Source organism: Nostoc sp. DedVER02, from assembly GCF_034530675.2.
GTDB lineage: Bacteria > Cyanobacteriota > Cyanobacteriia > Cyanobacteriales > Nostocaceae > Nostoc.
The window spans coordinates 230,687-346,029 of sequence record NZ_JAVRCP020000002.1; the positions used below are offsets into that span (position 1 = coordinate 230,687).

Sequence of the window (115,343 nt, forward strand, 5' to 3'; positions counted from 1 at the left end):
TATTGGTTATCTGAGTGCCTCTGCACTCCATGCTTTGTGGAATGCTACAGGATCTATTAATGCCTTGCTGTTAGTAGTTGTTGGGGTGTTATCTTACGCCTTTTTGATGGCAGCAATTCTCAAGGCACGGGCGCTATCACCAACGCGATCGCAAAATTTTGCTACCCGATTTCTGGGCCCAAAATAAAAGAAGAGGGATCGGCAAAAAAGAATTATTGATTATTGACCAATGCCTAATAACTTTTGAATATTTATCTCTTGGGATAGATGGTATAATTTGAAAAAAAAGCGTACCTTGAATTTATTCTGGGGTGACTATAACTAAAACAAATAAAAAAGATAGTTTTTCTTTTTTATTTGGTATCACCTGTTACTCATCTATCAACCATCTATCAGGTCTTCCCTACTTATAATTCTGACTGAGAGTGGTTGAGTTGAGTAAATGCATAAGAAGCGATCGCTAAACTAACCTTTGCTTTCTCGACTTCTGATAAAGCTGTCCACTCGCTATTGTTAAGATTACTGATTGCAGATGTCGGATTTTTTGATTCGCTACTCCGCATAGCGTAAGCATAAGGGCGAGCTAAGACTAAAAGATCCTCAGTTCCCCAAGTTGGTAGTACTGTCTGAACGCACTCAACTAATTGTTCACCCATTGATTGCTGGGCAGCAAAAATCTCAGCAGCTTTGGTGGCAATGGTGTTGAGTAATGTTTGGGGGACACAGGCAGCAAAAGTATTACGTAGCGTTTCTTGCAGATTCAGCACTAGTGTGTGTTGCGGATTATGATTAGAGCTTGACGAAAGGGAGATATTAGACCAAAGTGTGTCTAGATTGTCATAAAAATCTTGCGATCGCGTCGTCAGTTCTTCCTCAAGTAAATCTTGCATTCCGAACTGTTGTTCGAGTTCTTGAAAATAAGCTTCTGACTCTTCATCAGCTGGATTCCAGGGATAGGTAGAATCATCTGGTTCTAATAGTGCTTCTAATAACTCTAAATCTACTTGAGATGGTAAAGAAGAGGAAGTGTCTGAGCCGTTAATTTTATTAGCCATTTTTTATTGCCTCACAATTATTTGCTAGTATTGACAACTACAATTTCCTGGAAGAGATTTCCGCAAAAATAGTTAATTTTTTCTCAAGTAAAAATAGATTTTCTAAATTGACACTGAACATCAAAATCAAAATCTATTTATGCAATAGCTCCCCTAAGAGTCTTCAAGAGTAAACTCCCAGGTTTCACCTCTAGCACTTCCAAACTTTAACTGCATTCCTGATTTCAAGGGGACTTCCTCTCGGAGGATTTGTTGCCAACCATTAGGCCCTAAAAACCAGGTTGTCCCGTAGGTAGAAAAATCTTGCAAATAATAAGTTCGCACCAATGTAGCATCAGTCAGAGTATTACGGCAGAAGATTTCAGCGTGGCGTTTAGATACAGATGGTTCGGCTATGACAATATCATTATCTTTCGTGCGACCGATGCGGGTGACTCCATTACGCAATAACCAGGTTTTACCTTTTGGAGTGAGCGATCGCAACGAAGCAGTGGGAAACGGAGAACCTATATCAGGAATGGCAGTATCTGGTAGTTCAGTAATACCTTCATCTAGATTTTTAATGAGTTCACCATTAAAATCTGGATGCAGGTAGAGAACAGGTAAAGTCCAAGCAGGTTGATTAAATTTATACAGTGTTAATAACTCCTGCCTAGCCATTGCTACAGCTTCATCAATAGGTTTGTGCGATCGCAAAGCTTCGGTAAAGGCTTGAATAAAACTGTGGCTTTCACGATCGGCGATTTCATCGCGCATCCCCAAAACCGCAGGCACACCATGACGAATCAGTACTTCTGCTAAACTGCTGGCAGGTATAGCTTGATGATTGATAGCAGCTGGTTGCGCGCCCCAACAGGCATTGAAAAGTGCTAATTTTACACCTGTACGGGTCAAGACTTGCGCTAATTCTATGCCATTCAGAGGCATGTCTGGTTGCAAAAATAGTAACCCTCCGTCTGCTCCTGGCAAACCATGTCCAGCATAAAAGAAAACGTTGTATGCTTTGGTTTCTAATTCTTGAATCAATTCCTGCGGAGTTGGTTGTATGAGTTGATTTACTATACAAGGTGCATATCTTTGGGAATTACTACCCACAGGTGTATCTACAAGACTTCGCTGTAGAATTGCAGCTTCTTGTTCTAGTTGCAGTTTTTCATCATGACCTAGAACCAGCAGGATACTTAAAGCCTGATCGGTTCGCAAATACGGTAAAGGGTCAACTTCGCTGCTAGTACGACTAAATAGCAAATCTTGAGACAGAGACATCGCCGATTGACCAGGCTCACGCTGCATAATTTCCCAAGGGAGAGCGATCAGATCCGGGTCACGAATTTCTAATCGAAAGCGCAAACGTGTATGCTGACCCATCGCAATCCCACGACTGCGTTCTAGACTACCGAGAATTTGCCCGTCAAATACCCAGCGCCATAAATTCATTCCTAAGTATTGCATCAGACGACTGCTGTAGGGGCCAGTAGTCTGACCTGAAGGGGGTGAAATTAAATCTATGGGGAATGGGTTCGACTTTTGAGATGTTGAGTTTGGGGAAATATCTAAGCGACTGTGGCCAGCAAACATCTGCTGCCATTCATGCCAAACTTGATTGAGTTCAACAGGCCATACACAGTCACGCAAAACGTAGCCACTGGGATAGGGAGCCTTGACCACCCAAATGGCGAAGTTGTCAGTGCCAGTATTTAGGAGACGGGCGATCGCCAAATTCAGGGATGGCATGGATTCATAAAACTAAAAGCTAAAAACAAATAATTCCAAATAAAAATTTTTAAAGGTAGAAATTGTATCGAAACAGAATTCAGGAGTCAGGAGTCAGAATTCAGAATAAATTCTGACCGAAAAAGCGGATAGCATAGCGTAAAGCCTGCGGCATAGCAACTCTTAGAGACGCTACGCCTAGCTTGCTTCTTTGCAGGAGTACGCTTAGAGCGAGTCTGCGAAAGTCTTGATTCTGACTCCTGAATTCTGACTTCTGAATTCTTCTTCAAACTTTTTTTACCTTGCAACTTTTTTACTTTGGTTGTTACTTGTTATTATTTCAGGTCTTTACCAGTTTATCGAGTATTTGACTAAGTTGGATTACTAGGGGTTGATTGATTAGCTGGCGGTTGCGGCAAAGTATTACATGAGGGCGACTGGTTTGCTTCCAACACCTCAGAGTTTTGAATTTGAGAGAATTTAATCCATATTTTTTTATTTGCTTCCTGCAAAGGCTTATTAGTATTAGGATCTAGAGGGTTCTGGGGATTTACTGATGTAGTGGCTGATGGATTCAAGCAACGCTGCAAAAAATGTACTTCAAAGTCCCCAGAAGCAGGTTTGGGATTTGGTTTGGTTTCGATAACTTGTAAAAAAGCTCCAGGGGGAAGCGATTGGTTGTTTCCCAAGGATACTTGATTTTTGGTTTTAATTACCCAACCAGGAGAAAGATTATTAAGCGATCGCGTTCCTGGTGTTGCTTCGACGGTAGAGTTGGGAGTTGGTGTAGGATTGGGAAAAAATGGAATTAAGCCTGATGGCGATCGCAATTCCTTTATAAATAATCCTAAAGAGCCTGCTAGTACCACAAATATTAAAGGAACAATCCACTGTAGCGGTAATTGGACACGTTTAGCAGGCTCAGTATCTGGAATCACCTGAGTTTTGTGGTTTGGCCCACCTAAAACTGTTGCATCTGTCCCCTTGGATGCAAAATCAACAGTTTTGGCAGAATAACTCTCTGGGATGAAAGCTTTGATGGTAATTTCTGGTTCCCAGTATTGGACTTGATAATGGACTAAAGCGATGGTGACATTATCGTGTCCATTTTTAGTATTAGCGATTTCGATTAATCTATCTGCAACATTGGCAATATTTGCTTCCCCAAGTAAAATCGGTAAAATTTCTGTCTCCCAGTATTCCTCTACCCGATCAAAATCGCTCAAACCATCGGATGTGAGCAGAAAAATCGCATCTTCGTCAAGCATAAACCGTGTTGATGTGGGGTGTAATGAAGTGCTAGGCCCCATACCTAAAGCTTGAACGAGAGAACCAGCAGAACTTTGTTGTACAGCATCGCGGTAAATGGCATAGCCTAGCCGCACCTCACGGGAAGCGACATCATCATCAAGGGTAACTTGATAACAGCCGTTGCGGGTAATCCAGTAAGCACGACTATCACCTACGTGGGTAATGTACATTTCGTGGGCAACAGGCAATGCCATGACTAAAGTCGTGCCCATGCGCTGCCGCCCTTGGCGGTTTTCACTATCATTGCGCTGACTGATTTTGTCATTGGCCATTGCCACTGCCTTATCGAGGTCATTAAGCAGTAGTGAAGGTTCTATGTGGTCGTAGGGAACTTTTGTTAGTTGCTGTACTTGCTGCTGGATGGTTTCAATGGCTAAATTTGAGGCAACATTGCCACCTTCGTGACCACCGATGCCATCACAGACAATTGCTAAAGCTGTTGGCTGGGGTGGTTTGCTCACCATCGTTCCACTGGGAGGGCTACAAGCGTCTTCGTTGCGTTGCCGACTTGGCCCGGTATCAGTTTTGGTGATAATTTTGATCGTAGGAGTTTGCGATCGCCCTAACTGTGCCAGTCCCCCATCTAAAACTCCAATTAATTGATCGGTTGAATTAATTTCTCCCTGAATCAAAGAAAGGCTAACGTGATTCACAAATTCAGTTATGGCTGGTTTGGCTTCATGTACTAACTGCTGCCAAAATTCACCTAATTGTGGCAATTCTGGTGAGATTTCGCCCTCGAAACGCAAATCCAACAAACGGACTAACGATCCTTCTACCCGTAATACATAAGAGTCAAGCAAGCTAGAAGCGACACCTTCACTTGCAAGAGGTTGCCACAGATGAGCTATTTGCCATAACCAATTGAGTTGGCGCATTGATGTTGCATCACGCCAAGCGGTAGTTAACTCGCTGCCCAAATACACTTGTTGGATTGTGTCATCTACGAATAGTGGCGGTTTTAAGAGTGGTGGTTTTTCTAAGAGTAATATTTCTTTTTCATGGGAAGGCCCGTCAGCTATAAAAATTACTCCATATACCTGTGGTACATGTAAGCGGTAGGGAATGAGTCTTAGATAAGCTCTTAGAGGCTGTAAGTTCTCTAACTCAGGCGTTAGCGCTAAAAAACCAGGCTTTGTATCTAAAAGAACAAATTTATCAAGGACTAAATAGCGATCGGCTAATATTTCTCCAGGGCTACCCACACTTGGGCCATCTACCACAGCCCAGAGGTAATTTTTGGGTAAGGGCGTGGAACATCGCTGGCAAAACTTGTGAGTCAGGGGGTTGGGAGCCTGACAATTTTCGTTTGGACAGTAGAGCGTTGCCGCGTCATTTTCCATAGTTTTCGCACCGATCAGCGATTGGCAATTTCTTTAACAGCATTAGTGGGGACAATCTAGACCGCTCATATTTCTTAAACTTGACATATCCAGACTTTAGATGATGATTTTAGCTGGCGGATATCAGCAGGTGCTAATACTTAAACTTATCAAACAGAATTCAGGAGTCAGGAGTCAGAATTCAGCAATGAATTCTTTCCGAGTGGCGGATGAATAACTGGGTTTAAGACCCCCACCAAATTTTAAATTTGGTGGTCTTCAATCAGTAGCGGGTCTGAATCCCCGATTGATTGATTCTGACTCCTGAATTCTGACTTCTGAATTCTTCTTCAACCAAAAATTCTGCTCCCCAGTCAACCCTACAGCCTCATCATAGCTTCTATTGCTCTGTGACTATCCATCGCCAAAGCAACTAGCTCCAACCCTGTTACCAAAGCATAACCCAAGCATAACTGCGCCCCAAGCTTTTGCTGAATTATCGCATCATTAACAGGCAGATCGTGTTGGCATTTATTTAGTTTATAAGTAAGATAGCAACAATTAACTTTAATTAAGAATTAAGAATAGCAAATATACTTTTGGCAAAAGTACCTAACCAACGAAGAAAACTTCTCTTTAAAATATCTCTCCTACTAAGAGAGATATTTTAAAATTTCCCCCTTCCCCATAAGGAAAGAGAGTTAGGTTTTTCGCAGGATTTTCCAGATCGCCTGGATTTTCAGAAGGTTTTAGGCAGTCTGCTTGTCGTCAATTGCAACTTGAGGGACTCCCATGCTGTAGTTGGTGACGCGGGCAGAAAGATTGTAGCTGATTTCGCCGAGTTGGAGGAGCGATCGCAGATAATGTTCTAAGTCTGACCCCAGACGGCGCAAGTTATAGTCCGTGAGGTCTTCGCCACTAGATGCTTCGACTAGTTCATCAAATTTTCGATAAACTTTTTGCAGCGCATCTTCATTCCAGTTAAATTCGTTATCTGGGTCAATATCTAAGGTTAAGACCTGTTGACTTGGAACTAGGTCGCCATCTCGGTCAATTTCGCCTGCAAAAATGCGAACATGCCGGGTTGTGGACTTGAGCAGCATCGGGTTATCCATAAAAAAGGTGTAAGATTTGGGTGAATTACACTGAAATTATTGTAAACGCTATATTCAACCTATGAATGCTCTCAATTTACAAGCTTTGAAGGCAGTTTCAAAAGGGTATATTGAATGGGCATAAGTAAAAATATCACCTATACTGATTAACTTACTACTTCTGTTAGGAGTTGAAGACACAATTAGCAGCTTGTACTGACAGTAGTCCAATTATTTTTCTGTAAAAATTACTGGGGAAAGTATTTTTATTTGGCGCATACAAACAAATCAAAGCGGTGTGTGAATCTTACCTACTGCTATGATTTTTGTACTTACGAAGCCTAAAAGCCAGTAACGTCAGGCACTCACCACAAATAATGTTATCCGTGTACATTTTTTTATGGAGAACAAAAGTTTTTACCTTAATAATTTTGCTCCTCAATTTATTCGGAATTTTCTATTGCAAAAAACGTACATCACGTAATTTCACTGAATAGTGCTACATCGACCTCTGGCTGTAATAAGTTCAGAAAAAATAAGCGATTTTACTTACGTATAAACACTAAAATTAGAGTAGCAAGTCAAACTTTTATTGACGTTCACATAAAGTTGATGTAAAAACCTTTAAAAAGGTTGCACAACTTCTTACAGAAACTTTATTGTGTAGAATCTTAAAAACTGAATAATAGTTATGGCTTACCATAAGCTACATCTGGTATCAGAACATCAAAATCTAGACAGTGAAAATTTAGCTTATAAACAAAACACAGGAGAGGGAAATGGAATACAAAAGTGATTGATGAAGAAAAATTCTTAATTCAAGCACTTTGGATTCAAAAGAGATATAACGAATTTTTGCTGGGCATCTACCTCCTTACCCTCATGACAACCAAGTAAAGGAATCTCAATAGTTATGAACTCCAAAGCATTACCACGCCAGATAAATAATCTCGAAGTAGGTGTTTATGAGTGCGAAATCCATCTCAAATTCCGGTTGATTGAGGAAAAGAGTCTATTAAGCGATCGCGAGCAACTCTTACAGGTGCTACTTGATGCTTTAACTGAAGGTTCTGATGACTTTCTAGAGACGCTACAAGCGTCCGTTAAAGCCCAGGAGGTGTCTGAGTTTAAAGCTTCTCCTCAAATGCGTCGTCAGCTTATGCGCTTACGTAATGCTGCTGAAAATCCCCAAACTTAAAGGTGTAATTTAAGTATTGAGAAAACATTAATTGGGCATTAAATCAAATGTTGATCCTATAGCTCCGTTGCAATAAAAACTAATCAGCGAGTAGAATTCATCAGGTATTGTGATTTCTACTTTGTGTGTGAAAGTCTTATTTAGCAGCACAAAGTCCCAGGAACAGTTTCCTCTATTAAAAACTTTGTAGCAAAGGGTACTGGTAGAATCTGAGAGAAAACTCAGCCAGGTGCATTTTACCGAGTTTTTATCAAAACATTGCAGGAAGAACAAATACTGTGTCTTTACAGATGGGGAATGGGGAATGGGAAATGGGAAATGGGGAATGGAAAAGAGTTTTTTAATATTTAATACTCAATGCCCAATACTTTCCCTTACTTCAGCTTCTCTATGAGATGTTACGCTACCGCTTAGTACAATTCCCAATTCCCAATGCCCAATGCCCAATTCCCAATTCCCAATACTTATTTAGCCAGACCATGTTCTAGAGCAAAACGAACTAACTCTGTACGGCTATTGGTTCCAGTTTTGCTAAACAAACGGCTAACGTACTTTTCTACATTGCGGACGCTGGTTTCCAAACGACGGGCAATTTCTTTATTCATCAAACCTTCAGCAACCAAATTTAAAACACTTTGTTCTCTGGGAGTCAAATCAATTTTAAAAGGGGCTGGCGATTGGGAAATGGCATTTCTTTGAGTTAACAATGCCTTGATTTGGGCAATCTGATTGGCTAGTTCGGCAAGATCGGGGGTTTCAAAATCATCTCCTGTACTTACAGACTTAGCAATTCGGCGGGCTAGCAAATTTTCGACTATGGCCACTAACTCATCTGGATCGAAGGGTTTCGGGAGATAGGCATCAACACCAGCATGATATCCTTGGATGCGATCGCCTGTCATACCCTTAGCAGTTAAAAATACTACCGGCAGTGCCTGAAAGCGAGGGTCTTCTCGCAGTTGCTTAAGGAACTGGTAGCCATCGACCTGGGGCATCATGACATCAGAAATCACTAAATCAGGTGTATTCATCTGCATCCATTCCCAACCTTCAAGGGCGTTACTGGCGACTTGAACGCTGAAACCGCTCTCTTGCAAATAGTCTTTCACGGCTTCCCGTATTCCTGGTTCATCATCCACCAGTAACAATTGTGCTGACATTTAAAATTCCCTTGAGTTTTCCTTTTTCCAATTTAGCGAAAGTTGACAGTGATTTAACAAGGGGATTGTTGTAATGCCTTGTGAAGGGGACTGGGGACTGGGGACTGGGGGCAGAATTTAGAACTCACTCCTTCTTGTTAAAATCCTTGTATGAGAACCCAAACTACCCCCGCAGCTACTAGAGGTACGCTGATGTTATCTGTACCGTGGGGTGAGACTGCTTCTGCTAGGGTGGCGAAAGTCGCAGTTATTACCGTAGTCAACAAAGCCCATTCTAAAGTCAAAGGTCTTGCCAGGGGAGTTAGTGAAGAACCTGGTAGCAGCAACAGCACTAAGAAAATTGCCACTGCACTCGCCACAAACATTGCTGCCGAACCTTCCCAGGAACGCACAGAGTTTCCTACTTGATACTTATGCTGCCCGAAGCGTCTACCGATTAAGGCTGCTAAGGCATCACCCCAGGTCATCGCCATTATTCCAGCTACAGCGATTGGGGCACTATCTACTGGCCCGTCTGGTCGCCACAGTAGTCCGAAAAGCAGCGTTACTGAGATAGCGAAATAAACTGTACCGGGTGAGCTATCTTCGCTATCCATTGCGCCAATAATTCGGTAGCGGTAAAACAGGTAGTTAAGTCCGATAAAGGTAGCAAAGGGTATAATTCCAATTTCCCACCGTTTAAAGAGTAGCAAGACACCGAAAACCCACATCCCTGCTCCAATATGAATCACCTTACGGGTCAAATCTGGCTTTACATTAAACAGCATACGTAGTCCCTCGCCAATAACGAGCAGACCAGTCGCGTAACTATAAGAAATTGCTAGCCCGATAAAATCATTTGTCATTTGTCATTTGTCATTGGGAATTGGGAATTGGGAATTGGGAAAGAGGAGGCAGGAATTCTTTAATTTTGAATTTTGAATTTTGAATTTTGAATTGATTTCTCCCCTGCCCCCTGCTTCTTCACTTGGGTCGATCGCTATTTCGTCTCAGATTTTTTTCTAGTAACGAAACGCTACCAATACCTTGAAGAATACCACGACCGATTAAACCTAAACCCCTACCAATTATTTGGGTAAGGATGAAAACTATGCCGCTACCTACAAAAGATAAGAGTGATTTTAAACGCGGTGCGATCGCGTCACTAAATTCTAGAAGCAATGTCACTATTAAAGGAATATTAGAAAGTTTTGCTAACTCCTGATTGCGAGGAGCATAAACTGAAGTGTTGGCAATACCGCGAGGCGCAATTACAAATAGATCGTAGCGGCTTTCAAAAACTGCTTTTGGCTCATTTATATAATTCCTTAACCGATATTTCCAGGACAAGTCATTTCTAAAACGCTCAATTTCTCTTGTAGAAATAAATTGCCGACCATATAAGTTTTGCTTAATCAATTCCACATCAGCTAAAGAATTTAACAGTGGTTGCACTACCCCATTTGCTATCTGAATCAACAAGTTCTCTAAAATCATTAAGTTTTGAGACTTGGCTTCAGCGCTCACTACTGGATATGAAGTATTATCAATGTTCAATTCTGTTTGAAATAGTAGATAAGAATACAACTCACAAACTAACGGTATATTATTAAGAATATCTCTTTGCACCACTTCTGTATTTTGTAACAATAAATTAACAATTTCTATATTTTTATTTCCTATTCTTATTCGAGAGAATCTCCCAAAGAAATCTGTAATTGCTGCTTGCCATAAGTCACACAATAAGGTAATTTTTACTTCATATAATTGATTAATTTCGATTTGAGACGCACGCAGTTCATCCAACTGTTGAGACAATTTTTGCAGGATAAGATAAAACAATTCTCGTTTTTTATCTTCACGAAAAATGTCAATCTCTAAAGGCATATCTGTGACATTTCGTAAAGGAAATTGAAGTTTGGTAATACAAGATGCAAACAATTCAGATTGTAGTGTTCCGGGACTAAGCAATGGTGACACAGTTTCCCTTTGCTGAATGGCACTACTCAATGAAGGGGTGAGCGGTTCATCAGCAGGCGGAATATGTTCCTCTTGCCTTTGTTGTGATGGAACCAATAACCTATTTAGCAACCAACGAGCCGCTAAGAGTTCTCGCCTCTGTCCAGCTAGAATTGCTCGATCTAGTACTGGTAATCCGGGAACTTGTAATTGTGCTGTGACTGCGGCTAGGGTAGCGTCAATGTAAGCAATACCTGACAAATGTAAATTATTTCGTAGTTTAGAAAAAGGGAGAGGGGAGCGAGGAGAGACACGATTAATCGCGTCTGTACTATTAGGAGTTGCGATCGCTTCGGTGTCTCTAAACCAATAGTCACCACCATCTGCAACTTTTTGCATGGCAGCAACTAACTCAGTAAGTGGTGTACCTTTGGGACAGTAGCCGTTTACACCAATAGATTTTGCAGCTAACAACAGTCCTTGTTCTCGAACAGAACTAAGAAGCAAAATTGGCAGGTTAGGATATAAAGCTTTGAGTTGCCGACAGAATTGTAAACCTAGCTGCTGGCTGGTGGTGGAGCGACCATTACCAAATTCCAAAACCAGTAAATTTACCTGTTTAGGGTCTTCTTGGGCAATTTCTGCTAAAATCTGCAAGGCGGTGGTATCAGTTTCTACTACTGCTGTTACTTCCAGATTAGGAATTGCTTCCAGAGCTAACCGTAATCCCAGACGAAAAATCGGGTCTTGGTCGAATAACAATAATTTTAAATGGCGATCGCTCATAGTCTATTCAATTACACAAACACTGTTTTTTACCAATGAGAAAACAACTTTGATACAAACAAAACTTTGTCTCCCTCATTGTTACCTGTTTTCGCAAACTGAGAAATCGATCATAATTGCCTTATGCAGCAGTCACTGTGTAATTAAATGAACTTGAGTATTCGGCACTGGTTGGCAGAACGCTATATTGCAACCAATCAAATCAGCGGGTTTTCGTCGGGACAATTGGCAGGTATTGCCTACCGGATTGTTCAGGATATGGAAGTCAAAAGCCTTATGCCTTTTGATATCTGTACTTTGGTAGAAGTTTTAGAACTGCCTTTAGGAATTGTCTGGGAAGAAATTAGTGTCATTTCCCAGTTGACAGAAAACCTGTTACGTAGTCTCAGCCAAAAGAAACCGTTAAAACGTAATGAAGGGACATGGTTAGCGTTCCAAATTGCCTATCTCCAAGCTTTGCAAGCAATTTTAAAGCAGGAAGCAAGCCTACAAAGACCGTGGCTAGATCGGGCAAGTATACCAATTCAAGCACAAATACTTAAAGAGGATGCAGCTAAAATCAACCTCCAAGATCCGCAACTGCAAGGATTGCTAAAAACTCTTAGTCCAGGTAAATTAACTGATACTCAAGCAGAACAAGCCCTATCTCTGGTTGCAGATTCATTACTGGTGCAACAAATAAATCATGCTGTCATAGCTTGGTTTGTTGCCAATGGTGCAGAGGAATATGAAGCTAAACTCTTAACACAGCGTTTGGTCAACTCACTTCCTGGTGACATGCTAATAGTGGTTACTGAAAATGCTGCCCCTTTAGCTCAACTGCAAAAATTCTTCCGTTTGGGGATTTCATTATCTCCTAGTTTGATCGCTCCAGAAGTTGGTTCTCCAGTTGGTGAGAAAATTGACTTGCATCGAGAACATTACCGTGCAAGTTTGATACAAAACCTCAGTATGCCTTTACTTATAGAATCCTTTACTCTCAAGGATATCTATGTGTCACAAAAAGGCTTACCAATAGAGGAAAGTATTTTTGATTTGGATAAAAAAGCTGTTAAAACAGTTGATTTAAAGACATGGGCACAACAACAGTTAGCTGATTTAGAAACGATCGCAATTATTGAGTCGGAACCTAGTTATGGCAAAACTAGTTTTTGCCAACTTTGGGCGGCACAGATAGCACAAGAAGTTTACCCGATTTGGATGCCTGTAATAATTAGGCTCAGGGATATAACTTATGGCAAAACTTTAATCGAAACTCTAAATTCTGCTTTTCCTATTAATCTTTCAACTTGGTTAGAGCAAGAAAATCTTCCTTGTTTGTTGCTACTAGATGGTTTAGATGAATTGCCCTCTTCTGCTCATGGTATAAGAGCAAAAGCAATTTTTATTCAGCAATTATTGAATTTTCAATCTCAGCATCGACACAAAATTGTGTTAACGAGCCGCTCGACAACATTACAGGAAATTGCGCCAGAGATACCCTTACCATTGAGGCGAATTATCATTCAGCCGTTCGATGTAGACGAATTGAAACAATGGTTTCAGCATTGGGCAAAAGTGCAATCGTTGGCGATCGCTCAAAATTTCTTTACATTCTTAAAAAAATCAGGCTTATTTGCCAGCCAGTCAAGGTTTCCAGAATTATCTACTCTTGTCCGTCAACCCCTAATGTTGCACTTGTTGGGCATTTTACACCGCGACGGACTGCTAAACGATGAAGTATTGCAATTGGCTGCTAGTACGCCAAAGTCTTCTCTGTTATGGGAAATTTATCATCGTCTGAGCCGATGGTTGTTGGGCTATCCGCTAACTGGTGGGATCAAAACGATGCTACTACGCTCAGGAACGGTTCATATCAACCGGACTCCAGAAGCGATCGCTAATTTACTCGCTAATCGTCATCCCCAAGATTTACTTGAGCAGATGCAAGCGATCGCTCTTAAAATTTTACACTCGCAACGTCATCAAATTAATTTGGCTGAGGAATCTAAAACTTTGCCAAGGTTTTACTTTAAAATTCAGGATTTAGAAAGCTCACACCAACGGCAGAGTCTAATTGAGTTTTCCCATATTAAGTTAGGAGAATTTCTTTGTGCTAAGGCTGTGACTGCCGAGTTAAAATTACTAACTCAGTGCCAAAATGAGCCTTATAGCCCGCTTACTTTTGTGCTTGATTCTCCCAGTAGCGCCGCCCAGCATATTTACAATTTACTGGGTTACGGCATACTTAGCCAAGAAATTGAAGAACTAGCGATCGCAATTTTACGTCGGGAGCAAAAGCACAAATTTTCCTTTGAAGTTTTGTTCCAACGGCTTTTGTCTTTCTGGCGTGCTTACTGTCAAGGCTATTGGTTAGATGAAGGAATAGCTCACAAAGCTTTGAGTCATTTCCATACACTACAAAACCCGGTGAATGTTGAGCAGTTAAATGCGGCGGTAGGGCTGAATGTGTTTTTATTACTCTGTGCTTGCTACCGAGAAACAAAAATCCCTTTTTGGCCTTGTGGGAATCCGCTCAATTTCACAGAATTCAATCCAGAGGCTTTAAATGTACTAATTGCGAGAACAACTGTTTTGCACAAAAGTGCCTTCGCAAGGCGAATCAAGTCTTTGGCTGGACTGAATTTATCGGGAGCATCTTTATTACAAGTAATGTTAGCTGGGGTAAATCTTGAGCAGACAAACTTATCTAATGCCGAGTTAATGGGGGCGAATTTGGCTGGAGTCAACCTGCGACAGGCGAATCTCACAGGCGCAAACCTTCAACAGGCAAATCTCGCAGGCGCAAACCTCCAACATGCGAATCTTGCAGGTGCAAACCTCCAACAAGCTAACCTGACGGAGACAAATCTTAATTCAGCCGATCTCACCAACGCCTGCTTATTTGATGCTATCCTCGGTGATGCTGGCAAAAAATTAGCTGCTGATAATGGTGCTTTGTTTTCCAAAGAGTCATTTCAAAGATTGAAAAATTTGCGATCGCAACAACCCTTCTTAAACACTGTCCAAATTACGACCAATCCAGATAATAATTGGAGCAAACTTCCTGCGATCGGAATAATTGAAAGCTCCGAAGGCACAATTTTGCCTGTAGATTTATATGATGATGTCGATGATGAAACTGTCTTTAGCAATAACTCTATTGGGGAATAGGGAATTGGGAATGGGGAATGGGGAATTAAAAAGAATATTCCTGACTCCTAACTCCTAATTTCCAACTTCCAACTCCTAACTTTCATCATTTTGCATGTTACGGTAGCCAACAAAATTAATACTGTATTCAGTAATCCGTACTCCTGTTTCTTCTTCAATTTTGCGGATCAAATCTTCTGGTAGTTCTACATGAACATCAAGAATTTGATTTGTATCCACACAGTTTATGTGACTGTGAGAGTCACTGATATTGCCGTACAAACGCCCATCACAGCGTTCAATACATTCAATAATGCCTTGACTAGATAATGCTTCTAAATTTTGATAAACAGAAGTATGGCCAATCTCTTTACCCTCTTGGTTCAAGCGATCGTAAATCTCTCTAGCAGAAAGATGTTCATTTGCTTGCCAAAGTAACTCCAAAATAAAGCGGCGTTGACGACTGACGCGCATACCGAGGATTTGACACCGATCTAGCGCATCTTCTAAAGAACGAATTGGTTTTGTAGAAATTGTTTGTTTTTGCATATTACAGCTTGTTAACTGTTAAGGGAATTTTCCCATTTCAATTTTTATTGGTTATTTAATATATGCAATAATATTGCACACCATTGTTCTACCTGTACTTATGTTTTGGCTTGTGATGCTGCGAAAGTAACAGGTGAGGATAAATTATGGTCTATTTTTTGCTTGTTGATGGCTACTTTGTCAGACCTTAATCTAAAACAAACTCATTACAACTTTAACTTAAAATTGTTGTAAATGTCCACATTGGGGCAGGCGTTGCCTTTCCCAAGTAGGCTGATGCTAATGGCATACTATGTAAGTTGGATAAAGAGTAAGTATAAAATGCAAGTTTAGTCAGAATTAGTATCACTAAATACTAATTGCTTTGTAAAAAAGACTTTGTGCTAGTAAGGGTCAATCTAGCGTCAATGCCTGAAAACTGCTACTGTATATTCTCGATCCTACAGTTGAGCAAAAAGAAAGTGGCTGCTGAGTCAAAGACAATTGCGATCGCACTCAATAATGACCTCATTAACAATCTGGATCTCTCGCCTGCCTCAACGGTGATTGAACAAATACTGCAAGATGGGATTGCATCCCATGAACAGCAACTACGCTTTGATATCAATTACGATCTCGAACCTGGCGATCCTCGGGAACTCTCAGAAATTCCAGAAGTACGGCTGTGGTTTGTGCGTCTAGATGCCAAATACCCCTGGTTAGCATTTTTACTAGATTGGAAAGCTGGAGAATTTGCTCGTTATGCCGCCATGCTTGTACCGCACCAGTTCAGTTCCAAAGATGGTATTCAGTATAATCCTGAAGCCTTAGAGATATTTTTGATGCACAAAATCTTTATTTTAGGTGATTGGCTCAAACAGCAAGATATCCCCAGCCTGTCGCGGTTGAAGTCTATGGCCCAAATGCTGGGTTATGAATTAGATGATGCTTTTTTTGAGATATTTTGAGACTGAAATAACCGCAAAATCTAGCTGTCACAACCAGGTTTTGCGGTCATTCAACAAACGCATAACTACATTGGATATCCCATAGACTAATTCCAGAAATTGGGGCAAACTGCTGGTTTAGCCACCCCAGATTTTCTCTAAAACTGCGTTTGGTGAAATATCTGCCGTTTTATCCGTGGGAGATTTAATCGGCAAAAATTTGTCGTTTTTCGGTAACAATTTAGCTGGATCAGTAGGCCCAAATAGGGCGATGGTATAGGTTTGGACTGCAACACTCAGTTGTAGTGCCGGATTATCAGTAGACAACATCAAATTTGCCCCGGCAATCATAGCAGTTAACTTGCCAATATCATCAGGGGCAGTCACTTTGATATCTGGAGAAGACCCCAGAAGCGATCGCACAAACTGCTCATCGTCAATTCCCTTAACAACCACCACAGGCAGATCCGGCTGCTTGTCTTGGAAGCCTTGAATAATTTGATGCCAACTTTGGACAGGATAGATTTTATCCAGTTCTTGAGCCTGGGTTAACTGCCCAGAACCCCCATAAATCAAGATATAGCCTGTTTCATGCACGCCTAAGCGTTTTTGCTCATTTTGTGCCCACTCAATATCCGGTTTTGGCACATTTACTGCTAATTCTGGAACAGGGCTATTTATTTCCAAAGGTTGCAGCAAATCGTGATATGCTGTCGCCGCATATTGGGATGCTTTAAATGGCACAGCATGGGTCAGAAAAACCGAACTTTTGCCTTGGTAGCCAATACGTATGGGGATTCCCGTTAACCAGAGTAAAAGACCAAGTAACCAAATTTGCTTCACAGCAATGACAACATCGTATTCGCGATCGCGAATTATCCCCACCAAATTACCCCAATCTGCCAGACTGTTACGGTCTTGAAAATCAAAGTTCAGCACCTCGTGAACTGACTTGCTCACTCGGTAGGCAGCCTTTGACCGGGGTTCAACAACGACATCTATCTGAGCATCAGGGTGATGGCGCTTCAGGTCATCTAGAGTCGGAAAGAAGAGAATTTGGTCGCCAATTCCGCCAGGTACAAGGGCTACTACTCGCATAATATTTATTGACGCTTACTCGCTCCCTATTTTAGGGGAAAATATATAGCTTAAAGATTGAGGAATTCTGTGTATTTACTAATTCCAGCTGCGGGAATAGGAAAAAGAATGGGTAGTAACCGCAATAAACTCTTGCTGAAAGTGCGATCGCAACCAATTATTGCCTGGACTCTATTAGCCGCAGAAGCCGCCAATACAATCAGTTGGATCGGGATTATTTCTCAGCCTAACGATTGGCCAGACTTCAATGCAATTCTCGCCGATCTCAAGCTCACGAAACCAGTGGAATTGATTCAAGGTGGTTCCACCCGTCAAGAGTCTGTTTACAATGGCTTGCAGGCTTTGCCAGCCGCCGCAGAACAAGTGTTGATTCATGATGGTGCTAGATGTCTCGCCACACCAGATTTATTTAACTCTTGTGCCGAAGCCATTCGCCACTGTCCCGGTTTAATTGCTGGTGTACCAGTCAAAGACACCATCAAAGTTGTCGATGAACAAGGCATAATTCAACAAACGCCCGACAGACAAAAATTGTGGGCAGCACAAACTCCCCAAGGATTTGATGTCAAGTTGTTGAAACAGTGCCACGCTGAAGGAGTCCGTCATGGTTGGGAAGTAACTGATGACGCGGCTTTATTTGAAAAGTGTGGTATTGAAGTCCGAATTGTCGAGGGAGAGGAAACAAATTTAAAAGTGACAACTCCCCAAGATTTAGCGATCGCAGAATTTATTCTCACAACTAGAGGTGTTTGAGGGATTGGGAATTGGGAATTGGGAATTGGGAATTGGGAATGGGGAATTAGAAATGAATTAACGTCCAATGTCCAATTCCAATTTGAGGGCTAACAATATTTTGACAATTTACGATATAATGCCACACACTTGTTGATTATTAGTTGTCATGTACTAATGACCAATGACTAATGACCAATGATCAATGACTAATGACTAAATGATTACAGCCACAGCGACGAAGATAGAAGCAATTCTGTATTTAAAGGGTAAACCCTTGTCGCTCGGCGAAATCGCCGAGTATGCCGCGTGCGATCGCGCCACTGTCAAAGAAGGCATAATTGAACTCATGGACAACTATGCCCACCGAGATAGCGCCCTAGAGGTAGTAGAAACCCCAGATGGTTACAGTTTGCAACTAAGGTCTGATTTTCATGATTTAGTGCAAACGATGATACCAGTAGAATTGGGAGTAGGTGCATTGCGGACTTTGGCAGCGATCGCCCTCAATAATCCCATACTCCAGAGCGACTTGATTAATTTACGCGGTTCAGGAGTATATCAACACGTTCCAGAACTCGTAGAACTTGGTTTTATCCGCAAACGCCGAGACAGCGATTCTCGTTCTTACTCACTCCAAGTAACCCCAAAATTTCATCAGTATTTCCAAATCGAACAACTCCCGCAAATACTTTCCACCGCCCAGAAGGAAGAACAATTAGAACTAGAACTAGAGGGAGTGGGGAGTGGGGAGTAGGGAGTAGGGAGCAGGGGGTAGGGAGCAGGGGGCAGGGAGTAGGGGAGCAGGGGGCAGGGGGCAGGGGGCAGGGGGCAGGGGGAAATTACTGAATAAGTCTCTCCCAAGTCTCCCTCCTCTTCCTTGTCTACCTTGTCTCTTCTTCATGCCCAATCCCCAATCCCCAATCCCCAATCCCCAATTCCCAATTCCAATGACTTAATACCCGTGGTAAATGCGCTAGCCTTGTACTATGGTTTAGAGTAGAGTTAGCAATTAAGCTAAATAAAACTGCCAATGGTGTTTAATCCTGACTTTTTAAATGACAACTCTGAGGAACACCCTAATCAAATTCTTTCCGACCACTCTGAGGAATACCCCAATCAGTTACTCAAATATCTACAACATCAGTCTCCTGATGTTTTAGCAAGGATTGCTCAGTCCGCTAGCCCTGAAATTAAACAAATCATCTCGCAAAATGTTCAAGGACTAGTGGGAATGCTCCCAGCAGAAAATTTCAACGTGCAAATCACAACAGATCGGGATAATTTAGCTGGGCTTCTAGCGTCGGCCATGATGACGGGGTATTTTCTGCGGCAAATGGAACAAAGAATGCAGTTAGAGCATTTGTCTAATGGTCAATAGTCAAACATTCTGGGATTAATGACTAAGTAATTCGTAATTCGTAATTCGTAGTTACAAGACACTCAAGAGCGAAGCGTTAGCCTTAGCGAAGCGGTAGCGGGGAACGAGCGTCCGTAGAAGCGTCTGGCTCGCTCTAAGCGTACTGTACGGACAAACAAGCATACGTAGCGTCTTGTAAAGAAGCTATGCCTTTGCGTTCGCGTGGGTGTCGCAGACAAACCTTTCGTTCACAAACTATCTCCAATACAACAAGAGAAGGCTTTACGCTCCGGTATTATTGGAAGCTTAAATTCTCTATTGTCTAAATTAACCACCAAATCCCATATTTTAGTGGTAACTCCTACCCTCTTAATTACGAATTACGAATTACGAATTACGAATTATTTTGAGTTATTTCCTTTCAGGATAAGCTCCTGATTGTACTTTGAAGGTTTGAATTTTCCCGCTACGGCTGACTTCAATAGCTAAAATGTCCCCAACTTTGCTGGACTCTACCAGCTTTTGAACTTGGGCTGAGGTTTTGACTGGTTTACCGTTAACTTTTTGAATCACGTCTCCAGGAAGCAATCCTCCGCGCTTGGCTGGAGAATCACCTGTGACTCCTTTAATCACAATTCCAGCATCCTGCTGAATGTTCAGTTGATTTTCTTGATTAATCTGCTGTTTTCTGATGGGAGAAAGGTCTGCCATTTCAATACCCAAGAAAGGATGTTCTACACGCCCTTTGGTAAAAAGTTCATTAGCAATGCGGGCGGCGGTTTCAATGGGGATAGCAAAACCAAGTCCTTGAGCATCAGCGCGGATAGCAGTGTTAACACCAATCACTTCGCCTTGAGCGTTTAACAAGGGGCCACCAGAATTACCAGGGTTAATTGCAGCATCAGTTTGGATAAAGGTGACTCGCTTATCTGGGACACCAACTTGAGTGCTGGTGCGATCGGTAGCGCTGACAATGCCAATAGTGACAGTATTATCTAAACCCAGAGGATTGCCAATTGCGATCGCCCACTGTCCTGGTATTAAGTTTTGTGAATTGCCTAGTCTCACAGTCGGTAAATTATTCGCTTTTATTTTTACCACTGCCACATCTGTCACAGAATCAACTCCTACCACCTTTCCCTCTAAACTTCGACCATCTTTAAGGGTGACTTGTACCGTATCTGTATCTGCTACCACATGAGCATTAGTGAGTAATTCTCCATCCTCGCTCAAAATAAATCCCGATCCTGTACCGCGTTCAATCCGTTCTTCGGGAATTGGTTGCTCATCCTCTCCGAAAAATCGCCGCAAGAGGGGATTTTTCAAAGCGTCAGAGATCGGATTGGCTACTTTACGAGTAGCATTAATTCGCACCACAGCCGGGCCAACTTTTTGCACTGCTGTCGCAATAAAATTTACATTATCCCCTCCAGTAGCCCCAATCCCGCCGTTAGGAGAATTTGGCACTACAGATTCTGGAGGGGAAGCCATTGTTACATTTCTTAACTGTTGGAATGAGGGATTTTGTAGCAGAAGATAGCGACTGCCAAACAAACCTGCACCACAGCCGAACACTAGTAAGAACACATAAACGCCTAGTTGCTTTAAAGATAACTTCATAATCATTCTGCTTAAAAGAGCAATGCAGTTGCTAATTTCTAAGTGTAGTCAAGCTAACGGGAAGTGGACAGATCAATTTACTAGGAATTGGGAATTGGGAATTGGGAATTGGGCATTGGGGATTAGGGATTGGGCATTGGGGATTGGGCATGAAGAAGAGACAAGGGAGACTTGGAAGAGGGGGGAAACTTGGAAGAGACTTATTCAGTAATTCCCCCTTGTCCCCTTGTCCCCTTGCCCCCTTGCCCCCTGCCTCTTCTGCTCCCTGCCTCTCATCTCCCCAATCTCCATACTCTGCATCTAAAATCTAAAGTTAATGCGCGTTTGACCTTGATACATGACTTTACCTTTTCGTCAACTTTTTCTCTGTAGCTTAGTTAGCGTCTTGGGCCTAGTAAGCATACTGCCAAACTTGAACAGTGCTAATGCTGCTGTAGATGGTTGCCCAACTCCAGCCCTATCTCGCTTCCAACGCCATAAAGTTGTTCGTGGCGAAACTTTGGAGAGCATAGCGCAGCGCTATAATCTCATTCCTACAACTATTATTGGCATGAATCCAGCTTTGCAGAATGGTGCGATGCCTACGGCGGGTTTCACCAACCCATCTGTTGGTAGTGTGCTTCAAATTCCTCCCTACAATGGGATTGTAGTTGAAGTACCTCGCGGTGAAACTTGGCGACAAGTGGCAGCACAATATAAAGTCCGGGCTGATAGCCTTTTTGAGGTGAATGGCTGCCAACAAGACCCCAGAATTGTGTTTGTTCCGGGGGTAAATTGGTCGCCCAATGGGGTTGTAACTAAATCCCCTTTACCTACTGATGCAGGTGCGCCAAACCGTGCATCCCTATCTGGATACCCCTTGGCACAAGTGGCAACTGTAGGATTAGCTTACGGCTGGCAAATTAATCCGGCGACAGGTGAAGTTTTCTTCCACAGTGGTGTTGACTTGTTAGCACCAGTTGGTAGTAATGTAGTAGCGATCGCACCTGGAACTGTAGCCTTTGCTAAGGATCAAGGTTCTTATGGCAAGTTAGTCATCATTAACCACCCTGGCGGACTCCAAAGCCGCTACGCCCAGCTTGACAGCATCAAAGTTACCGTCGGTCAGCAAGTAAAAAAAGGAGACTTACTAGGAACAGTAGGCACTAGTGGAAAACCAACTTCCACTCAACCGCATCTCCATTTTGAAGTACGTTCTACCTCATCTCTGGGTTGGGTAGCACAAGATCCAAAGGGTTACTTGAAGAAATAAAGAGTATGGGATAAAGGAGATAACGGGCACAGGAAGAATAACGAAAGCGCAATTCCCAATTCCCAATTCTCAATTACCAAATCCAATATTTTCGCTAGATTTTACGATGTGCATTCCTGCCTCTGCAAACCTTGCAAATGCTGCATCTGCCTGTTCTGTGTAGTCCACAACACTAGGGACAACAACGGGCGAAGTGCAATCTTCTAGTAGATAGATTTTTTGAGCAAGGGTAGCATCTACCTGTTTAATTTCTGTTAATAAATCGTCAATTGTCCAGGCGACACAATGACTTTTAGCTTGACCACCAATAATTACTGCATCAAATTCTAAAAGTTGCTTAATTAAACGAGCATTCTTTTGACCAAGTGGACGTTGTTCAAAATCTTCTAACACTTCGGGACGCAAGATTGAATAATTTTCTGTTAAGGGATTTTCACCTTTAATTTCAAATTGCGTCTGATTTTGACGAGCAATACTATGGAAAAATATTGCTTCTTCTACCGAGGAAGCTAAAGCATGACCTATACCACCCAACATAGAATGATAAGGCCAAACTGTGAGGGGATATTTACCGTCTTGACTGAGTTTTCTAATGTAATGATAAGCGTGTTTTTCTAATAATTCATAATCTCCATTAGTAATACTTTGAGCAACTGCTGGATTAACTTTCCAGATACCTTGTTCAATATCTACTGTGGTGATATTAGTTGCGGCTGGAGTCGGATGTTCTCCGGCGGCGTTTACCCAAAAAATTGGATGGAAGATTTGCGTTGCTGTGTGAGTATCTAGAGTAGGTACAATTTTTGTAATTACTCCTAAATTGCGATAGATAAATTCACACAATCTGACGTTATCATCCACCGCCGCCTTACCTGATTTACCGCCTACAAATAATTCAAAGCCAGGGATGCAGAAGGTATTTTGGACATCAATTAATAAGAGGCAAATACGGGTTTTATCTAAAGATGCAGGTTTGATATCGTGTTGCTTCGCCCAGATTTCAGCTTCGGTAGCACGTTCTTGGTAAGGTACGCGCCAGACTTTACCCACTTCTTCAGGGTTAAAGTGTGGGGGAATTAGTAGTTGGGGTGTTATTTGGGTGTTCATAATTACAATTGCTTTTATTCTGTAATAACATCTACAATTTCAATCCCCAAATTTTCTTAAGTCTAAAATTAATAGTATATTTGTATTATATAAAGATAAGTTTAGCGATCGCTCTCATCTAAACTTTGCAACATCGCCAACGTCGATCTAACCACTCATCTGTAAACCAACCATAAGGCAAAATATTTATAATCCGAGGCAGCTACAAGTATGCAGGAAATTTGGACAAGTTATTCAGATGTGGCATGACAACGATATTCGAGAACTCGTCGCTTCAAGTTTTCAGAACTGGCTAGAGGAATATGCCACTGCTTTAGAATCTGGTCAATATGTTTTCCATGAATACGGAGGTATAGTCAAAGCGGATAGTATCTGGTGTGTGTAAATTTAGGAGCAACGCAACTTAATCAGGTTAAAGCTATCGCTACTCAAGCTACTCACTTAAAAAGATTTTAAGTAATATATCTTTACAAACGAGCAAAACCTTTAAATTGCTCTTTATTTCTTTGCCTGTTTTATTTTCCTTTTTTTCTATCTAATCACCAAAAGAGCCACCACCTGTGGCAATCTGGGAAACAGAGATTTATCAAATCTGATATTTTAACGACAGCAAATTTACCTAATCAGGTTATGCAAACTCTGCCCATAGTAGATACTTCAAATACTACATCCAGCCAACCTACCTTTGATACAACTATCAAGCGGCGTAAAACTCGCCCCGTAAAGGTGGGAAATGTCACCATTGGCGGTGGCTACCCCGTTGTAGTGCAGTCAATGATTAACGAAGATACCCTTGATATTGATGGTTCCGTGGCTGGTATTCGTCGTTTGCACGAAATTGGCTGCGAAATTGTCCGCGTCACAGTGCCAAGTATGGCTCATGCTAAAGCTTTAGCAGAAATTAAACAAAAATTAATAAAAACTTACCAAGACGTGCCAATTGTGGCAGATGTCCATCACAACGGACTGAAAATCGCTGTGGAAGTCTCCAAGCACATAGAAAAAGTGCGGATTAATCCGGGGTTGTATGTATTTGAAAAGCCCAACATTAATCGAACCGAGTATACTCAATCTGAATTTGACGAAATTGGTGATAAAATCCGCGAAACCCTAGAACCTCTAGTAGTTTCTTTGCGAGATCAAGGTAAATCGATGCGAATTGGGGTAAATCATGGTTCCCTCGCGGAAAGGATGCTATTTACCTACGGTGACACCCCAGAAGGAATGGTGGAATCTGCCATAGAATTCATTCGCATTTGTGAATCTCTAGATTTCCACAACTTAGTAATTTCGATGAAAGCCTCACGAGTACCCGTGATGCTAGCTGCCTATCGCCTTATCGCCAAGCGTATGGACGAACTGGGTATGGATTATCCGCTACATTTAGGCGTTACCGAAGCCGGTGATGGTGAATACGGGCGAATTAAATCCACAGCTGGTATTGCTACCTTACTTGCTGATGGCATTGGCGATACAATTCGCGTGTCACTGACAGAAGCACCAGAAAAAGAAATTCCCGTTTGCTACAGCATTCTCCAAGCTTTGGGATTGCGAAAAACAATGGTGGAATACGTTGCTTGTCCTTCTTGTGGACGCACTTTGTTCAACCTAGAAGAAGTTCTGCATAAAGTCAGGGAAGCCACTAAACACCTGACTGGGCTAGATATTGCAGTTATGGGTTGCATTGTCAACGGCCCTGGTGAAATGGCCGATGCCGACTATGGTTATGTAGGCAAAACACCTGGTTACATTTCTTTGTATCGTGGCCGAGAAGAGATTAAAAAAGTCCCGGAAGATAAAGGTGTAGAGGAATTAATTAACCTCATTAAGGCTGATGAACGCTGGGTAGAACCGTAGGGGAGGCGGGGGAGCAGGGGGACAAGGGGACAAGGGGGAATTATTGAATAAGTCTCTCCCAAGTCTCCCTCCTCTACCTTGTCTCTTCTTCATGCCCAATTCCCCATTCCCCATTCCCCATTCCCCATTCCCCATTCCCCATTCCCAATTCTTAAAACTTTTGTATTGATAACGACTAAGGTCGCCGGATTGTCAAGTATTTTGTTTAAATTAGGATACATGCTCGGTCTGTACAGTATAAGCCTGTGTTAGATTGAGCATACTGACTATATATTATTTTCCCTCTGATGCAGCTGTCATTATGGTGATTACAAAAAGTAGGCTTGTTTTGGGTGCTACGGCAGTGACACTTTCCACGATCGCAGTTACTAGCCTTGGCATTCATTCACGAGGTCAGGCTTTATTTAAAGCAAGTCCCAAGGAATTAGTAGATGAAGTTTGGCAAATTGTTCAGCGCCAATATGTAGACGGTACTTTTAATCAAGTAGATTGGCAGGCTGTTCGTAAGGAGTACTTAAGCAAGTCCTACAGTAATCCCCAAGAAGCGTATAAATCTATTCGGGAAATGCTGAAAAAGCTGGATGACCCATACACCCGGTTTATGAATCCCGAGGAATTCAAGAATATGCAAGTGGATACCTCTGGAGAATTGATAGGGATTGGGATCACTATCAGTCAAGATGAAAAAACGAAGCAACTTGTTGTAATTGCGCCAATTGAAGACACACCAGCATTTAAAGCTGGTGTTTTAGCAAAAGATGTCATCCTCAAAATCGACAACAAAAGCACTAAGGGGATGGATACTAATCAAGCAGTATCTCTGATTCGAGGTGAAGCAGGAACGCAAGTCAGCTTAACGATTCAGCGCGATGGTCAGACAAAACAGTTTGATATCAAACGGGCGCGCATTGAAATCCATCCCGTGAAATATTCCCAGAAGCAAACTCCAGCAGGTAATCTTGGCTACATTCGTTTAAACCAGTTCAGCGCCAATGCTGGTAAAGAAATGCAAACAGCTATCAAGGATTTAGAAAGCAAAAAGGTAGCTGGATACATTTTGGATCTACGTGGTAATCCAGGCGGCTTACTGTTCTCCAGTGTAGACATTGCCCGGATGTGGATAAATAAAGGTAAGATTGTCTCCACTGTTGAACGCCAAGGAGAGGCAGAAAAAGAAGAGGCAAATGGACGCGCCTTGACGGATAAACCTCTGGTAGTACTGGTAGATAAAGGTTCAGCTAGTGCCAGTGAAATACTTTCAGGGGCTTTGAAAGACAATAAGCGTGCTACTTTAGTTGGTACTCAAACCTTTGGTAAGGGATTAGTACAATCAGTACGTCCCTTGGAAGATGGCTCAGGATTGGCAGTAACAATTGCTCATTACTATACTCCCAACGGTACAGATATTAATCACAAAGGTATTAATCCAGATGTGAAGGTAGAGTTAACCAAAGAGCAAATGCAGGAATTATGGCTCCATGAACGCGATAAACTTGCTACTCTAGCAGATCCACAATTCGCTAAAGCAGTGGAAGTTATAGGTAAAAAAATTGCTGCTAAGGGCACAGCCACAGCAGAAAAATGAAGATTTAAGAATAAAGTTAGAAGTCAGGAGTTAGGATAAAAACCATTATTTATAACTTTTGTAGAGACGCGATGAATCACGTCTCTACAAAAGTTAAACTGGTTGGCACTTTCCAGACCTAATGAGTCCGACACGCCGAGCGATCGCCTCTCCCTCTGAACTAAAAGGCCCCCACTGTTCTATAGTCTCTAAATCATCGTCGCCAACTTCGTCACTGGTGACGATTTTGCAGTTTCCAGCAGATTGCTTGACAATATACCAAGTTTCTGATTCATTCATGCTTGAAACGAAAAATTTGTTTTTTACTGTAAAAATTTTACGGCATAGAGAAAGGATTTTCGCACCTATGCGATCGCACCGAAGTTAATTGCTAAAGTCATTTAGATATGATTTAGACATGGTTTCTGTAACAATGTCTAATTTTATCTCCTCAGAGTTTTTGATTTGGTTTAGGTGCGTTGCATAGTTTACCGCCGTAGGCATCGCTTAACCTGAATTTCACTTAAATTTTACTCCAGTTAGGTAATATTATTTTGCCGTAAAATTAATCTACAAGCGATCGCCGTAGGAAGAATAAATTTGTTATTGCTCTTGGCTATCCACTGATGAATTTTAATCAAAAAATAAAGTGTAGTTAAACAAGTAAAAGATTTGCATTGCTGATTATAGGACTCATATTTGATTGCGTGAAAAAAACTCAGTACACCTTTATTCGTTCTTCCCAGTCCCTAGTAAAGAGTCCCTAGTCTCTACGAGTAATTCTCCGAATCAAATCGGATTGCTATAGATGTATAAATGTTGGTGTACAAGAAATGAAAATTTTAGAACCACCGCTCATCAAAAAAGTATATTTTTTGATTGTTAGCTCTGCCGAATAAAGATTTTGGCTCTTGTATCACTCGATATTTAGCATTCTAAAAATATTTATTTTTGTATCACTGTATGCTTGATATTGAAGCGAAGAACTTGGACACTGTTTTTGTAATTAGAGTACAAAAACGTGAAAAAAATCAGGATTTTCAAGTTTCTACTGCCATTCGTGACGGTGGTTTTATTCATAATTGGGTTAGCACAGATTGTACCAGCTCAGTCATCAGTAAGCGTTCATCTAACCCTTGGCAACCCTAGCAATGCTGGAACTACTAGCCAAAATAATTACTTATTGGTAAAACCACAATATGTAATTGGTTATAACTGCGGAATAGGTAGACCAAATTGGGTGTCTTGGCAGTTGAATAATAGTTGGTTAGGTAGCACACCGAGACAAGATACTTTTCGGGCTGATACAACACTACCTTCTGGGTGTTATCAAGTTCAATCTACCGATTTTAGTGGAAGTGGATTTGATCGCGGTCACATGACACCCAGTGCTGACAGAACTAGTAGTGTTACTAATAATTCTGCCACTTTTTTGATGAGTAATATGATTGCTCAAGCCCCAGATAACAATCAGGGAATTTGGGCAAGCCTAGAGGATTATGCCAGAACTTTAGTAGGACAGGGTAAAGAACTCTATATCATATCTGGTGGATATGGGATAGGCGGTAATGGTTCTAACGGAACGTTCTCTACAATAGCTGATGGACGGGTTCAAGTCCCTAACAGAACCTGGAAAATTATTGTTGTATTAAATACTCCTGGTTCAGGTCTTGGTGGTGTGACAACCAGCACGAGAGTCATTGCTGTCAATATTCCCAATGCTCAAGGTGTGCGAACAGCGAATTGGAGAAACTATCGGGTTAGCGTTGATTCATTAGAATCCCTAACTGGATACGATTTTCTCTCACAAGTTTCAACATCTATTCAGTCTGTAATTGAAGCACAAATCGATACTTTATAAGTTGGATCGCAGAAGAATTCAGAATTCAGGAGTCAGAATCAAGACGCTGTGGGTAGCTTGCTTCCTCCCAGATTTTACATTACCCTATCCGCTAAAAGTACAGAATACCCAACTGAATTTTAACTTACGCATTATGTGGATTAGACGCTAAAACCCTTGATTTATCGTTGATTTGGATAATTCACATCAGACGTAACTTCTAACTGCTGAATTCTGTTTTGATAAACGAGAAAGCCTAGCCATATGTACAGCTAGGCTTTTGTTTAAACAAATGTTCAAACTGCTTACTAGGTTTCAACTAGTTTTGTAACTACTCCAGCTAAGTCACCGTCTTTAGTTTGTCCGATGATATAAGCGTCAATATTTATTTGTCCAACACGATAAACCTTGATGTCACTAAGATTATCTTTAAGTGTCTGAATAAGTGTTTGAAATTTTTTAACATCTTGTTTCTGTAATTCATTATGCCACTCTTGCTCAAATGCACAATTACGAAAAAGATAGTCCAACTCTACTACTTCGATTGGCAGGTTTTGAGAACCTGTTAGCTGTAATATCTTCTCTTGTGTTGCAGGTGCAACACCTTTCCATTGAACAACCTCAAAAGGGTAATCAGACTCGCTCATCATTAACAAGCCAGTACTAGCTTCCTTGAGTTTTTCGACAATCTCGCCGCTCATAGTTATCAGTTTTTAGCAACGCTTATACTGTATCATTCAGCCAGCAGCAAGGTAGAAAGCCCAAAGAGAGATATACTAACTATTTATTCTATTTTAAGCGATCGCTAATCAGAAAATTTTATGGCTTTGAAGCTCCTGCGTCAGGCTGGATCAAAATAGGTACTCCGCCTTTCTCAGAACCAATAATTACAATTTTAGAATTATTAGATTGAGCTAGTTTTTCTGTAGCTTCAATCGCTCGTAATTGCAGTACTTGGTTAGTGAGTCCACCAGAGATAATTTTTTGCGAATCAGCAATACCTTGTGCTTCAATCCGCTTCCGTTCCGCCTCTTGACGTTCTTTCTCTAAAACAAATTTCATCTGCTGATTTTCTTGTTCTACCTTGAGTTTATTTTGAATTGCAGCTTGCAGAACATCAGGCATTTTGACGTTTCGCAAAAGAGCTTCTTCGACAATGAAGCCCAAAGTGGGTATTTCATTGGTGAGTTGTTGGTCTATTTTTTGAGCAATTTCTTGGCGTTTTGTAGAGTAAATAGCACTAGCTGGGTAATTTGCTGTAATGGCTCGAACAGTAGAGCGGAATCTAGAAATTACCAGTTGGGTTTCGTCAGTCCCAATTGTTTTATATACTGTTGCAGCTTTTTGCGGATCTAGTTTGTATTGAAGACTGACATCAAGATTTAGGCTCAAACCTTCCTGAGATGTTACATCAACGTTTTCTTTCACATCTTTAAGGCGAGTGGAAAAATTCAGTACCTTATTAAAGGGATTTACCAAGTGAACACCAGGAGCAAGGGTATTTTCGTCAACTTGACCAAAAAAATTGACGATACCGACATTGCCTGGTGGTACAATCACTAAAAGCCTGGAAAACGAATTAAAGACTGCAATACTGCCAATCAATATCGTAATTGCGCGTACCGCTAAACGCGATCTTTCGCCAGATATCTTACCTGTATTCAGATAAACGAGAATTGCAATCAGGCTACTTAGGAGAGAGAGTATAAAGCCCATGAGTTTTTGTTTGTGGTTAAGATGGATATACTTAATCACATAGTTCCCAGATGCTTTTATGAAACTAATAAGTTACAACTTATTCCTTGGCTTGTCGAACATTATCGTTCGATGGACTTGGTTAAAGCCGTCCGTCAACGTCACCAAAGAACGGCTGCTCGTTCTCTTGACATCTGGGCTGATGTCTTAACTTGACACCAATGGCAAGATACCTACCCCATAAGAGATTATTGGATATTTTTTTGTATGAAAAATTAAAAAAGCAAACTATACAGATTTTCACCACAGGAGTTATCAAGTGTTCATTCCCGAAATTACTCAAAAGTTATTAGCAGCAAAACAAGACAAAAGATTAAGCTTTGCTGATTTAGAAAAAATCCTTAGACGCGATGAGGTATGGATTGCTGCTTTAATTTACCGTCAAGCTAGTGCTTCCCAAGAAGAAGCTAAGTTACTAGTCGAAGCGTTGGGGCTAGATGCAAGTTATATTAACGAGTTAACTGAATATCCTCTAAAAGGATTAGGCCCAGTTGTACCAACTGACCCATTAATTTATCGTTTCTACGAAATTATGCAGGTGTACGGATTCCCACTTAAAGCCGTGATTCACGACAAATTCGGCGATGGGATTATGAGCGCCATTGACTTTACTTTAGATGTGGAAAAAGAAGCAGACCCCAAAGGCGATCGCGTTAAAATCATTATGTCTGGAAAATTTCTACCATACAAAAAATGGTAGTATTTTAAGAAGTTATATCAACCTGTATATTGATTTGTAAGCAATTATTTCAAGAGTATATTCTCATGCACAAGAATACAAAGTTAATTCCAATGAAGCTATTTTCTATAGTTAAAACTTAATTTATATATGTTTCAAGTTATACTGCTATGAGTCAACATAAACTTGGAAATTATATATACAAAACTACAACATAAGTATAGATAATTACTCTACTACGGCACAATTTGTATTCAACCTTGAATCATTGTATAGGGCTACTATTTGATTTTTGAAAAGATACGTAGTAATGCGCCAAAGCCTTAAGAGTGGTACGTTACGGCTTACGCTTAATACACCCTACAAATACTACAAATACTTAGATTTTTTAGAAATCAAATATGATTCCTATATCAAAGCTAAACGCTAACTTTTGGAGAAAAATAAATTTAACTTTTGCCATATCAGCGTAACATGTATACTCTTTGAGAGTGCTATAAATGACTCCAGAATTATCCCAAAATAATCTCAAAGCCTAACTTTTTTCAGTAAGCTCTCCAATAGTAGTGAGAATAACCTTTTATTTGCTCATTAAGGGCAGATAGTCGTATTATATCAACCAATAGCCAAGGTTATACATACTTGCAATATTTGTGACCACTGAGTTATAAAAAATAGTCAGTTTGTGAAAATAGTGCTTTCAGTAACAGTGTTCTCGCAAATAAGACTTGTATACCACCGAAAAAACTGTACTTTAAAGAGATCGTAAATTGTCTAAGATAATCTCATCAACACACTTTACAGAACTATACAGTGTAAATAAGAATAATAACTTAACCGATGTAAAATTTTCCTGAATGCAGGCAATTAATGTTGTGATAGGGAAAAGAGTGAGTAGAGGAGAGAGAAAGCGATGAGGGACCCTTATCTGTTGGCAGCAGGCTTGTTAACAGGATTAGCAATACCAGCATCGGCTCTTCCACATTTGTCAATTGTCCTGCCAGAAAGTTCTAGATTCCTGTGGGATTTAAAACAAGGCTCGCAGACAATAGTAAGTAGACAAATCATCCCCAGCGTTGATCTCTCCTTACCAGAACTCAGTGGGCAAGCGTTCCAACCCCTAAAAAATTCACAGCCGACGGTAGACGAGAAAAATGTCTCTAGCGTCCCCGAACTCAGTAGTGAAGGATTACCAGCTTCAACAGAATCATTAGCCAACCCCAGCGCCCAAGCAACGGGTATTTCATTGACATCTGGTAATCAACTTTACTACCAAAGATTGGCGGCTTTGAAAACAGGTCAGATTTATACACGTGCAAATAGTGATAATTTGCAATCTTTGTGGGAGTCGATTAGGAAGCGTCAACTAACTTATGATGACTGGAAAAGTTTACTAGCTTTAGAAGCTAGAGCGATCGCTCAAGGTCAAGGTTCAAATCATCTAAGTATCTTAGTTGGTGATTCTTTGAGTATGTGGTTTCCTAAAGAAAAACTGCCTAGTGGGAAATTGTGGCTCAATCAAGGCATCTCTGGAGATACTTCTAGTGGGGTTTTAAAAAGATTAAATGCATTTTCGGCAACCCGTCCCGATGTGATTTATGTCATGGCTGGAATTAACGACTTACGAAAAGGCGCTAGCGATGACACGATTTTGCGTAATTATCGCCGGATTGTCCGTCGTTTACGGGACGATCACCCAAAAGCTGAAATCATGGTTCAATCAATTTTACCTACTCGTCTAGCAAAACTTTCTAATAGCCGCATTCGTCACATCAACACCCAACTAACCCAGATTGCTAAACAAGAAGGCGCTAATTATTTAAATATTTATAGCTGGTTTACAGATATGGAAGGCAATATGCGCCCAGAGTTAACCACAGATGGTTTGCACCTGTCGCAAGAAGGTTATGATGTTTGGCGCTCGGCATTACAGCAGATAGAATACAAGCTAACTCAGCGTGAAAATTGAGCGATCGCCCCAAAGTCGAACGAGCGCAATTTTAGATTTATGGAAGTTACCGACAACGATGCGATCGCCATACGTTCGCTAATTGAAAACCAATTGGCAGCCTTTCAAAAGGATGATGCTCAAGGTGCTTTTGCCTTCGCCAGTCCAGGAATTCAGGCGCAATTTGGTACTCCAGAAAATTTTATACAGATGGTGAAGATAAGCTACCCAGCAGTATACCGTCCTCGTTCTGTCTTTTTTGAGAAGATAACAACCATCCAAGGAGACATAACTCAGCCAGTACTACTTCTTGCTCCTAATGGAGTTCCCTTTAGAGCTTTATATTTTATGGAAAAACAGCCGGATAATGCCTGGAGGATTAACGGCTGCTTTCTAGTTTCTGTAGAAGGTAAAGAAATATAAACTGGATCTCCATAGAACCAAAATTTTATAATTTAACACCCAAAGCTTCCCGATTATTCAAAACCTGATTCAACTTACCGCTACGATAACCTTCCAAATCCAGGGTTACGTAAAGAAATCCGAAATCCTGAAATACAGAAACTACTTTCTCTAAATCTGTCGTTAACACAAACTCTTTAATTTGTTCTGGTGATAATTCAATGCGTGCTGTATCCCCTTCTGATCGCACGCGCAAATTCTGCCAACCCAGCTTTCTTAAGAAAATTTCTGCTCTGCCAACTCGTTGTAACTTAGCGACAGTAATCTCTTCACCATAAGGAAAGCGAGAACTTAGGCAAGGTTGAGCGGGTTTATCCCACCAAGGTAAACCGAGTTGTTGCGAAAGTTGGCGAACTTCAACTTTAGTAACACCCACTTCAGCTAAAGGCGATCGCGCCCCTCTTTCTTTCGCCGCCTGAATTCCTGGGCGATAATCATGCAAATCATCAGCATTTACCCCATCTACTACGTAGGGATAACCCAACTGCAAAGCTAAAGGTTTGAGAGTGTCGTGCAACTCACTTTTACAAAAATAACAGCGATTAACCGGGTTAGAAGTGTAATTGGGATTTTCCATCTCGTGAGTCTGGACGATTTTATGAGCAATCCCAATAGTTGCGGCTTGAATTTTGGCATCTTCCAACTCTTCTGGCAACAGCGAAGGAGAAACAGCCGTGACAGCCAAAGCGCGATCGCCCAAGGCATCATAAGCAATTTTGGCAACCAAAGTGCTATCAACACCCCCAGAGTAGGCAATCAAAGCCTGCTCCATCTCTTCAAATAAGGCTTTTAATTGCTCAAATTTTTCTATCAGCATCATTTCCCACCTACTCAAACCCTATAGCACCCAACAATTTTTATTGTAGTCATTGGGCATTGGGCATTGGGAATTGGGAATTGGGAATTGGGGATTGGGAATTGGGGATTGGGAATTGGGAATGAGGTTCCAAGGTGGATGAATCAGTCCCCTTGTCCCCTTGTCCCCCTGCCCCCTGCCCCCTGCTCCCCTGCCCCCCTACTTCCCCTATCCTGGCGGTTTACTGTACTTGGCTACCAGCCTGGCTAAAAGTGGTAAATCAATCGGCTTAGAAATATAGTCATTTACTCCAGCTGCTAGACAGGTTTCGCGATCGCCTTTCATTGCCATTGCCGTTTGAACAATTACCGGAATCGCTTGATATTGGTGATTTTCTCGCAATTTTTCGATCAAATTAAGACCATTTTCATCTGCTAGACAAACATCCATCAAAATCACTGCTGGTTCTAGCTGTGTTAGAACTTCCCACATTTCGACAGCATTCTTAACCCAAGTCACCTGATATCCCAATTTCTGTAGATAAATTTGCATCAAATTAGCGTTGGGTAAGTCATTTTCTACCAGCAAAATATCTACAGAAGAACTAGCAGTGAAAGGTAAAAGAGATGAGGAGTCTTTTGCTTCCTCATTTACCTCATCTACATCATTTCCCTCTACTACTGTCTCTTGCTTAAGGGGAAGTACAAGGGTAAAACGGGAACCGCCATCTACTTCAGATTCCACTTTCACAAAACCACCGTGAATTTGGGCAAGTTTGCGAGTCACTGCTAAACCCAAACCAGTGCCTTCAGCACCACCAGCAATAGCCTTAGTAATTTGGAAATAGGGTTCAAATAGTTGAGTTTGGTCTTCTTGAGAAATCCCACTGCCTGTATCCCAAACTGTAAAATGTACAGATACACCTTCAGGAACAACCTGTAAGCCAACACTTCCAATGCTTGTGAACTTTAAGGCATTGAAGAGTAAATTCAACAACATTTGCTTGAGTCGCAAAGAGTCGGCGACTAAGGTTGTAATATTGGAGTCAATTTCTAGGCACAGTTTTAAACCCTTATTAGCGGCTTTCTCTTTCACCAGTGCCAGAACATTGTTACATAGTAGTGGCACATCTACACTTTCCCACTGCACTTCTAGCTGGTTTGCTTCAATTTTTGAGAGATCCAAAATATCATTAATCAGAGCTAGTAAATGCTTGCCGCTAGACTGAATGATATGTAAATACTCTTGCTGGCGTTCTTTAGTTGGTTCAAATCCTGGAGCTAAAAGTAGATGGGTAAACCCAATAATAGAACTAAGCGGTGTACGAATTTCGTGGCTGGTGTTTGCCAAAAACTGATTTTTCAGTTGATTGGTGCGCTCCAATTCTTGATTAGAGTTACTTAACTCTTGATATTGTTGCTGCAAAGATAGAATATGTCTGAGTTGTACCAATGCTGTAGTACAGTGCTTGGCAGACTTAGCCATCAATTCCGATCTAAGTTGATCTTGTGATTCTATGAGCGACTTACAATCAGAGTTTAGGGGCGTTGCGGCGATAATTAACCACCCCATGCAGCCAGAATCATCAGCTAACTGCCAAGCATTTGGTGGCTGTTGATTCTCAAGCTGTTGCAAATCTTCGAGTTCTATAACCTCTTGCAATCTCAACAGCAGTTTTTTTTCTGCTGTTGACACTTTTAAAGATAAAGGTTGTGATTTTGGGGATGGAGAATGAGAAACGTAGCAAACTGTGGCAAAAGTTTCTTGTGGTTGAAATAGAGCGATGCCTACGGCATAATCTGTAAGCGTCAGATTACTGCTGTGAACGGCAGTGTTAATCTCATTAACCACCGTTTGGAAAATTTCTCCTTCTGCAACCTCTGCCTGTAGGACATTGTTACAAGCAGAAAGCAGGTACTGATTAAGGCGACTTTGCAACTGGTTCAAGCTGCTCTCCAGCCACAACTTGGCGCGAAGTTGCTGAATTGTTGTCAAAACTTTTGGCGTTGCATCTATCTGTGAGTTCTGGTCTGGTAAGCTTGAGTACTGCTGCATGGTCAACTAGACCGCTTAACAAATTTAGGTTCGTAGTAAAAATCCAAAAAGGATTTTATGCATATTAACCGAGAATTCTTTTTTATTTATAAACCATAACTTATGTTGTTATAAACCATAACTTATGATGTCGAATTTAGCACTAGTCCAAAAAAATTATTATATAAACCACTGTTCTAAAATCTGTTAAAGCAATTGAAGACTTATGGATATACAATTCGCCCAACTAATCGTCAATGGCATTGCGGTGGGGAGCATTATTGCTCTAGCCGCAGTCGGACTAACTCTTACTTATGGGATTTTACGGCTATCTAATTTTGCTCATGGTGACTTTTTAACTTTAGGAGCCTATCTGACTTGGCTGATCAATAGTATTGGAGTCAATATTTGGCTGTCAATGATCCTGGCGGCGGTAGGAACAGTAGCAGCAATGCTGTTATCGGAAAAGTTGTTATGGTCAAAGATGCGCTCGATCCGTGCTACTTCCACTACGCTGATTATTATTTCTATCGGACTTGCCTTATTTCTTCGCAATGGGATTATTTTGATCTGGGGTGGCAAGAACCAAAACTATAATTTACCTGTCACCACAGCTTTAGACATCTTTGGTTTAAAGGTGCCGCAAAATCAATTATTGGTATTGGGGTTAGCGGTGATAGCAATTTTCGTGCTGCATTACCTATTGCAAAATACCAAAATAGGTAAGGCGATGCGAGCAGTGGCTGACGATCTGGACTTAGCCAGAGTTTCAGGTATTAATGTTGACCGAGTAATTTTCTGGACTTGGCTAATTGCTGGAACTCTTACATCATTGGGCGGCAGTATGTATGGTTTGATTACAGCCGTGCGTCCAAATATGGGGTGGTTCTTAATTCTACCGTTATTTGCCTCAGTGATTCTTGGCGGGATTGGCAATCCTTACGGTGCGATCGCAGCAGCTTTTATCATTGGTATCGTCCAAGAAATCAGCACCCCTTGGCTAGGTTCACAATACAAACAAGGCGTAGCACTGTTGATCATGATTTTGGTGCTGCTCATTCGTCCCAAAGGTTTATTCAAAGGAACGATTTGAGCAGCACCACTCCACTTCTAATTATTCAATAATGTGGAAATACCAGGCTGCTACCAGGAAATTGATAGCTAACAAGAATATTGCCCAGCCTGTGCGATAGGGGTAGGGAGGTTTAGCCCCACTGTCGGCAACTGGGGAATTTGCAGGATTCTTTGTTGTTTTAGCGGTCATAATCCGATTCTCCTAATGTCATGACTTTTTAAGAAATACCAAACTGGCGTACCAAATATCCAAATTCTTTAAGAATATTTGTGTGAATTTGGAAATTGGGAATTGGGAATTGGGCATTGGGCATTGGGCATTGGGCATTGGGAATTAGTTACTTACCCTTGCTCCCCTGCTCCCTGCTCCCCTGCTCCCTGCCCCCTGCCTCCCCTACTCCTCACTCTCCAGCATGATAGGAACTGCGAACCAGAGGCCCAGAACGGACATGATTGAATCCCATTTCCCATGCTAATCTGCCGAGTTGATCGAATTCCTCCGGAGTCCAATATTTTTGAACTGGCAGATGTTCTAAGGAAGGACGCATATACTGTCCAATAGTCAAGCGATCGCACCCTACAGCCCTTAAATCAGTCATTGTTTCAATAACTTCATCAAGTGTTTCACCGTGTCCCAGCATCAAACCTGATTTGGTGGGAATTGTCGAATCGATTTCTTTGACCATAGCTAGTACTGAGAGTGAGCGATCGTATTTAGCTCCCCGGCGCACTGGCCCGGTTAACCGCCGCACTGTCTCGATATTGTGATTGAAACACGCTGGTTTAGCTTTCACAATCATCGCTATTCGTTGGCGTTGACCTAATTCTCCAACACCAGCACCACCCCAAAAATCTGGGGTCAGCACTTCAATTTGAGTCTCTGGGTTTAATTGGCGGATAGTAGCGATCGTCTCCACAAAATGCCCTGCGCCTTGATCGGGCAAATCATCACGGGCGACAGAAGTCAGCACCACATAACGTAATCCCAAAAGCTGTACAGCCTGTGCTACCTTTTGGGGTTCCTCTAAATCAAGAGGCATCGGTGAATGACCTTTATCTACTTGACAAAAAGCACAAGAGCGGGTGCAAGTAGGCCCCATTAGCAAGAAAGTTGCAGTTTTTTGGGCATAGCACTCTCCTCGGTTGGGACAGCGACCTTCTTCGCAAATTGTGTGGATTTGGCGCTGTTTAATAATGCGTTGTACGGTAGATATTTCACTGGCTTTACCGATAGGGCGACGTAACCAGCTAGGCATTGCGGCAATTTCAGACTTTAGTTCGGCTTGTTGTGACGAAATCATAGACATCCAAGCAAGATACGGATATAAAGTAGTGGTCTTGAAATGGACAAGAATAGACGCAGAAAACGGTCTTAATATCTCCGTGTCTCCGTGCCTTTATATGCTTTATGCCTTAGAACAAAGCTAAAGCCTTCAATATCACCATGACATAAATCGAAAAGAGCGCCAGTAAAAGTTTTACAAAATACCTCTGGCAATGCCATTTATACCGAAATATACTATCCCCCAATTGCTAGAAATTTTGTATATAGTGGGAGGATTCTCAAGGACAGTCGGCAAAGTCGCTATTTACACTTAAAGTTTCTGTTAGAGCAAACAGTCGTGGCAAGCAACAAGATTTTAGTTATCGATGACACTACAGTTGTCAGGGTAAAAGTACGAGAAATGTTGCCTCCGGGCAATTTTGAGGTACTGGAAGCAAAAGACGGTTTAGAAGGACTAAATTTTATTCTTCAGGAAAAACTCAGCCTGATTATGCTGGATTTCCTGTTGCCTAAAATGAGTGGCTGGGAAGTTTTCCAGAAAGTTCAAGCCGATCCGGAATTAAGGAAAATTCCTTTGGTGATCATGTCTGGTCGCAAGGAAGAAGTAACTGAGAAAATCACAGAACCCTTTGAATACTTTGAATTTCTGGGCAAGCCTTTCGATCAGAAGCAACTAATTAACGCAATTAAGTTAGCTATGAGCAAGGCGAAACTGCCGCGACCAGAATTAGTTGCAGTAGGAGCAGGGGTTGCTGTGAAAAATAGCACAGTAGCAACTTCTAGTGTTGCAACTGCTACGGTAGCAGCCCCTAGCGTCGCAAATACTGCTACGCTAGCAACTCCTACTGCTGCGATGCCTACGGCGGCAAGCAACGCAACTCCTACTGTTGGAGGAGTGTCTGAAGCAGAAATTAATGCGTTGAATGAGAAAATTGTCAAAATGCAAGCTGAAATCGATGGCTTGAAGAAACAGCTAACTCAGGTTGTTACCTTTATTAAACAAAAAATCAAGTAACATTTGTGTTTATTATTATTATCGCAGCCAAAAATACCCCGTTCGTAATAACGGGTGTCCGATTAAAAGCGGGTAAAAATAGTTAATTCAAAAACACTTATGTTGACAAATCATCGGTGACAACAAAATTCAAAAACAGGAAAAAATTATACGTAGGGACAATTCATGAATTGCCCCTACGTTTTGCGTAAGTTTTATAGGTGCAACTTCAAAAATAAATGGTATTACATTCGATCTTTACTTCAACCATCGCGCCGCATCTTTGGCATGGTAAGTTAAAATCAAATCTGCGCCAGCACGTTTAAATCCAGTCAAAGTTTCCATAACTACTCGCTCTTCATCAATCCAACCATTGAGAGCCGCAGCTTTTACCATTGCATACTCACCAGAAACATTGTAAGCCGCAACTGGTAAGTTACTCGCTTCCTTTACGCGCCAGATAATATCCATGTATGCCAAAGCTGGCTTAACCATGAGCATATCAGCACCTTCAGCGATATCCAATTCAATCTCTTTAATTGCTTCGCGTCCGTTACCTGGGTCCATTTGGTAAGTTCTTCTATCCCCAAATTGCGGTGTCGAGTCTGCTGCATCCCGAAATGGGCCATAGTAACCTGAAGCATACTTAGCAGCATAAGACAAAATCGGCGTGTCTTGAAATCCGGCTTCATCCAAACCTACACGAATTGCCTGGACAAACCCATCCATCATTCCAGAAGGCGCAATAATATCAGCACCAGCTTTCGCTTGCGAAACTGCTGTTTTCTTCAACAATTCCAAAGTTGGATCGTTCAAAACTCGTCCTGTTAAATCACCAACTTGCAGATAACCACAATGACCGTGGCTAGTGTATTCACACAAACAAGTATCGGCTATTACAATCAAATCTGGTACTGCTGCTTTTACCGCCGTCGCTGCTTGTTGGACGATACCGCAATCATGCCAAGCACCAGTAGCATCTACATCTTTATCAGCCGGAATACCAAATAAAATAATAGAAGGAATTCCTAAGTCATAAACTTCTTTTGCTTCTTCGACAATTTTATCTACCGAAAGTTGGTAGACTCCGGGCATAGATTTTACTTCGTTAGCGATTCCCTCACCTGGTACGGCAAATAATGGGTAGATTAAATCGCTTGTTGTTAAAACAGTTTCACGAACCATCCGGCGCAATTGAGGATTAGTACGCAGACGACGGGGACGATGTGTAGGAAACATAAAATTTTATGAAGAAAAACAACGCAAATGGACACAAAACAAAGCGTCACAAAAGCAGGATAAAATTTTCCTGCCGTCAGACAGACTACAAACAGTGCTTAACTGTCCTTTGCCCTACTCTTAATCAAGTTGTAGGGCAATTTTGTATTCTACAGCTTGGTTGCACCTATCCGACGGACTGGGAAAATAATTCGTAATTCGTAATTCGTAATTCGTAATTTAAAATCGTAAAACTCTCTGTTGGCAAAATCCTGGCGATTGGTTGTGTGCAAACTAAGGCATAACAGCTTAATAACAAATAACTGACAATTACCAATGCCCAATGCCTAATGATAATTTGTATTAAAAAACTCGGAAAATATAGGGATAACGGAAGGGTATATCAGGATTGCTGAAAACTCCAATGAGTGCCCAAATTGTTAATCCCCAGTGTAATAGATATCCTAAACCTGCTAGTGGGCCCAATAATAATAGAGGTAACACTAACCAACCAAATAGAAAAAACAACGCTCCCAGAATTGCACCATAGAACCAGACATTAAAGTGGAAATTGATCGATTCTTTGGCGTTTTCTTTAACAACAGGATCGTCAGATACAAGCAGTATAGCGATCGGTATACCGACAGATACCAATGTTGTACTGAAAAAAATCGCTCCATGCGACAAGGCGGATAGAAGCTTTCGCTTATCTGTATCGTACATTGCTGTTCTCCTATTTTAGTCAGATTGTTGATTACACTACGACCCTATCACGAGCATCGTTGTCTTAAGATTAAAAGACTTACCAGAGCTAAAAAAATTAAGTTAGCTAACAAACAAATACATTTATGTCTACTGAACTTCAGTCTGAACTTATTCAAGCAGTTGAACTGCGCCGCAATTTTGCGATTATATCTCACCCCGATGCAGGTAAAACTACACTAACAGAAAAGCTACTTTTGTACGGAGGTGCAATTCACGAAGCTGGAGCGGTGAAGGCGCGACGGGCACAGCGTAAGGCTACCTCTGACTGGATGGCAATGGAACAACAACGGGGTATTTCCATTACCTCCACGGTGTTGCAATTTGAATACCAGAACTGTCAAATAAATTTATTAGACACTCCTGGACACCAAGATTTCAGTGAAGATACTTATCGCACCCTTGCCGCCGCCGACAACGCAGTGATGCTGATTGATGCGGCAAAAGGTTTGGAACCCCAAACCCGCAAATTGTTTGAAGTGTGTAAGTTGCGGGGTATCCCGATTTTTACATTTATCAACAAGCTCGATCGCCCCGGAAGAGAACCTTTAGAATTGTTGGATGAAATCGAGCAAGAATTGGGATTGCAAACCTATGCGGTAAACTGGCCGATTGGAATGGGCGATCGCTTTAAAGGTGTTTTTGACCGACACAAGCAACAAATTCACCTGTTTGAACGCAGCGCCCACGGCAGCCGAGAAGCCCGCGATACCATAGTCGAATTAGGCGATCCGAGAATAGAAGAACAGCTAGAACAAAGCCTGTACCACCAACTGAAAAATGATTTAGAACTCTTAGAAGGAGTTGGGCCAGAGTTAGATTTGCAGCTGATACACGAAGGTAAAATGACACCTGTGTTCTTTGGTAGCGCAATGACTAACTTCGGGGTAGAGTTATTCCTCAAGTACTTCCTCGAATATGCCCTCAAACCTGGTTCTCATTACAGCAGTGTGGGCGAAGTCGCTCCTACCTACCCAGAATTTTCGGGGTTTGTCTTCAAGCTGCAAGCGAATATGGACCCGAAACACCGCGATCGCGTCGCATTTATCCGGGTCTGTACTGGTAAGTTTGAAAAAGATATGATGGTGAATCACGCCCGCATCGGTAAACTCATCCGTCTATCTCGCCCGCAAAAACTCTTTGCTCAAGAGCGGGAATCGATTGATGTGGCTTATCCTGGCGATGTGATCGGTTTGAACAATCCCGGTGTTTTTGCGATCGGGGATACAATTTACACGGGACAAAAGCTCGAATATGAGGGGATTCCGTATTTTTCGCCGGAACTATTTGCGTCTCTGAGGAATCCCAACCCCTCGAAGTCTAAACAATTCCAAAAAGGCGTTGCGGAATTGCGAGAAGAAGGTGCTGTGCAAATTATGTATTCAACTGATGAAGCCAAGCGCGATCCAATTTTGGCGGCGGTGGGTCAGTTGCAATTTGAAGTGGTACAGTTTCGCTTACAAAACGAGTATGGTGTAGAAACCATATTAGATTTATTGCCCTACAGTGTCGCCCGTTGGGTTGAGGGTGGTTGGGAAGCATTGGAAAAGGTGGGACGAATATTCAATACCACTACAGTTAAAGACAGTATGGGACGGCCAGTGTTGCTATTCCGTAATGAATGGAATTGTCAACAGTTGCTGGGCGACCATCCAGAGTTAAAATTAAGCGCGATCGCTCCAGTTTTTTCTAGTCAACAACCAGTGAAGGAATGAAGAAGAATACAGAATACAGAATCCAGAATTCAGATTAAGACTCAATTGAATTCTGACTTCTGACTCCTGAATTCTTTCTCGCTCAATTCACTTAGACAAGCAAAACTTGGGCGCGGTTGATTTCCACGGCATCCGAGGTTCGCGCTTTTGCACAAACGTGGATCATTTAGAAGAGATTGGAGTGCCAGAATTTGTATGCCTTCACATGCCAAATCGTCTTTGGAGGCTGGTTTAATTGCCCTGAAGCAGGGAAATTACCAAACAGCGATCGCTCAACTAGAACCTATTGCTAGCAGCCAAAGCAATGCTACTACTAGCTTACAAGCCCAGGTTGGTTTAGTGATGGCTTATGCTCGCACTGGCGAAGTTTCCCAAGCGATCGCTATTTCCCAGAATCTCATTGAGAGTAACAATCCGCAAGTTCAAGAGTGGGCAACACGCGCTCTCGAACACTTAACAAAGCGTAAAAAACGCGATCTAGAATCAAAAAATGTCGAAACTGGATTTGTTGCTTTTGAGAATTCAACTCCAGATTCAACTCCAGATTCAACTCGAGTTACGCCCCCGGTAACTCCTACATTAGAGGAAAAGCCAGAAGACCAAGTAATAGAAACCAAGAAAGACGACCCCCCGGCAATGGTGCCACTACCTAAACTCAAGGCTATAGTAGCGACACCACTACCACCAGCTGCACCCCTAAACGGTTTCATGGGTTCCGTTACCCGCACCCAAGCTAAATTATTTGGTGTTATTTATTGGCGACAAGCACAACGCGCCAAAGCATGGCAACCCCTACGTAAGCCAAAATTAATTCCCTTGCGGTTGCTAACAGCAGGAACATTCATTGCCCTATTTTGGTTGATGCGAGAAATCATCAAGTTCGCAATGGGATTCATCAACCTGACTTTAGTCAAACTACCTTATCTGGAGCCATTGCAGCTTTTATACAGCAACCCTACTAAATTGTTGCTAACGGTATTGGTGATTTTGCTCGGAGTATCACCTTGGTTGCTGGATTTGCTACTGGCGAAGTTGTATGGTCAGCGAGAATTTTCCAAAGACGTATTGAATGCCCATAGCCGCGAAGCTGTGCGGGTGGTACAACGTTGTTGTCAACAGCGCCACTGGCCGTTACCCAAACTGCGAATTTTACCAATGGCTGCGCCAATTATCCTGACCTACGGTAGTTTACCACGTAATGCCAGGATTGTTGTCAGTCAAGGACTATTAGAGCAACTGGCAGATGATGAAATTGCAATTATCTACGCCACGCAGCTAGGGCATATTGCTCACTGGGATTTTGCAGTGATGTCTTTGTTGCTGCTGGTGACACTACCAATTCATCAGCTATATCAGCAAATATCGGAGTTGGGAGACAAAATATCAGGGATTTGGCGCTGGCCAGTGACAATTGTGGCTAGTCTCGTTTATGGGCTTTGGGGTTTGCTAACTGGGACTGGATTGTGGTTGTCGCGGTTGCGGCTTTATTATAGCGATCGCGTCGCATCTGAAATCACTGGTAATCCCAACGCCTTGATTCGCGCTTTACTCAAAATTTCCATTGGCATTGCAGCTGATATCCAAAAACAAGAACATACCAGTTGGCAACTGGAAAGCTTAAATCTCTTGACACCAGTTAGCCATCAACAGAGCCTTTCTTTGGGCACTATTGCCAGCAATTTATCTTTTGAATCATTTTTGAAGTGGGATACTGCCAATCCCTATCGCCAATGGTTTACGATTAATAATAGTCATCCTTTGATGGGCGATCGCATCGAACGCCTCTGCAAAATAGCCCGTCACTGGCATCTAGACACCGAACTACATTTTGCTAGCGAACCATCAAGGGTAAAGCGTCAGTCTTTCTTATTACAAATCGCTCCCTGGTTAGGAATTCCTTTAGGTATTCTGTTTGCAGCTTTGGTCTGGCTAACCTGGCAACTAGCATTTGCACTCAAGTTTTTGAATCTAAAGTGGATATATGAAGATTGGTCTTTCATTACAGGCTGCCTTCTAATTGGTTTTAGCGTCGGTACAGTAATGCGGATTAATTCTTTTTTCCCCGATATCAAATCCCCCACGGTACAAACTGACGACTACTTACCGAACTTATTAGCTGACCCCTCTGCCTTACCTATTGATAGCGTCAGCGTGCGTCTGGTGGGCAAATTATTAGGTCGTCAAGGTACTAGCAACTCCCTAGCACAAGATTTAATTTTGCAATCCAGCGCGGGTTTGGTGAAATTACACCACATTTCTTGGCTAGGACAGTCAGTGAATCACCAGGATTTAATCGGTCGCCAAATTATCGTCACAGGTTGGTTCCGGCGAGGAGCAACACCTTGGATCGATATCCAAACCCTGGAAACCCAAAGTGGTAAAACCATTCATAGCCCTCATCCCATCTGGTCTACTTTTTTGGCAGTTGCAGCACAGGCTTTGGGCGCATACGTTTTTCTTACTGGTTAATTACTGGGAATTGGGAATTAGGCATTTGCAAAGGATAAAGGACAACTGACAAATGACAAATCAAAATGTAAAGAAAAGTTGCAGGTTTTCTTTTAAAATGTTACATTTGTTTACACAAACAATAGCAGCCAACATAACCAGGCACTCCAGCTTAGTTATACATTTGGATGCTTTTCCCCCCTCCATACCTTTTTATCCTCCCAACACAGCAGGAAATCAACCAGCCATCGGCTGGTTTTTGTTTAAAAATATGCTCCCTTGAATAAAAAAATGTGTTTTATGTTACGATACAGTAATACTAACGTTAGAAATGTATGCGCTAAACTAGCTACGTAGAAAATACCGTGGTAATGTAAGGAATGGTATTTGATTCTGCGAAAAAGGCATGGAAGAAAGCGTGTACTTTAGCAGGCAATAGGCTATTAAATTTACAATTCTTAGAATTAAGGTGTTATTAGCTCACCATTGTGTGGGCCTTTAGATTAAACAAGCTTGATCCCGACGAAAAACTGTATTGTATAGGTTGACAGTTTCGAGCAAAAAATTGGTTGATGGCAGTCTTGGTCAATAGCATCTATTTAAATTAAAAGCCAAAGCCAAGTGATTGTTTTCTCGCCTTGCCATGTTCATTTAACTCTGGAGGTATAGTTCATGTCCGTTCGCCTATATATAGGTAATTTGCCTAAAGAAGAAATCGATCGTCAAGATTTACAAGCAGTTTTTGCAGCAGAAGGTGAAGCTGTAACTACTAAATTAATTAAAGACCGCAAAACTGGCAAATGTCGTGGTTTCGGTTTTCTTACCGTCAACAATGACGAACAAGCTGACGAAATCATTGAAAAATATAATGGTCAGATGTTTAAAGACACTGCCATTAAGCTAGAAAAGGCATTACCTCGGACAAAGGGTGAAGAGGGCGACGAACAAGCTCCTAAACCAGTTCAGGCTGGTAGTACGCCCACTCCTGCCGTTAATAGAGAAGGTAGAGAAGGTAGCCGTCGGGAGAAAAGCTCTAAAAAGCCCCGTCGTGGCGGTGGTGGCGGAGGTTCTCGCGAAAACAGCACAACAACAACTACCGATTCAGACGCTATTCGTCCAGATCCTCGTTGGGCTTCGGAATTAGAAAAGCTGAAGCAGATGCTAGCTGCACAAACTACAAATTAATCCCTATAAGGAGAGAAATTAAAAATTAAAAGTCAGAATTTTTTTGATTTTTAATTTTTAATTGTTGGCTATCACCTAGCTGCTTAGTTAAAAGCTACTTGCAGCTATTTTTGTAAGTACATATTGATACAACCTAATTTCTATAGAGTTACTGCTAAAAGCTGCTTATAAAAAATTAATTTTTTGTAGTTAGGTACATTAAAAGCCTGACTGAAAATGAATGCGATGCCTAGTTTGGGCTGCACCTACGCAGGAATATCTGGATTTAACAAGTTACAGTCAGTAATGGCTAGCTTCATACTGCCAAAAGAATCAAAGGCGCGATAGCTCTGAAGATAATCTACACTCAAGTAAGACCGATCGTTTGCAGCTTCTGTTATGTCCTCAACTCTAGATTCTTTGCCACCTGCGCTTGCTAAAATTGTCCAGCGCTTTCAACGCGCTTCCGAACCGAAGCGGCGCTACGAACAGCTAATCTGGTATGCTCAGAAGCTCAATGAGTTCCCAGAAGCTGAGAAATTACCCGAAAATAAAGTTCCTGGTTGCGTGTCGCAAGTTTATATTACAGCAGCCTTGGATGACGGTAAAGTTGTGTTTCAGGGTGAGTCTGATTCCCAGTTAACCAAAGGATTAGTAGGGCTTTTAGTTGAAGGATTACAGGGACTAACGCCAACTGAGATTGTCCAACTTACCCCAGATTTTATTCAAGAAACAGGCTTAAACGTTAGTCTCACGCCATCCCGCGCTAATGGATTTTACAACATTTTTAAAACAATGCAAAAAAAAGCATTGGAATGTAAGTTAGATTTGCCTAACTAAACTTGGTCATTGGTCATTTGTCATTGGTCATTTGCAAAGGACAAATGACAACTGACAAAGGACAAATAACTTAATAATTACCAAAATTTAGTCTCATGTCAACAAATTTATTATCTACCCCTGCTGCTGCTGGTTTTGGTGGAGTGGTTCAAGAATATCTCTGGAACTGGGAAAATCAGCAATTGCGCGTTGTTTATGAAACCCTTGGTAAAGGTTCACCGCTATTGCTATTACCATCTTTCAGCAGTGTTTCGACACGTTTAGAAGTAGGCGAACTTGCCAAGTTACTAGCTCCCAATTTTCAAGTTGTAGCTATAGATTGGCCTGGATTTGGTGAATCTTCTCGCCCTAGCTTGGATTACCGACCGGAAATATATCAGCACTTTTTGGAAGATTTTGTCAAAGCTATTTTTAATACTCCGATTACTGCGATCGCGGCTGGTCATGCTGCTAGTTACGTTTTAAAATTAGCTGTGAAATCGGCTGCTTTCTCAAAAATTGTATTGTTAGCTCCTACTTGGCGTGGCCCTTTACCAACAATGGGGGCAAATCAGCAAGTAGCTGGCTTTGTGAGAGGATTAGTGCGATCGCCTATACTTGGACAAGTTCTCTACAAACTCAACACTACCCCATCTTTCTTAAGTTTCATGTACCGCCGTCATGTCTTTACTGACGCGGCTAAAATTACACCCAGTTTCATTGAGAAGAAGTGGCACACGACTCAACAACCAGGAGCGCGATTTGCATCTGCGGCCTTTGTAACTGGTAATCTTGATGCTGTACATGAACAATCAGATTTTCTGGAACTTGTACAGTCTTTAACTGTACCGCTTATGGTAGTAATTGGGGAATCTAGCCCTCCCAAATCACGAGAAGAAATGAACGCTTTGGTAGCCTTACCGGGAGTGAGAAGCGTTGTCATACCTGGTTCTCTGGGACTGCATGAAGAATACCCAGCAGTTGTTTTAGAAGTAGTTGAAGATTTTTTGTTTTCCCGATTAAATTAAATCTTCACTTATCCATCAAAGTATAATTTTCTTGTTTGCGCTCATTATTATCACATAGCGCTTCTCGTTTGTGATTTGTGACTGAGAGTGGAGAAGGAGAAGTGAGAACCTGGTTAGAGAAGCAAGGAGTTGCCATTGCCGATAGTTACTGGACTATTTTCCCTGGACTTAATTTGAGTAACCGCAGTAGAGGGAAATATTCTTCAATATTTATAGCTATTGCCTTTATTAGTTTTGCTGCTTTTATCTTCGGCTTTCTTAATTCGGCAAAACCCTGCTTTTTTGGCAAATACTTTTTCTATATCACTGATTCTGGATGAAGTCTACAAACTAAAACTATTCTCCTACAAGGGTTTCAGCGTCAGGTTTTGGACTTCGTAAAAATGGATAAAGTCGAGTTAAAGAGATGTTTGAAAAGTTTTGGGCGACTAGAAGTCGCGGCTACACAAGCAAAGTCCGCCGTTTTATTGGATTAGTAAGTTATTTCGTAGTTAGAAGTTCAGGCATTATTTTTTAACTACTAAAGTGCTTCCTACAAACCCTGAAAAAAATTTTGTAAATATTCGATTACAGTAATTCATCAGGGAAAACATTTTCCAAAAGCCTGAAGTAAACGTAACGATCCTCGAACGCGGATCTTCCTCCTGATTAGCGCCCAAACAATATTCTGTTCCTTGGCTAGAAACTGAAGCCAGGTGTAGCTGTCGGCAGAAATGTGAATATTGGCTGTTCCAATATGACTATTTTCCACCTGAATTGTCTTATCTTTTATTATGACTGTCGCCTGACATTCTTCCTTTCCAGTGAATGTGAAGTGGTAAATAGCATCCAGTCCTACTGATTGATTCCTTTGAAATACCAGAGGCAACCCGGAAAGAAACCCTTGAATAGAATTAGGGCGAAGGCTGTTGCTAACTTGCTTAACTTTTTTGTGTGGAAATCTTCTCGCTACGTAGTCTTGGGCATCGGAACCTGGAACAACATAAATAGTTTCTTCTTTATCTTGTAAGGGTTGGACTACTTCTTTAACAAAGCCTTTCTTATTCCTCAAAAATTGACCAATTACATCTTCCCCAGCTGGACAAGCAGCTAGACAATAAGCGGCTTTATAGTTTGATTTGAAAGCAAGACTCTGCCACATTGATGCTGATTCCGAATCATTCACTTTTTGACGGTAGTCATGGGCACTTTTACTTTCGGCAATATCTTCTACCCAATCGGTGAATCCTCCCATAAACTCTCGATAATTGTGAGTGTAACAAGCTGAGAAGTTGAAATGTCCATCACTACCAATAGCTCCCACTGGACAAGCTACTACACATAATTTGCACTCCAGGCAGGGGTTATAGTCAATTGGTCTGTTATATTTAGTTACTTCAGCTTCGATCAAAATCGTCCCTAGTAAAATAAAGTTGCCAAATTTGGGATGAATAACGTTGCGGTGAATCCCCATGTGACCTAAACCTGCGGCTACAGCTACAGGTTTGTGGGAAACAACCCAACTTTTCCCCGGAAAGCGATCCATTTCCATTGGAAAACCCATTGCTGGATTTAAAGCTCGAATTCCTTTTTGTTCAAGGGTAGCAACAATCTCACGAGCAATTTGGTTGACTTCATCGCCTGTAGTGTGAAATTCCACGTTGGCAACCGATCGCTCTAAACTACGAACATTCTCCCGATTCATGCGACACACGAAACTAACTAGTGTCTTCGTCGGTGGAAAAGCTACAAGAATATCCTGGCGTTGAGCAGCAATCTCTGGGCGATCGATCTCTACAAAGCCAACATCATCCGCTCCTAGCTCCAAGCACAGACTACGTAGCCAATCAGCATCTAAAGGAGAAGCGACGGTGGAATCATCGATAGTGCTTTGCTCGCGATACTGTCTGACAGTTGGATGATCGTCAAATTTAGACATACAGGTTTCCTAATTAATAAATATGTGTATATACACCTTTTCGAGAAAAAAATTAGCCTTTATGCAGCAAGGATACAGTATCGGACAAACCTGATAACAAAGTACTCCATCGTTCTTGCCCTAATTGTTCTAATACACGAGTTTGGGCTACCTCCCATAGAGGTAAAGCTTTGGCCAAAGCGGCTTGTCCTTTATCTGTTAAACTGATCACCCGCATCCGTTGATCCTGTCCTGGCTGAATCTGGAGCAACCCCTGCTTTTCTAGTGGTTTGAGGTTACGTGTCAGAGTGGTTCGATCCATAACTAATTCTTGAGCTAGGCGCGTGATTGTTACTGAGCCAGATAAGTTTATTGCAGTCAGCAAGGTGAATTGGTTAGCCAAAACCCCACTTGGTTGCAAAATCTCATCAAAAAGTTGCGTAACTGTACGAGATGCTTTGCGGAGATTAAAACAGGTACAGGTAGCTGCAACTTTTTTAAGTAGAGTTAATTGAGTAGTTTGGTCTTCCATAAAATAAGTGTATATACACTTAAATATCCTGTCAAGCACTAAGACGACGATCTAAGCGTTTATGCTAGAAATAAAATTAATAATCCCCGAACATTGATGAACTGCCGATAAAAGCTAGAAATATCGGGGCAAATTGTACAGAAAATGACTTTTACACTAGCTCTTTGACGTTTTGCCGTTCACCTACGGTTGATTCACTAAAGATGGCTACATACGTCTGCGCCAAGTTCGCACAAAAAAAATAAAAACAATTATCATAGGCGATAATGATTATCCATAAGGTGAGACAAGAGGAATTTAGAGTATGGTGGCTGACGTAATCAATAATTCAGTTCCCGTTACTGTTCTTACAGGCTATTTGGGAGCAGGTAAAACGACTCTACTCAATCACATCCTCACCTACGAACACGGCAAAAAAGTTGCTGTGATTGTTAATGAATTTGGGGAAGTGGGTATTGATAATCAATTGATTATCGATGCAGATGAAGAAATATTTGAAATGAATAATGGCTGTATTTGTTGTACAGTGCGCGGTGATTTAATTCGCATCATTGGCAATTTAATGAAGCGGCGCGATAAATTTGACCATTTAGTAATTGAAACAACTGGATTAGCTGACCCTGCACCAGTGATTCAGACATTTTTTGTGGATGAAGATTTGCAAAGCCAATTGTCTTTAGATGCAGTGGTGACAGTAGTAGATGCCAAGCATATTTGGCAGCACTGGGATGCAGACGAAGCCCAAGAACAGATTGCTTTTGCCGATGTAATTTTACTTAATAAAACAGATTTAGTAGCGCCAGAAGAGTTAAATGAATTAGAAAAACGGATTCGGGCGATGAATGCGATCGCAAAAATCTACCGTACCCAAAATTCTGAACTAGGAATGGATGCTTTATTAGGCGTACAAGCCTTTGATTTAGACCGCGCATTAGAGATCGATCCAGATTTCTTAGGCGAAGATGCCCATGTACACGATGAAACTGTGTTTTCTGTGGCTTTAGTAGAAGCAGGTGCAGTGGATGGAGAAAAATTAAACGCTTGGCTTTCTGAATTATTGCGTACCCAAGGCCCAGATATTTTTCGGATGAAAGGCATTTTAAATATTGCTGGAGAAGAAAATCGATTTGTATTCCAAGGAGTACACATGATATTCGATGGTAAACCCGATCGCCCCTGGAAACCAAGCGAAACCCCTAAAAATGAACTAGTATTCATCGGTCGCAACCTTGATGCAGCCAAACTCAAGGAAGATTTTCTTACCTGTCTAGCATAAGTTAGGGAATTGGGGACTGGAGATTGGGTATTGGGGATTGGGAAAAATTCACTCCCTAGTTTCGAGTCCTTAGTTCCCAGTCCCTAGTCCCCAGTCCCTAATTCCCAGTACCCAATTACTATGAACACCACAACCAGCAAATCTAAGGAATTTGAACAACACTATTCGGGGACACTTTCAGATTATGTAACTGCGATCGCTTGGTCACCACAAGGTAAAACTTTAGCAGCAACTTCCGCCGCTGGTGAAGTCGTTCTATGGAATGATGGCGAACTGACAACTTTACAAACTAGTAACGGTAAATCAGTAGACTGTCTTGCATTTTCACCAGATGGGAAATTTTTAGCTGTTGGCGGACAAGATGGACAGGTGAAAATTTGGCGCGATACTGAATTAATCGCCACGTTAGAAAATGCTCCCGCATGGGTTGACAAGCTAGCTTGGAATTACACCAGTAACCAACTGGCTTTTAGTTTGGGGCGTTACGTGCAAGTTTGGGATGCAGATACTCATGAAATTGTCGTGACGCTGAATTTCGACAACTCTTCAGTATTGGGTATAGATTGGCGCATTGACGGACAATATTTAGCCATTGGTGGTTACAAGGGAGTCAAGATTTGGCACAGTCAAAACTGGGATGAAGAACCATACAGCCTAGATATGACTACTGTCAGTTTAGCTATGGCTTGGTCGCCTGATGGTAAATTACTTGCATCTGGCAACATGGATCGTAGTGTTACCGTTTTGGAATGGAATAATCCCGACCCTTGGGTAATGCGTGGCTTCCCTGGTAAAATTCGCCAATTGGCATGGTCAGAAGCTACCACTAAAGTAGGTGCGCCAATACTGGCATCTTCTAGTGTTGAAGGTATTGTGGTGTGGGAAAAGCTAGAGGATGATAATTTAGGTTGGGAAGCACGAGTATTAACAAATCATGTGGGTGTGGTTAATGCGATCGCCTTTGCACCTAAAAGCTTCCTTCTCGCTTCTGCTGCTGCTGATGGCTGGTTGTGTTTGTGGAACCAAGCCAAGGAAGTATCTCAAATTATCACAGGTGTCTCAGGAGGCTTTTCTAGCCTAGCTTGGCATCCCCAAGGTAAGTTCCTAGCCGCAGGTGGCGATCAAGGTGAATTAGTTATTTGGTCAAAGGTTTTACGGGGTCAAGGGTTCGGGCGTAGCTAAAGTTGAACCTCGGCAATTTATTGGTTATGCTGTATCACCAAAGGTATTTCTGTGTAAATTGATGAATCTTGCAGGGGCACAGCATTGCTGTGCCCTTATTAATTATTAATGAGCTTTTTATAGATAGCGAATGCCTACGGCACGCTACGCGAACGCAGCCGCGGCATCATTATTTAATTTAGGTTACGCCTGAAAAACAAGTAGGAAATTTTTTAGGTGAATCCTTAAATAGTGAGAAACCTGCTGGTAAGCTAGTGAAGTTGGAGCGATCGCGTAGCGTGCCGTAGGCAATCGCAATCTGCACCCAAGCTGTTAAGCTCTTGTTCAAACAGCTAGTCTGGGGATTAGAAAACTTGCTAGAGTGAACAGAGTTAGCCTTAATGTCTAATCGCCAAAACCTATACATATCATGGATTTTGCTAATATTGCATCCCAGTTAAACGCTGGAACGATTTTACCAGAGGGGATTGTTATTCTCACCCTCTTGGGGGTTTTGATTGTTGATTTGATTTTGGGGCGTACATCCGCACGTTGGATTGGATATCTAGCGATCGCAGGTTTATTTGCTTCCATTGTCGCCCTATATTTTCAATGGGACAATCCTAATCCCATCTCTTTTACCGGTGGTTTTAATAGTGATGATCTGAGTATCGTCTTTCGCGGCATCATTGCCTTGTCTGCGGCTGTGACGATACTGATGTCAATTCGCTACGTCGAGCAAAGCGCTACTCCTTTAGCTGAATTCATCGCTATTTTGCTGAGTGCTACTTTAGGAGGGATGTTTCTATCCGGGGCTAGTGAGTTGGTGATGATTTTCATCTCCCTAGAAACCCTGAGTATTTCCTCTTATTTGCTGACAGGTTATACCAAGCGCGATCCTCGCTCCAATGAAGCGGCGCTGAAATACTTGTTAATTGGAGCTTCCAGTACAGCAGTATTTTTGTACGGTGTATCACTGCTGTATGGACTATCTGGAGGACAAACTGAATTAAGTGCGATCGCTAATGGTATTGCCACAGCGAAAGTGGGACAATCTTTAGGTTTAGTGATTGCCTTAGTTTTTGCGATCGCAGGTATTGGTTTCAAAATCTCCGCCGCACCCTTCCACCAGTGGACACCAGACGTTTACGAAGGCGCTCCCACCCCAGTCATCGCCTTTTTATCTGTTGGTTCCAAAGCAGCCGGGTTTGCCCTAGCCATCCGCTTACTAACAACAGCCTTTCCCCTTGTTGCAGACGAGTGGAGATTTGTCTTCACAGCTTTAGCCGTTCTCAGCATGATTTTGGGTAACGTAGTCGCCCTAGCCCAAACCAGCATGAAACGGATGCTAGCTTATTCATCCATTGCCCAAGCTGGGTTTGTGATGATTGGCTTGATTGCTGGGACACAAGCCGGGTATGCCAGTATGATATTTTACCTACTGGTTTACTTATTCATGAACCTGTGTGGCTTTACCTGCATCATCCTGTTCTCACTGCGGACAGGAACCGACCAGATTGCCGAATACTCCGGCTTATATCAAAAAGACCCACTCTTAACACTGGGTTTGAGTATTGCCCTGCTTTCCTTGGGTGGTATTCCACCATTGGCTGGGTTTTTCGGCAAAATTTACTTATTCTGGGCTGGTTGGCAAGCAGGACTTTATTGGTTAGTCTTGCTGGGCTTAGTTACCACCGTCGTCTCCATCTACTACTACATTCGCGTAGTTAAGATGATGGTAGTAAAAGAACCTCATGAAATGTCTGACGCAGTGAAGAATTATCCACAAGTGCGTTGGGATTTGCCTGGACTAAGACCTTTGCAAGTCGGGTTGGTAATCACATTAATTGCCACTTCTTTAGCAGGGATTTTGTCAAATCCCCTGTTTACATTGGCGAATAATTCCATCTCCAATAGCCCATTTTTGCAAGCAACAATCAACAGTAATGTAGAAGCACAAAATCTACTGCTGCCAAAGTTAGATTCGGTTAGTCAGTCTCAACCCTCAGTTGATTCTACCGCTAAGATTTAACCGAGTTCAACCCAACTTTTTAATCACAATCACGCCTGTTTGCTAATTAGCAGACAGGCGTTTGTCATACAAGTTATTAAGTTATTGTTGGAGGAAAACTGCCGTTTATCTCCTTCAAGAAACTGAGTTAAGAGGTATCTTGATAACAAATTCCGCGCCTTCTCCTGGAATAGAAAAACAGCTAAGTTGTCCGCCATGTTTTTCAACTATAATTTGATAGCTTACAGATAGCCCTAGTCCCGTGCCTTTACCCACTGGTTTAGTAGTGAAAAACGGATCGAATACCTTTGAGCGGATTTGCTCATCTATTCCTAAACCATTATCAGCGATACTAACCGTTATCCATTTGTCATCGACCACTTCAGTTTTGATTTGAATTTGGCGATTATTATTGTTCAGCCTTTGATTGTCATTTGTTTGTGAATTGACCGCCAGCGCCTCCAGTGCATCGATGGCATTAGCAAGAATATTCATAAACACTTGGTTAAGTTGACCAGGATAGCAAGTTATATTGGGAAGTTGACTATATTTTTTAATGACTTTGATTTCTGGGTACTCATGCCTAGCTTGGAGTCGATGCTCCAAAATCATTAAAGCACTATCAATTCCTTCGTGAATATCAACTGTTTTAAGCTCTGCTTCATCGAGTCTAGAAAAGTTGCGTAGTGATTTAACAATTTCCTGAATTCTCTCTGTTCCCACTGTCATTGACTGGAAAAGTTTAGTTATATCTTGAATCAGAAAATCTAAGTCTATTTCTTCTAATTCCTGTTGGATTTCTGGAGGAGTATTTGGACAAAATTGTTGATAAATTTGCACCAATTTCAGTAAATCATCAGTATATTTATGGGCATGATGAAGGTTCCCATGAATAAAACTCACTGGGTTATTTATCTCATGGGCAATACCAGCGACCATCTGACCTAAACTAGACATTTTCTCAGCTTGGATAAGCTGAGTTTGGGTCAGTTGTAGTTCGTTTAGTGTTTCTTGTAAAGCAGTTGTACGTTCCTCAACCCGAATTTCTAACTCTTGATTTGCTTCCCAGAGCGCTTCCTCCGCTTGTTTACGTCTTTGAACTTCTTTTGCTAACTCATCGATTTTCTCATTTAGAAGAACAAAATTACTGCTAGCCAAAGTTCTATTTTCTAAACGTAAGAGAATTAAAGCTGAGGATTCAGGAGACCAAGGTTGAATAACGGCTCCTTGGCTACGACATATTAGGGTTTGTCCATCATTCTTTCGTAAGGTTAAGGAGCCAATCACCATTGCTCTACTACATGAACAAGCTTGCAGGTACTTTACAACATCGTCAGTAGACTGAGTTACAAGTTCAAAGAGCATTTTTCCCCGTATTTCCTGACGGCGTAAGCCCAGCATATCTGCTAATGGTTGATTGGCAGCTAACAACTGACCTTCTCCACTTACCAGGAGTAAAGGTTCTGGTAAAACTCTGGCAAATTCAAGAAATTGTTCAGGAGTCATAGGGCTTCCAATTTCAGGGTTCGATTCTAATTTACATATCTGCACTCAAGCTTGTACCATACGGTTAGTTTAGTGATGAAGAGTTTACACAGATTCTAGTCCCCTAAAGTATTCTCGACCTTCTGCCTCTTCTGCCTCTTCTGTAAGTTTTAAATAAACAATAACTCTACATCTAGAAGCACCTTGTGCTATGGTTTCTTGCAATTCTACTTTCGCATATCCCAGGTTGTTAGCTGCGATCGTCCCAAATACATTTGAAGTCATCATACACATGGCAGGGCGATTAAGCACTTTTTCGGCAAATGGGCAGACGCGGTTGCCAAAGACAATTTTTTCATCATCCTCCTCAATTACATAAAAATCGCCTTGGATTCGTTTTTTTAAATCAATCAAGACATCAGCGACTTGCTTACGAGAAAGTTTGGAGACTTCCAGAGCAGATTTGTAATCTTGGTCAAGCTGTTTAGCCATCCTTTCACCAACTACACTAATAAATCCAGAAGCTTCTTCTAAACCAACTACATCCTGCAAAGTGCCAGATAATTCTCTGATTAATGTACGTAAAAATATATCGCGTTCTAAAGAAAGATTAAGCGTAGCTATCGAATTATTAAGTATATTTGTCATAAATTTTGAGGACACAATCTTGAAACTACAGTTATAGAGTTCCCCAAAATCACCATAAAGTAACTACTTGATATCTTTCTTTAGGGAATTTAGTGCTTGCTTATATTTTTAATGTGATGACGATCACAATTTATCAATCTTATTTATGAATCTTGTCGTTGCGACAGTTTCCAGTCTTGCAAAGTATCTTTTAGCTTACATCCTATTCTCACCTTGCAAATAAATCAGTTTGCTTACAATCAAGATAAAATTTTTATATTTTACATAACATAATCTTATTTATTTGAAAGGTTAGTTATCACTTAATGAAATATGAACATTTGTTTTAACTCAAATTAATTTGAAAACTTGATAGATTTACTATTTTAAGAGAGAGGAATGCTGATGATAAACTCAGAACCTTTTCCTAGTGTAGATTTTACTTCTAGAGTTCCTCTATGTTTTTGAACAATTATTTGATAAGCAATTGATAATCCTAAACCTGTTCCTTTACCCACAGGTTTGGTTGTGAATAAATGACCAAACATTTTTTGTTGAACATCAGCCGATATTCCTACACCATTATCTTGAATCTTAATCAATAGATAATTTTTATCTTCAGTTTTTGCAATGATAGTATGAATTATAATTTGATTAGGAGTTTTCTTAATTTCATCAAAACTTAATCCAGCATTAGACTCTTCTAAAGCATCAACTGCATTTGCCAGGATATTCATAAATACCTGATTTAGTTGTCCTGGAAAGCATGGTAAAGGAGGAAGATCACTATAGTTTTTAACTATTTGAATAGCAGGACGAGTCTTATTCTCTTTCAAACGGTGCTTGAGAATAAGAAGAGTATTGTCAATACCTTCATGAATATTAAATAGAACTTTTTGTTCTGTATCTGCTCTAGAGAAAGTTCGCAAGCTATTGCTAATATTAGATATGCGATCGGTGCCTTCTTTCATTGATAAAATAAGCTTAGGTAAATCCTCACGCACATACTCTATATCCATTAACTTGATTGTTTCTTGAATTTTTTGGGATGCTTGAGGATAAGTTTCCTGATAGAGGTCAATCAGATGTAACAAACTATGAATATACTCTTGAGCGGGAGTTAGATTACCTGCGATAAAGCCAACTGGATTGTTAATTTCATGAGCTACATCCGCGACTAGACTTCCTAAACTAGACATTTTATTGTGCATTATCTGAATATTAAGAAGCATCATTTCTAGTTCATGGCTTCTTTCTTCTAAGTTGTTTTGATATTCCTTTAATTCGGCAATAACTTTTCTAAGCAAATATTCTTTTTTTTCATTTGTTTCTTCTAGTTTTACTCGGTCTGCCTCAGAACGATCTAATTGCTTTTGGAGAATTCTATTCGCTTTTTTTAGCTCTTTAATTTCTTTTTGGTAATCTACAAATTCCATCAGCTTTTACCGAGTTCCCAAAATTAAAGTTACAAATGTTTCATTGTGAAATTGTGTCTGGCTAATTCGATCTATAGGAGCAATTTCTCCATAAGAATAAAATCCACAACCAGGTAAATGGTGGGTCAGACAGAGTTTCGTATTTTGGTACTCTTCTTTTGCTCTCGTACCAAGTATTTGCCGACGAGCGACACATGAAAAAAATAAAACGGCACTTGGTTCTGCACCTGGATAATTATCCAAGGCATTCATGAATGATGATTTAGAAGCTGACAAAATATTTTCATACCCTGCTTCTGCAATTTGAATTACAGCTTGGTCGGGAATATCTGCAAAAAAGGTGATGCTACCAGATTCCTGATTGTAAGCAATAGGCGCTCTTATATAAAAATTGCCTTCATTCCGATCAAATACTGCTAGAGGATATTCCATTGAAGGAGGAAGTGAACCTAAATAATGATGATAAAAATCTAAAGCTGGCTTACCATCTATTTCATAGACTATATTCTTATCTACCTTAGTCACTTGGCTTGTTTGACCGATGGGATACCAACCACTTGCAACACCATGAGAAAATAATATTGTGCCCGAAAAAAGCAAAATTGGTACTGAATCACTTAATACTTCTGCTTGAAAAAATTGATATGTATTTTGATATCTGGATTGATCGCCTGCTAAACCACCGAATATCGGTACATCTTGACCAAGAGCTAATTTTAAGCCATTCAATATAGATACACCACTAGTTGTAAGGCTCTCTGGATGAGTTAAACATAGCTTTGGAGTTGCGGTACTTTTTGCCTTGGCTTGCTCTACAGCTTGTCTAGTTACAGCAATTGGATCGCCTGAAACTTTGCATCCAACTCCTGCATAAATTTCTACTTCATCTGAACAAAACAACATTAAAGTGATTGAGTCTTGCTGAAACTCTAAGACTGAAGAAATTTCTCCATCTGTTGTTCCACCAATCAACTCAATCCCCGGAAAAGCCTGATGAATTTTCTGCAAAATCAGAGAATGCTCAAAGTCAATCGCAGAAAAAAGAATCCCAGCTTTTGGTATATCTCCTGCAAGGGAACTGACACATTGCTGAAGAACCTCTTCAACTGCTGATAGAGAATCTGGATCGTTACTATGACCGACTACTGTTTTAAACATAAATTTATCTATATTGAGTGAGAATGATTTTCCTACAAAATTATAGTTCCCAAATTCCCAGAGATATTTTGCGGGTGTATTCCGATGAAAATATTAGGTAGCTTACTGCTAATATCAAGCAAGCTATGGACAAAAAGAATTTTTAATATTTCTATAGCACTACTTCGTATGGTAATGAAGTGGGAGTTTAATAATAAACTTTGAACCTTGCCCTAGTGTTGAACTTACCTCCAGGGTTCCTCCATGTTTTTCTACAATAATTTGACGAGCAATTGATAATCCTAATCCCGTGCCTTGACCCACAGGCTTTGTGGTAAATAAGTGGTCAAAGATTTTTTGCTGGACATCAGGCGACATTCCTACCCCATTATCTTTAATCTGAATTAAAAGATGATTATTGTCTTCAGTAAGAGTAGTCTGAATCAAAATTTGATTAGGATTTGCTTCAATTTCAATATAAGTCCGTCCTATATTAGACTCTTCTAAAGCATCAATAGCATTAGCTAATAAATTCATAAATACCTGATTCAGTTGTCCGATGAAGCATTCTATATCTGGTAAATTATCATAATCTCTAATGATTTCAATATCGGGTCTATCCTCAGATGCTTTTAAGCGGTGTTTGAGAATCATAATTGTGCTGTCAATGCCATCATGAATATTGCAAAAAACTTTGCGATCGCTATCTGCGCGAGAAAATATTCTCAAACTAGTACTAATATTACGAATGCGCTGAACACCCTCTTTCATTGAAGAAATTAAGTTAGGTAGATCGGAAAGCATATACTTCAAATCTATTGCTGCAATTTCTTCTTGAATTTCTGGAACCGGATTAGGATAATGCTGCTGATAGAGGTTAATAATATTAACCATATCTTGGAAATATACTGAAGCATGTCCGAGATTGCCATGAATGAAACCAACTGGATTATTAATTTCATGAGCAACTCCTGCTACTAATTGACCAAGGGCAGACATTTTTTCTGTCTGCACAAGCTGAAGTTGAGACTCTTGTAGGTCTTTTAATGCCTTAGACAACGCTGCTGTCCTTTCTACAACTCGTTTCTCTAAAGTTTTTGTAAGATTTCGTAATTGCAGATGGGTTTTAATTCTAGCGAGTAGTTCTTCTTCATGAAAGGGTTTAGTAATGTAATCAACCGCACCTATATTTAGACCTTTTACCTTACTATCAGTATCAGAATTAGCTGTCATAAAAATTACCGGAATATCACAGGTAGCTGAATTTTCTTTCAGCATTTTACAAGTTTCAAATCCATCTATTCCCGGCATCATTACATCTAATAAAATTAAATCAGGTAGTTGTTCTTCAGCCTGCTTAAGTGCCCTATTCCCATCATTTTCTGTAGCGACTTTGAAGCCAACGTTAGTTAATATATTAAAGACAATTTCTAAATTGGTAGTAGTATCATCCACCACTAAGATTAAACTATCTTCTGGAAGATTAAGCATTTGTAGATATGGCTTGTAATTCATGTATTTAAATTAAGCTAACTCCTTGCTTATTATTTACTATTGCTCTGCGATCGCAGCTAAGTCACCTCTACTTTTTTTCGCAGACTGAGTTGACAAATTTATCCTCTGACAATCCTATAGTTCCCAAAAACTCTGATGACAGCAACATTCTCACGCTAAATTGCTCTATGCGACTACGGGAGCGATCGCTACACCATAGACATCAACTACAAATCTGCACACAATAAGATTACCGAGTGTCAGCAAAACCCGATCCAGAACGTACTAATATTCTCTCTTTGCTAAAAATTATTTAGTATCTTTTAATTTTAATTATTTATACAAAACTTATAAATATTATTACGTAGATAAATCGGTTGCATTTGCTAGAGGGTGAGGCGATCGCTCATAAAACCTCTAAAATCTAAATTAATATAGCTGCTCTATGCTTGAGCGGTTCGTTTAAAAAACCAATCTCTAACTAGTGCGATCGCTCACCGTATTTGCGACAGCAGCACGATAAAATTCTAAAACCATAATCGTACTAAAAGGTCTAAATGGCAGAAACATTATTCTTTAACGCCTTACGGGAAGCCATTGATGAAGAAATGGCGCGTGACTCCAGCGTATTTGTTCTCGGTGAAGATGTCGGACACTATGGCGGTTCCTACAAAGTTACCAAAGACCTGTACCAAAAATATGGCGAACTCCGCATTCTAGATACCCCCATTGCCGAAAATAGCTTCACTGGTATGGCAGTAGGAGCAGCCATGACTGGGTTACGTCCGATCATCGAAGGCATGAATATGGGCTTTTTATTGCTCGCGTTCAACCAAATATCCAACAATGCTGGAATGCTGCGTTATACCTCTGGCGGTAACTTTAAAATTCCGATGGTAATTCGCGGCCCTGGAGGTGTAGGAAGGCAGCTGGGTGCAGAACATTCCCAACGATTAGAAACCTACTTCCAAGCTGTGCCAGGGTTGAAAATTGTTGCCTGTTCGACACCAAGAAATGCCAAAGGACTACTAAAGTCCGCAATCCGGGATGATAACCCCGTGTTGTTTTTTGAACACGTTTTACTTTACAACTTGAAAGAAGATTTACCAGAAGAAGAATATTTACTACCCCTAGATAAAGCCGAAGTTGTGCGTCAAGGAAAAGATGTCACAATTATCACTTACTCTCGGATGCGGCATCATGTACTGCAAGCGGTAAAAACACTTGAAAAACAAGGTTACGATCCAGAAGTTATTGATTTAATATCCCTCAAGCCATTAGATTTTGATACAATTGGTGCATCAGTACGTAAAACCCATAAAGTAATTGTTGTGGAAGAATCTATGCGAACTGCGGGTATTGGAGCAGAAGTCATCGCCTCAATAAATGATCGCTTATTCGATGAATTAGATGCGCCAGTACTGCGGCTTTCTTCCCAAGATATTCCCACGCCTTACAACGGCAATCTGGAACGACTAACAATCATCCAACCAGAGCAAATCGTGGAAGCTGTGGAAAAAATGGTGGCGTTGCGAGTCTAAGGATTGGGGACTGGGGAGCAGGGAGCAGGGGGCAGGGAGCAGGGGGACAAGGAGAATACCCCATTCCCAGTCCCCAATTCCCAATTCCCAATTCCTAATTCCCAATGCCCAATGCCCAATGCCCAATGCCCAATGCCCTAACTCCTCAAAAGAGCGCTATTATAGCCTTTGTCAGTTGCGAGTTATGGTATGCAAAGACAGCGATCGCTATTAATTTTGATTTTAGTCCTGATAATCGCCGCGTTTACGGTGATTGCGACAATTCCCATACCCCTGGGACTGGACTTGCGGGGAGGTTCACAGCTAACAATTCAGGTAAAACCATCAGCAGAAATTCCCAAAATCACCGAACGAGAATTGGAAGGTGTAAAGAAAGTTGTCGAAGGTCGGATTAATGGTCTAGGTGTTTCTGAGCCAGTAATCCAAACAGTCGGTACAGATAAAATATTGGTACAATTGCCAGGGGTTAACGATCCAGAGCAAGCTGAACGGGTGCTAGGTGGAACAGCGCAGTTAGAATTTCGTACCCAAAAGCCGAATACAGAAACTCAACTGTTTGCTTTTCAAGCATCTAGAGCCGACTTGAAAGTTAAACAAGAAGAGTTGAGAAAGAGTACTGATAAGGCAGCAATCGCTAAGAATCAAGAAGATTTGCAAAAAAGTAATCAAGCGATCGCAGAATTGTTTGAAAGCACTAATCCACCACTAGGTGGGAAATACCTCAAGGATGCTTATGGTGAACCCACTCAAGGTAACAATTGGCATGTTACCATTCGTTTCGACCAAAAGGGTGGTGAATTGTTTGCCAATTTGACGAAAAATCTTGCTGGTACTGGGCGGAGTATTGGTGTTTTTCTAGACAATGAACTGATCAGCGCTCCTACTGTGGGTATAGAATTTGCTGCCGCAGGTATTACTGGTGGCTCTGCCGTAATTACAGGACGGTTTACCGCACAAGAAGCTAATAATTTGGGTGTACAGCTACGTGGTGGTGCATTACCCGTACCAGTAGAAATCGCAGAAAGGCGGACAGTAGGAGCAACTTTAGGTAAAGATAGTATTCAAAGCAGTATTTATGCTGGGGTTGGTGGTCTGACTTTAGTATTAATATTTATGGTGGTTTACTATCGACTACCAGGACTGATTGCGGATGTGTCACTAGTGATTTATTCCCTCTTAACTTGGTCAACCTTTGCTTTATTGGGTGTCACCCTAACTTTGCCTGGAATTGCCGGTTTTATCCTCAGTATTGGGATGGCGGTTGATGCCAACGTGCTAATTTTTGAACGGACGCGGGAAGAATTACGAGCCGGAAAATCTCTGTATCGTTCTGTAGAATCTGGTTTTTACCGAGCATTTTCTAGTATTTTAGATAGCAACGTTACTACATGGATTGCTTGTGCTGCTCTGTTTTGGCTGGGGTCTGGTTTAGTCAAAGGTTTTGCTCTTACCTTAGCTTTGGGGGTGGCTGTAAGTATGTTTACCGCAATTACTTGTAGTCGGACATTGCTGTTTTTAGCAATTTCAATTAATTCTTTGCGGAAAACAGAACTTTTTTGTCCAAACCTGCCAACATCGAATAAGGCAGAGGTGGTTCGATGAAACTAAGTATTAACAAATCGCGATCGCTTTGGTGGGCTATTTCTGCTGCGATCATTCTTGCTGGGATCATCTCAATGGTGATTTCTTGGCAACAACCCAATATCCACTCTCCTTTACGCCCCGGTTTAGATTTTATTGGTGGTACAAGGTTACAGTTTGTTCGAGATTGCACTAAACCCGGCAATTGTGACAAGCCAATTAATATCAACGCCGTCCGAGAAGTTGCAAAAGCCCAGGGACTAGGTGATAGCAGCATCCAACTGATCTCCGAAAATGGTGCAGAAAACGGTGTACTAATTCGGACAAAAGATTTGAGTGTCGATCAGCGCACCAAGTTGCAAAATGCTTTAAGCGAAGAAATTGGCGTTTTTGACCCGCAAAAAAATCAAATTGACTCCGTTGGCCCGACGCTAGGAAAAGAACTTTTAAGGTCTGGAATATTAGCTCTGGTAGTTTCCTTCATCGGTATTACTATCTATATGAGCTTCCGCTTCCAGTTAGATTATGCTGTGTTTGCGATCGTTGCCCTATTTCACGATATCTTGATCACAGTAGGTGCTTTTTCAATTTTGGGTTTGGTAGCGGGCATTGAAGTAGATAGCCTTTTTATCGTTGCCTTACTTACCATCACAGGATTCTCAGTCAACGACACAGTGGTGATTTACGATCGCATTCGGGAAACCATTAAAACTAATCCTGAACGCCCAATTGCCGAAATTGTAGATGATGCCGTTAACCAAACTCTGACAAGATCCATCAACACTACCTTAACAGTACTGCTGACATTAACTGCGATCTTTCTATTTGGCGGAGAAACACTGAGAAACTTTTCCCTAGCTTTGATTATTGGCTTCACAATGGGAGCTTATTCGAGTATTTTCATCGCCAGTACTCTCCTTACTTGGTGGCGAGAAAGAGATCAATCCCAAGTGGTAGAAAGCATAGATCCGATTGATACATCTGCCAGTTCTCAGGATAGTTAAACTTGTGTGCATTTTAAATTGCTCACTCATGCTTTGGAATTTTATTCTTCTATGGATCAACCTGAAGAACCATTAATCTCTAACCCAGAATTTGAGAACTCTGACGCACCTTTTATTCAACAAGTACAAAGGCTACACAGACTTACAGTATATGGCAGATGGCTGTTTGTCGCTTTTTTGTGGCTCACCATTGCACCTGTTAGCTTGTGGGGTCTACGTGCAGAAATTTCTCTGTGGCAACAATATTTTACCTGGGTAGCGGTGCGATATGGACTTTTCTATCATCCACTGTCTACCTTCGGTTTGGCCTTTTGTATTGGGATGACTGCCTCTGTTTTGGTTTGGCAAAGTCGGAATATTTTATTTGGAATACCAAAGCCGGAAAAACAGCGTTTAGAAAAACAAGTTTATCGGATACGTCAACAGGGGCCAACTCACCCTCTATGGAAGTGGGTTTGTCAATAATTTTTTTTCTCGTTGCATGTATAGCAAGGGACTGGGGACTGGGGACTAGGTGAAAAATCTTTTTGTGTCTAAGTTTCATCATCTGTTGATGCCCTAACCACCAAGGCTTCTGCTATACATATACACGTACAGCAATTTTTAGCAAAATATGACTTAAATATACAAAGATAGTGCCGAAAGTGGATGCCATACATGAATGAGTCTCGGATTCAATTTAGCGATCGCAAGTCTGAAATTGACCTTTACCAACTCCAAGAACTGTTAAACGTTTCAGCTTTCTGGGCAAAGGGACGCAGTATTGAAGATTTAGGTCTAGCCATTGCCAACAGTGAACCAGTGATTTCTGTCTGGGATAGCGATCGACTTATTGGCTTTGCTAGAGCAACATCTGATGGCATATATCGCGCCACAATTTGGGATGTTGTCATTCATCCAGAGTATCAAAGTAGTGGGCTAGGAAGCAGTTTAGTGAAAACTGTTTTGAGTCATCCCCGTATGAGGCGGGTTGAGCGCATTTACCTAATGACTACTCACCAGCAGGGATTTTATGAAAAGATTGGTTTCCATTCTAACACCACCACTACGATGGTGTTACACAACCTAGCTAACCTTACTTTCGTTCCTGCTACAGAAGTTCAGCTTCAGGAATCACTAGGGGGATAGAGATTTGTAGTCTGGTAATCTCTTGATGTGCTTCCTTGGCAATGGTCAAAGGTAAGATTTCTAACTTTCCTCCCATAACTTCCATCAGAGTCTGATTGATTAATAGCCTCATTCCTGGAGAAAAAGCAGTCTTTTGGTCAATCTGGATCTGCTGCTCATCAGATTTGAGCAAATCAATCGGCTCACTCCAGGACACAGCATGGGTTGGTACATCCAGCCAAATGTTGACAAAATTATTTGTAGGTGGGGCATTGCTGGAAATACAGATGCTGCCTTCCTCCATTTGAGTAATGGCAGTGTCTATTAAACTGATCAATATTTGGCGGAGCCAGAGATAATCTGCCAAAACATAAATTTCTGGATCGGCGGGTAACAATTGCAAGGGAAAATTGCGATTGGCCGCCAGCATATAAGTTAAGTTATGAACCTCTTCCAAAACTTGGGCTAACGGTCGGGGCTGAATATCTAATTTATTAGTACCGTGTTCCGTTCTAGCAACAGTGAGAATTTCATCCATCAGCTTGAGCAACTTTAGCGTTCGCTCGTGAGCTTGGACGATAAATTCTCGTTCTTCAGTCGGATCTTCGCACAAATCTGACAAAATTAATTGATGCAAGCCAATCAGACCATTTAGAGGCGATCGCAATTCATGGGTAGTCCGCGCCAAAAAACCAGCTTTAAACTGGCCCATTTCCCTTGCCATCAGGTATGCCAGTTGGGTTTGCTGTAGCTGTTGTGATATTGGTGGCACATCCTCTTGCTCTAATGGCGCTACTGGAGATGAGCTAGATGAAACTTTTGGCGATGCCTGCTTTGGGCGTAGCCATCGCGCAAATAACTGATGGAAAATCATACCTAGTGCTAATCCTGCTCCTAGATATATCCAGTTGCTCCAATTCATAATTTGGCAATTATTAACTTGTTAATTGACCACAACAGCCCAAACTAAAGTTCCAGATTTCTCTGTTGTGGAAATTAGGAAAACAACATTATAACTACCTATATTTGGTTATCACTCGAAACATCTAACTTTATCGCACCTTGGCGTAAAATCTGCCAATTTATCCCTGTCCATTTCGCAACGGTAGAAGGTACACCCATCGCTGCGGTTTCACCCTCACAATCTTTAGTTGCGAGAGTCAACACTTGGGGAAACTGAACCTCAATTTCTGCCATTGTTTGCAAAGGTGGCTGACCAGAAAAGTTAGCGCTAGTAGTAGCAAGGGGGCCTGTTTGCGCCAAAATAGTTTGAGCGATCGCACTGTTTGGGACTCGAATACCAATTGTTGTCGGGTCAATGGGATTCATAACTTTTGGCAATCTTTCACTTGCTGGTAAAACTAATGTCAGCCCTCCTGGCCAATATTTCTCAGCTAGTTCTTGCCAAACTTTATACTCATTCTCACTACCTTTAACATAAGGCCATAAATCTTCAGCACTAGCAGCCATCAAAATCAAAGGTTTATCCTGACTGCGTTGTTTCGCCGTAAAAATTAACCCAGCTTTTTCTGATATCGCCGCAAGTGCAGGAACAGTATCAGTAGGAAAGCTCACTAAAAGACCAGCCTGTGCGCCAGCTATTAGATTTGTTAAAGAAACTTGTGTCATTTTTATGGGTACAGGTATAGAGTATAGAGCATTTTCCCTATCCGCTATGCCCCATGCTCCATACCCCATACCCTATTTTCTAACTTTTATAGGCAATGGCAAAGCGTTCAATTCCAGCTAAATCAGCGTGAATTTGAATCTTACAATAGCTACCTTGATTTTGCAAAAGTTCTCGCACTGCATCCGCCTGTCCTGCCATCATCTCAATTAACCATACACCGCCAGATTGTAAATAACTGGGAGAAATTTCTATCAAATGGCGAATGCAATCTAAGCCATCACTGCCACCATCCAAAGCTAGATGTGGTTCATGGTTAACTACTTCTGGTTGCAGTGTAGGTAAAGTACTGGTGGGTATGTAAGGGGGATTCGACACCATACCACTGAACTGACCTTTGAGAAATGTCAGTGGCTCCCACCAAGAACCTTGATAAAATTTAATCCGGTCAGCAAAACCTAAATTATCGGCGTTGGTTTGGGCGATCGCCAAAGCTTCTATACTGTAGTCAACAGCATGAATTGTTGCTTTTGGCAACACATCTGCTAATCCAATAGCGATCGCTCCACTCCCAGTACCCAAATCTGCCCAATGTCCTGAAGCATTACTAGCAGATGCTAAAGCTAAATCAATTAATAGTTCTGTCTCTGGTCTGGGAATCAAAACTGCGCTTGACACAGTGATTTCAAAGTTACGCCAAGGTGTCACTCCGGCAATATACTGCACTGGTAAGCGATCGTTTAATCGTCTCTGCCATAGCTGGTTTAACTTTTCTAGAGGCAATTGCAGGTGAATTTGCGGCCAGTCTTTAAAAGATTCCAAACGCAGTGCCAAGCGGTCTAACCCAGCAACTTCTAACAGTAGCCAATCTACCTCCATTGTTGGCACATCAGTGGCGATCGCTGCTTCAATAGCCGCATTTCGCCACTGCCAAAGTTGTAAACCAGAAACTATCAGATGCTTCTCTCCCATGCCTCAACCTTGGAGTAAATAAGCGTTATTTTTTCCCGGGTGCAGCTGGTGATTGATTCGGCGCAAGTGAGCGAATAAAATTGATGGACTCCCGTGATGGATACAAAACAATTTTATTGATACTAGGGTCGGTGCTGCTATTGAGAGCCTCCATAACACCGTACAAATCCACTACCTGAATTTCAGTGTTCTCTGCTTCCTTCGGCACGGCTTTTTTGAATTGGTCTAACAAAGCCACTGCTTGCTCTTTCTCAAAAAAGAATGGGATGTACCGCTCGTTGCCTTTTGCCAGGGGAATGGTCAAATAGCTATTATCTTTCTTAAATTTGGGTACAAATAAGGGAATCCCATTGAATTGTTGCCCTTTTTTACCACTTTGATTAAGCATACTTGTTGCCGAAGCTACCTGTGCTTGCGTCGGTACTAAAGTATAAATTACAGAGTCTGATTTCTTTTTGCTTTCTTGAACTATTTTATAGTAGTCTGCCAGAGATAAAGGTCTAACCTGTAAGGTGCTTGCCAATTGGGGATTTTCTTTTTTGAGGCGATTGTCAAGGAATTTTTGAGCATCTTGCTTGCTGATAAAAAATCCCACTTGAGAAACAGGCTTAGATGCGTTGTTCCTTGAAAGAACTACGAATTCGCCTTTAGGATTGGTAAGCGTAAATACAGGTACTTCTTGGAGCTTTTTCACTATTTGATCTTGTGGCAACGCTACCGCCTCTAGATTGCCTATTCCTGGTAAATTGCCTATTCCTGAAAGTCCCGTTAAAAATACACTACCAGCTATACCCAATGTTGCGCCCAAGCGAATAAATGATTTCATGACTGCTCCTCGCATCAATAACCTAATTAAATTAAACAAATGGTTGGATTTGCACAGCACCAACTAGCTTTAGTTATATAGCAATCTATTTCAGTTGGGAAAAATTCATTGTGCGCGTTGAGGTTGAGGTTAAGCGTCAACGGTCAAAATCCAATATTCCCCAAGTATTGAGGGTTGCTATAGTATCGTTTCCCCAAATTCACAGTGCTAAAGTTATGTTTTGCTGGATTTCGCTTATTCACCACGAAATTCTGTAGATGCCTATTATATGTCTTCTCAAAGGGTGAAAAGTTTCTTAGTCTTTCGACCTTGGATATGATAAATGCCATTCTATTGGCTTTCTATAATATCGGGTGACGCTATTACTTAATCAATCGTTCCACCCCCCTTGCTTGAATATCTTCTCAAATCTATACAAAGCTCAATACCAGGAATATCTTACTGCTTAACTGCGTACTATTATTTATTGTTAGGCTTTAACAACAAACTAAACAATATAACAGGCAATCTGCTGTTAGCCATAAAAATGTGCAATTTAATTGCATGTTTTAGCTAACAAACTCTGTCAATTCGCTTTAGCTGTTAATATCTATTAATTAAATCGGGATGACAGGATTTGAACCTGCGGCATCCTGCTCCCAAAGCAGGCGCGCTACCAAGCTGCGCTACATCCCGGTTATACTCATTTACTTTTTGGACTTGGGTTTTATCCCATCAAAGCGATCGCGCTTCACCAAAAGCATTAAAGTCAATATATCACATCATACGGCTTATGCCTAATGTTTTTTCTTCTTTACCAAGAACAAGATAGATTAAATCTTTACACTGATAAGGTTTTTTGCCGACTTAGTTTTACAAGACATATACTTGCGCCCTCGTCGGCAGAAAAAAAGTAAAACTACATCAAAATAACAGATTTTCACCATTTGACCTGATTTTTTTGTGCAAATCGGGTTTTATTTTGATTAAGCCTTAGTGAGGATACCAGAACATGCCTTTAATGCCTTCTGGATCAGCCATAAACCCCATAGTCCGGTAGAAATCTACAACATGAGGATCGGCAAAGAGAGTAACATTACTAATTTCTTCACTTCTAAGTTTTTTGAGAACGTATTTCATCAGTGCCTTACCCAGTCCTTGACTTTGAAAGTCTGGGTGAACCACCACATCCCAAATAGTGGCATTAAACGCGTGATCTGAGGTAGCGCGGGCAAAACCAATGAGCCGCTTTTGGTTTCCTCTCACCTGCCACATTGAGGCGACAAGAAAACTATGCTCAATAGCTTTTTTCACTTTTCTTAGAGGACGACGCGACCAACCAACTGCATCACAGAGTTCTTCTAGCTCATATAGGTCAATATCTCGCTCCGTACTAAAGACGATACGAGTTTCCTTTGAAGAAGCTTCGTTAATGCTAGTGGGATTGGAGTTGCCCGCAGCATCTACACGTTCTTCAAAAGGATTTGTCCTAGTTGTCGCTACAGATTCAGGAGTACTAAACCAAGTTTTCCAAAAACCCATGCCAACGTGGTTCGGGTAGTATAACTAAATTGGTTTCCACTCTCAGGAGTGTTGATTCATGTTTAACATAGCTACCTCCATTTGCTACCCCTTACACTCAAAGTTTTTCGGTTGTTTTCGGGATTTGCAATGGTAACAGCTAGTTAGAGCGTGTTTCACACCAATCATTTTCAACTTTAGCATTTTGTTGTAAAGGCTAGGAGAAATTCCCCAAAAGGGTAAGGATATAAACTAATTCAAAATTCCAGATCCTATCCTGTTGAGTTCGTCCTCTTGCTTGCCAATGCAATTGGACACCGAAGTTATGATGGTCAGAAGCCTCTGCTTAAAATTCAAAATTTAATATGGAAAAACCAAATCCTGACAATTGCTCGTATAGAGTTTAAATGCACGTTAGCTTAGGAGTGAATTGTACACAAGAGATTGAGTATTTGGGAAAATTCTTTCCTAGTCCCCAACCCCAGTCCCTAGTACAGCACGGTGGAAATAAACCACCCGTTTGAAATGTCTAAAACCCTTACGCAATGCTAATTACGAATTACGAATTACGAATTATGAATTACGCATAGCGAGCGTTACTAGTCCCCAGGTGATGAAAGCAAGCGAGTTTTACCCTTAACAATGGCTTCTGGTTTAAAATCTTCAACACTGGAACTCCTAAAACGCTTTAACCGAGCGTTTCCCCAGTTTTATGAGCAATTCGTCAGCAGTGAAATTCAACTGCAAAATTTGCGCCTAGCCTACCGTCTCTATAAAACTAGACGCGCTGTTATTGAACTGAAACCGGAAGGTAGTAAAAGTGCTTTGCATTTTGCTTACCGCAACCAGTCTTTTCTCCTCAGCGATATTTTTGGTGTACTAGCAGCTTATGGGTTGACTATTCACGGTCTGAGTCTATACGGTCAGATCCGTCCGCCAATGTTAGTTTTTATCAAATTATTGGTATCTCGTGGTAGTAAAGCCTTGACCGAGAAAACCGCAGAAAATGTCTGTCGCGCCATCCGCGAGGCTTTAGGAGGTCGGTTTGAGGTAGAAGAGATGCTGGCAGTAGAATTTAATCTTGATACTGGCTTAGAGCAGGTACAAACTGAGTTCTATGTCGATCCAGTTTTTCATCTCCCTGCTTTGGTAATTGAAGCCGATAATCAACCAGGATTATTTTACAAAGTGATGTACGCCATCTGGCAGGAAGACCTACTGGTAGTCAATGCCAATCTATTGGTTTGGCGTGGACGTACACGGCTAATTCTGTACTTATTGGGGCCGAATGAAAGCCTCATTCCCGAATATCTTGGTCACAAAATTGCCGAAGGAGTGCGACAGAGGTTGCTGGGGAAATGAAAAGTTAGGAGTGAAGAGTTAGGAATTGTTAACCCCTAACTCCTAACTCCTAACTCTCTTTTTATTCCGTATTTAGTCGCACCTGCCCTTCGGGGTACGATATAAGTATGGCAACTATCGAAATCTTGGGCGTTCCACACGCATACGAGCTAACGGCTCCCACTTCCTGCCCCCACGCTTTAGTATTTATCCACGGTTGGCTTAATAGCCGTGGATATTGGCAACCTGTGATTTCCCGCCTATCAGATGATTTGCAGTGCCTTTCCTATGATTTGCGGGGTTTTGGTGAATCCCAGTCTCAGGTAAAAACTGATTTTAGTCGGGCACAAACGTCTATGAGTCTGATGCCCGTATCGAATATTGGGCTTGGTTCACCAATCGATTCTCTTTATACTCCTGTTGCTTATGCTCAGGATTTAGCTATTCTCCTAAAACAGCTGAATATTACCAGTGCTTGGCTAATTGGTCACTCTTTGGGAGGTACGATCGCTCTTTGGGGAGCAGATCAAATCCCAGAGTGTATCAAGGGAGTTATCTGCATCAACGCTGGCGGTGGTATTTACCTCAAAGAAGCCTTTGAGCAGTTTCGCTCGGCGGGTCAGAAATTTTTGCAAGTCCGCCCGCGTTGGCTCTCCCAAGTACCTTTGATTGATTTGCTGTTTACTAGAGCCAGTGTTGTTCGTCCTATAGACCGCCATTGGGCACGTCAGAGGCTGATTGATTTCGTTGTGGCTGACCCAGAAGCAGCGTTAGGAACTCTATTAGATTCCACAACTGAGGAAGAAATCAATCGTTTACCTGAGCTTGTATCCCAACTGAAGCAGCCAGTTTATTTTTTGGCTGGTGCTGAAGATAAGGTTATGGAACCCAAGTATGTACGCCATTTAGCTAGCTTTCACAGACTGTTTCAATATTGTGGTGACAATGTTCTAGAAATTCCTAATTGCGGACATTTGGCTATGTTAGAACAGCCGGATGAAGTGGCCGATCGCATTCGGTCAATAGTCATTAGTCATTAGTCATTAGGAATTGGGAATTGGGAATTGGGCATTGGGAATTGGTTATTCACAAATGACAAATGACAAATGACAAATGACCAATGACTACTAAACAGGTTGATATAGCTTCATTACCTGAGTCAACGCTAACCTAGACTCAACGCCTAATGTCAGGGGCGATGTATGACCATGAGATAGATGATCGGCGGCGGCACAGCCGATCATGGCGGCGTTATCGGTACAGAATTTGAGAGGGGGAAATAGGACGCGGAGGTTATGTTGAACCGCGGCGGCTTGGAGGTTTTTTCTCAATCCGCTATTAGCTGCTACACCGCCACCAATGGCAATTGTATCTAGACCATAGTCTAGGGCACAGGCGATCGCTCTTTTGGTTAGCGATCGCGCTACGGTTTCCTGAAAGCTAGCTGCTACATCTGCTACTGGCACTTGTCCACCATCTTTCTCTAATTGCTGCACTAAACGCAATACAGCCGTTTTTAACCCACTAAAACTCGCATCATAACGATGAAACCCCCCACCAGGTAAAGAAACTTTTCCTTCTGGTAACGCAAAGGCTTGCGGATTTCCCTGTTGTGCCAACTTGTCAATTACTGGCCCACCGGGATAACCCAGCTTTAACAATCGCGCCACTTTATCAAAGGCTTCACCCGCAGCATCATCACGAGTTTGTCCTAGTGTTTCGTAGCTACCACAATCCTTGACATAAATCAAGCTTGTATGTCCGCCAGAAACTAATAAACTCAAGAAAGGGGGATTTAAACTTGATTCGCTCAAGTAAGTTGCGTAAATGTGACCTTCGAGGTGATGAACTCCCAAAAATGGTTTTTTGTGTACCATTGCTAAGGTTTTGGCAGCAGTTAACCCTACTAACAGCGCTCCTACGAGTCCAGGCGCACAAGTGGCGGCAATTGCGTCAATTTGCTCCCAGTTTAGCTGGGCTTGATCTAGGGCTTGTGCGATCGCTTCATTAATTGTTTCCAAGTGTTGGCGAGACGCAACTTCTGGCACTACACCGCCATACTGCTGATGCACTGGAATTTGGGAGGCTACAATACTGCTACAAACTTTACGATTGTTAACAATTGCGACGGCAGTTTCATCACAGCTGGTTTCTATTGCTAAAACGGTTGTCATTGAGAGTAATCAGTGCTGAGTCTGGAGTCCTGAGTAACAGAGAGAAAATCTTGCTTCTTTACTACCCTACAACAACAATTCTTTACTCAGCACTCAGCACTCACAACTGGGCACTCCATTTTGGTTGAGAAGCTTTAACTTTTATTTACTTAAACTTTACTCGGTTCCCACCCAAGAGTATGATGACTTCCTAGTTATGCAAATAAACAGACTGTACAAGCCGCTTCGTTTTGTACAAAAAACTTCTTGTTTTGTAATAAAAGGAAACAACTCTATGCGACGATTGTTTGCTTTGATGTTAGCGATTTGTCTTTGGTTCAATTTTGCCTCCCCAGCACAAGCTTTAGGGGCTAATTTGACACCGTGCAAAGACAATCCCGCTTTCCAAGAGCTAGCAGCTAATGCCCGTAATACAACTGCTGACCCCGAATCCGGGAGAAAGCGGTTTGAGCGTTATTCTCAGGCACTGTGTGGGCCTGAAGGCTACCCCCACTTGATTGTTGATGGTCGTCTAGATCGGGCTGGTGACTTTTTGATCCCCAGCATTTTGTTTTTATATATTGCTGGTTGGATTGGCTGGGTAGGTCGTGCTTACCTGCAAGCGGTCAAAAAAGACCCGAACAGCGAACAAAAAGAAATCCAAATCGATCTTGGTTTGGCACTACCCATCATAGCGTCAGGCTTTACTTGGCCAGTAGCAGCAATCCAAGAATTACTCTCTGGAAAATTAGCAGCCAAAGATACAGAAATCCCCATTTCTCCACGCTAAATCAGCTTAACTAATTCACTCGTTTTGGAGATTAAATTCATGGCAGACAAAGGCGATCAATCATCCTATTTGATTAAATTTATTTCCACAGCACCTGTGGCAGCTACCATCTGGCTGTTCATCACAGCAGGTATCTTGATTGAATTCAACCGCTTTTTCCCCGACCTACTTTTCCACCCACTACCATAAGTGGAAAAAGGGATTTAGCACAGTTGAATATCTTGTGTTTTTCCTAAAACTATGTAGTTGATCTATTCAGCTTAATTAAGCAGAATTATCACCCAAATAGGCAGCACAAAGAGTTTTTTGAAACTCGCGATCCTGTTTACAGATTGCGAGTTTCACAGTTTAAAAACTAGCTAAATTAACTTTTCTAAACTTCTTAGCCAAAAGACATCTTTGGCTACAATTATTATTAATATAAAAATGCCACCATTTTAAATTTAGAGGCGAACATAAAATATGGCACAAGCTGTAGATGCATCAAAGAATCTCCCCAGCGATCCCAGAAATCGGGAAGTTGTTTTCCCTGCATTCCGCGATCCACAACTGGGCAACCTAGAAACCCCGGTTAATGCTTCTCCCTTGAGCAAGTGGTTTATTAATAACTTACCTGCCTATCGCCCAGGACTCGCTCCTGCCAGACGCGGTTTAGAAGTTGGTATGGCTCATGGTTACTGGATATTTGGCCCCTTTGCCAAACTAGGCCCACTGCGGGATACAGATAATGCGAATTTAGCTGGTTTACTGGCAGCGATTGGCTTAGTTGTTGTTCTGACAGCGGGTTTATCCCTTTACGCGAATAGCAATCCTCCAAAAGCGCTTGCCAGCGTTACAGTACCTAACCCTCCAGCAGATGCTTTTAACTCTAAAGAAAGCTGGAACAATTTTGCCAGTTCTTTCTTGATTGGTGGTATTGGTGGTGCAGTAGTTGCTTACTTTTTGACTAGCAACCTGGGACTAATTCAAGGTTTATTTGGTTAATTTAGAAATTAGGAGTTGGGAGTACAGACGCGATTAATCGTGTCTGTACTCCCAACTCCTAAACTTATTTAAACAAAACCCTTTCAATGTCATTTAAAGCAGTTTCAAAATCGTCATTAACGATTTCAATATCAAATTCATCTGCGGCTTGAATTTCTTCTTTAGCGCGGAGTAGACGACGAGCGATCGCTTCTTCAGAGTCTTGGGCGCGAGAGCGTATCCGTTTCTCTAATTCCTCAAAAGAAGGCGGTAAAATAAAAATGCTAAGGGCACTGGGGAAGGAAGCACGAATTTGTCTTGCACCTTCTAACTCAATTTCTAGCACTACTAACTTGCCAGATTGAATTTGGTTAAGTACAGCTTCACGGGGAGTGCCGTAATAGTTACCAGCAAATTCTGCCCATTCTAAAAACTCACCTTCAGCCACTAATTGTTCAAATTTAGTACGGCTGACAAAGTAATAATTTTTGCCATCGATCTCTCCTGGACGGGGAGAACGAGTCGTTGCGGATACGGAAAAATAAAGTTCTGGATGACGCTTTAGAAGCGATCGCATTAAAGTGCCTTTACCAACCCCACTAGGGCCAGTTAAAACAATCAACCTACCTAAATTTAAGCATTCTTCGGTGGTAGCATTACTCTGGCTCGGTAAAACTGGCATTATCCCCTCAACCTGTGAATCAATCAATAGATATTATTCATTAGTCCTGTGTTCCCGGCCTAGTCCACTAATGACTAAAGAATTTGTAGCAAGGGTGACAGAAAACTTATCTAATTCACATAGTACTACCGATACGGTAGAAAGAGGAGTAGGAATAATCAACTACTAGTCAATTATCTACAGTTTGATGATCGCGGGAAATTACAAAGCGATTCGCTACCGTTTCCGGCTGAATTGCTGACAGAATTACATGGCTGGAATCGGTGATAATTACAGCCCTAGTCCGACGGCCGTAAGTTGCATCAATCAGTTGGCCTCTGTCCCGTGCATCGGTAATAATCCGCTTAATTGGGGCAGACTCTGGACTGACAATTGCAACTACTCGGTTAGCAGACACAATGTTACCAAAGCCGATATTAATTAATTGAATCTCCATAAAAAAACTAACGCCAAAGGCGGTTTGAGAAGCTTGAAATCAACTTATTTCTATGTTATCGCCAAAGAACGGGAGTTACAACGCTTAAATTCAAGCCAGCCTTCGTTTTTAAATAATGTCTGCTTTTTTTTCGCTATTTATCGCCTAAATTTCCCGAAAATCTTTCCAAAGGTATAGGCGCAATTACACTGATACAAGCTAGTTGGATGATGTAATTTATTTTGTTTTAAACAAGTATCTGGCTCGGAAATTAATGGAGAACAAAATCAGCTGTTTGCAGAAGTTGGAAAAAGGGTAAAAAGTAATAAAAAGGAGTCAGAATTCAGAATTCAGGAGTCAGAATTGATAAATACTCTATTCATAAAGGAGTAGAGTTTTAATAAGTAATTTCGCGCTAGTTGCTTCTTTTGTAGTCGCGGCTGCACGGACTTGCTTGCAGGCTGCGCCTCTGTGGTTCATTATTTAGTTATCTCGGACACTTGTACGTAAGTCCTACAAACGATCGCTTCAGTCCACTCGATCTAGTTAGTTTTGCTATTAGCTTATAAATTCAGTTGTGGGCTGGATATTCTCCTCGATTCACAGCACGCATCCGTCGGACACTGCCAGCTTCACAATCGCGTAACCAAGTATTAACCCCTTGGGCAACAGTGCCATTACTACTATCCCGTGGCGGAGATACTGGTTGCTCTTTTGAATAGAAACCAATTTGAGAAAACATCATCACTAAACGCCAACCAGTTGTAGTTTTAGTTAACAACAGCCAGTGGAACTCCTGCAATTCGATCGCTTTCTTTCCTATATATTGCCGTTCCAAGGTAGTAAAGAAAACTTGCTCAACTCCTGATGCAGAGCTTTTAGACGCATCTGCACTATATTCTTCAAGGTTAAGGGGCAGAGGAGTAAACTCAGGTCTTCCTGCCACTACCATATAACTGTAAATATCACTGCTTCTGCTGAGGCGACGGGCGCGTTGGCTGGCGCGATTAGTATAACTAGGTAAATCTTGGAGTAAGTGTATAGTTAATGTCTCTAAATTTTGCTCAGAACACAAAGACTTCACCCCGTCTTTAATATTTTCCCTTTCTACTAAAACAGAGGGGTTAGGGGTGAAGTTTTTCGAGAAGGCTGGGTAAATAAAGCTATTTGATACTAAAACCCAAAAGCCACAAGCTAAAAGCCAACTATAATTTTCCTTCCTGAGCGAAGAGGTAAGATTTTTCTTCCCTACAGCCTGCACCCTGTTTCCCAGTTTCTCAATGACTCTTAGCTTCATGTCACTGTGGTTAACTCCTCAGCAATCCTCTTCCAGGCTAATTCCGGTTCGGTAGCAGCAATGATGGGACGGCCAATTACGAGATAATCTGCACCAGCACTGATTGCTTGTGCTGGAGTAAGCGATCGCTTTTGATCGCCTTTATCTGCCCAATTTGGTCTAACGCCGGGACAAACTAGTAAAAAGTCATCTCCACAAGTTTCTCGCAACTGTGCCGCCTCTTGGGGCGAACAAACTACCCCATCCAATCCTGCTTCTTGAGCCAGCAACGCCATTTCTAGGGCGTATTCTGGTAATTCTAGGGGAATCTTTAAATCAAACGCCAGTTGTCTAGCAGAAATGCTCGTTAATAAGCTAATAGCAATTAACTTAGGCGGTTTTACACCCGCTTGGGCAGCCCCTTCTTGGGCTGCTTCCGTTGCAGCTTTCAGGGCTTCTACACCAGATGTAGAATGAATTGTCAACAAATCTACCCCGTAACGAGCCGCACTACGACAAGCACCAGCCACAGTATTAGGGATATCGTGAAACTTTAAATCTAGGAAGATGCGCTTTTCCTTAGACTTCAGTACTTCCAGAATTTTTGGGCCAGTGCTGGTAAACAACTCTAAGCCGACTTTCCAAAAACCAACTTGCGGTAGTTGATCTATAAGAGCGATCGCAGCTTGTTCATCCGGCACATCCAAAGCCACAATAACTCGTTGTTTAGCCCCCATTCCCTATTCCCCATTCCCCATTTAAACTAAACGCACAAACTTATTTTTCCCAACTTGTAAAACCTTACCTTGTAACTGGGCAGAATCAGCAAAAGTAGTATCAACATCGGTAATGCGATCGCCATCTAAGCGCACGCCACCTTCTTGAATTTTCCGTTTACCTTCCCCTGTGCTTTTGCATAAGCCAGTGACATTGAGAATATATGCTAACTTAGCGGGATGCGATACTTCAGCTAGAGAAAATTCGGGAACTGCACCTTCCTTGCCGCCGCTTTGGGCTGCTTCTTTGGCTTCTTTAGCGGCTGTTTCGCTGTGGTACTGCTTGACAACTTCATAAGCTAAAAGTGTTTGGCGATCGCGGGGATTTTCTGGCAGATTATCCAAAGGTAAATCTGTCAGCAGTTCAAAATACTGCTCCAGTAGATTATCTGGAACCCCTTGTAATTTTTGATATTTTTGCCCCGGATGTTCTGACAACCCAATATAATTACCTAAAGACTTGGACATTTTTTGCACCCCATCTGTGCCAATCAAAATTGGCAGCAGCATCCCAAACTGGGGCTTTTGACCAAAATGGCGCTGCAAATCTCTGCCCACAGCGATGTTAAATTTCTGATCTGTCCCTCCCAATTCCACATCTGCCTCAACAGCAACGGAATCGAAACCTTGCATTAACGGGTATAGGAACTCATGGATAAAAATCGGATTCTCTTTTTTATAGCGATCGGCAAATCCTTCTTTCGCTAACATCTGCCCCACCGTCATCGTCGAGAGTAACTCTAAAATTTTCTCTAAGTTGAGCTTAGAAAGCCATTCGGAGTTATAACGCACCTCTAACCTTCCGGGTGTGTCAAAATCCAATATAGGACGTACTTGGTCAAGATAAGTCTGGGCATTTTGAGCGACATCTGCTTCTGTAAGCTGGCGGCGCACCTCAGATTTTCCAGTCGGATCGCCAATGCGTGCTGTAAAATCGCCAATAATTAGAACTGCTATATGGCCTGCATCTTGAAACGCTCGCAGTTTTCGTACTGGTATGCTATGACCTAGATGAATATCAGTACCAGTAGGGTCAATTCCCAACTTGATCCTCAAAGGTTTGTTTGTAGTTGCCAAACGTTTTTCTAGACTTTCACTGTTAACATCAACTGGTTGTGGAAAAACTTCTACAACACCACGACGCAGCCAAGCAAAATCTTGCGTCATACTAGAAAATCCACTGTTAGCTATGTTTTGCACGCTAGAAGTTAAGTTGGTTATAAACACTTGCAATTTATCCGCTTTCTCATCTGCCAAACTACTATAATTGCAAAAAATTAACCGCCTTGCTTCGTCCAATCAATTACAGTTAAATTTATAAGTGAGGAAGTGAAATCGCCGTGTCGTCTTCTAGGACTTTTGAAGATAAACAGCCACAACGTCGGGCTTCATCAGGTTTTGAGTTTTTGAAAGGAGTTGGTCAGGTAACTGGCGGTACTTTGCTCTCAATTACCATGTTGGCAAGTTCCATTGTAGCCGGAGGACTGGTTGGTTTAGCCATTAGTTTCCGTAATTTGCCAGATGTAAGACAGCTACGTAACTTCTTTCCCTCAGAAACAACTTACATCTATGACGTTAAGGGTAAACTTTTAACGAGTATCCACGGGGAAGCCAACCGAGAAGTCGTACCCCTAGATAGAATTTCCCCGAACTTAAAACGGGCAGTATTAGCAAGTGAAGATAGTCACTTCTACGATCACCACGGTATTAACCCCACTGGTGTTGGCCGCGCTATAGTAGTTAACGCTGTAGCAGGTGGAGTCAAAGAGGGTGGCTCTACTGTTACTATGCAATTGGTAAAAAACCTGTTTTTATCTCAAAAGCGTGCCTTTACCCGCAAGTTAGCGGAGGCAGTGCTGGCAATCAGGTTAGAGCAAATTCTTACCAAAGACCAAATTTTAGAAATGTACCTCAATCAAGTTTATTGGGGTCATAACAATTATGGTGTACAAACGGCAGCCCGCAGTTACTTTAATAAGTCATCAGAATATTTAACCTTGGGCGAGTCAGCAATGATGGCGGGTTTGATTCAAGCACCAGAAGAATTCAGCCCCTTTGTGAGCATGAAGCTGGCAAAACAGAAACAAAAAGAAGTGCTGGGGCGGATGCTGGAATTAAACTGGATCAACCAGTCAGAGTATGACAATGCCCTCAAGCAGGAAATCAAACTTGGTAGAATCAAATCTTTTCAAGGTAGTGCCCTACCTTATGTAACCAACACCGTAGCGCAGGAATTAGCTAAAAAGTTTGGGCGTGAGACACTACTCAAAGGTGGGATGCGCGTGCAAACGACAGTTGATGCCAAGTTCCAAATAATGGCAGAGGAAACTGTTGTTAAGTGGCATAAAACACTTTTAGATCAAGGATTATCTAAGAATCAAATGGCCCTAGTGGCAATTGATCCGCGCACGCATTTTATTAAAGCATTGGTGGGTGGTATAGATCCTAAGATTAGTGAATTCAATCGTGCGACTCAATCTCAACGTCAGCCTGGATCTTCTTTTAAACCGTTTGTATACTATACTGCTTTTGCTACTGGTAAATATGGCCCAGACTCGACGGTGGTAGATTCCCCAGTCAGTTATCGAGATGGTAACGGTTGGTACTTTCCCAGAAATTATGATGGCGGTTTTAGCGGAGCTATGCCAATCCGCAGAGCTTTAGCCCAATCGCGCAACATTCCGGTGATTAAGATTGGTAAGGCTGTGGGGATGAATAGAGTGATCGAAACTTGTCGTACCTTGGGTATTATGAGTCCGATGGAACCTGTTACTTCCTTGCCGCTTGGTGCAATTGGTGTTACACCTCTGGAAATGGCTAGTGCTTATGCCACCTTTGCTAATTATGGCTGGCAGTCACCACCAACTGTAATTGCCCGTGTCACCGATAGTAGTGGTAACGTATTACTAGACAACACTCCCAAGCCTCAGCTAGTTCTCGATCCTTGGGCATCGGCAGCAATTCTTGATGTCATGCGATCGGTAATTTCTGAAGGTACTGGTAAAGGTGCTGCGATCGGTCGTCCAGCCGCCGGGAAGACGGGAACAACATCATCAGAAAAGGATATTTGGTTTGTTGGCACTGTGCCACAGTTAACAACTGCGGTTTGGGTAGGGAGAGACGACAACAGACAATTAGCTGACCATGCAACAGGTGGTGTTATGGTCGCTCCTATTTGGAAAGATTTTATGGAGAAGGCACTTAAAAACACACCCGTAGAAAACTTCAAGCCACCTTCTCAGTTTTCTCGCCCCAAGTCACAATAAAGTTAGGAGTTAGGAGTTAGGAGTTATTAACTAATATCACGCCTGATATAGCTTTAACCTGGGTTCCATAAGGTTTTCCAAAATTAACCAAAACTCTAATTTTGCAAAAATCAAGGAAATAACAAAGGTTTCAAGACCTAATTTACATAACTTCTAACTTCTAACTTTTGTTAAGCCTGTTTTTCTAGCTCGGTTTTCATCCGCTCTAAAGTCAGGTGCATTTGGTCAAACATTTGTTGCGGAGTGACACCGAATTGACCTAATTGCGTTTTCAATTGTTCTACGGTCATTTGTGCCATAAAATCTTCTGATAGCTCGAAACGCTTCATAAAGATGCGATAGCGATCCATCATGGCTTCCATTTGCTCAATAAACAGCTTTTTGCCATCGCGGTCAAATTTGCCGTAGTTGTTACCAAGCTTGATTAGTGCTTGGTAATCGTCAAATAGCTGTTTTGCTTCTTGCTGAATTATCTCAGAATCGAAGAATCCCATATTGCTTATACTAAACTGAGTGTCCAGACTCAGTAGCTTAATAGTTTTACTTCTATTTATTATTTTAGTCTAGGTGAGTAATCTGATGACGAAGCTTCGGTTTTAGTACGGTTTGTTACCCAAATTTCAACACTTGACTTGAGAACCTTTTTTCTGTGTAAACCGACTTAATAAAGCCGCAATACTCATAGCTTTAGCCATTGATTTAGGATTGGTGTTTTCGCCCAGTTTAATTTTCAGTTCGGAAGCATATTTCAAAGCTAGTGAATTTTGCGGGTTAAGTTTTAATGCTTGACAGATGTAAACCCTAGCCATCCCCATAAATTTCTGTTTGAAATGTACCAAACCTAATAAGGCGTAATAGTCGCTGTTATTTGGCTCTAACTTGATGGCATCGCGCAGTTCTTGTACGGCTAGGGGCCATTTGGTTAGTCTGACGTATTCAATAGCTCGCTGGTAATGACGTTGAGCGTAGTTTGTCAAAACTGGTTTGACTTCAGTTAATGTCAATTCAACTGGGTTGACTTCTACTTTAGGGATGATGGGAACAACTTTTTGTGGTAGGAAGAGGTCTGGTTTATGGAAGCGTAAGTATACTAAATTTAGTCTAGTGATCTGTTGCGTCACTTGATAAAACTGATCTAGTGATTTGTATTGAGCTTCTGCATAACAGGCGATCGCTTCTTCGTAAAACAATTCTGCTTCGGGTGTAGGCATTTCCATCATTTCCTGAGCTATGGCATTTTTAGAAGACAAAGGCTTCTGCTCCAAAACTCTCGTATCCGATCGCAGCATCGCGATCGCAATTAAGCGCTTCTGTCGATTTTTCAGTTTTGCATAAGCTGGGTTGATTAAATGGCTAAATATTGCCGTTGCTAATTCTTGGTCTGAATTACAGCTTTTGGCATGGCGATCGGGATGTAGCAGTTTCGCTAAAGTGTGATAGCGTTTGAAAATCTGGCGATCGTCAGCAATCACAGAGATTCCTAGCACAGCGTAAGGATCGCAAAGCTTTTCAACCCATCCCGGCGGTAGTAAGGTCTGTGACATAGTAGTAATAAAGCTGTTAAAAACTTAAAATTAGCATCAAAGCTCAATGCACAGTCATGTGAAACTTACTCAAATTTCTTCAAAATTGTGTAGGACTTTCAAAAGTCTCAAGGGCAAGCCAGGGTAGTTGACTGTCTGATTGTAGAAACTGTGGTATTGATAGATTTATTAGAAATATGTTGACTAAGCGCAAAAGTCGAAGTATTGCTGCTGTTTTAGCTTTTTCTGGCACGCTGACAATTTCAGGATTGCATAAATTCTATCTAGGACAGCCTTTTTGGGGTGTTTTGTATGTATTACTTTCCTGGACACCCATCCCCAAGGTAGCCAGTGCTATTGAGGGAGTTTGGTATTTAGCCCAAGACGAAGAAGCTTTTGATCGTAATTTTAATCTTGGCAAGTCAGCGACAAGAAACTCACAAAAGGTAAGTAATCAGGTAGGAGCGATGGCTGAGGCAATGCGAGAATTAGATGCTTTGCGTCAGGATGGATTGATTTCAGAGTATGAGTTTGAGCAAAAGCGCCGCCAATTGCTAGACCAGATTTCTTAAATAGTTCGTAATTCGTAATTCGTAATTCGTAATTATGTAAGCGAAAAGGGGATTTCAACCCCAATCGCATTACAATCAACCCTTATGGGATGGGGACTTGACCTCAATATTGGTTAAAGTAAGCGATATGAATAACTGGCTATCTTTGAACCCCAGGCTGCAAAAACTCCGCGCCAAGCTTCTCAACGATCCCTACTATCGCCTCCAATCTGGTGAAGAAATTCAGATCGCGGCAAAATTAGGTATTCGCATTGATGCAAATCAAGCAACTGTGGATGATTGGTTACGTTTACCAGGTTTGTCAATTCACCAAGCGCGATCACTTGTAGAACTTTCGCATTGTGGTGTTAAATTTTACTGTATTGAAGATATCGCCGCAGCTTTGGCTATACCAGCGCCGCGCCTGGAGCCTTTAAAGCCTCTGCTGAATTTTATTTACTATGACCACGAATCTCTAGAAAGTCCTACTCACTTAGTCAATCCAAATACAGCAACAGTCGAAAAGTTAGCACAAATTCCATTTATAGATTTGTCTTTAGCGCAAGCAGTGGTTCAAAATCGGCAATCAGTCGGGCCTTACCGTAACCTAGCTGATTTTCAACGAAGGCTGGAGTTACCTGGTGATGCGATCGCTCAACTAATGTATTATTTAAAGTTTTAAGTTAGAAGTTTTAAAATAACTCCTAACTCTGCTAATTTTAGATTTTGAGTCGCACGGTGCGCTTACAGCGCAACTCGGATTGAAGGAAAAATCTAAAATCCAAAATTGATTAAATAAACCCGATGCGATCGAGAGGCCAAAAACGAAATGTTGCCCGACCGATGACGTTTTTTCTGGGTAAAAAACCCCAATAGCGAGAGTCATTACTATCGTTGCGGTTATCTCCCATGACAAAAAATTCGTCTTCTGGGACTTTCACTGGTTGATATGGCTGATTTGGTGGTTCAGCGATGTAATCTTCTGCCAAGGGTTGACCGTTGAGGTAGACTTTGCCAGCATTAACACTAATTACTTCACCAGGCTGGCCAATAACCCGCTTGATAAAAGCTTGGTCTTTGGGATATCCTCGACGTTGTAGTTCTGCGGGTGGCTGAAAAACAATAATATCTCCAGTTATGGGAGGATGAAAATGGTAGGATACTTTTTCAACTACCAAGCGATCGCCAGTGTGTAAGGTTGGCAGCATCGAATCCGAAGGGATATAGCGGGGTTCGGCGATAAAAGTCCTGATTAGAAGTGCTAAAAATAATGCGATCGCAACTAAAATCAGATTTTCTTGCCAACTACGCCATACTTTTAACGATGCACGTTCTTCTTTTGCATCACTTTCGTGAGGAATCATAAAAATTTGTAGCCAGTTTCAAAAGTGGGACAAATACCTTGATTATTTTGACTCAAAATGTATACTAATAAACAATCTAGATTCTGCATAAACTCATACACATATTAAATAATACAGTTATTACATCTACCAAACGCAAGTAAAAGTACTCTAAATAAACGATGACCTGTCTTAGGCAATATAAGCTAATCATTAAGATTCCTAGATCATTAAGAATCCTAATTCTAATTGCTGCAATTATAAGATAAGTTATTAAAAATTTTCAGTTTTACTTCCTCCTGCCCTATGCCTTTCTTCTGTAAAGACTGATATGATGTGCAGTAAATTATTTATAGTTTTCGCCTTAACCCACCCCAAGGCATTGCGAGGTTCACCATAGGGCGAATGGGGTAGTTTTATGATGAGTAATTGAGCAGATTTGATATGAGTTGAAGAAAAATATATTTTGATAGGTCTTATTAAGTGATATTACATAAAATTGCTCCACGCTCAAATGTATTTTTAAATACAAAATTTCAGATCCTTTAAGTTTTAATAGTAAAAATGAGAACATACAGTATTTAAGTGTAAAACTGAATAGTTTAATAGGATAAGTGCCACACAGGAATCAATATTGATTTGAAAAAACTCAGTACAACTGACAAAGCCTTCTTTCTTATTGACCATTGACTACTTACGCAAGGAGGTGTATCTACGCCAAGCTGTCCTAACAGAAACCGAAGTAGATGCTTAGATTATTACAATTTTAACAACTTGCCTAGATATAATCTATTTTTTACGTAATTACACGGTAACACTACATGTTAGATTGTACTATTAATAAGATATAAATCTCAGAGATTATCGAGAACAAGATTAACAGACAAAAGTCACTAGCAATTTAAGCTAAAAGTATCAGCATTAAAAATAGGACTAAACTGCCGATAAAATTATTTTTGCTAAATGAGTCAAAAGTATCTAGATTAACTCATAAGTGCCCCTTGCCAATGAGAAACTATATTTAATCAATTGTCGTCTAGTCTATTTCATGAAAGTGCAAGGTAATATTCTGTCAGTTAAAAATTTAACTTTTTCTTAAAAAGGAAGTAATTGCAGCAGGCAGTAGAATATATCTTATCAAGAATAAAACTAATGATTTCATAGACTATTTTTTGAAAGATACCCTTATCTTTGTAAGTAGTTTTGTATGTTAATCAAATAATTCCCAAAGTTGTATAACTTGCAACTTTAATGTCAGAAAGTCTGAAGATAAAGACTTCAGCGCGCGAAAACTGCAATTTGTCAGCGCAATGTTCTAGCTCATCTTATTTATAAAGCTATAAAACTTGAAATGATAATGTTGCTTTAGCGGTGAAATGAAAAACAGAAACTAATTCATAATTCCTCTTTCAGAGGATGTTGTTGTGTGGCTAATTATCTAATTTTGCTCCTTTAAAGCGGTATAGTTCTGTCTTCTAAATGGTAAATGTTCGTTAGCCCCAATTCCAATTTTCAGCATTACCAGAAAATAACTGGTATCTAAGGTATCTAAAAAATGTGCTATAACGTACCGTCATAACCGTGGTTGATGGTTCGATATTTGAAGGAGCTATGAGGTGGAAAACAATAAGTCGTTTCTGTGGCCAGAAGGAATATTAATTGCACTGCTTGCTTTAGGTGGTGTTTTTAGCCTTGCTTTTATGATGCTTCTAAGACCAAATGCTTCGGAAGCTCAGATTAGACAAAATATAGATATCAAGGATGTAGCTGCAAACGTAGGAACTCAGCAGCGCATTGAGAAATTAAAAGCAGCAATGCTTACAAGTTGGCAACAAGAAGCACAAACAAAAGGACTATCTTATGCACTACCATCACGTTTTCAAGGGGCAATAATTAAGGAGGCGAAACTCACTAACCCAGAGAAAGTGATTGCTCTCACCTTTGATGATGGCCCTTGGCCTGACACTACAGAACAAGTATTAAATATTCTAAAATCAAATAATATCAAAGCAACGTTTTTTGTCGTTGGGCAGAACCTAAAAAATTTTCCAGAAATAGGAAAGAAAATTGTAACTGAAGGTCACGTCATTGCTAACCATACTTGGCATCACTGGTATCATTTCTTTAATCAACAAGCGGCAGCTTATGAAATTGACCGCACAACAGACTTAATTTATCAAATTACAGGCGCTAAAACAAATCTTTTCCGACCACCTGGTGGTATGCTGCACAATGGATTAGCTGCTTATGCTAAAGGGCAGAAGTATGCTGTAATCATGTGGTCTGCTGACTCTACGGACTACAAATTACCAGCTGTACCAAAGTTGATAAATAATGTAATTAAAGATTCAAAGCCTGGTGGGATTGTGCTGATGCATGATGGTGGTGGGAACCGTTCTAGAACTATACAAGCTTTACCGGAAATTATTAGCAACTTTAGAAAACAAGGCTATCGCTTTGTGACTATTCCAGAACTTTTAGAAATACAAGATGCAGACCAAAAATTGCTTGCTAATAAAAAGCAATAATTATTAATTATGGTTATGTAGTAACCAGACGATGTAACATTACCAATGCTTCTCACAATATTTTTTGCATCACCTTTTCCTGTACCACCAAGCTCTCTAGAGTTCTTAATACTTCTGGCAATAATATTTTGGCTACTTTTTTTGGAGTGCAAGTATAGCTATATTTATGATGAAAAAAGTATTTCGCTGGCGTTCATAAATTCCTAAACTATCAATGTAACCTTTTTCTATTTTTTTGTTGTAAAAGTATTGATTTTGAGATTATTCTTTGGGATGTTTGACGGAGCTATTACACGAGTGTTTTTAATTAAAATTATTAAGCATACGCTGCCGTAAATCCTTGGTAGGCACAATTCATGAATTGTGCCTACTTCATTTTAATTCCGATGTTTAATGAGTAGTTACTAAACTAAACTCAGTTGTTTTTTGTTCAGGATCGGCTTCAGGGCTATCAGCTTCAGAGGGCGGAACTAACTGCCAGAATTTCGGCAAAAATTCTTGCCAGTTTTGCAGAATTTTCTTTGCTTTTGGTGAAGCAGTGCGTTCCGCATGAGTTTTGATTAACTCTTGCAGTTGTTTTGCACCTGCTTCTGTAATCACCCTCTGTATTTTGACAATTTCGGGGTTGACTAACTCTCTAAATGAGTCATCTTCATCTAAGAAGTATGCCAGTCCACCAGTCATGCCAGCAGCTACGTTACGTCCTACCTTGCCAAGGACGACAATTACACCACCAGTCATGTATTCACAGCAGTGATCCCCAGCGCCTTCAATCACTGCTATGCCTTTGGAGTTTCTCACAGCAAATCGTTCTCCGGCTAGACCATTGGCAAATAACACGCCACCAGTAGCACCATAAAGGCAGGTATTGCCAACTATGACATTTTGTGATGCGTTATATGTAGCATCAGTTGGAGGTTTGATGATGATTTCACCACCATGCATCCCTTTACCTACGTAGTCGTTTGCTTCTCCTTCCAGAGTCAGAATTATGCCGGGGAGATTGAATGCACCAAAGCTTTGGCCAACGCTACCAGTGAAGTTGAGATTAATTTGCCCCTCAAAGCCACTGTCACCATATTGAGAAGCGATCGCTCCCGCTAATCTTGTACCCACTGTTCTGTCAGTATTGATAATCGGATAAGTCTTGGTGACGCTAGACTGATCCCTAATGGCAGTCTGAATATCGAGATCGGCAAGGAACTTGTCATCCAAAACCACGCCGTTGCTATGGACTTCTTCATGCACTAACCAGCTACGATTGTCTCTGGTATCTGGCAATTTAAGTAAACAGTCTAGGTTTAGCGATCGCGTTTTGGTAAGTTTTGCCTCTTCGCGCAGTTTCAACAAATCTGCACGCCCAATGATTTCTGACAAAGAACGGTAGCCAAGTCGTGCTAACAAACTCCGCACTTCTTCAGCGATGAAGTAGAAGAAGTTGACAACCTGTTCTGGTATTCCCGTAAACCGCTTACGGAGTTCTTCTTGTTGAGTAGCAACACCCACAGGGCAAGTATTCTTATGGCAAACTCGCGCCATAATACAGCCTTCAGCAATCATGGCGATGGAACCGAAACCGAATTCTTCAGCACCCATCAATGCACCTATTACCACATCCCAACCACTTTTAAGTCCGCCATCTACACGCAAAATCACGCGGTCGCGCAAACTATTTTCCATCAAAACGCGATGCACTTCGCTTAAACCCAATTCCCACGGCGAACCAGCGTGTTTAATAGAACTAAGCGGAGATGCACCTGTACCACCATCATGTCCAGAAATTTGGATGATATCAGCGTTTGCTTTAGCCACACCAGCCGCGATCGTACCAATACCAACTTCTGAAACTAGCTTTACCGATACCTTTGCTTTGGGATTAATTTGGTGCAGATCGAAAATCAGTTGCGCTAGGTCTTCAATAGAATAGATGTCATGGTGCGGTGGCGGTGAAATCAGCGTTACACCTGGCTTCGAGCGTCTTAACATCGCAATGTATTGGCTCACCTTTGGCCCTGGCAGTTGTCCACCTTCCCCAGGCTTGGCACCTTGGGCAATTTTGATTTCAATTTGTTGGGCGTTGACTAGGTACTCTGGCGTGACACCAAAGCGTCCCGATGCAACTTGCTTAATGGCACTATAGGCTTTATCGCCATTCCGCAATCCTTTTAAATGAGGTAGGGTTGGTGAGTTACCAGACTCGTCTACATCATCTAAAACTTTATAGCGCACTGGGTCTTCGCCACCTTCCCCAGAGTTCGATTTACCACCGATGCGATTCATGGCGATCGCTAAAGTTTCATGGGCTTCTCTTGACAAAGCGCCTAAAGACATGCCACCTGTGCAAAAACGTTTGACAATATCAGCTACTGACTCTACTTCTTCTAGAGAAATTGGGGTACGTTCGCCTTGAAAATCTAGCAAGTCCCGCAATGCCGTTACTGGTCTGCCTTGGAGATGCTTTTTGTAAACTTCGTAGTGGTCGTAGTTTTTGCCATCTAGAGCCTTATGTAGCGCCTTAACCATTTCGGGGCTATTCATGTGGTACTCGCCGCCAGGACGGTACTGCACAAAACCCAGGTTTTCTAATTTCTTCGTCGTCAGTTCTGGGAAAGCTTTGACGTGGAAAGAAAGTACTTCATCAGCGAGTTCGCTAATACTTAAACCACCGATACGGGAAGTTGTACCACGAAATCCTAGTTCGATTAAATCTCCACCGAGGCCAATCGCTTCAAAAATTTGGGCTGCTTGATAGCTGGAGAGCAGAGAAATTCCCATCTTAGAGAGAATTTTGAGTAAGCCTGACTCTACGGCTTTGCGATAGTTTCCTAAAGCTTCTTCTACATTGAGGGTTGGAAGTTTTTTCACCTCCATTAACTTTTGGGTTTTAGGATCGACGCACCAATCACGCACCGTATCTAAAGCCATATACGGACAGACTGCACCAGCACCATAGCCAATCAGACAAGCAAAGTGATGAGTACTCCAACATTGAGCAGTATGGACAATCAGGGATGTTTTCATCCGCAACCCTTCCCGAATCAGGTGATGATGTACAGCACCCACTGCTAATAGGGGAGGAATGTATGTGTTTTCTGGGCTGATTCCGTCATTTCCCTTATCGCTTAAGATTAAAATCTTTGCACCTGCGCGGACTGATTCAGCTGCTTGTGCTTGTAAAGATTGGACTGCGGCTTTCAATCCTTCAGGGCCAGGAGCGATCGCAAATAAGGTTGACAACTCGGCTGTGGCAAATCCTGACAGCTTAATTGCCTCTAATTCACCATCTGTTAACACTGGCGATTCAAGTTTCAATCTCCGAGCATATTCGGCTTTGGGTTCTAATAAGTTACCCCGTTCACCCAGTTCGACTTTCAAAGACATCACTAGCTTTTCCCGCAGGGGATCAATTGCTGGGTTAGTTACCTGAGCAAAGCGCTGTTTGAAATAGTCATAAAGTAGGTGGGGTTTTGTTGACAGCACCGCTAAAGGAATATCATCCCCCATGCAGAAAGTCGGTTCTGAACCTGCGATCGCCATTTGGTGAATCACCATTTCTACATCTTCTGTGGTGTAGCCAAAGGCAGTTTGAAGTTGCAGTAAGGTTTGCTTGTCAATTGTTACTTTTTCTTGGTCATTTGTTATTTGTCCTTTGCCATTGCCATTTGCTAATGACCCATGACCGACCAATGACTTTAATTCTTGACGGTACTGTTGCAGCCATTCACCATAAGGATGCTGCTTGGCGATGCGCTGCTTAATTTCCCAATTCTTCAGCACTTCATGATTGACTAAATCCACAGCAATCATTTGTCCTGGGCCGAGTCTACCTTTTTCGACAATATCGGCTTCTGGAAAGTCCACCACACCAGTTTCGGAAGCGACAACAATGTAGTCATCTTTGGTGATTACGTAGCGGGCTGGTCTTAAACCATTACGATCTAGTGTTGCACCAACTTTTTTGCCATCGCTGAATACTAAAAGGGCTGGCCCGTCCCACGCTTCTTGCAGACCACTGTAATATTCGTAGAAATCAACAATTTCTGGAGAGTCATTTAAAGAAGGTTGATTTTTGTAAGCCTCTGGAACCATAATCATTAAAGCTTCCAAGGGGCTGCGTCCAGAACACACCAGTAATTCTAGTACGTTGTCTAGGGTTGCTGAGTCGCTGTTATCGATATGAACTAATGGTTTGAGTTCCTTAATGCGATCGCCCCATACCGGATGATTCAGGCTAGCTTCTCGTGCCATCATCCAGTTGATGTTACCCAACAAGGTATTGATTTCGCCGTTGTGACCCAAAAGCCGCATTGGTTGAGCTAACGGCCATTTGGGCATCGTGTTAGTACTAAAGCGGCGATGATAGACAGCAAAGGCGCTTTTGTAAGCTGGATTTTTTAAATCTTGATAAAATTCTCCCAATACGGCAGAACGCACCATGCCTTTGTAAACAATTGTTCGGCTTGACAACGAGCAGATATAAAATTCTTCTGAGATATTGGTTGCAACTTTACTAATTCGGCGGCGGGTAATATACAACTGTCTTTCTAATTCATCGCCACTTTTGTCAACAGAAGCTAACAAAACTTGTTCAATCTGGGGTTGATTTTCTCTCGCTTGTACACCCAGTAAATCAGATTGCACTGGCACTACTCGCCAACCCAGTACAATCAAGTTTTCTTCGGTTGCTACTTGCTCAACTGCTTCCCTAGCTTTTTGTGCTGCTTGTTGGTCTTGTGGGAGAAATATCATCCCTACAGCTATATTATTGATGGATGGAAATTCCTTTCTCCTTTCGGTAAAGTCTTGTTGCAACAAATCCCAAGGGATAGCTGTCAAAACTCCAGCACCATCACCGGAGTCTTGATCGGCACTACAACCTCCCCGGTGTTCTAAACAGGTTAAAGCAGCTAAAGCTTTTTCGACAATTTCGTGGCTGGTATGATTCTCACGATGAGCAATAAAACCTACACCACAGGCATCTCGTTCTTCTACTAACCACTTTTGCCCCTGATAGATGTCTCTTGAGTTTATATTCGCTGTGATTTTCTGGTCTTGATTCATCGGTTGATTATTCATACCCTGTTCCTGAAGTATTGAGTTACCAATTTTGCCACTACTTATGGGAAAAAAATTCTAAATTTCACGATGGAGAAATATATAAGCACCGAAATTTAGGGAAAAAAAATTTTAACTTCGGTTTTGCTTTCTTAGTTTCCCCGTGTTAAAATAGTTGCGTATTTTTTATGTATTTATGCGGTGTTACACAACTTACTCCCGCCAAGACATAATTTTTGCCCTGACAGTTTCTTTTTTATATTGTGAAGCTAAGTATTTTCTCAATTCCCTTTTTCCAGATGCACTGTAGCTACTCTATAGAGCCTATTGCGGCTCACCTGAAACAAAATTAAAAGCTGTCCTATGTTTTAAAGCCAAACTCATCCTGAGCCTGCAATAAAATCAGCGTATTACAATATATACCCATTTGACAATTCCCAAATATTGTTATTGTCTGGAGTTTTTCTGCTTACCAGCTGACACATATATTACTATTAATTAGACCTCACTGAAATAGCAACATTCAGTCAGGATCGAATATCTTAATCTAGTTTTGATAACCAATACTACCGTGTATAGTCTGGTTAAAATTAGTGCCAGTTAAAACACTTGATTGCAGTGGCTTTAGCGTCTAAATTTATTTGTTTATAAAAGATATGAGTACCCAATATATAGAATAACATCTTTTTTAAGAAATAAAGTCATGTTATCTTTATATTCCCAAATAATTAGTTAGTTTATAACCTTGGGTGATATTTTTCAAAAGTAACTATTAAATTATGGTAAAAATGCCGAGTTGTTGCCAATTAGGGATTAGCGATCGCAGATTTTTCCGGGCTACGGTGTCACCAATACTTTTAACAGTACTGTACTTAACGAGTACCTGTGTTACCAACGCTCAGGAGTCGAACACCAAACAAATACCGATTTCCCAGTTACCTGTACCACCTTCAACAGGGGTGGCATCCTCTGGTAATCAAATTTCCCTCAATGGTCGTACTTTACCAGGAACTTGGTTGCAGCGACCTGGAAAATCTGGTCAGGTAACAACTCATCTCAGCGATGGGGTATTTAGGCAATTAATTGGAGTAAATTTCTTAAGCAGTAGTAACTCAGCGAAGCAACCAATACAGTGGTTTTCATCGGTGACAACGCCACTGGTTTTATCCACCAGGCTACTAGGAGCATATCGCTACCTTGATATTAGCAATTTTGCTCAAACATCTGGATGGGAAATCCGAACCAATGGAAACACCTTGGTGATTGTTACTCCAAAGGTACAAATTACAAATATAGTTCAGAGCCAGGAACCTCCAGAGGCAAGCGCCCCTTTGCAACAGACTCGCATACTTGTAAATTTAGATCGTCCAACTCCTTGGCAAGTAGCACAAGGAGGAGCGATCGCAAAACCACAAACTCCATCTTCCGATCCAGACACGCCAACTCCCAAACCCACCACACCGCCAAATCGAGAGTGGACAATTACCCTAGATGGAATAGCCGATCCCATTTTAATAGAACGCTATACCCCCCAACCACCAGCAGCACCACCAACATTACTGCCAAATTTACTCAAACAATTATTACCTGTTGCACCAACACAACCAAGACCACCATCGCCTGAGCCATTGATTCAAAAAGTGGAGGTAGTGAAAAACCAAACGATTATTAGTTTGAGCGTTCCCTTTGGTCTATCACCTCAAGTTAGTACTATCGCTAACCCCAATCGCCTGATTATCGATATTCGACCCGATCCTTTAGAAGAACGAGATATTACTTGGGCTCCAGGATTACGCTGGCGACAGAATTATGTCAACTTAGGCACAGAACGCTTTCCGGTAGTCTGGTTAGAAGTCAATCCCCGTAAATTTGGGCTAACGCTGAAACCTATGTGGGCTAGCCCTGATGGGCTGGCGGGTACTGCTCCCTTAATTCAAACAGCCCAACGTTACTTAGCAGTAGGTGGAATTAACGGTGGTTATTTTAATCGCAATAACAGATTACCATTGGGTGCGATTCGTCGGGATAATCAGTGGTTATCAGGCCCAATTCTTAACCGGGGTGCGATCGCTTGGAATGATTCAGGTCAATTTTACTTCGGTCGTCTCACCTTAGAAGAAACTTTAATTACTGCAAATAACCAGCGCTTACCAATTCTGTTTCTTAACAGTGGCTACGTCCAGAGTGGCATTGCCCGTTACACCCCAGCTTGGGGAGCAACTTACACACCCCTAACGGATAACGAAATTATCCTAGTGGTACAGAAAGACCAAATTACTCAACAGCTACCAGGTGGCAAAGTTGGTGAGACAGCCGTTCCCATTCCCCAAGATGGCTACCTACTAACTTTACGTGCTAACGCTGCCAGCACTGCTTCACAGTTACCTCTTGGAAGCGCAGTAAGTATTTCCAGCAGTACTACTCCTACTGATTTTAGTCGTTATCCCCACATTATCGGAGCAGGCCCGCTATTAATCCAAAATCGTCAAATTGTCCTTGATGCCAAAGCCGAAAAATTCAGCAATGCCTTTATTGCAGAAAAGGCTATTCGTAGCGGCATTTGTACAACTGCAACAGGCACACTGATGATAGCTGCTGTGCATAATCGTGCTGGCGGTTATGGGCCTACATTAGCCGAACATGCCCAACTAATGCAACAGATGGGCTGTGTAGATGCTTTAAATTTGGACGGTGGTAGTTCTACCAGCCTTTACTTAGGAGGGCAACTACTTGACCGATCGCCTAGTACTGCTGCTCGTGTTCATAATGGAATTGGTATTTTCCTGAAACCACGATAAGAGGGAATGGGGAATGGGGAAGCAGGGGGAGAAAGAATAAAGGACTAATACCCAATTCCCAATTCCCAATCTTTTTTTAAAGTTTAGAACAAGCTATCATTTTGCTTGATGAAGACTTAATGTAGATACAACAGTTTTAGCAGTGATGATTTACACCGTTACGTTTGATTTTGTTATGTTTATCAAGGTGCAACAAAATTGCTGGTTTTCAACGTTGCAAAATAGCGCCAGATTTTTTATCAATACTTAAGAGTACTAACGGTTTGTTATGTCTTCAAATGAGGTAACTATGGCTAGATATCAAGAAACTACACAGACTGAAACTCTACACCTACCTTCAAGTATCACTTCCAGAGGCATTGCTGCAACTGAGTTACGTCCTTGGGGTGCTTTTACAGTCTTAGAAGAAGGGCGCGGATACAAAATCAAGCGTATTGAAGTTAAGCCCGGACATCGCCTCAGTTTACAAATGCACCACCATCGCAGCGAACATTGGATTGTCGTCTCTGGTACAGCTAGGGTGACTTGTGGTGAGCAAGAAGTACTACTGAGTAATAATGAGTCAACCTATGTACCCCAATGTACATCTCACCGTTTAGAGAATCCTGGCGTGATTCCCTTAATATTAATTGAAGTGCAAAATGGCGAATACTTGGGAGAAGATGACATTATTCGTTACCAAGATGACTATGCCCGTACTAAGGATTAAAGCTTTAATCTAAAAACTGAATATATTTTTGTGTAAACCGTCTTTGCGAACCACTACACCCCAGAAGTCCCTACCTAGTTAAGGTAAGGACTTCTGCTTGTTGTGCTATAAATGTAGTAATAGCGATCGCGCTCATGACTTTGGTAATTTGAAATTTTCGAGAAGTTAAGAGTTAACCTATCTGTCTGTAAAATGAAGATGGGGTATTTAATTGCAAAAATCGAGTTCCATGATTCATTTGAGTCAAGCAGCTGCAAGTGAAATTGGGCGAATAAAGTCCAAGCATCAGCCAAATGTCTTGTTTCGATTGGCAGTAAAACCAGGTGGTTGTTCTGGATTATTTTATGATATGTCCTTCGATGAAGCAATAAAAGTTGGCGACCAGGTTTTCGACTTGGATGAGATTCGAGTAGTCATAGATGCTACAAGCACAAATTACCTCAACGGTTTGAGGGTAGATTATTCAGAAGACTTAATGGGTGGTGGTTTTCGGTTTGATAATCCCCAAGCGATCGCAACCTGTGGCTGTGGCAATTCCTTTTCCACAAGCGATCAATAATTTTTAATTAGCGATCGTTTGCTAATCATAAAGGAAAAATTACAATTGACATAAAACGCTAAAAAACGATATAATCAGGATTTGTTAAAACTTAGACATATAAGCAGCTTTACGCGCTGTAACTCATGCCAACAATACAGCAGCTAATACGTACCGAGCGCGAACAAGCGCGTCAGAAAACCAAGTCTCCGGCTCTGAAACAATGCCCTCAACGTCGGGGAGTTTGTACCAGAGTATACACGACCACACCAAAGAAGCCTAACTCAGCTTTACGGAAAGTAGCAAGAGTTAGACTTACATCTGGATTTGAAGTCACAGCTTACATTCCAGGAATTGGTCACAACTTACAAGAACACTCAGTTGTGATGATTCGTGGCGGTCGGGTTAAGGATCTACCAGGCGTGAGATACCACATTATCCGTGGCACTCTAGATACAGCCGGAGTAAAAGACCGTAAACAAGGGCGTTCCAAGTATGGAACCAAGCGTCCCAAAGAAGCGAAAAAATAGGATTAGGCGATTAATCGCACCCAACACGATTAATCGTTTACCTGAAAAACGCTCAAGGACAAAAAACTATCAGGGTCTGTGTTCTAAGAGCAGTTATGAAAGCTGCTCAAATCTGTTTAAAAAAATCAAGCAAGCTACACCTACACTAAGCGAGCAAGTGTAGAAGTTCTGAGGAGAAGGCTGTAACCCACAGCATAATTTTCATCTGAACATTAAGGTTTAGAATCTTGTCACCGTGAGTATTTAGTTGCAGGTAGCAAGTCAATGAATTTTAGATTTTAGATTTGCAATTTTGGATTGGTCGAACCCACAAGGGGATAAGGCTTACAGACTTTTGAGTTTTTCCAATCCTTGCGGTCGGAACATCTACCAAAAACTCTAATCCAAAATTGGCAGTCAATAGGTCAGCCTTGCTGCAAAAGTCGAAAACAAAATTGAAAAAATCTGAGGGTTGGGTTCCACAGCTTTTGGTTTCCGGTGTCTGATAGCATATAATTTCGTTGCCAATTCCGAATTAAAGGTGAAGTATGTCTCGTCGTGGTGTTATTCAAAGGCGCCCAGTTCCGTCTGACTCCGTATATAACAGTCGCCTTGTGAGCATGATTATCAGGCGGATCATGCGTCATGGCAAGAAATCACTTGCCGCCCGAATTGTTTATGAAGCATTAAAAACTATTGAAGAACGCACTGGTAACGGTGCTTTAGAAACCTTTGAAAGAGCAGTGCGAAATGCCACGCCTCTAGTAGAAGTAAAAGCTCGGCGAGTAGGTGGAGCAACCTATCAAGTACCAATGGAAGTGCGTACAGAACGGGGCACTACCCTAGCACTGCGTTGGTTAGTGCAATATTCCCGGTCTAGACCAGGGCGGACAATGGCAAGCAAGTTAGCAAATGAGTTAATGGATGCTGCCAATGAAACTGGCAATGCGATTCGGAAACGCGAAGAAACGCACCGGATGGCAGAAGCTAACAAAGCATTTGCCCACTATCGTTACTAAGTAAAAAAGCGATATATCGTCTTGCCGAAGCGGTATATCGTAGATTTACAAAAAGAAGACGGTTTTCCGTAAAAGTATAGAATCTTAACAAAGAGTAATATACAAGATATCATGAGGCAAAAACTATAGGAGGTAGCTGTGGCACGCACGATCCCGCTAGAGAAAGTACGCAACATTGGTATTGCGGCGCATATAGATGCGGGCAAAACTACAACAACAGAGAGAATATTATTTTACTCTGGGATAATTCATAAAATTGGCGAAGTTCATGAAGGAACTGCCGTCACAGACTGGATGGAGCAAGAGCGGGAGCGGGGAATTACCATTACTGCAGCTGCTATCAGTACCAGCTGGAAAGATCATCAAATTAACATTATCGATACTCCGGGTCACGTAGACTTCACAATTGAAGTTGAGCGTTCCATGCGCGTCTTAGATGGCGTAATCGCAGTATTTTGTTCTGTGGGCGGCGTGCAACCGCAGTCTGAGACAGTGTGGCGGCAAGCAGAGCGCTACAAAGTTCCTCGGATAGCCTTTATCAACAAAATGGATCGCACCGGAGCGAACTTTTATAAAGTTCACGAGCAAATCCGCGATCGCCTGCGGGCAAATGCGATCGCAATTCAACTACCAATTGGTAGTGAAAACGACTTCCAAGGTATCGTTGACTTAGTACGGCAGCGTGCGTACATTTACGCAAATGACCAAGGGACTGATATCCAGGAAACCGATATCCCGGAAGAACTGAAAGCGCAGGCAGATGAATTCCGCACCAAGCTAGTAGAAGCAGCAGCAGAAACAGATGATGCTCTGATGACTAAGTACTTTGATGGCGAAGAACTTACAGAAGAGGAAATTCGGACAGCCCTGCGGAAAGGCACAATTGACGGGACAATTGTACCAGTACTTTGTGGTTCAGCATTCAAAAACAAAGGCGTGCAGTTGATGCTGGATGCTGTTGTAGATTACCTGCCAGCGCCAAGTGAAGTACCGCCAATTCAAGGCTTACTGCCCAATGGCGATACTGTTGAGCGGCGGGCTGATGATGACGAACCCCTAGCGGCTCTGGCATTCAAGATTATGGCTGACCCTTACGGTCGCCTAACATTCGTTCGCGTTTATTCTGGTGTCCTGAAAAAGGGCAGCTACGTTCTCAACGCTAGTAAGAATAAAAAAGAACGGATTTCCCGCTTAGTTCTCATGAAAGCAGACGATCGGCAAGATGTCGATGAACTGAGAGCGGGCGATCTGGGAGCAGCTTTGGGATTGAAAGATACCTTGACAGGTGACACACTCTGTGATGATGGATCGCCAGTAATTCTGGAATCTCTATTCATTCCTGAGCCTGTAATCTCGGTGGCGGTTGAACCCAAAACCAAGAACGACATGGATAAGTTGTCCAAAGCTCTGCAATCTCTTTCAGAAGAAGACCCTACCTTCCGTGTCCGCGTCGATCCCGAAACCAACCAAACCGTGATCGCGGGGATGGGAGAGTTACACCTAGAAATTCTAGTAGACCGGATGTTACGAGAATTCAAGGTGGAAGCGAATGTAGGTGCGCCTCAAGTAGCTTACCGAGAAACAATTCGGAAAGCTGTGAACAAAGTTGAGGGCAAATTTATCCGCCAAAGTGGTGGTAAAGGTCAATACGGTCACGTTGTGATCAATTTGGAGCCTGGAGAACCCGGTACTGGCTTTGAATTCGTTTCCAAAATTGCTGGCGGTACAGTACCTAAAGAGTACGTTGGCCCCGCAGAACAAGGGATGAAAGAAAGCTGCGAATCCGGTGTTCTAGCTGGATATCCGTTGATTGACGTTAAAGCAACGTTAATTGATGGGTCATACCACGATGTAGACTCTTCAGAAATGGCTTTCAAAATCGCTGGTTCAATGGCGATGAAAGAAGCTGTACTGAAAGCTTCACCTGTCATCTTAGAACCTATGATGAAAGTTGAGGTTGAAGTTCCTGAAGACTATATGGGTAACGTCATTGGCGACCTCAACACCCGTCGAGGGCAGATTGAAAGCCAAAGCACCGAAAAGGGACTTGCTAAGGTAACATCTAAAGTTCCACTAGCGAGTATGTTTGGCTACGCCACTGATATCCGGTCAAAAACCCAAGGTCGGGGTACCTTCACGATGGAGTTCAGCCACTACGAAGAGGTGCCTCGCAGCGTAGCTGAAACTATCATTGCAAAAAGCAAAGGGAACGCTTAGTTAAAATAAGGAAATGAGCATTCATGGCACGCGCAAAGTTTGAAAGAAATAAACCCCACCTCAATATCGGTACTATTGGCCACGTTGACCACGGTAAAACCACGTTAACAGCAGCCATCACTATGACCTTGGCGGCTCTTGGTCAAGCTACAGCTAAAGGCTACGACCAAATCGATAACGCGCCAGAAGAAAAAGCACGGGGTATCACTATCAATACCGCTCACGTTGAGTATGAAACCGAAAATCGGCACTATGCTCACGTAGACTGTCCAGGCCACGCTGACTATGTGAAAAACATGATCACTGGCGCTGCTCAGATGGACGGAGGTATCCTCGTAGTAGCTGCTACTGATGGCCCTATGCCCCAAACCCGCGAACACATCCTGCTAGCAAAACAGGTGGGCGTTCCTAGTCTAGTTGTATTTTTGAACAAAGAAGACTTGATGGATGACCCAGAACTCTTGGAACTAGTAGAACTAGAACTCAGAGAACTGTTAAGCAGCTATGACTTCCCTGGCGATGATATCCCCATTATCAAAGGCTCTGGTCTGCAAGCTCTCGAAGCAATGACCAAGAATCCTAAGACCAAAAAAGGTGAAAATCCTTGGGTAGATAAAATCTACGAATTGATGGATGCTGTGGATTCCTTTATCCCCACTCCTGAGCGGGATGTTGATAAGCCCTTCTTGATGGCAGTAGAAGACGTGTTCACCATCACAGGTCGTGGTACTGTGGCTACTGGACGGATTGAACGCGGGAAAGTCAAGGTTGGCGATACTGTCGAGCTAATTGGTCTCAAAGACACTCGTACTACCGCCGTCACCGGGATTGAGATGTTCAAGAAGAGCCTTGAAGAAGGTTTGGCTGGAGATAACGCCGGTGTACTACTGCGTGGTCTCAAGAAAGAAGATATCGAGCGCGGTATGGTAATAGCCAAACCAGGTTCAATTACACCTCACACACAATTTGAAGGTGAAGTGTACATCCTAACGGAAAAAGAAGGTGGTCGTAAGACTCCATTTTTCGCGGGCTATCGTCCCCAGTTCTACGTGCGAACAACCGATGTAACTGGTACTATCAAAGCCTACACCTCCGATGAAGGCAAAGATGTAGAAATGGTGATGCCAGGCGATCGCATCAAGATGACAGTAGAATTGATCAACGCGATCGCTATTGAACAGGGAATGCGCTTCGCTATCCGCGAAGGTGGACGTACCATCGGTGCTGGTGTCGTCTCCAAAATTCTGAAGTAGCACCTTTTCGCTCATAACAAAGGAGCAGAGATGGTATAATTCCTCTCTGCTCCTTTCTCTTCCCTCTATAAATAAGGTAATAGGTTACAGGGGACAGGTAATAGTTTTCTGTAACCTATAACTTGTAACCTTTAACCTTGTAAATAATCCCCTAATTACGCAGAACCTGGAAAATTAAAGATGGCAACTCTACAGCAGCAAAAAATTAGAATTCGCTTACAGGCTTTTGACCGACGCTTATTAGATACATCTTGCGAGAAGATTGTAGACACAGCTAACCGCACCAACGCTACAGCCATAGGCCCAATTCCTTTACCCACAAAACGCCGGATCTATTGTGTGCTGCGATCGCCTCACGTAGATAAAGATTCACGGGAACACTTTGAAACCCGTACTCATCGCCGGATTATTGACATTTACCAGCCTTCTTCTAAGACTATAGATGCCCTGATGAAATTGGATCTACCATCGGGTGTAGATATTGAAGTCAAACTTTAATTAGTCATTAGTCATTAGTTATTTGTGAATAAACAAAGGACAAAAGACGACTGACGAAGAACATTAGTATAAATATTGACATAGCCCTGAAGAAATATATCTCAGGGCTTTTATTTAGCTAGGAAACAAATGATAGAATATAGACAAAATACGGGAAAAGCAGAGAAAAAGAAATTTTAAAGATTAAGTTTATACCAAGATAACAATGACATCATCTTCTAAAATTGCAGTTCGTGAACTACCTCTGTTCCCGTTACCCGAAGTAGTTCTGTTTCCTACTAGACCATTGCCTCTGCATATCTTTGAATTTCGCTACCGAATCATGATGAACACGATTTTGGAGAGCGATCGCAGGTTCGGTGTTTTGATGTTCGATCCAGTTAAAGGTACAATTGCAAACACTGGTTGTTGTGCGGAAATCGTTCATCACCAAAGGCTGCCAGATGATCGGATCAAGATGTTGACTTTAGGGCAGCAAAGATTTCGTGTACTAGAATATGTTCGTGAAAAGCCATATCGGGTTGGTTTAGTTGAGTGGATTGAAGACCAAACACCGACTAAAGATTTGCGTCCTTTGTCTTCTGAAGTAGGACAACTACTGCGAGATGTTGTGCGTCTATCAGGTAAATTAACCGAACAAAATATCGAATTGCCAGAAGATTTGCCCGATTTACCAACAGAGCTATCTTATTGGGTGGCTAGTAATCTTTATGGTGTCGCCGCAGAGCAGCAATTATTGCTAGAAATGCAAGATACTGCAACTCGTTTAGAACGGGAAGCAGAAATCTTAACTTCTACTCGTAATCACTTGGCGGCTCGTGCTGTTCTCAAAGACACGTTTAATGAAAAGTGAGGAGTTAGGAGTGAGGAGTTTAGAGTGAGAAGTTAGAAGTTAGGAAGAAGTAAGAAAAAATAATTCATATTCACTAACTGATAACTGATAATTCCTGACTGGTAACTGATAATTCTTAACTCCTAACTCTTAATTCCTAACTCTTAACTTCTCAAGTAAGAGCGCCGATCGGCAAAACATTGTAAGCGCCAAGAATTTTTAGAATCTCTGTGTGGATAGTTAATTCGGCTAAAGCAGATTGCATTTTTGTTTCCTTGACATCTGCTTCTAAATCCATAAAAAATAAATATTCGCCTAGCGATCGCTTCGTCGGACGAGATTCAATCCGGCTGAGGTTAATTCCTAGTTGAGCAAATATTTGCAAAGGTTTGAGTAATGCCCCGGGTGTGTTAGCAGGCATACTAAAAGCTAGCGATGTGTGACTCGTAGGTGTTGTTGATGCTTGATATCCAGCGTCCGCCTCACCCTGACTTACTACCCAAAAACGAGTACAGTTTTCTGGATAATCGTTAATACCAGTGGCAAGTATAGGCAGGTTGTAGAGTTGAGCGGCTCTACTAGAAGCGATCGCAGCTGTTGTTGTCTCTTGCTCTAATCGCTGTAGTGCTTCGGTTGTAGAATTGCTGGGAATAATCTGTACAGTCGGCAGAAACCGCTCTAACCATCCTTGACATTGTGCCAAAGCTTGCGGGTGAGAGTAAACAGTTTTAATCTTATCTAAGCCTGACGCACAGGAGATTAAGGTATGGACAATGGGTAATACTAAAGCCAACTGAATCCGCAAACTGTCCAACCGCCACAGTGTATCTAGCGTCATAGTCACACTCCCTTCAATAGAATTTTCTACTGGCACAACAGCTAGGTGAGCTTGAGCGTCAGCAACGGCGTGCAGTGACTGTGAGATGGTGGGATAGGGACATAAGGTAGCTTCAACTCCCTTATTTTTAGTCAGCCAGTTGACATAAAGAACAGCTGCTTGCTCTGCGTAAGTGCCGGGAGGCCCTAAATGTGCGATCAATAGAGTCATGCTTTTAGCCTTGAGTTGCGAGTTTAATACGTAAAATAGAGATTATGATATTTTGGGTTTAGCAAATATCAAATATATTCGATATTTACTCTTAATAAAGACTTTTATCTCTAAAATTTACGCACTAAACGAATAGATCGAAATTTCAGGAAAACAAATTATTCAAATTAGTCTAGTAGCAAATAAATTTTTTGGCAGTTTTTTCTGCTAAATTGCACTTAAAATTTCAGAGCGATTATGTAAATTTCTAACAAAAAACTATTCATATTTTTTGCTTTATGTCAAGAGTTAAATCTTAAATTTTAGCCTTTTCAAGATAGCTCTAAAATCTCTTATGTTTTCTCAACGTTCTCTGTGCCTCTGCGGTTTAAAAGTATTTTTTTTAACCACAGAGGCGCAGAGTACACAGAGTATGGAATTTATCGACCAAAATTTTTACCTACTTTGAAAAGGGTAATTCTAATCTATATTTATTTATTCAACTAAAGATAGTAATGAGAGTATCAAATTTTTGCTAATGCTGTATAGCTGATAAGCAACGATAACTTTTATCGCCAATAAATTTTGTACTTTTCTAATAATCAGATTTAATTTATTAAAAAATATTAAAATTAAGAGACAAATATTTTTTTCCGCTCATGGCTACCCGGTTTACTGCCTCCCAATCGGTTGAAATCGCTGTTCCAGAGCAGCCTATTCCCATTCAGCACTACTTACGCCAGCCTCAACGTCTGGTTAGGGCTTTGGCTGACAACGCCCGAATTCAGCAGCTTTCTGAGGAAGTATTTCGCTTGAAAATGCGTCCGCTTACTTTTATGTCATTGAGTATTCAACCGACTGTAGACATGAGAGTTTGGGCAGAATCAAATGGAATAATTAATTTGCGATCGCTAGGCTGTGAAATTCTGGGTTTCGAGTATATTAACCAGCGCTTTGCCCTTAATTTAAAAGGGCATTTGTCTCCCAAAGAGTTTAGCACTGGCACTCGTCTGGAAGGAAGGGCTGATTTAGAAGTGCTGGTGGATTTACCACCGCCATTTTCCTTTACTCCGAAGCCGATTTTAGAAGCTACTGGTAATGGTTTGCTCAAAAGCGTGCTGTTGTCGGTTAAGCAACGGTTATTAAATCAACTTTTGGCGGATTATCGCTACTGGGTGATATCACAAACTAAAGATAGAGAACTTGACAGTGGCAATACTGAATTGCCAATCCTGAATGCTGAGTAATTATTTAATCACTCAGCGTTCAGTAATTTGATTTGGCAAGGACGAAAAGACTGACGATGTAAGGGCGATGGCCCGTATTGTCGCAGGGCCAGCAAATGCCGTTGGCTACCATAACCCTTGTTACGCTCTAGGTTGTACATAGGGTATTTTGATGCTAAACGCAGTATCAAATCGTCACGCCAAACTTTAGCAACAATACTAGCAGAGGCAATAACGAGCGATCGCTCGTCCCCTTTAACTATTGTTTGTTGTGGCAATGGCAAGTCTTTGATTAACTGATTACCATCAACCAAGCAGAGTGTGGGCTGTACTTTTAACTTCAGTACAGCCCGTTTCATTGCTAATAGTGTCGCTTGCAAAATATTTATCTTGTCAATTTCGGCAGTAGAAGCAAAGCCAATTTTCCAGTCTATAGCCAGCCCACAAATTTGCTGTGCTAGCTGAGTTCTCCGAGAACTAGACAACTTTTTACTGTCTTTAATTTTAGCTGCCATCAGTATTGGCAAAGCACGATCTGGGAGGATCACTGCTGCCGCTACCACAGGGCCAAATAGAGCGCCTCGCCCTACTTCATCCACACCTGCAACCAATCCTGGAATCCCTGACAAGGTAGAAAACTCCAGCCAATTGGATTGTTCCAAGGGCGTTGGCGATGTTTCTACCATAAAGCAAATTAATTGTCTTCGATCGCTGAGGAACGACGACGGCGGCGACGGCTAGCAGTGGCGGCGCTGTTGGCATCATTTTCATCTGCGATCGCATTGGCAGCGCTGTTGGCATCACCTTCATCTGCGATCGCTTTGACAGAAGCTTTTGTAGGCAAGCTTTCCAAAGGATTGGCAGTCGATTCAGATGGTTCAGTTGTCTCTTCTATTAAAGATTTTTGTTCTGGCTCAATAACTTTTGGTATTGGTAACTTGGTTGCAACTACTTCAGGTGTTGCCCTTTGGGTAATGGGTGATTCTGAGATGGATTCAGTTGGAGTCGTTCGCGTTTGACCAGGCTGAATCACGTTAATAATCACAGACTTGGTATTTTTAACTTCTTGATCTAACTTCACCAAGGGAGATATTCCCATCAAGGCAAACATATCCTGTTCCTGAAGACTCATTTCTACAGTTCTAATTTCCGGTGGTTCTACCACTGGTTTAACTGGATCTGCCTTAATAACTTTAGTGCGCTCTACAACAGTGCGTTCTCCTCTTTCACTCCAACCTGGTTTACCAAGGGTGGGTGAGGGAATCTCTGGTGCAATTCCTAATTCTGGTTCTATATCAAGGTCTAAATCTGGCTCGTTAGCAAAAGCTAGCGGATTGGCAATAACCCGAGATTCATCTTTCCCGTTTAACCCACTGATACCAATTCGACTGCGGCGAGTGCGGGTACGACGCTTATTATCATTAAGTTCTTGATAACTCGGATGATTGATCAGATTTAAATTACTCGATTCTGAGTCACCGTCAAATGCTTCCCCAAATCCATCATAAGTTTCTCGTGGTTCTGGGATGCGGGCTACTGGCTGACGTGGTTCTCGGTGAGGTAGGGATACAAAACGCTCACGCTCTGGTGTTTCTGCTGGTATTGGTAATCGGTTTTCGAGTTCTCCAGGCAGACGTACAGTATGCCCTAAACCGCCACAGGTAGGACAAGTTTCGCCAAACAGTTCGTAAATATTTTGACCTTGACGTTTGCGGGTCAGTTCTACTAAACCCAGTTCGGTGAGTTGAGCAATCTGGGGACGAGCTTTGTCTGCTTTGAGTCCTTTATTAAAGTGTTCGAGAACTTGCAGTTGATCGCGCCGTGATTCCATATCAATGAAATCAACGACAATCACTCCGGCGATATTCCGCAGACGCAACTGGCGAGCAATTTCTGTTGCAGCTTCGCAGTTTGTCCACAAAACTGTTTCTCTGGCTGTTGCCGATCGCGTGAAGGAACCTGAGTTAACATCGATTACGGTTAATGCCTCCGTCGGCTCGATGATAATGTAACCTCCAGAAGGTAGGTCTACTCTTGGTTTAAGGGCTTCTCGAATGGCAGCACTGATGCGGAAATACTCTAAAATTGGGGAGCGATCGCGGTGATGATCGATCAACAATCCCTGCGGTGTTTGTCCACCACTCCAATTCTGCAAGTACTGCTTCACGCGCTTCAAGCCAGTACTAGAATCTACGACAATCCGATTGACATCCGCGCCGTACATATCTCGCAATACGCGCTGGATAAAGTCATCGTCTCGGTTGAGCAGTGCTGGGGCCCGGGTAGAATGCGCTTCCTGCTGGATTGCCTCCCATTGCTTTTGCAGCAACTCCAAATCTTCCATAATTGCTTCTTCTGGTTTGCCTTCGGCTTCTGTACGCACGAGCAAACCCATTCCCGCCGGTTTGACCAAAATTGCTAGTGCCCGCAAGCGGTTGCGCTCACTTTCACTTTTAATTCGTCGGGATAAATTTACGCCCCTACCATAGGGCATCAGTACTACGTAACGTCCGGGTAAAGTAATATTACCCGTGAGCCTGGGGCCTTTTGTCCCCGTTGGCTCTTTCATTACTTGCACCAAAACTTTCTGCTGTGGTGTTAATAGTTCTGTAATAGCTGCTGCGGTACGCTTTAGCTTCAATGGCCCCAAGTCGGTGACGTGAATAAAACCGTTACGCTCTGGGTCGCCAATATTCACAAAAGCCGCATCTATCCCAGGCAATACGTTTTCTACTACTCCTAAGTAGATATCACCTATTTGGTGATGACCGGTAGCAACAACGAGTTCTTGTATTTGATCTTCAGAAAAGACAGCAGCAATTTGGTGCTGCTCCGCGATAATAATTTGTTTTGGCATTCAATTTCCTCAAAAATTGGCAGCACCAATAGGTCTGGAGGTTTTTTATACCTTTGTTGCCCTTGCAACCCTCAAAAGGCGCTACTGATGATAAAAATCGCAAACCTGATGTTCTAAGTTAAATAGCTATTGGCGCTCTTAAGAGCGTTTCCACGGCGGATTATTCCAGAACGGCTGCATATTTAAGTTATTAAATCAACCGTCTGTGGTTGATTTGTGATGCAATACTCTCAATCAAGAGAGTTTTGAGTTTAAAGTTCTCAATCCTGAGTGAGTTTTTAACTCAGGAAGCTTTTTTGAGAGTAACCTACTGAAGTCGTTAAGAAAAAGAAACTATTTCTATTTTCCATTCCTGGATTTATTCTTAGGGTTATACTCAGCAACGCCAGCTGCTACCCTACTTTTAAGCCGCGCTTTGCGCGTCTGATGAACGTCTGCAAATCGGCTTAAGCTACAGTGGTTGTTTACCCTACGGTAACACCAAGGGCGAACAACTCTAGAAGAGTAACGCGCTAGCTCTTGGGCAATACTGTGGATTAGACATTCAGCAGTTGTTGAAAAAGTATGGATTTAGAGAAGCTAACCCAGCCTGCTGTTAGTTACTGATTCACAAGGTAGCTATAGAGAGTGTGTGTTCTTTAATCTGCCTCAGTTTGTCTGGGATAAAATCCTAGAATTTGCACTCTAATATCTTCGCTTTCGCCCCCTGAACACCAGGGTAGTGAACCAGCTAATTTCAATGCAGCGCCAGAAAAATTCTCTTCACCCCATTCTAACGCAACCTTGCTAAAAATCAATTCCGACGATGTGCCATATTAGGACAACTACTAGCAAGCTGCCCTACAGGGATTATACCGCTAAAATTAGCCGATTGCGGTGGATGTGTAAGAGTTGAAATTCTCTACTAGCCACTATGCCTAGCATAAACAGGATTTGTTCAGGACGCAATAGAAAACCATCTTGGCGATAGCTACCTATATAACGGATAACAGATATAGATTCCGCAATGCCGTTGTGGGTTTCTACTAATTCCAGTTCAAATAAGCGATCGCGCAGATTTATTAACTGGCTCTTGCCTGACTTTGTTGTATGCTCGTACCAAAGTTCATCTTTTGCTTTGATGGTATCAATCCATTCTTGCCATTGTATAGGTGTTGTTTCTTCTAGTGCTGCTACGGTAATTAAATATTCTGCGGTTTCTAGTAGTTGGGTAGCTGCCGGAGTTTTTAAATCTATCTGCTCCACATTATATATAGGTATGTCTGTGGGCATTTCCCGAACCAGTTCTTCTCGAAAAATATTGATGTCCACTGGTACAGTTAACTCAAAATCCGCAATTTCACCACTACTAGTAGCTCCTAGAGCCAAAGCAGTTGCAACAGAAATTCGCGGCATTGGATGAAACCCACCAGTGAAAGCAATTGGTAAGCCTGCTCGTCGCACAACTCGGTCAAACAGACGAATTAAATCTAAGTGACTTACCAAAGCCATGTCACCCTGTTTTCCAAACCAAACTCGCAGCCTTTGCGCCTTAGTTGTGTTGGGGACAAACTCACCAGCAAATTGGGGGATAGCAGGTGATTCAATCACGACGTTATGGCCAAAATCGGTTCCACATACGCCACAGTGAGAACAACCTTCAAAAGAGCAGTCGGGGACAATTGCAGCTTTTAAGGCGCGTTGCAAGTCTTCTTTGAGCCACTTTTTATCAATCCCGGTATCAATATGATCCCAAGGTAGGGGAATGTCTAGGGAGTGAGGACTGAGGAATTGGCTATTTTCCGCATCTTCCGATTTGCTCTGCTCTTGTGCATGAAACAAATTCCATTCGCCATTTTCTACTTGGCGGTATTTCCAATCTAGATCGGCCCCGGCGATCGCATCTTCCCAAGCACTAAAAGCTCGATCTAAATTTTCATACCAGGAATCCATTCCTGCACCCAATTCCCAGGCGCGACGGACTACTTTGCTCAAATTGCGATCGCCTCGTCCCACAAAATCTTCCATTGCCGAAATGCGGACATCGGTAAAATTTACCTTTACTCCTTTCATCCGGCGGAATTCTTGCCGCAACAGGTTTTGTTTGCGCTTAAATTCAGTGGTAGAAACTGAGTGCCATTGAAAGGGTGTATGGGGCTTGGGTGTAAAGTTAGAAATTGTCAGGTTAAAGTTCAGGGGTTTTCTGCCTTTGCCCCGACATTCTCGCTGTAGCCAGCTGACTGTTTCTGCAATGCCCAAAACATCAACATCCGTCTCACCCGGCAAGCCAATCATAAAATACAACTTGATTTTATCCCAGCCTTGCTCCCAAGCGGTTTTCACTCCCCGCAACAATTCTTCATTCGTCAAACCTTTATTTACAATGTCTCGCATCCGCTGAGTTCCAGCTTCTGGAGCAAAAGTCAGTCCACCTTGCCGTGTACCTCCCAGGATATTGGCAATATTCTCATCAAATCTGTCTACCCGTTGGCTTGGTAGAGTCAGAGAAATATTTTCATTTTTTAAGCGATTTTTGATTTCCATCCCCACTACTGGTAGGGACAAATAATCAGAACAACTCAGAGATAATAGGGAAAACTCATTGTAACCAGTTGCCCGCATTCCCTGTTCAATTGCTTCTACAACCTTATCGGGTTCTACATCCCGTGCTGGCCGAGTTAGCATTCCTGGTTGACAGAAGCGACAGCCACGAGTGCAACCACGCCGAATCTCAATTGTCAAACGGTCATGCACCGTTTCTACATAAGGAACTAAGCCAATGGAATATGCTGGTATGGGAGTTGCAACCCGTCGCAGAATTCGTTTTGGCACGTCAGGGCGACAAGGGTGAACTGAGCCATCCTCTGCCATATCATAAAATCGGGGAACATATACACCTGGTATCTGTGCCAAATCCAGTAATATATCTTCCCTACTCAATCCTGCTTGTTTGCCTTCTTCCAACACCAAACCAATTTCTGGTAGTAGTTCTTCTCCATCTCCAAGGGCGATAAAGTCGAAAAAGTCAGCGTAAGGTTCAGGATTCGATGTTGCTGTTTGCCCACCAGCAAAAATCAATGGAAACTGGGATTGGAGATTCGTAAATTCTCCCCCTGCTTGTTGGCGTTCTCTCCACGTCAAGGGAATTCCAGCTAGATCCAACATTTCTAAGATATTAGTTGCACCCAGTTCGTAACTGAGGCTAAAACCTAAAATGTCAAATTCTGTGAGCGATCGCTTTGACTCTACCGCAAACAATGGCGTATTAGTTTCGCGTAGTTTGTCTGCCAGGTCTTTTCCTGGGAGGTAGGCGCGATCGCACAATTGACGTGGTTGGGCATTCAAGATGTTGTATAGGATAATATGCCCTAAATTAGATGCACCGACTTCATATACTTCTGGATAGGTTAAGACCCAGCGTATTGTTGTCTTATCCCAAGCTTTATGTACTGCTAAACGCTCATTACCAAGGTAACGCCCTGGTTTTAAAATATCGGATGTTATTAATTTCTCAACTGCAACAGCCACTGTGCTATCTTCTAGCTACCTTAATTACAGCTACCAAAGCCAACATTAGCATTGAATTTGGTCTTCTAGCATAATTTATCGTTGTAACTTATAACTCCTTTACATAAAGTCCACTTTTTAACCGAACCTTTGTGCTTTTAGGTTTATGTTGCAGTCAACTCAACTTCATCATCCAATATTTCAAAGACTTTATCGAGTTGCGTTAGTTCAAAAATAATTTTAATTGACGGAGCAACAGCGCAAAGTCGGAAACCCCTTTTTAAACTAAGAGCCAGCTTATGTATAGATAACAATGCCATCAACCCCGCGCTGTCTAACGATTCTACTGCTGCGAGGTCTACTACCAATATGGAAATATCATTTTGTGCCAACGCTGTGGTCATATCTCGTTCAAATTCCAAGGCATTTGTAGCATTCAAATACCCTTGAGGGCGAATGACTGCAATCTTGGGATAGTTAAGCACTGCTTGCATAGTTACATCCTATTGAGAATTAAGAATTGTTGAAGCGTCAAGCTAAAGATTATTTGAACATAAACTCTATTCTGTTGCATCGTCCTTATGTCTTAGCTCTCTTTGCTGAATCTTTATTTCTTTAGTATGTCTGTTTAAAGATTGTTATAATTCCAGGTTAAAATGTGTTTATATATACTTTTTTTTTATCTCAGTTCAAAAACAATCAACATAGACAGCCATAGAGCAAACAAATCATCAGTAACTATGCTGACAAACCTTGCGTAGTCTATAACTCAAGCTAATGTAGTCAAGCCTTAACGGTAAGTTAAATCTCCCACTTTAGCATTGCTCATGGCATACGCCAGAATCATAGAAAATTATCTATTTAACTAATTAAATGTGATCTATGTCACAAGTAAGTTAGTATTTAGATCGCTCTTTATACCTAGACTTATCTGGAATAATTAGTATCATATTAAAATTGGATTATTACTTATGAGAACTAAGTACGCTATTCGCAAATTAGTAGAAAAAGCTCTTGACATCAAAAAGCTAACTCCTGAGATAGAAAATGAAATCAACTCAGAACTGACGGAACTAGGTTACATTTCTGACGTTGACTATGAAGCTCTGGAATTATTAATGTCGGAGATGGATGCTGGTAGAATTAAGTTGGTTCCTAGCTTCGGATATTCCTAAATGCTTACGCATAGAGGTAGATAAAGTGAATTTGATTAATACTAAAGTAATCAAAATTCCAAGTAAATAAAATAAGTTTTAGTAAAGCTAGGGAGGATAATAGGGCGATATTATTGTTTGTGTTTTTCTATGAGTTTGATTATTTAAATAACTGAAGGCGGCGTAAACGGTGCTAATAACCCTCTACATTGTGCATTCGTAGTAAAAAACGCCATGTAGTTTGCTAAATATCTAGAAAAGATTCCTCCCTATCTGTTTGCTGAAATTGTCCACAAGCAGAATGAAGTTGTTGCGGAGGGAGTTGATATCATCAATATGTTGGCGCTCCAGATAAAAGCACTCCTAGTTATATATTTTGCCTCACGTCTATTGATATGCTTGCCATAGTTGGTGAATAAATTGATTAAGTTGCTGCTTGGCGGATGAATCAGGTTCGGTTTTTGGTTCTTTTGCTAAAACTTGACTCAACAAGCTGATTACTTCTGTGTCTAATGCTGGCCGAAATAAACTAGCAGGCCAAAGCAAGTC

101 protein-coding genes and 1 tRNA gene (2 of these 102 running past the window's edge) are annotated in these 115,343 nt (G+C 41.7%); 52 read left to right on the top strand and 50 right to left on the bottom strand.

Features of this window, described 5'->3' with window-relative positions:
• Positions 1 to 187: the 3' portion of a PrsW family glutamic-type intramembrane protease gene (locus tag RMZ41_RS04915; protein WP_322640495.1), read on the top strand. It extends 1,196 nt beyond the left edge of the window; the window shows 187 of its 1,383 coding nt (coding positions 1,197-1,383); its start codon lies off the left edge, out of view; its stop codon occupies positions 185 to 187.
• A gap of 220 nt (positions 188 to 407) precedes the next feature.
• Here RMZ41_RS04915 and RMZ41_RS04920 read toward each other — a convergent pair whose 3' ends face one another.
• The 4 genes from RMZ41_RS04920 to RMZ41_RS04935 all read right to left on the bottom strand — a co-directional run bounded on the left by RMZ41_RS04920 (position 408) and on the right by RMZ41_RS04935 (position 6,516).
• Positions 408 to 1,055: a hypothetical protein gene (locus RMZ41_RS04920; protein WP_322640496.1), complete on the bottom strand. Its 648-nt coding sequence runs from the start codon at positions 1,053 to 1,055 to the stop codon at positions 408 to 410.
• Between the two features lie 153 nt (positions 1,056 to 1,208).
• Positions 1,209 to 2,789 carry a CHAT domain-containing protein gene (locus RMZ41_RS04925; protein WP_322640497.1) on the bottom strand — a complete coding sequence of 527 codons (1,581 nt, stop codon included), beginning with the start codon at positions 2,787 to 2,789 and terminating at the stop codon, positions 1,209 to 1,211.
• Positions 2,790 to 3,139: 350 nt separating this feature from the next.
• Positions 3,140 to 5,422: a protein phosphatase 2C domain-containing protein gene (locus RMZ41_RS04930; RefSeq protein ID WP_322640498.1), complete on the bottom strand. Its 2,283-nt coding sequence runs from the start codon at positions 5,420 to 5,422 to the stop codon at positions 3,140 to 3,142.
• Between the two features lie 728 nt (positions 5,423 to 6,150).
• Positions 6,151 to 6,516, bottom strand: a complete 366-nt coding sequence (locus tag RMZ41_RS04935; protein ID WP_322640499.1) for an NAD(P)H-quinone oxidoreductase subunit M — start codon at positions 6,514 to 6,516, stop codon at positions 6,151 to 6,153.
• An 892-nt stretch (positions 6,517 to 7,408) separates the two neighbouring features.
• Between RMZ41_RS04935 and RMZ41_RS04940 the strand changes: the two genes are divergently transcribed.
• Positions 7,409 to 7,693: an Npun_R1517 family heterocyst differentiation transcriptional regulator gene (locus RMZ41_RS04940; protein ID WP_069070488.1), complete on the top strand. Its 285-nt coding sequence runs from the start codon at positions 7,409 to 7,411 to the stop codon at positions 7,691 to 7,693.
• 464 nt (positions 7,694 to 8,157) lie between these two features.
• Here the strand turns inward: RMZ41_RS04940 and RMZ41_RS04945 are convergent, their stop codons facing one another.
• The 3 genes from RMZ41_RS04945 to RMZ41_RS04955 all read right to left on the bottom strand — a co-directional run bounded on the left by RMZ41_RS04945 (position 8,158) and on the right by RMZ41_RS04955 (position 11,577).
• A complete protein-coding gene (locus RMZ41_RS04945; protein ID WP_322640500.1) occupies positions 8,158 to 8,853 on the bottom strand; it encodes a response regulator transcription factor in 696 nt (231 codons plus the stop codon).
• A 137-nt stretch (positions 8,854 to 8,990) separates the two neighbouring features.
• A complete protein-coding gene (locus RMZ41_RS04950; protein WP_322640501.1) occupies positions 8,991 to 9,698 on the bottom strand; it encodes a phosphatidate cytidylyltransferase in 708 nt (235 codons plus the stop codon).
• 118 nt (positions 9,699 to 9,816) lie between these two features.
• Positions 9,817 to 11,577, bottom strand: a complete 1,761-nt coding sequence (locus RMZ41_RS04955) for a DUF3685 domain-containing protein (protein ID WP_322640502.1) — start codon at positions 11,575 to 11,577, stop codon at positions 9,817 to 9,819.
• 147 nt (positions 11,578 to 11,724) lie between these two features.
• On the opposite strand from RMZ41_RS04955, the gene RMZ41_RS04960 reads away from it, so the two are divergent.
• Positions 11,725 to 14,730, top strand: a complete 3,006-nt coding sequence (locus tag RMZ41_RS04960; protein ID WP_322640503.1) for a pentapeptide repeat-containing protein — start codon at positions 11,725 to 11,727, stop codon at positions 14,728 to 14,730.
• Positions 14,731 to 14,805: 75 nt separating this feature from the next.
• Here RMZ41_RS04960 and RMZ41_RS04965 read toward each other — a convergent pair whose 3' ends face one another.
• Positions 14,806 to 15,258 (bottom strand): Fur family transcriptional regulator, encoded by a 453-nt coding sequence (locus RMZ41_RS04965; RefSeq protein ID WP_322640504.1) that lies wholly within the window; start codon positions 15,256 to 15,258, stop codon positions 14,806 to 14,808.
• 461 nt (positions 15,259 to 15,719) lie between these two features.
• Here RMZ41_RS04965 and RMZ41_RS04970 point away from each other — a divergent pair, with 461 nt between their 5' ends.
• Positions 15,720 to 16,205, top strand: a complete 486-nt coding sequence (locus RMZ41_RS04970; RefSeq protein ID WP_322640505.1) for a CRR6 family NdhI maturation factor — start codon at positions 15,720 to 15,722, stop codon at positions 16,203 to 16,205.
• A 117-nt stretch (positions 16,206 to 16,322) separates the two neighbouring features.
• Here the strand turns inward: RMZ41_RS04970 and RMZ41_RS04975 are convergent, their stop codons facing one another.
• Positions 16,323 to 17,282: a glycosyltransferase family 9 protein gene (locus tag RMZ41_RS04975; RefSeq protein ID WP_322640506.1), complete on the bottom strand. Its 960-nt coding sequence runs from the start codon at positions 17,280 to 17,282 to the stop codon at positions 16,323 to 16,325.
• A 69-nt stretch (positions 17,283 to 17,351) separates the two neighbouring features.
• Here RMZ41_RS04975 and ispD point away from each other — a divergent pair, with 69 nt between their 5' ends.
• The 3 genes from ispD (at position 17,352) to RMZ41_RS04990 (ending at position 19,395) form a co-directional block, all read left to right on the top strand.
• Positions 17,352 to 18,035: a 2-C-methyl-D-erythritol 4-phosphate cytidylyltransferase gene (ispD, locus tag RMZ41_RS04980; RefSeq protein WP_322640507.1), complete on the top strand. Its 684-nt coding sequence runs from the start codon at positions 17,352 to 17,354 to the stop codon at positions 18,033 to 18,035.
• A 199-nt stretch (positions 18,036 to 18,234) separates the two neighbouring features.
• Positions 18,235 to 18,771 (top strand): SMC-Scp complex subunit ScpB, encoded by a 537-nt coding sequence (scpB, locus tag RMZ41_RS04985; RefSeq protein ID WP_322640508.1) that lies wholly within the window; start codon positions 18,235 to 18,237, stop codon positions 18,769 to 18,771.
• Positions 18,772 to 19,047: 276 nt separating this feature from the next.
• Positions 19,048 to 19,395, top strand: a complete 348-nt coding sequence (locus RMZ41_RS04990) for a DUF760 domain-containing protein (protein WP_322640509.1) — start codon at positions 19,048 to 19,050, stop codon at positions 19,393 to 19,395.
• Positions 19,396 to 19,785: 390 nt separating this feature from the next.
• Here RMZ41_RS04990 and RMZ41_RS04995 read toward each other — a convergent pair whose 3' ends face one another.
• Entirely contained in the window at positions 19,786 to 20,994 is a 1,209-nt protein-coding gene (locus tag RMZ41_RS04995) for an HhoA/HhoB/HtrA family serine endopeptidase (RefSeq protein WP_322640510.1), read from the bottom strand.
• Positions 20,995 to 21,331: 337 nt separating this feature from the next.
• On the opposite strand from RMZ41_RS04995, the gene RMZ41_RS05000 reads away from it, so the two are divergent.
• Positions 21,332 to 22,246, top strand: a complete 915-nt coding sequence (locus RMZ41_RS05000; protein WP_322640511.1) for a M23 family metallopeptidase — start codon at positions 21,332 to 21,334, stop codon at positions 22,244 to 22,246.
• Between the two features lie 69 nt (positions 22,247 to 22,315).
• On the opposite strand, the gene RMZ41_RS05005 is transcribed toward RMZ41_RS05000, so the two are convergent.
• Positions 22,316 to 23,353 (bottom strand): isochorismatase, encoded by a 1,038-nt coding sequence (locus RMZ41_RS05005; protein WP_322640512.1) that lies wholly within the window; start codon positions 23,351 to 23,353, stop codon positions 22,316 to 22,318.
• 238 nt (positions 23,354 to 23,591) lie between these two features.
• On the opposite strand from RMZ41_RS05005, the gene RMZ41_RS05010 reads away from it, so the two are divergent.
• The 3 genes from RMZ41_RS05010 to ctpC all read left to right on the top strand — a co-directional run bounded on the left by RMZ41_RS05010 (position 23,592) and on the right by ctpC (position 26,795).
• The gene (locus tag RMZ41_RS05010; RefSeq protein WP_322640513.1) at positions 23,592 to 23,738 is read left to right on the top strand and encodes a hypothetical protein; all 147 of its coding nucleotides are present in this window, start codon (positions 23,592 to 23,594) and stop codon (positions 23,736 to 23,738) included.
• 245 nt (positions 23,739 to 23,983) lie between these two features.
• Complete coding sequence (gene ispG, locus RMZ41_RS05015) at positions 23,984 to 25,210, top strand: (E)-4-hydroxy-3-methylbut-2-enyl-diphosphate synthase (RefSeq protein ID WP_322640514.1); 1,227 nt, start codon at positions 23,984 to 23,986, stop codon at positions 25,208 to 25,210.
• Positions 25,211 to 25,511: 301 nt separating this feature from the next.
• Entirely contained in the window at positions 25,512 to 26,795 is a 1,284-nt protein-coding gene (ctpC, locus tag RMZ41_RS05020; RefSeq protein WP_322640515.1) for a carboxyl-terminal processing protease CtpC, read from the top strand.
• Positions 26,796 to 26,888: 93 nt separating this feature from the next.
• Here ctpC and RMZ41_RS05025 read toward each other — a convergent pair whose 3' ends face one another.
• The gene (locus RMZ41_RS05025; RefSeq protein WP_322640516.1) at positions 26,889 to 27,074 is read right to left on the bottom strand and encodes a DDE transposase family protein; all 186 of its coding nucleotides are present in this window, start codon (positions 27,072 to 27,074) and stop codon (positions 26,889 to 26,891) included.
• 721 nt (positions 27,075 to 27,795) lie between these two features.
• On the opposite strand from RMZ41_RS05025, the gene RMZ41_RS05030 reads away from it, so the two are divergent.
• Complete coding sequence (locus RMZ41_RS05030) at positions 27,796 to 28,635, top strand: DNA/RNA non-specific endonuclease (RefSeq protein ID WP_322640517.1); 840 nt, start codon at positions 27,796 to 27,798, stop codon at positions 28,633 to 28,635.
• 287 nt (positions 28,636 to 28,922) lie between these two features.
• Here RMZ41_RS05030 and RMZ41_RS05035 read toward each other — a convergent pair whose 3' ends face one another.
• Both RMZ41_RS05035 and RMZ41_RS05040 read right to left on the bottom strand, forming a co-directional pair.
• On the bottom strand, positions 28,923 to 29,315 hold the full coding sequence (locus RMZ41_RS05035; protein ID WP_322640518.1) for a nuclease A inhibitor family protein: 393 nt from the start codon (positions 29,313 to 29,315) through the stop codon (positions 28,923 to 28,925).
• Between the two features lie 118 nt (positions 29,316 to 29,433).
• Positions 29,434 to 30,330 carry an SPFH domain-containing protein gene (locus tag RMZ41_RS05040; protein ID WP_322640519.1) on the bottom strand — a complete coding sequence of 299 codons (897 nt, stop codon included), beginning with the start codon at positions 30,328 to 30,330 and terminating at the stop codon, positions 29,434 to 29,436.
• A 21-nt stretch (positions 30,331 to 30,351) separates the two neighbouring features.
• On the opposite strand from RMZ41_RS05040, the gene RMZ41_RS05045 reads away from it, so the two are divergent.
• The 4 genes from RMZ41_RS05045 to RMZ41_RS05060 all read left to right on the top strand — a co-directional run bounded on the left by RMZ41_RS05045 (position 30,352) and on the right by RMZ41_RS05060 (position 33,419).
• Complete coding sequence (locus RMZ41_RS05045; RefSeq protein ID WP_322640520.1) at positions 30,352 to 30,525, top strand: hypothetical protein; 174 nt, start codon at positions 30,352 to 30,354, stop codon at positions 30,523 to 30,525.
• Between the two features lie 103 nt (positions 30,526 to 30,628).
• On the top strand, positions 30,629 to 31,069 hold the full coding sequence (gene cynS, locus RMZ41_RS05050) for a cyanase (protein WP_322640521.1): 441 nt from the start codon (positions 30,629 to 30,631) through the stop codon (positions 31,067 to 31,069).
• Between the two features lie 892 nt (positions 31,070 to 31,961).
• On the top strand, positions 31,962 to 33,017 hold the full coding sequence (locus tag RMZ41_RS05055; protein WP_322640522.1) for an SGNH/GDSL hydrolase family protein: 1,056 nt from the start codon (positions 31,962 to 31,964) through the stop codon (positions 33,015 to 33,017).
• A 39-nt stretch (positions 33,018 to 33,056) separates the two neighbouring features.
• Positions 33,057 to 33,419 carry a DUF4864 domain-containing protein gene (locus RMZ41_RS05060; protein ID WP_322640523.1) on the top strand — a complete coding sequence of 121 codons (363 nt, stop codon included), beginning with the start codon at positions 33,057 to 33,059 and terminating at the stop codon, positions 33,417 to 33,419.
• 25 nt (positions 33,420 to 33,444) lie between these two features.
• On the opposite strand, the gene larE is transcribed toward RMZ41_RS05060, so the two are convergent.
• A complete protein-coding gene (gene larE / locus RMZ41_RS05065) occupies positions 33,445 to 34,278 on the bottom strand; it encodes an ATP-dependent sacrificial sulfur transferase LarE (protein ID WP_322640524.1) in 834 nt (277 codons plus the stop codon).
• A 204-nt stretch (positions 34,279 to 34,482) separates the two neighbouring features.
• Positions 34,483 to 36,309 carry a hybrid histidine kinase/response regulator HrmK gene (gene hrmK, locus RMZ41_RS05070; protein WP_322640525.1) on the bottom strand — a complete coding sequence of 609 codons (1,827 nt, stop codon included), beginning with the start codon at positions 36,307 to 36,309 and terminating at the stop codon, positions 34,483 to 34,485.
• Between the two features lie 205 nt (positions 36,310 to 36,514).
• Between hrmK and RMZ41_RS05075 the strand changes: the two genes are divergently transcribed.
• Positions 36,515 to 37,381 carry a branched-chain amino acid ABC transporter permease gene (locus RMZ41_RS05075; protein WP_322640526.1) on the top strand — a complete coding sequence of 289 codons (867 nt, stop codon included), beginning with the start codon at positions 36,515 to 36,517 and terminating at the stop codon, positions 37,379 to 37,381.
• Between the two features lie 21 nt (positions 37,382 to 37,402).
• Here the strand turns inward: RMZ41_RS05075 and RMZ41_RS05080 are convergent, their stop codons facing one another.
• Entirely contained in the window at positions 37,403 to 37,552 is a 150-nt protein-coding gene (locus RMZ41_RS05080) for a photosystem I protein PsaX (RefSeq protein WP_094328289.1), read from the bottom strand.
• Between the two features lie 211 nt (positions 37,553 to 37,763).
• Positions 37,764 to 38,663, bottom strand: a complete 900-nt coding sequence (gene lipA / locus RMZ41_RS05085) for a lipoyl synthase (RefSeq protein WP_322640527.1) — start codon at positions 38,661 to 38,663, stop codon at positions 37,764 to 37,766.
• 321 nt (positions 38,664 to 38,984) lie between these two features.
• Between lipA and RMZ41_RS05090 the strand changes: the two genes are divergently transcribed.
• On the top strand, positions 38,985 to 39,662 hold the full coding sequence (locus RMZ41_RS05090; RefSeq protein WP_322640528.1) for a response regulator: 678 nt from the start codon (positions 38,985 to 38,987) through the stop codon (positions 39,660 to 39,662).
• Between the two features lie 237 nt (positions 39,663 to 39,899).
• Here RMZ41_RS05090 and hemB read toward each other — a convergent pair whose 3' ends face one another.
• Both hemB and RMZ41_RS05100 read right to left on the bottom strand, forming a co-directional pair.
• Complete coding sequence (gene hemB, locus RMZ41_RS05095) at positions 39,900 to 40,880, bottom strand: porphobilinogen synthase (protein ID WP_322640529.1); 981 nt, start codon at positions 40,878 to 40,880, stop codon at positions 39,900 to 39,902.
• 342 nt (positions 40,881 to 41,222) lie between these two features.
• Positions 41,223 to 41,582 (bottom strand): DUF4870 domain-containing protein, encoded by a 360-nt coding sequence (locus RMZ41_RS05100; protein WP_322640530.1) that lies wholly within the window; start codon positions 41,580 to 41,582, stop codon positions 41,223 to 41,225.
• 125 nt (positions 41,583 to 41,707) lie between these two features.
• Here RMZ41_RS05100 and prfC point away from each other — a divergent pair, with 125 nt between their 5' ends.
• The 6 genes from prfC to RMZ41_RS05130 all read left to right on the top strand — a co-directional run bounded on the left by prfC (position 41,708) and on the right by RMZ41_RS05130 (position 49,115).
• Positions 41,708 to 43,336, top strand: coding sequence for a peptide chain release factor 3 (gene prfC / locus RMZ41_RS05105; protein ID WP_322640531.1), 1,629 nt, complete (start codon positions 41,708 to 41,710; stop codon positions 43,334 to 43,336).
• A 195-nt stretch (positions 43,337 to 43,531) separates the two neighbouring features.
• Complete coding sequence (locus RMZ41_RS05110; protein ID WP_322640532.1) at positions 43,532 to 45,805, top strand: M48 family metalloprotease; 2,274 nt, start codon at positions 43,532 to 43,534, stop codon at positions 45,803 to 45,805.
• 651 nt (positions 45,806 to 46,456) lie between these two features.
• Positions 46,457 to 46,969, top strand: coding sequence for an RNA-binding protein (locus tag RMZ41_RS05115; protein WP_322640533.1), 513 nt, complete (start codon positions 46,457 to 46,459; stop codon positions 46,967 to 46,969).
• Between the two features lie 378 nt (positions 46,970 to 47,347).
• Complete coding sequence (locus RMZ41_RS05120) at positions 47,348 to 47,788, top strand: SufE family protein (RefSeq protein ID WP_322640534.1); 441 nt, start codon at positions 47,348 to 47,350, stop codon at positions 47,786 to 47,788.
• A 95-nt stretch (positions 47,789 to 47,883) separates the two neighbouring features.
• A complete protein-coding gene (locus RMZ41_RS05125) occupies positions 47,884 to 48,795 on the top strand; it encodes an alpha/beta hydrolase (RefSeq protein ID WP_322640535.1) in 912 nt (303 codons plus the stop codon).
• A 101-nt stretch (positions 48,796 to 48,896) separates the two neighbouring features.
• The gene (locus RMZ41_RS05130; RefSeq protein WP_322640536.1) at positions 48,897 to 49,115 is read left to right on the top strand and encodes a hypothetical protein; all 219 of its coding nucleotides are present in this window, start codon (positions 48,897 to 48,899) and stop codon (positions 49,113 to 49,115) included.
• Between the two features lie 260 nt (positions 49,116 to 49,375).
• On the opposite strand, the gene RMZ41_RS05135 is transcribed toward RMZ41_RS05130, so the two are convergent.
• Both RMZ41_RS05135 and RMZ41_RS05140 read right to left on the bottom strand, forming a co-directional pair.
• Positions 49,376 to 50,713 (bottom strand): SCP2 sterol-binding domain-containing protein, encoded by a 1,338-nt coding sequence (locus RMZ41_RS05135; RefSeq protein WP_322640537.1) that lies wholly within the window; start codon positions 50,711 to 50,713, stop codon positions 49,376 to 49,378.
• Between the two features lie 52 nt (positions 50,714 to 50,765).
• Entirely contained in the window at positions 50,766 to 51,224 is a 459-nt protein-coding gene (locus RMZ41_RS05140; RefSeq protein ID WP_322640538.1) for a MarR family winged helix-turn-helix transcriptional regulator, read from the bottom strand.
• 304 nt (positions 51,225 to 51,528) lie between these two features.
• Between RMZ41_RS05140 and RMZ41_RS05145 the strand changes: the two genes are divergently transcribed.
• Positions 51,529 to 52,500 carry a GTP-binding protein gene (locus tag RMZ41_RS05145; RefSeq protein WP_322640539.1) on the top strand — a complete coding sequence of 324 codons (972 nt, stop codon included), beginning with the start codon at positions 51,529 to 51,531 and terminating at the stop codon, positions 52,498 to 52,500.
• Positions 52,501 to 52,620: 120 nt separating this feature from the next.
• Entirely contained in the window at positions 52,621 to 53,682 is a 1,062-nt protein-coding gene (locus tag RMZ41_RS05150) for a hypothetical protein (protein ID WP_322640540.1), read from the top strand.
• Positions 53,683 to 53,860: 178 nt separating this feature from the next.
• Here the strand turns inward: RMZ41_RS05150 and RMZ41_RS05155 are convergent, their stop codons facing one another.
• Positions 53,861 to 54,088, bottom strand: a complete 228-nt coding sequence (locus RMZ41_RS05155) for a hypothetical protein (RefSeq protein WP_409874734.1) — start codon at positions 54,086 to 54,088, stop codon at positions 53,861 to 53,863.
• Between the two features lie 3 nt (positions 54,089 to 54,091).
• Between RMZ41_RS05155 and RMZ41_RS05160 the strand changes: the two genes are divergently transcribed.
• Entirely contained in the window at positions 54,092 to 55,693 is a 1,602-nt protein-coding gene (locus RMZ41_RS05160; RefSeq protein WP_322640542.1) for an NAD(P)H-quinone oxidoreductase subunit N, read from the top strand.
• Between the two features lie 114 nt (positions 55,694 to 55,807).
• Here the strand turns inward: RMZ41_RS05160 and RMZ41_RS05165 are convergent, their stop codons facing one another.
• From RMZ41_RS05165 to RMZ41_RS05185, 5 genes are all read right to left on the bottom strand, one after another.
• Positions 55,808 to 57,178: an ATP-binding protein gene (locus tag RMZ41_RS05165; RefSeq protein WP_322640543.1), complete on the bottom strand. Its 1,371-nt coding sequence runs from the start codon at positions 57,176 to 57,178 to the stop codon at positions 55,808 to 55,810.
• Between the two features lie 84 nt (positions 57,179 to 57,262).
• The gene (locus RMZ41_RS05170) at positions 57,263 to 57,805 is read right to left on the bottom strand and encodes a methanogen output domain 1-containing protein (RefSeq protein ID WP_322640544.1); all 543 of its coding nucleotides are present in this window, start codon (positions 57,803 to 57,805) and stop codon (positions 57,263 to 57,265) included.
• Between the two features lie 365 nt (positions 57,806 to 58,170).
• Positions 58,171 to 59,220 (bottom strand): sensor histidine kinase, encoded by a 1,050-nt coding sequence (locus tag RMZ41_RS05175; RefSeq protein ID WP_322640545.1) that lies wholly within the window; start codon positions 59,218 to 59,220, stop codon positions 58,171 to 58,173.
• A 6-nt stretch (positions 59,221 to 59,226) separates the two neighbouring features.
• Positions 59,227 to 60,378, bottom strand: a complete 1,152-nt coding sequence (locus RMZ41_RS05180; protein ID WP_322640546.1) for an FIST signal transduction protein — start codon at positions 60,376 to 60,378, stop codon at positions 59,227 to 59,229.
• Positions 60,379 to 60,537: 159 nt separating this feature from the next.
• Entirely contained in the window at positions 60,538 to 61,872 is a 1,335-nt protein-coding gene (locus tag RMZ41_RS05185) for a response regulator (RefSeq protein ID WP_322640547.1), read from the bottom strand.
• A 536-nt stretch (positions 61,873 to 62,408) separates the two neighbouring features.
• Between RMZ41_RS05185 and RMZ41_RS05190 the strand changes: the two genes are divergently transcribed.
• The 5 genes from RMZ41_RS05190 to RMZ41_RS05210 all read left to right on the top strand — a co-directional run bounded on the left by RMZ41_RS05190 (position 62,409) and on the right by RMZ41_RS05210 (position 67,105).
• Positions 62,409 to 63,392: an alpha-ketoacid dehydrogenase subunit beta gene (locus RMZ41_RS05190; RefSeq protein ID WP_012410204.1), complete on the top strand. Its 984-nt coding sequence runs from the start codon at positions 62,409 to 62,411 to the stop codon at positions 63,390 to 63,392.
• 189 nt (positions 63,393 to 63,581) lie between these two features.
• Entirely contained in the window at positions 63,582 to 64,994 is a 1,413-nt protein-coding gene (gene secD / locus RMZ41_RS05195; RefSeq protein WP_322640647.1) for a protein translocase subunit SecD, read from the top strand.
• Complete coding sequence (gene secF / locus RMZ41_RS05200) at positions 64,991 to 65,977, top strand: protein translocase subunit SecF (protein ID WP_322640548.1); 987 nt, start codon at positions 64,991 to 64,993, stop codon at positions 65,975 to 65,977. The genes secD and secF overlap by 4 nt, the downstream gene beginning before the upstream one ends.
• 51 nt (positions 65,978 to 66,028) lie before the next feature.
• Positions 66,029 to 66,442 carry a hypothetical protein gene (locus tag RMZ41_RS05205; protein WP_322640549.1) on the top strand — a complete coding sequence of 138 codons (414 nt, stop codon included), beginning with the start codon at positions 66,029 to 66,031 and terminating at the stop codon, positions 66,440 to 66,442.
• A 192-nt stretch (positions 66,443 to 66,634) separates the two neighbouring features.
• Positions 66,635 to 67,105 carry a GNAT family N-acetyltransferase gene (locus tag RMZ41_RS05210; protein ID WP_322640550.1) on the top strand — a complete coding sequence of 157 codons (471 nt, stop codon included), beginning with the start codon at positions 66,635 to 66,637 and terminating at the stop codon, positions 67,103 to 67,105.
• On the opposite strand, the gene RMZ41_RS05215 is transcribed toward RMZ41_RS05210, so the two are convergent.
• The 6 genes from RMZ41_RS05215 to RMZ41_RS05240 all read right to left on the bottom strand — a co-directional run bounded on the left by RMZ41_RS05215 (position 67,068) and on the right by RMZ41_RS05240 (position 72,030).
• Positions 67,068 to 68,006, bottom strand: a complete 939-nt coding sequence (locus RMZ41_RS05215; RefSeq protein ID WP_322640551.1) for a HAMP domain-containing sensor histidine kinase — start codon at positions 68,004 to 68,006, stop codon at positions 67,068 to 67,070. The two genes, RMZ41_RS05210 and RMZ41_RS05215, sit on opposite strands and share 38 nt — an antisense overlap.
• A 98-nt stretch (positions 68,007 to 68,104) precedes the next feature.
• Positions 68,105 to 68,713, bottom strand: a complete 609-nt coding sequence (locus RMZ41_RS05220) for an L-threonylcarbamoyladenylate synthase (protein ID WP_322640552.1) — start codon at positions 68,711 to 68,713, stop codon at positions 68,105 to 68,107.
• A 79-nt stretch (positions 68,714 to 68,792) separates the two neighbouring features.
• Positions 68,793 to 69,683 carry a peptide chain release factor N(5)-glutamine methyltransferase gene (prmC, locus tag RMZ41_RS05225; protein ID WP_322640553.1) on the bottom strand — a complete coding sequence of 297 codons (891 nt, stop codon included), beginning with the start codon at positions 69,681 to 69,683 and terminating at the stop codon, positions 68,793 to 68,795.
• Between the two features lie 25 nt (positions 69,684 to 69,708).
• On the bottom strand, positions 69,709 to 70,509 hold the full coding sequence (locus RMZ41_RS05230) for a Tic22 family protein (protein WP_322640554.1): 801 nt from the start codon (positions 70,507 to 70,509) through the stop codon (positions 69,709 to 69,711).
• 601 nt (positions 70,510 to 71,110) lie between these two features.
• Positions 71,111 to 71,184, bottom strand: a tRNA-Pro gene (locus tag RMZ41_RS05235).
• Positions 71,185 to 71,481: 297 nt separating this feature from the next.
• Positions 71,482 to 72,030: a GNAT family N-acetyltransferase gene (locus RMZ41_RS05240; RefSeq protein ID WP_322640555.1), complete on the bottom strand. Its 549-nt coding sequence runs from the start codon at positions 72,028 to 72,030 to the stop codon at positions 71,482 to 71,484.
• Positions 72,031 to 72,651: 621 nt separating this feature from the next.
• Between RMZ41_RS05240 and RMZ41_RS05245 the strand changes: the two genes are divergently transcribed.
• The gene (locus tag RMZ41_RS05245; RefSeq protein WP_012410214.1) at positions 72,652 to 73,371 is read left to right on the top strand and encodes a hypothetical protein; all 720 of its coding nucleotides are present in this window, start codon (positions 72,652 to 72,654) and stop codon (positions 73,369 to 73,371) included.
• A gap of 107 nt (positions 73,372 to 73,478) precedes the next feature.
• The gene (locus RMZ41_RS05250) at positions 73,479 to 74,390 is read left to right on the top strand and encodes an alpha/beta hydrolase (RefSeq protein ID WP_322640556.1); all 912 of its coding nucleotides are present in this window, start codon (positions 73,479 to 73,481) and stop codon (positions 74,388 to 74,390) included.
• 87 nt (positions 74,391 to 74,477) lie between these two features.
• On the opposite strand, the gene tsaD is transcribed toward RMZ41_RS05250, so the two are convergent.
• Positions 74,478 to 75,524 (bottom strand): tRNA (adenosine(37)-N6)-threonylcarbamoyltransferase complex transferase subunit TsaD, encoded by a 1,047-nt coding sequence (gene tsaD, locus RMZ41_RS05255; RefSeq protein ID WP_322640557.1) that lies wholly within the window; start codon positions 75,522 to 75,524, stop codon positions 74,478 to 74,480.
• 274 nt (positions 75,525 to 75,798) lie between these two features.
• Between tsaD and RMZ41_RS05260 the strand changes: the two genes are divergently transcribed.
• The 3 genes from RMZ41_RS05260 (at position 75,799) to RMZ41_RS05270 (ending at position 77,277) form a co-directional block, all read left to right on the top strand.
• Positions 75,799 to 76,293 (top strand): Photosystem I reaction center subunit III, encoded by a 495-nt coding sequence (locus tag RMZ41_RS05260; protein ID WP_322734510.1) that lies wholly within the window; start codon positions 75,799 to 75,801, stop codon positions 76,291 to 76,293.
• A gap of 39 nt (positions 76,294 to 76,332) precedes the next feature.
• On the top strand, positions 76,333 to 76,482 hold the full coding sequence (gene psaJ / locus RMZ41_RS05265; RefSeq protein ID WP_069070099.1) for a photosystem I reaction center subunit IX: 150 nt from the start codon (positions 76,333 to 76,335) through the stop codon (positions 76,480 to 76,482).
• Between the two features lie 273 nt (positions 76,483 to 76,755).
• Entirely contained in the window at positions 76,756 to 77,277 is a 522-nt protein-coding gene (locus RMZ41_RS05270) for a photosystem I reaction center protein subunit XI (RefSeq protein ID WP_322640559.1), read from the top strand.
• 64 nt (positions 77,278 to 77,341) lie between these two features.
• Here RMZ41_RS05270 and gmk read toward each other — a convergent pair whose 3' ends face one another.
• The 5 genes from gmk to tyrS form a co-directional block, all read right to left on the bottom strand.
• A complete protein-coding gene (gmk, locus tag RMZ41_RS05275; protein ID WP_409874744.1) occupies positions 77,342 to 77,938 on the bottom strand; it encodes a guanylate kinase in 597 nt (198 codons plus the stop codon).
• A 169-nt stretch (positions 77,939 to 78,107) separates the two neighbouring features.
• A complete protein-coding gene (remA, locus tag RMZ41_RS05280) occupies positions 78,108 to 78,374 on the bottom strand; it encodes an extracellular matrix/biofilm regulator RemA (protein WP_012410221.1) in 267 nt (88 codons plus the stop codon).
• Positions 78,375 to 78,924: 550 nt separating this feature from the next.
• Positions 78,925 to 79,650 (bottom strand): hypothetical protein, encoded by a 726-nt coding sequence (locus tag RMZ41_RS05285; RefSeq protein ID WP_322640560.1) that lies wholly within the window; start codon positions 79,648 to 79,650, stop codon positions 78,925 to 78,927.
• Complete coding sequence (pyrF, locus tag RMZ41_RS05290; RefSeq protein ID WP_322640561.1) at positions 79,647 to 80,366, bottom strand: orotidine-5'-phosphate decarboxylase; 720 nt, start codon at positions 80,364 to 80,366, stop codon at positions 79,647 to 79,649. The genes RMZ41_RS05285 and pyrF overlap by 4 nt, the downstream gene beginning before the upstream one ends.
• A gap of 21 nt (positions 80,367 to 80,387) precedes the next feature.
• Positions 80,388 to 81,572: a tyrosine--tRNA ligase gene (tyrS, locus tag RMZ41_RS05295; RefSeq protein ID WP_322640649.1), complete on the bottom strand. Its 1,185-nt coding sequence runs from the start codon at positions 81,570 to 81,572 to the stop codon at positions 80,388 to 80,390.
• Between the two features lie 173 nt (positions 81,573 to 81,745).
• On the opposite strand from tyrS, the gene RMZ41_RS05300 reads away from it, so the two are divergent.
• Entirely contained in the window at positions 81,746 to 83,671 is a 1,926-nt protein-coding gene (locus tag RMZ41_RS05300) for a transglycosylase domain-containing protein (RefSeq protein ID WP_322640562.1), read from the top strand.
• 170 nt (positions 83,672 to 83,841) lie between these two features.
• Here RMZ41_RS05300 and RMZ41_RS05305 read toward each other — a convergent pair whose 3' ends face one another.
• The gene (locus tag RMZ41_RS05305; protein ID WP_174712523.1) at positions 83,842 to 84,165 is read right to left on the bottom strand and encodes a DUF1825 family protein; all 324 of its coding nucleotides are present in this window, start codon (positions 84,163 to 84,165) and stop codon (positions 83,842 to 83,844) included.
• A gap of 126 nt (positions 84,166 to 84,291) precedes the next feature.
• On the bottom strand, positions 84,292 to 85,215 hold the full coding sequence (locus tag RMZ41_RS05310) for a J domain-containing protein (protein WP_322640563.1): 924 nt from the start codon (positions 85,213 to 85,215) through the stop codon (positions 84,292 to 84,294).
• Between the two features lie 176 nt (positions 85,216 to 85,391).
• On the opposite strand from RMZ41_RS05310, the gene RMZ41_RS05315 reads away from it, so the two are divergent.
• Both RMZ41_RS05315 and RMZ41_RS05320 read left to right on the top strand, forming a co-directional pair.
• Positions 85,392 to 85,766 (top strand): NINE protein, encoded by a 375-nt coding sequence (locus RMZ41_RS05315; RefSeq protein ID WP_322640564.1) that lies wholly within the window; start codon positions 85,392 to 85,394, stop codon positions 85,764 to 85,766.
• Positions 85,767 to 85,893: 127 nt separating this feature from the next.
• Entirely contained in the window at positions 85,894 to 86,427 is a 534-nt protein-coding gene (locus RMZ41_RS05320) for a ComEA family DNA-binding protein (RefSeq protein WP_322640565.1), read from the top strand.
• A 109-nt stretch (positions 86,428 to 86,536) separates the two neighbouring features.
• Here the strand turns inward: RMZ41_RS05320 and lepB are convergent, their stop codons facing one another.
• The gene (gene lepB, locus RMZ41_RS05325; RefSeq protein WP_322640566.1) at positions 86,537 to 87,109 is read right to left on the bottom strand and encodes a signal peptidase I; all 573 of its coding nucleotides are present in this window, start codon (positions 87,107 to 87,109) and stop codon (positions 86,537 to 86,539) included.
• A 1,595-nt stretch (positions 87,110 to 88,704) separates the two neighbouring features.
• Here lepB and RMZ41_RS05330 point away from each other — a divergent pair.
• On the top strand, positions 88,705 to 89,616 hold the full coding sequence (locus tag RMZ41_RS05330; RefSeq protein ID WP_322640567.1) for a polysaccharide deacetylase family protein: 912 nt from the start codon (positions 88,705 to 88,707) through the stop codon (positions 89,614 to 89,616).
• Positions 89,617 to 90,006: 390 nt separating this feature from the next.
• On the opposite strand, the gene gltB is transcribed toward RMZ41_RS05330, so the two are convergent.
• Positions 90,007 to 94,692 carry a glutamate synthase large subunit gene (gene gltB, locus RMZ41_RS05335; protein ID WP_322640568.1) on the bottom strand — a complete coding sequence of 1,562 codons (4,686 nt, stop codon included), beginning with the start codon at positions 94,690 to 94,692 and terminating at the stop codon, positions 90,007 to 90,009.
• Between the two features lie 767 nt (positions 94,693 to 95,459).
• Here gltB and RMZ41_RS05340 point away from each other — a divergent pair.
• The 9 genes from RMZ41_RS05340 to RMZ41_RS05380 all read left to right on the top strand — a co-directional run bounded on the left by RMZ41_RS05340 (position 95,460) and on the right by RMZ41_RS05380 (position 105,065).
• The gene (locus tag RMZ41_RS05340; RefSeq protein WP_322640650.1) at positions 95,460 to 97,469 is read left to right on the top strand and encodes a phosphodiester glycosidase family protein; all 2,010 of its coding nucleotides are present in this window, start codon (positions 95,460 to 95,462) and stop codon (positions 97,467 to 97,469) included.
• Between the two features lie 289 nt (positions 97,470 to 97,758).
• The gene (locus tag RMZ41_RS05345) at positions 97,759 to 98,178 is read left to right on the top strand and encodes a cupin domain-containing protein (protein WP_322640651.1); all 420 of its coding nucleotides are present in this window, start codon (positions 97,759 to 97,761) and stop codon (positions 98,176 to 98,178) included.
• A 229-nt stretch (positions 98,179 to 98,407) separates the two neighbouring features.
• Positions 98,408 to 98,737: an iron-sulfur cluster assembly accessory protein gene (locus RMZ41_RS05350; protein WP_322640569.1), complete on the top strand. Its 330-nt coding sequence runs from the start codon at positions 98,408 to 98,410 to the stop codon at positions 98,735 to 98,737.
• A gap of 125 nt (positions 98,738 to 98,862) precedes the next feature.
• Positions 98,863 to 99,246, top strand: coding sequence for a 30S ribosomal protein S12 (gene rpsL, locus RMZ41_RS05355; protein WP_015214573.1), 384 nt, complete (start codon positions 98,863 to 98,865; stop codon positions 99,244 to 99,246).
• A 527-nt stretch (positions 99,247 to 99,773) separates the two neighbouring features.
• The gene (gene rpsG / locus RMZ41_RS05360) at positions 99,774 to 100,244 is read left to right on the top strand and encodes a 30S ribosomal protein S7 (protein WP_094331156.1); all 471 of its coding nucleotides are present in this window, start codon (positions 99,774 to 99,776) and stop codon (positions 100,242 to 100,244) included.
• Positions 100,245 to 100,382: 138 nt separating this feature from the next.
• Positions 100,383 to 102,461: an elongation factor G gene (gene fusA / locus RMZ41_RS05365; RefSeq protein WP_322640570.1), complete on the top strand. Its 2,079-nt coding sequence runs from the start codon at positions 100,383 to 100,385 to the stop codon at positions 102,459 to 102,461.
• Positions 102,462 to 102,484: 23 nt separating this feature from the next.
• The gene (gene tuf, locus RMZ41_RS05370) at positions 102,485 to 103,714 is read left to right on the top strand and encodes an elongation factor Tu (RefSeq protein ID WP_322640571.1); all 1,230 of its coding nucleotides are present in this window, start codon (positions 102,485 to 102,487) and stop codon (positions 103,712 to 103,714) included.
• Positions 103,715 to 103,894: 180 nt separating this feature from the next.
• The gene (gene rpsJ / locus RMZ41_RS05375) at positions 103,895 to 104,212 is read left to right on the top strand and encodes a 30S ribosomal protein S10 (RefSeq protein ID WP_008232935.1); all 318 of its coding nucleotides are present in this window, start codon (positions 103,895 to 103,897) and stop codon (positions 104,210 to 104,212) included.
• A gap of 205 nt (positions 104,213 to 104,417) precedes the next feature.
• Positions 104,418 to 105,065, top strand: a complete 648-nt coding sequence (locus tag RMZ41_RS05380; RefSeq protein ID WP_322640572.1) for an LON peptidase substrate-binding domain-containing protein — start codon at positions 104,418 to 104,420, stop codon at positions 105,063 to 105,065.
• Positions 105,066 to 105,216: 151 nt separating this feature from the next.
• On the opposite strand, the gene pheA is transcribed toward RMZ41_RS05380, so the two are convergent.
• Positions 105,217 to 106,092, bottom strand: a complete 876-nt coding sequence (gene pheA / locus RMZ41_RS05385) for a prephenate dehydratase (protein WP_322640573.1) — start codon at positions 106,090 to 106,092, stop codon at positions 105,217 to 105,219.
• 638 nt (positions 106,093 to 106,730) lie between these two features.
• Between pheA and RMZ41_RS05390 the strand changes: the two genes are divergently transcribed.
• On the top strand, positions 106,731 to 107,318 hold the full coding sequence (locus RMZ41_RS05390) for a DUF1997 domain-containing protein (protein ID WP_322640574.1): 588 nt from the start codon (positions 106,731 to 106,733) through the stop codon (positions 107,316 to 107,318).
• Positions 107,319 to 107,326: 8 nt separating this feature from the next.
• Here RMZ41_RS05390 and RMZ41_RS05395 read toward each other — a convergent pair whose 3' ends face one another.
• The 4 genes from RMZ41_RS05395 to RMZ41_RS05410 form a co-directional block, all read right to left on the bottom strand.
• The gene (locus RMZ41_RS05395; RefSeq protein ID WP_322640575.1) at positions 107,327 to 107,983 is read right to left on the bottom strand and encodes a ribonuclease HII; all 657 of its coding nucleotides are present in this window, start codon (positions 107,981 to 107,983) and stop codon (positions 107,327 to 107,329) included.
• Between the two features lie 8 nt (positions 107,984 to 107,991).
• The gene (locus tag RMZ41_RS05400) at positions 107,992 to 110,154 is read right to left on the bottom strand and encodes an Rne/Rng family ribonuclease (RefSeq protein ID WP_322640576.1); all 2,163 of its coding nucleotides are present in this window, start codon (positions 110,152 to 110,154) and stop codon (positions 107,992 to 107,994) included.
• 849 nt (positions 110,155 to 111,003) lie between these two features.
• Positions 111,004 to 113,661, bottom strand: a complete 2,658-nt coding sequence (locus RMZ41_RS05405) for a TIGR03960 family B12-binding radical SAM protein (RefSeq protein WP_322640577.1) — start codon at positions 113,659 to 113,661, stop codon at positions 111,004 to 111,006.
• Positions 113,662 to 113,804: 143 nt separating this feature from the next.
• Complete coding sequence (locus RMZ41_RS05410) at positions 113,805 to 114,134, bottom strand: STAS domain-containing protein (RefSeq protein ID WP_322640578.1); 330 nt, start codon at positions 114,132 to 114,134, stop codon at positions 113,805 to 113,807.
• A gap of 477 nt (positions 114,135 to 114,611) precedes the next feature.
• Here RMZ41_RS05410 and RMZ41_RS05415 point away from each other — a divergent pair, with 477 nt between their 5' ends.
• Entirely contained in the window at positions 114,612 to 114,815 is a 204-nt protein-coding gene (locus tag RMZ41_RS05415) for a hypothetical protein (protein WP_094331166.1), read from the top strand.
• 366 nt (positions 114,816 to 115,181) lie between these two features.
• On the opposite strand, the gene RMZ41_RS05420 is transcribed toward RMZ41_RS05415, so the two are convergent.
• A protein-coding gene (locus tag RMZ41_RS05420; RefSeq protein ID WP_322640579.1) for a hypothetical protein crosses the window boundary here: on the bottom strand, positions 115,182 to 115,343 show its 3' end. 183 nt of this gene lie beyond the right edge of the window; 162 of the gene's 345 nt are visible here — the last part of the coding sequence; its start codon lies beyond the right edge, outside the window; it ends in the stop codon at positions 115,182 to 115,184.

Bases quoted from the DNA above. Each gene is read 5' to 3' on its own strand.
- RMZ41_RS04920 (WP_322640496.1), bottom strand. From the start codon at position 1,055: ATGGCTAATAAAATTAACGGCTCAGACACTTCCTCTTCTTTACCATCT.
- RMZ41_RS04925 (WP_322640497.1), bottom strand. From the start codon at position 2,789: ATGCCATCCCTGAATTTGGCGATCGCCCGTCTCCTAAATACTGGCACT.
- RMZ41_RS04930 (WP_322640498.1), bottom strand. From the start codon at position 5,422: ATGGAAAATGACGCGGCAACGCTCTACTGTCCAAACGAAAATTGTCAG.
- RMZ41_RS04935 (WP_322640499.1), bottom strand. From the start codon at position 6,516: ATGGATAACCCGATGCTGCTCAAGTCCACAACCCGGCATGTTCGCATT.
- RMZ41_RS04940 (WP_069070488.1), top strand. From the start codon at position 7,409: ATGAACTCCAAAGCATTACCACGCCAGATAAATAATCTCGAAGTAGGT.
- RMZ41_RS04945 (WP_322640500.1), bottom strand. From the start codon at position 8,853: ATGTCAGCACAATTGTTACTGGTGGATGATGAACCAGGAATACGGGAA.
- RMZ41_RS04950 (WP_322640501.1), bottom strand. From the start codon at position 9,698: ATGACAAATGATTTTATCGGGCTAGCAATTTCTTATAGTTACGCGACT.
- RMZ41_RS04955 (WP_322640502.1), bottom strand. From the start codon at position 11,577: ATGAGCGATCGCCATTTAAAATTATTGTTATTCGACCAAGACCCGATT.
- RMZ41_RS04960 (WP_322640503.1), top strand. From the start codon at position 11,725: ATGAACTTGAGTATTCGGCACTGGTTGGCAGAACGCTATATTGCAACC.
- RMZ41_RS04965 (WP_322640504.1), bottom strand. From the start codon at position 15,258: ATGCAAAAACAAACAATTTCTACAAAACCAATTCGTTCTTTAGAAGAT.
- RMZ41_RS04975 (WP_322640506.1), bottom strand. From the start codon at position 17,282: ATGCGAGTAGTAGCCCTTGTACCTGGCGGAATTGGCGACCAAATTCTC.
- scpB (WP_322640508.1), top strand. From the start codon at position 18,235: ATGATTACAGCCACAGCGACGAAGATAGAAGCAATTCTGTATTTAAAG.
- RMZ41_RS04990 (WP_322640509.1), top strand. From the start codon at position 19,048: ATGGTGTTTAATCCTGACTTTTTAAATGACAACTCTGAGGAACACCCT.
- RMZ41_RS04995 (WP_322640510.1), bottom strand. From the start codon at position 20,994: ATGAAGTTATCTTTAAAGCAACTAGGCGTTTATGTGTTCTTACTAGTG.
- RMZ41_RS05000 (WP_322640511.1), top strand. From the start codon at position 21,332: ATGACTTTACCTTTTCGTCAACTTTTTCTCTGTAGCTTAGTTAGCGTC.
- RMZ41_RS05005 (WP_322640512.1), bottom strand. From the start codon at position 23,353: ATGAACACCCAAATAACACCCCAACTACTAATTCCCCCACACTTTAAC.
- RMZ41_RS05010 (WP_322640513.1), top strand. From the start codon at position 23,592: ATGTGGCATGACAACGATATTCGAGAACTCGTCGCTTCAAGTTTTCAG.
- ispG (WP_322640514.1), top strand. From the start codon at position 23,984: ATGCAAACTCTGCCCATAGTAGATACTTCAAATACTACATCCAGCCAA.
- ctpC (WP_322640515.1), top strand. From the start codon at position 25,512: ATGGTGATTACAAAAAGTAGGCTTGTTTTGGGTGCTACGGCAGTGACA.
- RMZ41_RS05025 (WP_322640516.1), bottom strand. From the start codon at position 27,074: ATGAATGAATCAGAAACTTGGTATATTGTCAAGCAATCTGCTGGAAAC.
- RMZ41_RS05035 (WP_322640518.1), bottom strand. From the start codon at position 29,315: ATGAGCGGCGAGATTGTCGAAAAACTCAAGGAAGCTAGTACTGGCTTG.
- RMZ41_RS05040 (WP_322640519.1), bottom strand. From the start codon at position 30,330: ATGGGCTTTATACTCTCTCTCCTAAGTAGCCTGATTGCAATTCTCGTT.
- RMZ41_RS05045 (WP_322640520.1), top strand. From the start codon at position 30,352: ATGGATATACTTAATCACATAGTTCCCAGATGCTTTTATGAAACTAAT.
- RMZ41_RS05055 (WP_322640522.1), top strand. From the start codon at position 31,962: ATGAGGGACCCTTATCTGTTGGCAGCAGGCTTGTTAACAGGATTAGCA.
- RMZ41_RS05060 (WP_322640523.1), top strand. From the start codon at position 33,057: ATGGAAGTTACCGACAACGATGCGATCGCCATACGTTCGCTAATTGAA.
- larE (WP_322640524.1), bottom strand. From the start codon at position 34,278: ATGATGCTGATAGAAAAATTTGAGCAATTAAAAGCCTTATTTGAAGAG.
- hrmK (WP_322640525.1), bottom strand. From the start codon at position 36,309: ATGCAGCAGTACTCAAGCTTACCAGACCAGAACTCACAGATAGATGCA.
- RMZ41_RS05075 (WP_322640526.1), top strand. From the start codon at position 36,515: ATGGATATACAATTCGCCCAACTAATCGTCAATGGCATTGCGGTGGGG.
- RMZ41_RS05080 (WP_094328289.1), bottom strand. From the start codon at position 37,552: ATGACCGCTAAAACAACAAAGAATCCTGCAAATTCCCCAGTTGCCGAC.
- lipA (WP_322640527.1), bottom strand. From the start codon at position 38,663: ATGATTTCGTCACAACAAGCCGAACTAAAGTCTGAAATTGCCGCAATG.
- hemB (WP_322640529.1), bottom strand. From the start codon at position 40,880: ATGTTTCCTACACATCGTCCCCGTCGTCTGCGTACTAATCCTCAATTG.
- RMZ41_RS05100 (WP_322640530.1), bottom strand. From the start codon at position 41,582: ATGTACGATACAGATAAGCGAAAGCTTCTATCCGCCTTGTCGCATGGA.
- prfC (WP_322640531.1), top strand. From the start codon at position 41,708: ATGTCTACTGAACTTCAGTCTGAACTTATTCAAGCAGTTGAACTGCGC.
- RMZ41_RS05110 (WP_322640532.1), top strand. From the start codon at position 43,532: ATGCCTTCACATGCCAAATCGTCTTTGGAGGCTGGTTTAATTGCCCTG.
- RMZ41_RS05115 (WP_322640533.1), top strand. From the start codon at position 46,457: ATGTCCGTTCGCCTATATATAGGTAATTTGCCTAAAGAAGAAATCGAT.
- RMZ41_RS05120 (WP_322640534.1), top strand. From the start codon at position 47,348: ATGTCCTCAACTCTAGATTCTTTGCCACCTGCGCTTGCTAAAATTGTC.
- RMZ41_RS05125 (WP_322640535.1), top strand. From the start codon at position 47,884: ATGTCAACAAATTTATTATCTACCCCTGCTGCTGCTGGTTTTGGTGGA.
- RMZ41_RS05135 (WP_322640537.1), bottom strand. From the start codon at position 50,713: ATGTCTAAATTTGACGATCATCCAACTGTCAGACAGTATCGCGAGCAA.
- RMZ41_RS05140 (WP_322640538.1), bottom strand. From the start codon at position 51,224: ATGGAAGACCAAACTACTCAATTAACTCTACTTAAAAAAGTTGCAGCT.
- RMZ41_RS05145 (WP_322640539.1), top strand. From the start codon at position 51,529: ATGGTGGCTGACGTAATCAATAATTCAGTTCCCGTTACTGTTCTTACA.
- RMZ41_RS05150 (WP_322640540.1), top strand. From the start codon at position 52,621: ATGAACACCACAACCAGCAAATCTAAGGAATTTGAACAACACTATTCG.
- RMZ41_RS05155 (WP_409874734.1), bottom strand. From the start codon at position 54,088: ATGTATAGGTTTTGGCGATTAGACATTAAGGCTAACTCTGTTCACTCT.
- RMZ41_RS05160 (WP_322640542.1), top strand. From the start codon at position 54,092: ATGGATTTTGCTAATATTGCATCCCAGTTAAACGCTGGAACGATTTTA.
- RMZ41_RS05165 (WP_322640543.1), bottom strand. From the start codon at position 57,178: ATGACTCCTGAACAATTTCTTGAATTTGCCAGAGTTTTACCAGAACCT.
- RMZ41_RS05170 (WP_322640544.1), bottom strand. From the start codon at position 57,805: ATGACAAATATACTTAATAATTCGATAGCTACGCTTAATCTTTCTTTA.
- RMZ41_RS05175 (WP_322640545.1), bottom strand. From the start codon at position 59,220: ATGGAATTTGTAGATTACCAAAAAGAAATTAAAGAGCTAAAAAAAGCG.
- RMZ41_RS05180 (WP_322640546.1), bottom strand. From the start codon at position 60,378: ATGTTTAAAACAGTAGTCGGTCATAGTAACGATCCAGATTCTCTATCA.
- RMZ41_RS05185 (WP_322640547.1), bottom strand. From the start codon at position 61,872: ATGAATTACAAGCCATATCTACAAATGCTTAATCTTCCAGAAGATAGT.
- RMZ41_RS05190 (WP_012410204.1), top strand. From the start codon at position 62,409: ATGGCAGAAACATTATTCTTTAACGCCTTACGGGAAGCCATTGATGAA.
- secD (WP_322640647.1), top strand. From the start codon at position 63,582: ATGCAAAGACAGCGATCGCTATTAATTTTGATTTTAGTCCTGATAATC.
- secF (WP_322640548.1), top strand. From the start codon at position 64,991: ATGAAACTAAGTATTAACAAATCGCGATCGCTTTGGTGGGCTATTTCT.
- RMZ41_RS05205 (WP_322640549.1), top strand. From the start codon at position 66,029: ATGGATCAACCTGAAGAACCATTAATCTCTAACCCAGAATTTGAGAAC.
- RMZ41_RS05210 (WP_322640550.1), top strand. From the start codon at position 66,635: ATGAATGAGTCTCGGATTCAATTTAGCGATCGCAAGTCTGAAATTGAC.
- RMZ41_RS05215 (WP_322640551.1), bottom strand. From the start codon at position 68,006: ATGAATTGGAGCAACTGGATATATCTAGGAGCAGGATTAGCACTAGGT.
- RMZ41_RS05220 (WP_322640552.1), bottom strand. From the start codon at position 68,713: ATGACACAAGTTTCTTTAACAAATCTAATAGCTGGCGCACAGGCTGGT.
- prmC (WP_322640553.1), bottom strand. From the start codon at position 69,683: ATGGGAGAGAAGCATCTGATAGTTTCTGGTTTACAACTTTGGCAGTGG.
- RMZ41_RS05230 (WP_322640554.1), bottom strand. From the start codon at position 70,509: ATGAAATCATTTATTCGCTTGGGCGCAACATTGGGTATAGCTGGTAGT.
- RMZ41_RS05240 (WP_322640555.1), bottom strand. From the start codon at position 72,030: ATGGGTTTTTGGAAAACTTGGTTTAGTACTCCTGAATCTGTAGCGACA.
- RMZ41_RS05245 (WP_012410214.1), top strand. From the start codon at position 72,652: ATGGCTTCTGGTTTAAAATCTTCAACACTGGAACTCCTAAAACGCTTT.
- RMZ41_RS05250 (WP_322640556.1), top strand. From the start codon at position 73,479: ATGGCAACTATCGAAATCTTGGGCGTTCCACACGCATACGAGCTAACG.
- tsaD (WP_322640557.1), bottom strand. From the start codon at position 75,524: ATGACAACCGTTTTAGCAATAGAAACCAGCTGTGATGAAACTGCCGTC.
- RMZ41_RS05260 (WP_322734510.1), top strand. From the start codon at position 75,799: ATGCGACGATTGTTTGCTTTGATGTTAGCGATTTGTCTTTGGTTCAAT.
- psaJ (WP_069070099.1), top strand. From the start codon at position 76,333: ATGGCAGACAAAGGCGATCAATCATCCTATTTGATTAAATTTATTTCC.
- RMZ41_RS05270 (WP_322640559.1), top strand. From the start codon at position 76,756: ATGGCACAAGCTGTAGATGCATCAAAGAATCTCCCCAGCGATCCCAGA.
- gmk (WP_409874744.1), bottom strand. From the start codon at position 77,938: ATGCCAGTTTTACCGAGCCAGAGTAATGCTACCACCGAAGAATGCTTA.
- remA (WP_012410221.1), bottom strand. From the start codon at position 78,374: ATGGAGATTCAATTAATTAATATCGGCTTTGGTAACATTGTGTCTGCT.
- RMZ41_RS05285 (WP_322640560.1), bottom strand. From the start codon at position 79,650: ATGAAGCTAAGAGTCATTGAGAAACTGGGAAACAGGGTGCAGGCTGTA.
- pyrF (WP_322640561.1), bottom strand. From the start codon at position 80,366: ATGGGGGCTAAACAACGAGTTATTGTGGCTTTGGATGTGCCGGATGAA.
- tyrS (WP_322640649.1), bottom strand. From the start codon at position 81,572: ATGACGCAAGATTTTGCTTGGCTGCGTCGTGGTGTTGTAGAAGTTTTT.
- RMZ41_RS05305 (WP_174712523.1), bottom strand. From the start codon at position 84,165: ATGGGATTCTTCGATTCTGAGATAATTCAGCAAGAAGCAAAACAGCTA.
- RMZ41_RS05310 (WP_322640563.1), bottom strand. From the start codon at position 85,215: ATGTCACAGACCTTACTACCGCCGGGATGGGTTGAAAAGCTTTGCGAT.
- RMZ41_RS05315 (WP_322640564.1), top strand. From the start codon at position 85,392: ATGTTGACTAAGCGCAAAAGTCGAAGTATTGCTGCTGTTTTAGCTTTT.
- RMZ41_RS05320 (WP_322640565.1), top strand. From the start codon at position 85,894: ATGAATAACTGGCTATCTTTGAACCCCAGGCTGCAAAAACTCCGCGCC.
- lepB (WP_322640566.1), bottom strand. From the start codon at position 87,109: ATGATTCCTCACGAAAGTGATGCAAAAGAAGAACGTGCATCGTTAAAA.
- gltB (WP_322640568.1), bottom strand. From the start codon at position 94,692: ATGAATAATCAACCGATGAATCAAGACCAGAAAATCACAGCGAATATA.
- RMZ41_RS05340 (WP_322640650.1), top strand. From the start codon at position 95,460: ATGCCGAGTTGTTGCCAATTAGGGATTAGCGATCGCAGATTTTTCCGG.
- RMZ41_RS05345 (WP_322640651.1), top strand. From the start codon at position 97,759: ATGGCTAGATATCAAGAAACTACACAGACTGAAACTCTACACCTACCT.
- RMZ41_RS05350 (WP_322640569.1), top strand. From the start codon at position 98,408: ATGATTCATTTGAGTCAAGCAGCTGCAAGTGAAATTGGGCGAATAAAG.
- rpsL (WP_015214573.1), top strand. From the start codon at position 98,863: ATGCCAACAATACAGCAGCTAATACGTACCGAGCGCGAACAAGCGCGT.
- rpsG (WP_094331156.1), top strand. From the start codon at position 99,774: ATGTCTCGTCGTGGTGTTATTCAAAGGCGCCCAGTTCCGTCTGACTCC.
- tuf (WP_322640571.1), top strand. From the start codon at position 102,485: ATGGCACGCGCAAAGTTTGAAAGAAATAAACCCCACCTCAATATCGGT.
- rpsJ (WP_008232935.1), top strand. From the start codon at position 103,895: ATGGCAACTCTACAGCAGCAAAAAATTAGAATTCGCTTACAGGCTTTT.
- RMZ41_RS05380 (WP_322640572.1), top strand. From the start codon at position 104,418: ATGACATCATCTTCTAAAATTGCAGTTCGTGAACTACCTCTGTTCCCG.
- pheA (WP_322640573.1), bottom strand. From the start codon at position 106,092: ATGACTCTATTGATCGCACATTTAGGGCCTCCCGGCACTTACGCAGAG.
- RMZ41_RS05390 (WP_322640574.1), top strand. From the start codon at position 106,731: ATGGCTACCCGGTTTACTGCCTCCCAATCGGTTGAAATCGCTGTTCCA.
- RMZ41_RS05395 (WP_322640575.1), bottom strand. From the start codon at position 107,983: ATGGTAGAAACATCGCCAACGCCCTTGGAACAATCCAATTGGCTGGAG.
- RMZ41_RS05400 (WP_322640576.1), bottom strand. From the start codon at position 110,154: ATGCCAAAACAAATTATTATCGCGGAGCAGCACCAAATTGCTGCTGTC.
- RMZ41_RS05410 (WP_322640578.1), bottom strand. From the start codon at position 114,134: ATGCAAGCAGTGCTTAACTATCCCAAGATTGCAGTCATTCGCCCTCAA.
- RMZ41_RS05415 (WP_094331166.1), top strand. From the start codon at position 114,612: ATGAGAACTAAGTACGCTATTCGCAAATTAGTAGAAAAAGCTCTTGAC.